105 protein-coding genes and 2 tRNA genes (2 of these 107 running past the window's edge) are annotated in these 115,343 nt (G+C 68.2%); 51 read left to right on the top strand and 56 right to left on the bottom strand.

From position 1 onward, the window contains the following. The 15 genes from ftsW to ITJ57_RS11510 all read left to right on the top strand — a co-directional run. A protein-coding gene (ftsW, locus tag ITJ57_RS11580) for a putative lipid II flippase FtsW (RefSeq protein ID WP_228506597.1) crosses the window boundary here: on the top strand, positions 1 to 815 show its 3' portion. 379 nt of this gene lie to the left of the window's left edge; only the last 815 of its 1,194 coding nucleotides appear in the window; its start codon lies off the left edge, out of view; its stop codon occupies positions 813 to 815. Next, positions 812 to 1,909, top strand: a complete 1,098-nt coding sequence (locus tag ITJ57_RS11575) for a glycosyltransferase (protein WP_194670118.1) — start codon at positions 812 to 814, stop codon at positions 1,907 to 1,909. Before ftsW ends, ITJ57_RS11575 begins: the two co-directional genes overlap by 4 nt. 27 nt (positions 1,910 to 1,936) lie before the next feature. Further along, on the top strand, positions 1,937 to 3,349 hold the full coding sequence (gene murC / locus ITJ57_RS11570) for a UDP-N-acetylmuramate--L-alanine ligase (RefSeq protein WP_194670117.1): 1,413 nt from the start codon (positions 1,937 to 1,939) through the stop codon (positions 3,347 to 3,349). Between the two features lie 118 nt (positions 3,350 to 3,467). After that, entirely contained in the window at positions 3,468 to 4,427 is a 960-nt protein-coding gene (locus ITJ57_RS19810) for an FtsQ-type POTRA domain-containing protein (protein WP_194670116.1), read from the top strand. A gap of 157 nt (positions 4,428 to 4,584) precedes the next feature. After that, positions 4,585 to 5,838 carry a cell division protein FtsZ gene (gene ftsZ, locus ITJ57_RS11560; protein ID WP_194670115.1) on the top strand — a complete coding sequence of 418 codons (1,254 nt, stop codon included), beginning with the start codon at positions 4,585 to 4,587 and terminating at the stop codon, positions 5,836 to 5,838. Positions 5,839 to 5,894: 56 nt separating this feature from the next. Continuing rightward, a complete protein-coding gene (locus ITJ57_RS11555) occupies positions 5,895 to 6,551 on the top strand; it encodes a YggS family pyridoxal phosphate-dependent enzyme (protein WP_228507179.1) in 657 nt (218 codons plus the stop codon). Positions 6,552 to 6,595: 44 nt separating this feature from the next. Further along, complete coding sequence (locus tag ITJ57_RS11550; RefSeq protein ID WP_194670114.1) at positions 6,596 to 7,120, top strand: cell division protein SepF; 525 nt, start codon at positions 6,596 to 6,598, stop codon at positions 7,118 to 7,120. A gap of 7 nt (positions 7,121 to 7,127) precedes the next feature. Next, a complete protein-coding gene (locus tag ITJ57_RS11545) occupies positions 7,128 to 7,424 on the top strand; it encodes a YggT family protein (RefSeq protein WP_056005447.1) in 297 nt (98 codons plus the stop codon). A 175-nt stretch (positions 7,425 to 7,599) separates the two neighbouring features. Next, complete coding sequence (locus tag ITJ57_RS11540; protein WP_194670113.1) at positions 7,600 to 8,241, top strand: DivIVA domain-containing protein; 642 nt, start codon at positions 7,600 to 7,602, stop codon at positions 8,239 to 8,241. Continuing rightward, a complete protein-coding gene (lspA, locus tag ITJ57_RS11535; RefSeq protein ID WP_194670112.1) occupies positions 8,201 to 8,881 on the top strand; it encodes a signal peptidase II in 681 nt (226 codons plus the stop codon). Before ITJ57_RS11540 ends, lspA begins: the two co-directional genes overlap by 41 nt. Then, positions 8,878 to 9,801, top strand: a complete 924-nt coding sequence (locus ITJ57_RS11530; protein WP_194670111.1) for an RluA family pseudouridine synthase — start codon at positions 8,878 to 8,880, stop codon at positions 9,799 to 9,801. The genes lspA and ITJ57_RS11530 overlap by 4 nt, the downstream gene beginning before the upstream one ends. A 132-nt stretch (positions 9,802 to 9,933) precedes the next feature. Then, positions 9,934 to 13,452, top strand: coding sequence for a DNA polymerase III subunit alpha (gene dnaE / locus ITJ57_RS11525; RefSeq protein WP_194670110.1), 3,519 nt, complete (start codon positions 9,934 to 9,936; stop codon positions 13,450 to 13,452). 60 nt (positions 13,453 to 13,512) lie between these two features. Beyond that, complete coding sequence (gene hisD, locus ITJ57_RS11520) at positions 13,513 to 14,883, top strand: histidinol dehydrogenase (protein ID WP_194670109.1); 1,371 nt, start codon at positions 13,513 to 13,515, stop codon at positions 14,881 to 14,883. Next, the gene (gene nrdR, locus ITJ57_RS11515) at positions 14,883 to 15,371 is read left to right on the top strand and encodes a transcriptional regulator NrdR (protein WP_194670108.1); all 489 of its coding nucleotides are present in this window, start codon (positions 14,883 to 14,885) and stop codon (positions 15,369 to 15,371) included. The genes hisD and nrdR overlap by 1 nt, the downstream gene beginning before the upstream one ends. A gap of 3 nt (positions 15,372 to 15,374) precedes the next feature. Further along, positions 15,375 to 16,412: a quinone-dependent dihydroorotate dehydrogenase gene (locus tag ITJ57_RS11510; protein WP_194670107.1), complete on the top strand. Its 1,038-nt coding sequence runs from the start codon at positions 15,375 to 15,377 to the stop codon at positions 16,410 to 16,412. Positions 16,413 to 16,480: 68 nt separating this feature from the next. Here ITJ57_RS11510 and ITJ57_RS11505 read toward each other — a convergent pair whose 3' ends face one another. Then, positions 16,481 to 17,080, bottom strand: coding sequence for a DUF3043 domain-containing protein (locus ITJ57_RS11505; RefSeq protein ID WP_056005465.1), 600 nt, complete (start codon positions 17,078 to 17,080; stop codon positions 16,481 to 16,483). A gap of 43 nt (positions 17,081 to 17,123) precedes the next feature. On the opposite strand from ITJ57_RS11505, the gene ITJ57_RS11500 reads away from it, so the two are divergent. The 6 genes from ITJ57_RS11500 (at position 17,124) to ITJ57_RS11475 (ending at position 22,710) form a co-directional block, all read left to right on the top strand. Further along, the gene (locus tag ITJ57_RS11500; protein WP_194670105.1) at positions 17,124 to 18,566 is read left to right on the top strand and encodes a dipeptidase; all 1,443 of its coding nucleotides are present in this window, start codon (positions 17,124 to 17,126) and stop codon (positions 18,564 to 18,566) included. A 109-nt stretch (positions 18,567 to 18,675) separates the two neighbouring features. Then, the gene (erpA, locus tag ITJ57_RS11495) at positions 18,676 to 19,041 is read left to right on the top strand and encodes an iron-sulfur cluster insertion protein ErpA (RefSeq protein ID WP_056005471.1); all 366 of its coding nucleotides are present in this window, start codon (positions 18,676 to 18,678) and stop codon (positions 19,039 to 19,041) included. Positions 19,042 to 19,203: 162 nt separating this feature from the next. Next, entirely contained in the window at positions 19,204 to 20,106 is a 903-nt protein-coding gene (coxB, locus tag ITJ57_RS11490) for a cytochrome c oxidase subunit II (protein WP_194670104.1), read from the top strand. Next, positions 20,103 to 21,830, top strand: a complete 1,728-nt coding sequence (ctaD, locus tag ITJ57_RS11485) for a cytochrome c oxidase subunit I (RefSeq protein ID WP_194670103.1) — start codon at positions 20,103 to 20,105, stop codon at positions 21,828 to 21,830. The genes coxB and ctaD overlap by 4 nt, the downstream gene beginning before the upstream one ends. A gap of 5 nt (positions 21,831 to 21,835) precedes the next feature. Continuing rightward, on the top strand, positions 21,836 to 22,258 hold the full coding sequence (locus ITJ57_RS11480; protein ID WP_194670102.1) for a cytochrome c oxidase subunit 4: 423 nt from the start codon (positions 21,836 to 21,838) through the stop codon (positions 22,256 to 22,258). Next, positions 22,258 to 22,710, top strand: a complete 453-nt coding sequence (locus ITJ57_RS11475) for a GNAT family N-acetyltransferase (RefSeq protein ID WP_194670101.1) — start codon at positions 22,258 to 22,260, stop codon at positions 22,708 to 22,710. Before ITJ57_RS11480 ends, ITJ57_RS11475 begins: the two co-directional genes overlap by 1 nt. Positions 22,711 to 23,395: 685 nt before the next feature. Here ITJ57_RS11475 and ITJ57_RS11470 read toward each other — a convergent pair. From ITJ57_RS11470 to ITJ57_RS11455, 4 genes are read right to left on the bottom strand one after another with little or no spacing between them, the layout of a single operon-like run. Then, entirely contained in the window at positions 23,396 to 25,030 is a 1,635-nt protein-coding gene (locus ITJ57_RS11470) for a ubiquinol-cytochrome c reductase cytochrome b subunit (RefSeq protein ID WP_194670100.1), read from the bottom strand. Next, positions 25,027 to 26,112 (bottom strand): ubiquinol-cytochrome c reductase iron-sulfur subunit, encoded by a 1,086-nt coding sequence (locus ITJ57_RS11465; RefSeq protein WP_056005489.1) that lies wholly within the window; start codon positions 26,110 to 26,112, stop codon positions 25,027 to 25,029. Before ITJ57_RS11465 ends, ITJ57_RS11470 begins: the two co-directional genes overlap by 4 nt. Before the next feature lie 35 nt (positions 26,113 to 26,147). After that, on the bottom strand, positions 26,148 to 26,993 hold the full coding sequence (locus tag ITJ57_RS11460; protein ID WP_194670099.1) for a cytochrome c: 846 nt from the start codon (positions 26,991 to 26,993) through the stop codon (positions 26,148 to 26,150). 18 nt (positions 26,994 to 27,011) lie between these two features. Then, entirely contained in the window at positions 27,012 to 27,680 is a 669-nt protein-coding gene (locus ITJ57_RS11455; RefSeq protein WP_194670098.1) for a heme-copper oxidase subunit III, read from the bottom strand. 143 nt (positions 27,681 to 27,823) lie between these two features. Here ITJ57_RS11455 and trpD point away from each other — a divergent pair, with 143 nt between their 5' ends. From trpD to ITJ57_RS11430, 5 genes are all read left to right on the top strand, one after another. Then, on the top strand, positions 27,824 to 28,885 hold the full coding sequence (gene trpD, locus ITJ57_RS11450) for an anthranilate phosphoribosyltransferase (protein ID WP_194670097.1): 1,062 nt from the start codon (positions 27,824 to 27,826) through the stop codon (positions 28,883 to 28,885). A gap of 118 nt (positions 28,886 to 29,003) precedes the next feature. Further along, positions 29,004 to 30,005 carry a dihydroxyacetone kinase subunit DhaK gene (dhaK, locus tag ITJ57_RS11445; RefSeq protein WP_194670096.1) on the top strand — a complete coding sequence of 334 codons (1,002 nt, stop codon included), beginning with the start codon at positions 29,004 to 29,006 and terminating at the stop codon, positions 30,003 to 30,005. A gap of 4 nt (positions 30,006 to 30,009) precedes the next feature. After that, entirely contained in the window at positions 30,010 to 30,654 is a 645-nt protein-coding gene (gene dhaL / locus ITJ57_RS11440) for a dihydroxyacetone kinase subunit DhaL (RefSeq protein ID WP_194670095.1), read from the top strand. After that, on the top strand, positions 30,651 to 31,358 hold the full coding sequence (dhaM, locus tag ITJ57_RS11435; protein ID WP_194670094.1) for a dihydroxyacetone kinase phosphoryl donor subunit DhaM: 708 nt from the start codon (positions 30,651 to 30,653) through the stop codon (positions 31,356 to 31,358). Before dhaL ends, dhaM begins: the two co-directional genes overlap by 4 nt. A gap of 90 nt (positions 31,359 to 31,448) precedes the next feature. After that, the gene (locus ITJ57_RS11430) at positions 31,449 to 31,673 is read left to right on the top strand and encodes a hypothetical protein (protein WP_194670093.1); all 225 of its coding nucleotides are present in this window, start codon (positions 31,449 to 31,451) and stop codon (positions 31,671 to 31,673) included. A gap of 22 nt (positions 31,674 to 31,695) precedes the next feature. On the opposite strand, the gene ITJ57_RS11425 is transcribed toward ITJ57_RS11430, so the two are convergent. Together ITJ57_RS11425 and ITJ57_RS11420 are read right to left on the bottom strand one after the other, a co-directional pair. Beyond that, positions 31,696 to 32,274 (bottom strand): TetR/AcrR family transcriptional regulator, encoded by a 579-nt coding sequence (locus ITJ57_RS11425; RefSeq protein ID WP_194670092.1) that lies wholly within the window; start codon positions 32,272 to 32,274, stop codon positions 31,696 to 31,698. A 276-nt stretch (positions 32,275 to 32,550) separates the two neighbouring features. Next, positions 32,551 to 34,923 (bottom strand): excinuclease ABC subunit UvrA, encoded by a 2,373-nt coding sequence (locus ITJ57_RS11420; protein ID WP_194670091.1) that lies wholly within the window; start codon positions 34,921 to 34,923, stop codon positions 32,551 to 32,553. 171 nt (positions 34,924 to 35,094) lie between these two features. Between ITJ57_RS11420 and ITJ57_RS11415 the strand changes: the two genes are divergently transcribed. Next, a complete protein-coding gene (locus ITJ57_RS11415; RefSeq protein WP_194670090.1) occupies positions 35,095 to 35,688 on the top strand; it encodes an HdeD family acid-resistance protein in 594 nt (197 codons plus the stop codon). Between the two features lie 69 nt (positions 35,689 to 35,757). Here the strand turns inward: ITJ57_RS11415 and ITJ57_RS11410 are convergent, their stop codons facing one another. Next, positions 35,758 to 36,522, bottom strand: coding sequence for an SDR family oxidoreductase (locus tag ITJ57_RS11410; RefSeq protein ID WP_194670089.1), 765 nt, complete (start codon positions 36,520 to 36,522; stop codon positions 35,758 to 35,760). Between the two features lie 195 nt (positions 36,523 to 36,717). Between ITJ57_RS11410 and ITJ57_RS11405 the strand changes: the two genes are divergently transcribed. The 4 genes from ITJ57_RS11405 to ITJ57_RS11390 all read left to right on the top strand — a co-directional run bounded on the left by ITJ57_RS11405 (position 36,718) and on the right by ITJ57_RS11390 (position 39,528). Continuing rightward, a complete protein-coding gene (locus ITJ57_RS11405) occupies positions 36,718 to 37,215 on the top strand; it encodes an NfeD family protein (protein ID WP_194670088.1) in 498 nt (165 codons plus the stop codon). After that, a complete protein-coding gene (locus ITJ57_RS11400) occupies positions 37,212 to 38,240 on the top strand; it encodes an SPFH domain-containing protein (RefSeq protein WP_370582337.1) in 1,029 nt (342 codons plus the stop codon). The genes ITJ57_RS11405 and ITJ57_RS11400 overlap by 4 nt, the downstream gene beginning before the upstream one ends. Positions 38,241 to 38,247: 7 nt before the next feature. Beyond that, positions 38,248 to 39,030, top strand: coding sequence for a glycerophosphodiester phosphodiesterase family protein (locus ITJ57_RS11395; RefSeq protein WP_194670087.1), 783 nt, complete (start codon positions 38,248 to 38,250; stop codon positions 39,028 to 39,030). Between the two features lie 135 nt (positions 39,031 to 39,165). Then, a complete protein-coding gene (locus ITJ57_RS11390) occupies positions 39,166 to 39,528 on the top strand; it encodes an RNA polymerase-binding protein RbpA (RefSeq protein ID WP_056005533.1) in 363 nt (120 codons plus the stop codon). A gap of 87 nt (positions 39,529 to 39,615) precedes the next feature. Here ITJ57_RS11390 and lnt read toward each other — a convergent pair whose 3' ends face one another. The 9 genes from lnt to ITJ57_RS11345 all read right to left on the bottom strand — a co-directional run bounded on the left by lnt (position 39,616) and on the right by ITJ57_RS11345 (position 49,772). Continuing rightward, entirely contained in the window at positions 39,616 to 41,175 is a 1,560-nt protein-coding gene (lnt, locus tag ITJ57_RS11385; protein WP_194670086.1) for an apolipoprotein N-acyltransferase, read from the bottom strand. Positions 41,176 to 41,183: 8 nt separating this feature from the next. Next, positions 41,184 to 43,604 (bottom strand): RNA helicase, encoded by a 2,421-nt coding sequence (locus tag ITJ57_RS11380; RefSeq protein WP_194670085.1) that lies wholly within the window; start codon positions 43,602 to 43,604, stop codon positions 41,184 to 41,186. Beyond that, entirely contained in the window at positions 43,601 to 44,362 is a 762-nt protein-coding gene (tatC, locus tag ITJ57_RS11375) for a twin-arginine translocase subunit TatC (protein ID WP_194670395.1), read from the bottom strand. The genes ITJ57_RS11380 and tatC overlap by 4 nt, the downstream gene beginning before the upstream one ends. Positions 44,363 to 44,500: 138 nt before the next feature. Beyond that, positions 44,501 to 44,770 (bottom strand): Sec-independent protein translocase subunit TatA, encoded by a 270-nt coding sequence (gene tatA, locus ITJ57_RS11370; RefSeq protein ID WP_194670084.1) that lies wholly within the window; start codon positions 44,768 to 44,770, stop codon positions 44,501 to 44,503. Between the two features lie 81 nt (positions 44,771 to 44,851). Continuing rightward, positions 44,852 to 45,862 (bottom strand): helix-turn-helix transcriptional regulator, encoded by a 1,011-nt coding sequence (locus tag ITJ57_RS11365; protein ID WP_370582336.1) that lies wholly within the window; start codon positions 45,860 to 45,862, stop codon positions 44,852 to 44,854. Beyond that, positions 45,855 to 46,895 carry a WYL domain-containing protein gene (locus ITJ57_RS11360; protein ID WP_194670082.1) on the bottom strand — a complete coding sequence of 347 codons (1,041 nt, stop codon included), beginning with the start codon at positions 46,893 to 46,895 and terminating at the stop codon, positions 45,855 to 45,857. The genes ITJ57_RS11365 and ITJ57_RS11360 overlap by 8 nt, the downstream gene beginning before the upstream one ends. A gap of 80 nt (positions 46,896 to 46,975) precedes the next feature. After that, positions 46,976 to 47,932 carry an FKBP-type peptidyl-prolyl cis-trans isomerase gene (locus ITJ57_RS11355; RefSeq protein ID WP_194670081.1) on the bottom strand — a complete coding sequence of 319 codons (957 nt, stop codon included), beginning with the start codon at positions 47,930 to 47,932 and terminating at the stop codon, positions 46,976 to 46,978. Between the two features lie 71 nt (positions 47,933 to 48,003). Next, positions 48,004 to 49,068, bottom strand: a complete 1,065-nt coding sequence (locus ITJ57_RS11350; RefSeq protein WP_194670080.1) for a tRNA (adenine-N1)-methyltransferase — start codon at positions 49,066 to 49,068, stop codon at positions 48,004 to 48,006. Continuing rightward, positions 49,065 to 49,772 (bottom strand): HAD family hydrolase, encoded by a 708-nt coding sequence (locus tag ITJ57_RS11345; protein WP_370582335.1) that lies wholly within the window; start codon positions 49,770 to 49,772, stop codon positions 49,065 to 49,067. The genes ITJ57_RS11350 and ITJ57_RS11345 overlap by 4 nt, the downstream gene beginning before the upstream one ends. 81 nt (positions 49,773 to 49,853) lie before the next feature. Between ITJ57_RS11345 and ITJ57_RS11340 the strand changes: the two genes are divergently transcribed. Further along, positions 49,854 to 50,780 (top strand): PAC2 family protein, encoded by a 927-nt coding sequence (locus ITJ57_RS11340; protein WP_194670079.1) that lies wholly within the window; start codon positions 49,854 to 49,856, stop codon positions 50,778 to 50,780. Between the two features lie 43 nt (positions 50,781 to 50,823). On the opposite strand, the gene mshC is transcribed toward ITJ57_RS11340, so the two are convergent. The 3 genes from mshC to ITJ57_RS11325 all read right to left on the bottom strand — a co-directional run bounded on the left by mshC (position 50,824) and on the right by ITJ57_RS11325 (position 54,338). Further along, positions 50,824 to 52,062 (bottom strand): cysteine--1-D-myo-inosityl 2-amino-2-deoxy-alpha-D-glucopyranoside ligase, encoded by a 1,239-nt coding sequence (mshC, locus tag ITJ57_RS11335; RefSeq protein WP_194670078.1) that lies wholly within the window; start codon positions 52,060 to 52,062, stop codon positions 50,824 to 50,826. Continuing rightward, the gene (locus ITJ57_RS11330; protein WP_194670077.1) at positions 52,059 to 52,883 is read right to left on the bottom strand and encodes an undecaprenyl-diphosphate phosphatase; all 825 of its coding nucleotides are present in this window, start codon (positions 52,881 to 52,883) and stop codon (positions 52,059 to 52,061) included. Before ITJ57_RS11330 ends, mshC begins: the two co-directional genes overlap by 4 nt. A gap of 135 nt (positions 52,884 to 53,018) precedes the next feature. Continuing rightward, positions 53,019 to 54,338: a M20/M25/M40 family metallo-hydrolase gene (locus ITJ57_RS11325; RefSeq protein WP_194670076.1), complete on the bottom strand. Its 1,320-nt coding sequence runs from the start codon at positions 54,336 to 54,338 to the stop codon at positions 53,019 to 53,021. Positions 54,339 to 54,509: 171 nt separating this feature from the next. Here ITJ57_RS11325 and ITJ57_RS11320 point away from each other — a divergent pair. Next, positions 54,510 to 54,593: transfer RNA gene (locus ITJ57_RS11320), tRNA-Leu, on the top strand. A 127-nt stretch (positions 54,594 to 54,720) separates the two neighbouring features. Here the strand turns inward: ITJ57_RS11320 and ITJ57_RS11315 are convergent. Continuing rightward, the gene (locus ITJ57_RS11315) at positions 54,721 to 56,538 is read right to left on the bottom strand and encodes a DEAD/DEAH box helicase (RefSeq protein WP_194670075.1); all 1,818 of its coding nucleotides are present in this window, start codon (positions 56,536 to 56,538) and stop codon (positions 54,721 to 54,723) included. Between the two features lie 147 nt (positions 56,539 to 56,685). Between ITJ57_RS11315 and ITJ57_RS11310 the strand changes: the two genes are divergently transcribed. Continuing rightward, complete coding sequence (locus ITJ57_RS11310) at positions 56,686 to 57,495, top strand: SGNH/GDSL hydrolase family protein (RefSeq protein WP_194670074.1); 810 nt, start codon at positions 56,686 to 56,688, stop codon at positions 57,493 to 57,495. A gap of 34 nt (positions 57,496 to 57,529) precedes the next feature. On the opposite strand, the gene ITJ57_RS11305 is transcribed toward ITJ57_RS11310, so the two are convergent. Both ITJ57_RS11305 and ITJ57_RS11300 read right to left on the bottom strand, forming a co-directional pair. Next, positions 57,530 to 58,774 carry a D-alanyl-D-alanine carboxypeptidase gene (locus ITJ57_RS11305; protein ID WP_194670073.1) on the bottom strand — a complete coding sequence of 415 codons (1,245 nt, stop codon included), beginning with the start codon at positions 58,772 to 58,774 and terminating at the stop codon, positions 57,530 to 57,532. Positions 58,775 to 58,856: 82 nt separating this feature from the next. Next, entirely contained in the window at positions 58,857 to 59,660 is an 804-nt protein-coding gene (locus tag ITJ57_RS11300; protein WP_194670072.1) for an RNA methyltransferase, read from the bottom strand. A 138-nt stretch (positions 59,661 to 59,798) separates the two neighbouring features. Between ITJ57_RS11300 and ITJ57_RS11295 the strand changes: the two genes are divergently transcribed. Further along, positions 59,799 to 60,701, top strand: coding sequence for a Sir2 family NAD-dependent protein deacetylase (locus tag ITJ57_RS11295; RefSeq protein ID WP_194670071.1), 903 nt, complete (start codon positions 59,799 to 59,801; stop codon positions 60,699 to 60,701). Positions 60,702 to 60,704: 3 nt separating this feature from the next. Here ITJ57_RS11295 and ITJ57_RS11290 read toward each other — a convergent pair whose 3' ends face one another. Beyond that, the gene (locus tag ITJ57_RS11290; RefSeq protein ID WP_194670070.1) at positions 60,705 to 61,607 is read right to left on the bottom strand and encodes an alpha/beta fold hydrolase; all 903 of its coding nucleotides are present in this window, start codon (positions 61,605 to 61,607) and stop codon (positions 60,705 to 60,707) included. Between the two features lie 103 nt (positions 61,608 to 61,710). On the opposite strand from ITJ57_RS11290, the gene ITJ57_RS11285 reads away from it, so the two are divergent. Then, positions 61,711 to 62,484: a 3'-5' exonuclease gene (locus tag ITJ57_RS11285; protein WP_194670069.1), complete on the top strand. Its 774-nt coding sequence runs from the start codon at positions 61,711 to 61,713 to the stop codon at positions 62,482 to 62,484. 75 nt (positions 62,485 to 62,559) lie between these two features. On the opposite strand, the gene ITJ57_RS11280 is transcribed toward ITJ57_RS11285, so the two are convergent. The 3 genes from ITJ57_RS11280 to glgA all read right to left on the bottom strand — a co-directional run bounded on the left by ITJ57_RS11280 (position 62,560) and on the right by glgA (position 65,023). Further along, entirely contained in the window at positions 62,560 to 62,808 is a 249-nt protein-coding gene (locus ITJ57_RS11280; RefSeq protein ID WP_056005588.1) for a type B 50S ribosomal protein L31, read from the bottom strand. 157 nt (positions 62,809 to 62,965) lie between these two features. Further along, positions 62,966 to 63,778: an ABC transporter ATP-binding protein gene (locus ITJ57_RS11275; protein WP_194670068.1), complete on the bottom strand. Its 813-nt coding sequence runs from the start codon at positions 63,776 to 63,778 to the stop codon at positions 62,966 to 62,968. A 63-nt stretch (positions 63,779 to 63,841) separates the two neighbouring features. Beyond that, a complete protein-coding gene (gene glgA / locus ITJ57_RS11270; protein WP_194670067.1) occupies positions 63,842 to 65,023 on the bottom strand; it encodes a glycogen synthase in 1,182 nt (393 codons plus the stop codon). Between the two features lie 45 nt (positions 65,024 to 65,068). Here glgA and ITJ57_RS11265 point away from each other — a divergent pair, with 45 nt between their 5' ends. Together ITJ57_RS11265 and serB are read left to right on the top strand one after the other, a co-directional pair. Beyond that, entirely contained in the window at positions 65,069 to 66,313 is a 1,245-nt protein-coding gene (locus tag ITJ57_RS11265) for a glucose-1-phosphate adenylyltransferase (protein WP_056005597.1), read from the top strand. Then, positions 66,310 to 67,026, top strand: a complete 717-nt coding sequence (serB, locus tag ITJ57_RS11260) for a phosphoserine phosphatase SerB (RefSeq protein ID WP_194670066.1) — start codon at positions 66,310 to 66,312, stop codon at positions 67,024 to 67,026. Before ITJ57_RS11265 ends, serB begins: the two co-directional genes overlap by 4 nt. Positions 67,027 to 67,058: 32 nt before the next feature. On the opposite strand, the gene fabG is transcribed toward serB, so the two are convergent. After that, complete coding sequence (fabG, locus tag ITJ57_RS11255) at positions 67,059 to 67,769, bottom strand: 3-oxoacyl-ACP reductase FabG (RefSeq protein ID WP_194670065.1); 711 nt, start codon at positions 67,767 to 67,769, stop codon at positions 67,059 to 67,061. A 161-nt stretch (positions 67,770 to 67,930) separates the two neighbouring features. Here fabG and ITJ57_RS11250 point away from each other — a divergent pair, with 161 nt between their 5' ends. Genes ITJ57_RS11250 through ITJ57_RS11240 form a run of 3 tightly spaced genes read left to right on the top strand, consistent with a single transcriptional unit; the run spans position 67,931 to position 69,305 of the window. Next, the gene (locus ITJ57_RS11250; RefSeq protein ID WP_194670064.1) at positions 67,931 to 68,239 is read left to right on the top strand and encodes a DUF3099 domain-containing protein; all 309 of its coding nucleotides are present in this window, start codon (positions 67,931 to 67,933) and stop codon (positions 68,237 to 68,239) included. Next, positions 68,236 to 68,460 carry a hypothetical protein gene (locus ITJ57_RS11245; RefSeq protein ID WP_194670063.1) on the top strand — a complete coding sequence of 75 codons (225 nt, stop codon included), beginning with the start codon at positions 68,236 to 68,238 and terminating at the stop codon, positions 68,458 to 68,460. The genes ITJ57_RS11250 and ITJ57_RS11245 overlap by 4 nt, the downstream gene beginning before the upstream one ends. After that, the gene (locus ITJ57_RS11240) at positions 68,457 to 69,305 is read left to right on the top strand and encodes an SURF1 family protein (protein ID WP_194670062.1); all 849 of its coding nucleotides are present in this window, start codon (positions 68,457 to 68,459) and stop codon (positions 69,303 to 69,305) included. Before ITJ57_RS11245 ends, ITJ57_RS11240 begins: the two co-directional genes overlap by 4 nt. 66 nt (positions 69,306 to 69,371) lie before the next feature. Here ITJ57_RS11240 and abc-f read toward each other — a convergent pair whose 3' ends face one another. The 7 genes from abc-f to sufB all read right to left on the bottom strand — a co-directional run bounded on the left by abc-f (position 69,372) and on the right by sufB (position 76,454). Then, a complete protein-coding gene (gene abc-f, locus ITJ57_RS11235) occupies positions 69,372 to 70,970 on the bottom strand; it encodes a ribosomal protection-like ABC-F family protein (protein WP_056005615.1) in 1,599 nt (532 codons plus the stop codon). A 130-nt stretch (positions 70,971 to 71,100) separates the two neighbouring features. Next, positions 71,101 to 72,267, bottom strand: coding sequence for a MalY/PatB family protein (locus ITJ57_RS11230; RefSeq protein ID WP_194670061.1), 1,167 nt, complete (start codon positions 72,265 to 72,267; stop codon positions 71,101 to 71,103). Between the two features lie 98 nt (positions 72,268 to 72,365). Continuing rightward, positions 72,366 to 72,695 carry a metal-sulfur cluster assembly factor gene (locus ITJ57_RS11225; protein WP_056005622.1) on the bottom strand — a complete coding sequence of 110 codons (330 nt, stop codon included), beginning with the start codon at positions 72,693 to 72,695 and terminating at the stop codon, positions 72,366 to 72,368. Positions 72,696 to 72,723: 28 nt separating this feature from the next. Then, complete coding sequence (gene sufC, locus ITJ57_RS11220; protein WP_194670060.1) at positions 72,724 to 73,500, bottom strand: Fe-S cluster assembly ATPase SufC; 777 nt, start codon at positions 73,498 to 73,500, stop codon at positions 72,724 to 72,726. Between the two features lie 4 nt (positions 73,501 to 73,504). Further along, the gene (locus ITJ57_RS11215) at positions 73,505 to 73,828 is read right to left on the bottom strand and encodes a non-heme iron oxygenase ferredoxin subunit (protein WP_056005628.1); all 324 of its coding nucleotides are present in this window, start codon (positions 73,826 to 73,828) and stop codon (positions 73,505 to 73,507) included. Continuing rightward, positions 73,828 to 75,036 (bottom strand): Fe-S cluster assembly protein SufD, encoded by a 1,209-nt coding sequence (gene sufD, locus ITJ57_RS11210; RefSeq protein ID WP_194670059.1) that lies wholly within the window; start codon positions 75,034 to 75,036, stop codon positions 73,828 to 73,830. The genes ITJ57_RS11215 and sufD overlap by 1 nt, the downstream gene beginning before the upstream one ends. Continuing rightward, positions 75,036 to 76,454 (bottom strand): Fe-S cluster assembly protein SufB, encoded by a 1,419-nt coding sequence (sufB, locus tag ITJ57_RS11205; RefSeq protein WP_056005633.1) that lies wholly within the window; start codon positions 76,452 to 76,454, stop codon positions 75,036 to 75,038. Before sufB ends, sufD begins: the two co-directional genes overlap by 1 nt. A 307-nt stretch (positions 76,455 to 76,761) precedes the next feature. On the opposite strand from sufB, the gene ITJ57_RS11200 reads away from it, so the two are divergent. Then, on the top strand, positions 76,762 to 77,733 hold the full coding sequence (locus ITJ57_RS11200; RefSeq protein WP_194670393.1) for a COX15/CtaA family protein: 972 nt from the start codon (positions 76,762 to 76,764) through the stop codon (positions 77,731 to 77,733). Positions 77,734 to 77,798: 65 nt separating this feature from the next. Here the strand turns inward: ITJ57_RS11200 and ITJ57_RS11195 are convergent, their stop codons facing one another. After that, positions 77,799 to 80,348 carry a DEAD/DEAH box helicase gene (locus tag ITJ57_RS11195; protein WP_194670058.1) on the bottom strand — a complete coding sequence of 850 codons (2,550 nt, stop codon included), beginning with the start codon at positions 80,346 to 80,348 and terminating at the stop codon, positions 77,799 to 77,801. 4 nt (positions 80,349 to 80,352) lie between these two features. Then, positions 80,353 to 81,273: a heme o synthase gene (locus tag ITJ57_RS11190; protein ID WP_056005639.1), complete on the bottom strand. Its 921-nt coding sequence runs from the start codon at positions 81,271 to 81,273 to the stop codon at positions 80,353 to 80,355. 374 nt (positions 81,274 to 81,647) lie between these two features. On the opposite strand from ITJ57_RS11190, the gene tkt reads away from it, so the two are divergent. From tkt to pgl, 6 genes are read left to right on the top strand one after another with little or no spacing between them, the layout of a single operon-like run. Next, entirely contained in the window at positions 81,648 to 83,738 is a 2,091-nt protein-coding gene (tkt, locus tag ITJ57_RS11185; RefSeq protein ID WP_194670057.1) for a transketolase, read from the top strand. 24 nt (positions 83,739 to 83,762) lie between these two features. After that, the gene (tal, locus tag ITJ57_RS11180) at positions 83,763 to 84,872 is read left to right on the top strand and encodes a transaldolase (RefSeq protein ID WP_056005645.1); all 1,110 of its coding nucleotides are present in this window, start codon (positions 83,763 to 83,765) and stop codon (positions 84,870 to 84,872) included. Then, positions 84,869 to 86,482, top strand: coding sequence for a glucose-6-phosphate isomerase (locus tag ITJ57_RS11175; RefSeq protein ID WP_194670056.1), 1,614 nt, complete (start codon positions 84,869 to 84,871; stop codon positions 86,480 to 86,482). Before tal ends, ITJ57_RS11175 begins: the two co-directional genes overlap by 4 nt. A 23-nt stretch (positions 86,483 to 86,505) precedes the next feature. Further along, complete coding sequence (gene zwf, locus ITJ57_RS11170; protein WP_194670055.1) at positions 86,506 to 88,050, top strand: glucose-6-phosphate dehydrogenase; 1,545 nt, start codon at positions 86,506 to 86,508, stop codon at positions 88,048 to 88,050. Then, entirely contained in the window at positions 88,047 to 89,009 is a 963-nt protein-coding gene (locus ITJ57_RS11165; RefSeq protein WP_194670054.1) for a glucose-6-phosphate dehydrogenase assembly protein OpcA, read from the top strand. The genes zwf and ITJ57_RS11165 overlap by 4 nt, the downstream gene beginning before the upstream one ends. Next, positions 89,009 to 89,797 carry a 6-phosphogluconolactonase gene (gene pgl, locus ITJ57_RS11160; protein ID WP_194670053.1) on the top strand — a complete coding sequence of 263 codons (789 nt, stop codon included), beginning with the start codon at positions 89,009 to 89,011 and terminating at the stop codon, positions 89,795 to 89,797. The genes ITJ57_RS11165 and pgl overlap by 1 nt, the downstream gene beginning before the upstream one ends. A gap of 92 nt (positions 89,798 to 89,889) precedes the next feature. On the opposite strand, the gene ITJ57_RS11155 is transcribed toward pgl, so the two are convergent. From ITJ57_RS11155 to polA, 16 genes are all read right to left on the bottom strand, one after another. Beyond that, entirely contained in the window at positions 89,890 to 90,252 is a 363-nt protein-coding gene (locus ITJ57_RS11155) for an RNA polymerase-binding protein RbpA (RefSeq protein ID WP_194670052.1), read from the bottom strand. 78 nt (positions 90,253 to 90,330) lie between these two features. After that, the gene (gene secG / locus ITJ57_RS11150; RefSeq protein ID WP_056005661.1) at positions 90,331 to 90,579 is read right to left on the bottom strand and encodes a preprotein translocase subunit SecG; all 249 of its coding nucleotides are present in this window, start codon (positions 90,577 to 90,579) and stop codon (positions 90,331 to 90,333) included. Between the two features lie 134 nt (positions 90,580 to 90,713). Then, a complete protein-coding gene (gene tpiA / locus ITJ57_RS11145; RefSeq protein ID WP_194670051.1) occupies positions 90,714 to 91,517 on the bottom strand; it encodes a triose-phosphate isomerase in 804 nt (267 codons plus the stop codon). Next, positions 91,505 to 92,722 carry a phosphoglycerate kinase gene (pgk, locus tag ITJ57_RS11140; protein ID WP_194670050.1) on the bottom strand — a complete coding sequence of 406 codons (1,218 nt, stop codon included), beginning with the start codon at positions 92,720 to 92,722 and terminating at the stop codon, positions 91,505 to 91,507. The genes tpiA and pgk overlap by 13 nt, the downstream gene beginning before the upstream one ends. A gap of 136 nt (positions 92,723 to 92,858) precedes the next feature. After that, on the bottom strand, positions 92,859 to 93,866 hold the full coding sequence (gene gap / locus ITJ57_RS11135; protein WP_056005669.1) for a type I glyceraldehyde-3-phosphate dehydrogenase: 1,008 nt from the start codon (positions 93,864 to 93,866) through the stop codon (positions 92,859 to 92,861). Positions 93,867 to 93,988: 122 nt separating this feature from the next. Beyond that, the gene (locus tag ITJ57_RS11130) at positions 93,989 to 94,615 is read right to left on the bottom strand and encodes a superoxide dismutase (protein ID WP_056005672.1); all 627 of its coding nucleotides are present in this window, start codon (positions 94,613 to 94,615) and stop codon (positions 93,989 to 93,991) included. Between the two features lie 157 nt (positions 94,616 to 94,772). Further along, positions 94,773 to 95,750 (bottom strand): DNA-binding protein WhiA, encoded by a 978-nt coding sequence (whiA, locus tag ITJ57_RS11125; RefSeq protein WP_056005675.1) that lies wholly within the window; start codon positions 95,748 to 95,750, stop codon positions 94,773 to 94,775. A gap of 126 nt (positions 95,751 to 95,876) precedes the next feature. Next, positions 95,877 to 96,758, bottom strand: a complete 882-nt coding sequence (gene rapZ / locus ITJ57_RS11120) for an RNase adapter RapZ (RefSeq protein ID WP_194670049.1) — start codon at positions 96,756 to 96,758, stop codon at positions 95,877 to 95,879. A 34-nt stretch (positions 96,759 to 96,792) separates the two neighbouring features. Next, a complete protein-coding gene (gene uvrC, locus ITJ57_RS11115) occupies positions 96,793 to 98,718 on the bottom strand; it encodes an excinuclease ABC subunit UvrC (protein ID WP_194670048.1) in 1,926 nt (641 codons plus the stop codon). Position 98,719: 1 nt separating this feature from the next. After that, positions 98,720 to 101,611, bottom strand: a complete 2,892-nt coding sequence (gene uvrA, locus ITJ57_RS11110; protein WP_194670047.1) for an excinuclease ABC subunit UvrA — start codon at positions 101,609 to 101,611, stop codon at positions 98,720 to 98,722. A 78-nt stretch (positions 101,612 to 101,689) separates the two neighbouring features. After that, the gene (uvrB, locus tag ITJ57_RS11105) at positions 101,690 to 103,756 is read right to left on the bottom strand and encodes an excinuclease ABC subunit UvrB (RefSeq protein ID WP_194670046.1); all 2,067 of its coding nucleotides are present in this window, start codon (positions 103,754 to 103,756) and stop codon (positions 101,690 to 101,692) included. 69 nt (positions 103,757 to 103,825) lie between these two features. Continuing rightward, entirely contained in the window at positions 103,826 to 104,455 is a 630-nt protein-coding gene (gene coaE, locus ITJ57_RS11100) for a dephospho-CoA kinase (protein WP_194670045.1), read from the bottom strand. 118 nt (positions 104,456 to 104,573) lie between these two features. After that, positions 104,574 to 106,031, bottom strand: a complete 1,458-nt coding sequence (rpsA, locus tag ITJ57_RS11095; RefSeq protein WP_056005690.1) for a 30S ribosomal protein S1 — start codon at positions 106,029 to 106,031, stop codon at positions 104,574 to 104,576. Between the two features lie 175 nt (positions 106,032 to 106,206). Next, positions 106,207 to 107,193 carry an epimerase gene (locus ITJ57_RS11090; protein WP_194670044.1) on the bottom strand — a complete coding sequence of 329 codons (987 nt, stop codon included), beginning with the start codon at positions 107,191 to 107,193 and terminating at the stop codon, positions 106,207 to 106,209. After that, positions 107,190 to 108,866 (bottom strand): DUF885 domain-containing protein, encoded by a 1,677-nt coding sequence (locus ITJ57_RS11085; protein WP_194670043.1) that lies wholly within the window; start codon positions 108,864 to 108,866, stop codon positions 107,190 to 107,192. Before ITJ57_RS11085 ends, ITJ57_RS11090 begins: the two co-directional genes overlap by 4 nt. 81 nt (positions 108,867 to 108,947) lie before the next feature. Then, positions 108,948 to 111,608, bottom strand: coding sequence for a DNA polymerase I (gene polA, locus ITJ57_RS11080; protein ID WP_194670042.1), 2,661 nt, complete (start codon positions 111,606 to 111,608; stop codon positions 108,948 to 108,950). A 55-nt stretch (positions 111,609 to 111,663) separates the two neighbouring features. On the opposite strand from polA, the gene ITJ57_RS11075 reads away from it, so the two are divergent. Beyond that, positions 111,664 to 112,086, top strand: coding sequence for a hotdog fold thioesterase (locus ITJ57_RS11075; protein WP_194670041.1), 423 nt, complete (start codon positions 111,664 to 111,666; stop codon positions 112,084 to 112,086). A 77-nt stretch (positions 112,087 to 112,163) separates the two neighbouring features. Here ITJ57_RS11075 and ITJ57_RS11070 read toward each other — a convergent pair whose 3' ends face one another. Beyond that, a complete protein-coding gene (locus ITJ57_RS11070; protein ID WP_056005705.1) occupies positions 112,164 to 112,769 on the bottom strand; it encodes an ANTAR domain-containing response regulator in 606 nt (201 codons plus the stop codon). A gap of 54 nt (positions 112,770 to 112,823) precedes the next feature. Here ITJ57_RS11070 and ITJ57_RS11065 point away from each other — a divergent pair. Then, positions 112,824 to 112,907 (top strand) — tRNA-Leu (locus tag ITJ57_RS11065). A gap of 287 nt (positions 112,908 to 113,194) precedes the next feature. After that, the gene (locus ITJ57_RS11060; protein ID WP_194670040.1) at positions 113,195 to 113,467 is read left to right on the top strand and encodes a hypothetical protein; all 273 of its coding nucleotides are present in this window, start codon (positions 113,195 to 113,197) and stop codon (positions 113,465 to 113,467) included. Here the strand turns inward: ITJ57_RS11060 and ITJ57_RS11055 are convergent, their stop codons facing one another. Continuing rightward, positions 113,468 to 114,130, bottom strand: a complete 663-nt coding sequence (locus tag ITJ57_RS11055) for a histidine phosphatase family protein (protein ID WP_194670039.1) — start codon at positions 114,128 to 114,130, stop codon at positions 113,468 to 113,470. A gap of 59 nt (positions 114,131 to 114,189) precedes the next feature. Further along, positions 114,190 to 115,343: the 3' portion of a CoA transferase gene (locus ITJ57_RS11050; protein ID WP_194670038.1), read on the bottom strand. 187 nt of this gene lie beyond the right edge of the window; 1,154 of the gene's 1,341 nt are visible here — the last part of the coding sequence; its start codon lies beyond the right edge, outside the window; it ends in the stop codon at positions 114,190 to 114,192.

Below are 115,343 nucleotides of genomic sequence, written 5' to 3'. Positions count from 1 at the left end.
TCAAGCTCGCCCTCGTCGTGTGGCTCGGCCTGGTCCTGACGGTCAAACAGCCGCGGTTGCTCGAGTGGAAGCACGCGTTGATCCCCGTCATCCCGTTCGCGGGTCTCTCGATCGGTCTCGTCCTGCTCGGTGGCGACCTCGGCACCGTCGTCATCATGGCGCTGATCGTGTTCTCCGCCCTCTACTTCGCCGGTGTCCGACTCCGATACATCGCGATCCCGGTGGTCGCCGGCGCCGTGCTGTTCCTCATCATGGCCATCACGAGCGCGAACCGAATGCAGCGCATCATGGCGTTCTTCGGAGACGGCAAGGGTGACTACGAGAACGCCGACTGGCAGTCGACCCACGGCACCTGGGCCCTCGCGAACGGCGGGCTCTGGGGCGTCGGCCTCGGGAACTCCCGGGCCAAGTACGGCTGGTTGCCGGCGATCTCGAACGACTTCATCTTCGCGGCGATCGGCGAGGAGCTGGGGCTCATCGGTGCGGTGCTCGTCCTCGGCCTCTTCGTCTTCCTCGCAGTCATGTTCATCCGGGTCATCCGCTCGAGCGACGACTCGTTCGTGCGGATCACCACCGGTGCGGTCATGGCGTGGATCATCGGTCAGGCGCTCGTCAACATCGGCGTCGTCCTCGGTGTCCTCCCGGTCCTCGGCGTCCCGTTACCGTTGCTCTCCTCGGGTGGCACCGCTCTGCTGACGACCCTCGTCGCGATCGGGATCGTCCTGTCCTTCGCCCGAGAACGCGGCCGGACGGGTCCACCCCAGCCCCGTCGTCCTGCCGCCAGACGCCCCCAATCCTCCGGAGTCGCCCGATGACCACCTACCTCCTCGCCGGTGGCGGCACGGCAGGGCACGTCAATCCGTTGCTCGCCGTCGCCGACGGTCTCCGAGCCAGGGATCCCGAGGCGACCATCCTCGTCGTCGGTACCGCGGAGGGGCTCGAGGCGAGGCTCGTCCCGGAGCGCGGCTACGAGCTGCTCACGATCCCCAAGCTGCCTTTCCCCAGACGCCCGAACCTCGACGCCGTGCGGTTCCCCGCTCGACTACGGCGCGCGGTCGCCGACGTGGTCGCGATGATCCGAGAGCACGATGTCGACGTCGTCATCGGGTTCGGCGGCTACGCGGCTGCGCCGGCCTACACCGCGGCGAAGCGGGCGGGCGTCCCGCTGGTCATCCACGAGGCCAACGCACGGCCGGGTCTCGCGAACCGACTCGGCGCGCGATACACGCCGTACGTGGGTGTGGCGTTCCATCGGACGCCGATCAAGCACGCCCGGTTCGTCGGCATGCCGCTGCGTCGCGAGATCGAGGACCTCGACCGCGATGCGCTGCGGCCGTCGGCGATCGCGGAATTCGGCCTCGATGCCGACCGTCCGCTGCTTCTCGTCACCGGTGGATCGCTCGGGGCGAGGCGCCTCAACGCGACGATGAGCGAGAGCGCGCAGGACGTCGTCGGTGCCGGCTGGCAGGTCCTCCACATCACCGGTGCGAAGAGCGAGATCCAGGACCCCGGCGTCGAGCATTATCACCTGCTCGAGTACTGCTCGCGGATGGACCTCGCCATCGCCGCGGCCGACTTCGCCGTCTCGCGAGCGGGAAGCGCGACCGTGAGTGAACTGTGCGCCGTCGGACTCCCGGCCGTGTACGTCCCGTACCCGGTGGGGAACGGCGAGCAACGCTTCAACGCGGCCGACGTCGTGCGTGCCGGCGGAGCGGTTATGGTTGATGACGCGCAGTTCGTGCCGGCCTGGGTGCGTGAGCACCTCGTCCCGCTGCTGAACGATCGGCACCGGGTCGACGACCTGGCGGCCCAGTCCAAGAGCGTGGGCGTCGCCGACGGGACGGCTCGCGTCATCGCCCTCATCGATGAGGCGCTCCAATCATCGGTGCAGCCCTCGCGCGGCCGGTGACCCAGTCCTCTCAGAAAGCGTGACACCGTGATCAAGCCAGACCCCACCGTCGAGATCCCAGCCGACCTCGGCGTCGTCCACTTCGTCGGCATCGGCGGCAGCGGCATGAGCGGGATCGCGCGTCTGTTCGTGAGCGCCGGTGCCCGCGTGACCGGCTCCGACGTCCGCGAGTCGAAGAACATCGAGGCGTTGCGCGCCCTCGGCGTCCCCGTCGCCATCGGTCACGACGCCGCCAACGTCGGTGACGCCGACACCCTGGTCGTGACCGGTGCCCTGTGGGCGGACAACCCGGAGTACCTGCTCGCCAAGGAGCACGGACTCACGATCCTGCACCGCTCGCAGGCGCTCGCCTGGTTGACGTCGGAGACCCGCCTCATCGCGGTCGCCGGCGCTCACGGCAAGACGACGTCGACCGGCATGATCATCACCGCACTCCTCGAGCTCGGTGCCGACCCCAGCTTCGTCAACGGCGGGGTCATCGAATCCCTGGGCGTGAGCTCGGCACGTGGCGACGGCGAACTGTTCGTCGTGGAGGCGGACGAGTCCGACGGGTCCTTCCTGCTGTACGACACGGCCATCGCGCTGATCACCAACATCGACCCCGACCACCTCGACCACTACGGATCGTTGGAGGCCTTCGAGCAGGCGTTCGTGACCTTCGCCGGTCAGGCGCGCGAGCTCGTCGTCATCTCCTCGGACGACGCCGGCGCCGTGCGCATCACCCCGGCGCTCCGCGCGGCCACGGATGGGAAGCGGGTCCTGACGTTCGGTGAAGCCGCGGACGCCGACGTCCGTCTCCACGACGTCGGTTCGACCGGTCCGGTCTCGTTCCAGCTCAGCTACCAGGGCGGCACCTACGCCGCGACGCTCCGCGTGCCCGGCCGACACAACGCGATCAATGCGGCCGGTGCGTTCGCCGTCCTCGTGGGTGTCGGGTTCGACCCCGCGGAGGCCCTCCGCGCCATCACCGCGTTCGGCGGGACCCAGCGGCGCTTCGAGCTCCACGGCGTCGTGAACGGCGTCAGCGTCTACGACGACTACGCGCACCACCCGACCGAGGTCGCCGCCGCGCTGGCAGCGGCGCGGACGGTGGTGGGGGAGGGACGGATCATCGCCGTCCACCAGCCGCACCTGTACAGCCGGACCCGGCTGTTCGCCCAGGAGTTCGCGGACGCCCTCGAACGGTATGCCGACCACACCGTGGTCCTCGAGGTGTACGGCGCGCGGGAGGATCCGGAGCCGGGCGTGACCGGTGCCACGGTGTCGACCCGGTTCGCGGACGCCGACCACGTCGCGTACATCGACGACTGGGCGCGGGCGGCGGACTACACGGCCTCCGTCGTGCAGCCGGGCGACTTCGTGATCACCCTCGGGTGTGGAGACGTGTACCGCATCGTGCCGCAACTCCTCGAGGCCATCGCCGGTCGCGAGTCCGTCTGATGGGCGTCCGGTGAAGCGCCCGGACGGCTTCGACCCCGGGGCGCGACCGGGTCCCGACCGCACCCAACGGACGACGCCGGCGGCCTCAAAGCCGGCACGGGACCGCCCGGAAGCACCCGTGACGGAGCAGGAGACGGACGTCCTCGAGCTCGACGCCGCTCGGCTGACGTCGAAGCGGGGCGCCCCGAAGGTCACGACCGGCCCCCGGTCGTCCTCGGCGGATCGAGCGTCGGCCGCGTCGACCTACCGCGCGTCGAAGACCGAGGACCGAGCGTCGACGACCGAGGAGCGCGATCGTCCCGGGCAACCGTCCGACGAGCATCTGCTCTCCCCACGGGAGGCCGCGCGGCTGCGACGGCGGCACGAGCGACAGGAGATCCGTCGGTTCACCGCCCGGAAGCGTGGGCGTCACCGGCCCTGGGTGTTCGCGGCCGCCATCCTGGCCGCACTGGTCGTCGTGTCGCTCGCCGGTGCCTACTCGCCGCTGCTCGCCGTCCGGAGCATCGAGGTCGTCGGTGCGACGCGCGTCGACCAGGCGGAGATCACCAAGGCGCTCAGCGGCCAGATGGGTCGCCCGCTCGCACTCGTGGATCCCGGAGCCGTCAAGGCGGTGCTCGTCGGATACCCGCTCATCGCCAGTTACTCCCTCGAGTCGCAACCGCCGAGCACCCTGGTGGTCCGGATCGTCGAGCGTGAGCCGGTCGGTGTGCTCCAGTCCGGCACGGTGTACACCCTCGTCGACGCCGCGGGGGTCACGATCGAGCGGAGCGACCAGCCCATCGCCGGGTATCCGACACTCATGGTCGCCGGCGGGGCGACCTCCAAGGGCTTCGTCGCCGCGGCTGCGGTCATCCGAGCCCTCCCGGCGGACCTGCGCGCGCGCGTCGCGTCCGTGTCGGCGTCGACGGCTGACGACGTCACCCTGACGCTCGTCGACTCGCCGGCAGAGGTCGTGTGGGGGAGTGCCGAGCAATCCGCCGAGAAAGCGCTGATCCTGGCCAAGACGATGGCGGCCACCGACCCGTCGCAGGTGAACCAGTACGACGTGTCGTCGCCCTCCGCCGCAATCGTCCGCTGACGGTGTGCGGGGATATTCCCGTCGATGTGCCGACACGCCCGGACGCGTCCCATCAGGGATGGGGCTGGGCCCTAACGTCGTGCTCAGGACAGAAAATGCATACGCAGCATAACTTTAAACCTTAACTTGAGGTTGAGAGTTCACACGGAGGCCTGAAGTGACTACAAACCAGAACTACCTCGCCGTCATCAAGGTCGTCGGTATCGGCGGCGGTGGCGTGAACGCGGTCAACCGGATGATCGAGCTCGGCCTCCGAGGCGTCGAGTTCATCGCCATCAACACGGACGCTCAGGCGCTGTTGATGAGCGACGCCGATGTGAAGCTCGACGTCGGCCGGGAGATCACCCGCGGCCTCGGCGCCGGTGCCGACCCCGAGGTGGGTCGACGCGCAGCCGAGGATCACGCCGAGGAGATCGAAGAAGCCATCGCCGGCGCCGACATGGTCTTCGTGACCGCGGGCGAGGGTGGCGGTACCGGAACCGGGGGCGCACCCGTCGTGGCACGCATCGCGAAGTCGATCGGTGCGCTCACCATCGGTGTCGTGACGAAGCCCTTCGGCTTCGAGGGACGTCGTCGCCAGGCGCAGGCGGAGCTCGGCGTCGCACGCCTGAAGGAAGAGGTCGACACCCTCATCGTCGTGCCGAACGACCGCCTCCTCGAGATCAGCGATCGCGGCATCAGCATGCTCGAGGCGTTCGCCACGGCCGACCAGGTGCTCCTCGCCGGTGTGCAGGGCATCACCGACCTCATCACCACCCCAGGCCTCATCAACCTCGACTTCGCGGACGTCAAGTCGGTCATGCAGGGTGCCGGATCGGCACTCATGGGCATCGGCTCATCCCGCGGCGCGGATCGCGCGATCAAGGCTGCGGAACTCGCGGTCGCCTCGCCGCTGCTGGAGGCCAGCATCGAGGGTGCCCACGGCGTCCTCCTCTCCATCCAGGGTGGTTCCAACCTCGGCATCTTCGAGATCAACGACGCGGCGAAGCTCGTCCAGGAAGCCGTGCACCCCGAGGCCAACATCATCTTCGGTGCGGTCGTCGACGACACGCTCGGCGACGAGGTGCGCGTGACGGTCATCGCAGCCGGTTTCGACGGTGGCGAGCCGCTTACCCGCACGGCGGCCTCTCCGGCCGACGCCGTCATCTCCGGCGGGGTGATGAGTTCCTCCGACGAGACCACCGGGGCGCCGATCAGCACCGCTGCGAACACCACGTCCGAGCCCGCCGAACACCGGTCGGCCGCGGCAGCGCCCGTGTCCTCGGGCGGCGACTGGGGATCGAAGCCGAGCGCGTCATCGCCGTTCTCCGGAGCGACGCACCGCCAGCCCGAGACGGTCGTCGAGACCGCCGTCCAGGACCCCTCGTTCGACGATGAGGGCGAGCTGGACATCCCCGACTTCCTCAAGTAGTGATCGACGAGTCGACCACCTCGGCCGGATCGGGCTCCTCGGAGCCCGATCCGGCATTGCTCGATCGCCTTGCGGACATCCGCGGGCGTGTCGCTGACGCGACGCGAGCGGCGGGCCGGGACACGGAACCGACGCTGATCGTCGTGACGAAGTTCCACCCGGTGACGCTCGTGCAGGCGCTGGCGGCCGCCGGCGTCACGGACATGGGGGAGAGCCGGCACCCTGAGGCGCGCGACAAGGTCGCCGCAGCCGAGGGTCTGGGACTGCGCTGGCACTTCATCGGGCAACTGCAGACGAACAAGGCCAAGCAGGTCCGACGATACGTCGACGCCGTCCACTCGGTCGACAGACCTGAGCTGCTCAACGCGCTGTCGTCCACCGAGCGGCAGCTCGACGTCTTCCTCCAGGTCAACCTGACCGACGATCCCGGTCGAGGTGGCGTCGTCGGTGATGCGGCGCTCGAAGCGCTCACGACCGCGGCGCTCGAAGCGGAGGGCATCGCATTGCGCGGCGTCATGGCCGTCGCGCCGCTCGACGAAGATCCAACGGCGGCCTTCGCCAGGGTCATCGCTGCGTCCGAGCGCATGCGCGCACTCGCCCCGCACGCCGGTGGGCTGTCGATCGGCATGAGCCACGACTACGTCGAGGCCATCGAAGCGGGCGCGACACACCTACGCATCGGCACGGCAATCACCGGGAATCGCCCGGTGTGACGTTAATCTCGGAAGAGCAAGGACCGCAGATCACGGAGGAAACGATGTCGAACCCACTGAAGAAGACCATGGTGTACCTCGGGCTCGCCGACGATGATCTCGAGTACGAGCAGCAGCACGCTGCCCAGGCCGAGCCGACGCAGCAGGCCGAGCCCCGACGCACCGAGCGTCCCGAGCGCGCTGAGCGGGTCGAGCGCGTGGAACGCGTCGAGAAGGCCGCTCCGGTGACGCCGTTGCGCAAGCCGGTTCCCGTGCGGCAGCCCGTCGCCCCGGGCTCGGACCTCAACGAGATCCTCACCGTGCACCCCAAGCAGTACCGCGACGCGCAGATCATCGCCGAGAGCTTCCGCGACGGCGTGCCGGTCATCATCAACCTCTCGCAGATGAGCGACGGCGACGCTCGCCGACTCATCGACTTCGCGAGCGGACTCTCGCAGGGTCTGTACGGCAAGATCGAGCGCGTGACCAGCAAGGTGTTCCTGCTCTCGCCCGAGCACGTCGCCGTTTCCGGAGACAACGGGCAGGGTGCTCCGGAAGCGACCGAGGCTACCTTCTTCGCTCAGTCATAATCGAGGGGTGGCTTCTCTCATCTCCGTGATCGGCACGATCCTCTATCTCGCGCTGCTCCTGTACTTCTTCGTCCTCTGGGCGAGGTTCATCCTCGACCTCGCCCGGGTGCTCCGTCCGCAATGGCGGCCCACGGGCGTCGGGCTGGTGCTCGCAGAACTGAGCTTCACGATCACGGACCCTCCGATCCGGTTCTTCCGCCGTGTCCTCCCACGCGTCGCGGTCGGTCCTGTGGCGCTCGACTTCGGGTGGACCCTCACGATGTTGTGCTGCATCATCGCGATGACGCTCGTCCAACTCCTCTAGCGCTCGAACGGGCCCGCCCGCGAACAGCTCGCCACGATTGTGTGGCTACGATAGAACGTCCGTCACCTGACGGTCGCCTCCGACGTCGTCAACATGTCTCACCCATTGGGTCAGACTTTGCTAGCGTGGGGGCGTTGTACACAGATTTTCGATTCGACAGTGAAGGTGGTTCGCTATGGCGCTCACTCCCGAAGACGTGGTCCAGAAGCGGTTTCAGCAGACCAAGTTCCGCGAAGGCTACGACCAGGACGAAGTGGACGACTTCCTCGATGAGGTCGTCGTCGAACTCCGTCGCCTGATCCAGGAGAAGGACGAGGTCCAGCAGAAGCTGACCGCGGCCGAGTCCAAGGTCGCCGAACTCCAGAAGGGCGGCTCGTCGGCCCCGGCAGCGCTGGCCAAGGCCGAGCCTGCTCCGGCACCCGCGCCGGTCGCCGCTCCCACCCCGGCTCCGGCTGCGGAGTCGACCGACAACACCGCCGAGAGCTCGAACAACCTCCTGCAGCTGGCGCGCCGTCTGCACGACGAGCACGTCGCCGAGGGTGCTCAGCGCCGCGACGCGCTCATCGCCGAAGGCCACGCCACGGCCGCGCGCGTCGTCGCCGAGGCCGAAGCCAAACAGCGTGCCCAGATGCAGATCCTCGAGCAGGAGCGTTCTGTCCTCGAGCACAAGATCGACGAGCTCCGCAACTTCGAGCGCGAGTACCGTTCGCAGCTGCGCGGCTACATCGAGGGTCAGCTGAAGGACCTCGACGCCTCGTCGTCGAGCTCTGCTCCCGATGCGAAGGCCGGCGTCACCGCCGACAGCGCAGCGGTCTAGCGCAGACACCCGGTTGTCTCCCGCATCACCGTCGAAGGCCAGCGCCAGGACTCTTGCAGTCCTGGCGCTGGTTGCCGTCGTGGCCTATTCGGCCGATCAGTTCACCAAGTTCCTCGTCACGACCAACCTGACCGTCGGTGAGTCCGTTCCCGTGCTCGGCCAGGCACTCGTGCTGTACTTCGTCAAGAACTCCGGCGCCGCCTTCTCACTCGGCGCGGGGTACACCTGGATCTTCTCGATCCTCGCGGCGGTCGTCGTGGTGGTCATCGTCTGGTTCGCCCGCCGTATCCGCTCGCGAGCCTGGGCGATCGTGTTCGGCCTGCTGCTCGGTGGCGTGCTCGGGAACCTGACGGACCGGCTCCTCCGCGAGCCGTCCTTCGGTCTGGGGCACGTGGTCGACTTCATCTCCACCCCGTGGATGCTGCCCGCGATCTACAACGTCGCAGACATCTGCATCGTGGTCAGCATGGCCCTCTTCATCCTCCTCACGCTCTTCGGTGTGAACCTCGACGGCTCCCGGACGACGCGTGCGAGCGAACAGGCCGCCCAGGAGGCGGAGGACCGCGAGGCCGAAGCAGACGCGGCCACCCTCGATCCGGCGGAGCCGGGCGACCCGAGCCCGGACGCAGGTCGCCCGTGAACGAGTCGCGGAGCCTGTACGTCCCAGACGGACTCGACGGCGAACGGGTCGACGCCGGCCTGGCCAAGCTGCTCGGCTTCTCCCGGAGTTATGCGGCGGAGGTCGCCCTCGGAGGCGGCGTCACCATGAACGGGAAGTCGGTCGACAAGTCCGACCGACTGCTCGCCGGTGCCTGGCTCGAGATCGAGTGGACGCCTCGCCGCGAGGCCGTGATCGTGCCGATCGCCGTCCCCGACCTCGGCATCGTCCACGACGACGACGAGATCGTGGTCGTCGACAAGCCGGCCGGCGTCGCCGCCCACCCTTCCGTGGGTTGGGATGGCCCGACCGTGCTCGGGGCCCTCGCGGCAGCCGGGTTCCGGATCTCGACCTCCGGAGCCGCTGAGCGGGCCGGGATCGTGCACCGGCTCGATGCCGGGACGAGCGGCCTGATGGTCGTCGCGAAGACCGAGCGGGCGTACACCTCCCTGAAGCGTGCCTTCCACGACCGCGAGGTCGAGAAGATCTATCGTGCCGTGGTCCAAGGACATCCCGACCCGCTCGCCGGCACCATCGACGGGCCGATCGGGCGCCACCCGCGCCACGACTGGCGATTCGCCGTCACCGCCGACGGGAAGCCGTCGATCACCCACTACGAGACCCTTGAGGCGTTCCCGTACGCCTCCTTGCTCGACGTGCACCTGGAGACCGGTCGCACGCATCAGATCCGCGTCCACATGGCAGCTCAGCGGCATCCCTGCGTCGGTGACACGATGTACGGCGCCGACGCGGCGCTCTCGGCCCGTCTGGGGCTCACCCGGCAGTGGCTGCACGCGACGAAGCTCGGCTTCGCGCACCCGGCGGACGGTGAGTTCGTGCGATTCGAGACCGCCTACCCGGCGGATCTGCAGCACGCCCTCTCGATCCTCGAACTCGACTGACGCCGCGTCGCCGATCCACCACCGGCCTCCCCCGCGGGCCGGGGTTGACGGTCGGTGGCGACGATTAGGCTTGTCCAAGACCACCTCGGCGTCAGCGCCGTTCCCCCAGCACGATCCCCGGAGGCGCCGTCCGTGCCCACGTCCACCGATTCGTTCGTCCACCTGCACGTCCACAGCGAGTACTCGATGCTCGACGGCGCGGCGCGGGTGAAGCCGCTCATCCAAGCCGCGGTCGAGCAGGGCATGCCCGCCGTCGCGGTCACCGACCACGGCAACATGTTCGGCGCCTTCGACTTCTGGCGGACGGCCACCGATGCGGGCATCAAACCGATCATCGGGACCGAGGCGTACATCACCCCGGGGACGGCGCGTGGTGACCGCACACGGATCAAGTGGGGCGACGGCGGGGGAGACGACGTCTCCGGAGCCGGGGCCTACACGCACATGACCCTGCTCTCGGAGACGACCGAGGGCATGCACAACCTCTTCCGGTTGTCCTCGAAGGCGTCGATCGAGGGGTACTACTTCAAGCCGCGCATGGACCGCGAGATCCTCAGCGAGTACGGCGCCGGCCTCATCGCCACGACGGGATGCCCGAGTGGTGAAGTGCAGACGAGGCTGCGCCTCGGTCAGTACGACGAGGCGGTCAAGGCCGCCGCCGACTTCCGCGACATCTTCGGCGCGGAGAACTACTTCTGCGAGATCATGGACCACGGTCTCGGGATCGAACGCCGCATCATGGGCGACCTCATCAGGCTGTCGAAAGACCTCGGCCTGCCGCTGCTCGCGACGAACGACCTGCATTACACGCACGCAGCCGACGCCAAGGCGCATGCGGCGTTGCTCTGCGTGCAGTCCGGTTCCACGCTCAACGACCCGAACCGCTTCAAGTTCGACGCCGACGAGTTCTACCTGAAGTCGGCCGACGAGATGCGTCGGTTGTTCCGCGAGTACCCCGAGGCGTGCGACAACACGCTGGCGATCGCCGAACGCTGCGAGGTCGCCTTCGACACCTCCGCGAACTACATGCCGCGGTTCCCGGTCCCCGAGGGGGAGAACGAGGAGAGCTGGTTCATCAAGGAGGTCGAGGCAGGCCTCCACCAGCGATACCCGAACGGCATCCCCGCCGACGTCCGCGACCGCGCGAACTACGAGACGGGCGTGATCGTCCAGATGGGGTTCCCCGGCTACTTCCTCGTCGTCGCCGACTTCATCCAGTGGTCGAAGCGCAACGGCATCCGGGTCGGTCCCGGCCGTGGTTCCGGTGCCGGTTCGATGGCTGCGTATGCCATGCAGATCACCGACCTCGACCCGCTCCGCCACGGACTCATCTTCGAGCGGTTCCTCAACCCCGACCGCGTCTCCATGCCCGACTTCGACGTCGACTTCGACGACCGTCGTCGTGGCGAGGTCATCAAGTACGTCACCGAGAAGTACGGCGACGAGCGCGTCGCGCAGATCGTCACCTACGGCACGATCAAGGCCAAGCAGGCGTTGAAGGACTCCTCCCGGGTCCTCGGCTTCCCGTTCGGCATGGGCGACAAGCTGACGAAGGCCATGCCGCCGGCGGTCATGGGGAAGGACATCCCGCTCGAGGGCATCCTCGACACGAAGCACCCGCGCTACAAGGAGGCCGTCGACCTCCGCGGCATCCTCGACACGGATCCCGAGGCGCGCACCGTCTTCGAGACCGCGCTCGGCATCGAGAACCTCAAGCGCCAGTGGGGTGTGCACGCGGCCGGTGTGATCATGTCGAGCGACCCGCTCATCGACATCATCCCGATCATGAAGCGCGAGCAGGACGGCCAGATCGTCACCCAGTTCGACTACCCCGCGTGCGAGTCGCTCGGACTGATCAAGATGGACTTCCTCGGGTTGCGCAACCTGACGATCATCAACGACGCCCTTGACAACATCAAGAGCAACCGGAACATCGACCTCGTCCTCGAAGACCTCGAGCTCGACGACCGGGGCGCGTACGAGCTGCTGTCGCGGGGCGACACGCTCGGCGTGTTCCAGCTGGACGGCGGTCCGATGCGCGCTCTGCTGCGCCTCATGAAGCCCGACAACTTCGAGGACATCTCGGCACTCATCGCGCTGTACCGTCCGGGCCCCATGGGCGCGAACTCGCACACGAACTACGCGCTCCGCAAGAACGGCCTGCAGGAGATCACCCCGATCCACCCGCAGCTCGAGGAGCCGCTGTCCGAGATCCTGTCGACGAGCTACGGGCTGATCATCTACCAGGAGCAGGTGATGGCGATCGCGCAGAAGGTCGCCGGCTTCTCCCTCGGACAAGCCGACATCCTCCGACGCGCGATGGGCAAGAAGAAGAAGTCCGAACTGGACAAGCAGTTCGAGGGCTTCTCCGGTGGCATGGTGGCCAACGGGTTCTCGATGGAGGCCGTCAACAAGCTGTGGGAGATCCTGCTCCCGTTCTCCGATTACGCGTTCAACAAGGCGCACTCGGCCGCGTACGGGGTCATCTCCTATTGGACGGCCTACCTCAAGGCCCATTACCCGGCGGAGTACATGGCCGGGCTGCTGACGAGTGTCGGCGACTCCAAGGACAAGATGGCGCTCTACCTGAACGAGTGCCGCCGGATGGGCATCCAGGTCCTGCCGCCGGACGTCAACGAATCGATCGGGTTCTTCGCGGCCGTCGGCGAGGACATCCGCTTCGGCCTCGGCGCGGTCCGCAACGTCGGGTCGAACGTGGTCGAACTCATCCGTCAGGCACGCGAACGTGAAGGGCGGTTCACGTCGTTCCACGACTTCCTGCGCAAGGTGCCGCTGCCCGTGGCCAACAAGCGGACGATCGAGTCGCTGATCAAGGCCGGTGCGTTCGACTCCATGGGTGACAGCCGACGTGCGCTCTACGAGATCCACGAGGACGCGGTCGACTCAGTCGTGAAGGACAAGCGCGCCGAGGCGTCGGGGAGCATCGGCTTCGACTTCGACAGCCTGTTCGCAGAGGTCGGTGAGGTACCGCTCGCGAGCGTTCCCGAACGACCCGACTGGAGCAAGCGCGACAAGCTCAACTTCGAGCGCGAGATGCTCGGGCTGTACGTCTCCGACCACCCGTTGGCCGGTCTCGAGATCGAACTCGCGAAGCATGCGACGACGACCATCACCGACCTCATGACCGCCGAGAACATGGACGGCGAGACCGTCGTCATCTCGGGGCTCGTCACGAGCGTCCAACATCGCATCGCGAAGGCGTCCGGCAATCAGTACGGCATGATCCAGGTCGAGGACTTCGGCGGCGAGATGACCGCCATGTTCATGGGCAAGGCCTACCAGGAGTTCGCGTCAGAACTCGTCGGCGACTCCATCGTGGTCGTGCGTGGCCGCGTCAGCGTCCGCGACGACGGGATGAACCTGCACGCCTACAGCATCTTCTCGCCCGAGCTCCCGGAGGCGGGTGCCGATCGCATGCTCCAGCTGACGATGGCGGACGCCCGCGCGACGACCGAGACAGTGATGACCCTTCGCGACATGCTCTCGAGACACGCAGGCTCGACCGAGGTCCGACTGAAGCTCTTCCGGGGCGATGTCGCGCGGGTGTTCGAGTTGCCGCATCGGGTCAGCGTGTCTTCCGGGCTCTTCGGGGAGCTGAAGTCGTTGCTCGGCCCGAACTGTCTCGGTTGACGCGTTGCGCTCCACGTCGCCGGCGGGACACGACGCCGTGAACGGTAGGCTGTGACGGCCATGATCACCACCATTGACCTCAGGGGCGTGCGGCCGAGCCGTACCGAACTCCTGGAGATGCTGCCCCGTCCCGTCGTCGACGTCACCGCCGCAGCCCATGCGGCGCAGTCGCTGATCGACGCCGTACGGACCGAGGGTTCCGCTGCGTTGTCGGCGCAGTCCGACCGTTTCGACGGCGGCCGGCCGGAGCACCTCCGCGTGCCTCAGTCCGAGATCGACGCTGCGGTGGCCGCACTGGACCCGGCGGTGCGCGCTGCACTCGTCGAGGCCATCGACCGGGTTCGCGAGGCGACGCGAGCGCAGGTCCCGCCGGAGCGCACCACCACGCTCGGCGAGGGAGCGACCGTCGTGCAGCGGTGGGCGCCCGTCGGGCGGGTCGGGCTGTACGTGCCCGGGGGCAAGGCCGTCTACCCGTCGAGCGTCGTCATGAACGTCGTCCCGGCGCAGGAGGCCGGGGTCGGCTCCGTCGCGCTCGCGTCACCACCGCAGCGCGAGTTCGACAACCGTGTGCACCCCACCATCCTCGGAGCCGCCGGTCTCCTCGGGGTCACCGAGGTGTACGCCATGGGCGGGGCCGGAGCCATCGGCGCGTTCGCCTACGGGGTCCCTGACATCGCACTGGATCCGGTCGACGTCGTGACGGGTCCCGGGAACATCTTCGTCGCGGCCGCGAAGCGCCTCGTGAAGGGGCAGGTCGGCATCGACGCCGAGGCCGGTACGACCGAGATCCTGGTCATCGCGGACGCCTCCGCCGACGCCAGACTCGTCGCCGCCGACCTCGTCAGCCAGGCCGAGCACGACGAGGCCGCGGCGTCGTTGCTCGTCACCGACGACGAGCCCCTGGTTCTGGCCGTCCAGGACTGGTTGCGTCGCTACGCCGCCGGCACCCGCCACGGCGCTCGCGTCGTCCAAGCCCTTGCCGGTCCGCAGTCCGCCATCGTGCTCGTCGACGACCTGGAGGCCGCCGTCGCGTTCAGCAACGCCTACGGACCGGAGCACCTCGAGGTCCAGACCGCCGTCCCGGAGGCGCTGCTCGGCTCCATCACGAACGCCGGCGCCATCTTCCTGGGGGAGCACACCCCGGTGAGCCTGGGGGACTACCTCGCCGGATCCAACCACGTCCTTCCGACGGGAGGACAGGCCCGCTTCTCGTCCGGCCTGGGTGCCTTCACCTTCCTCCGCCCACAGCAGGTCGTCCGGTACGACGAATCCGCGCTCCGCCAGGTCTCGGGCCACATCGTCGCCCTGTCGTCATCCGAGGACCTCCCCGCGCACGGGGAAGCGGTGACGGCGCGCTTCGGCCTCGTCGACGCCGAGACCCGCGCCGCCGAGGAGCACACCGAGCACGCCACACCCGAGGGAGCCGTCTGATGTACTGCCCGTTCTGCCGCCACCCCGACTCCCGCGTCATCGACTCGCGGACGAGCGACGACGGGCTCGCGATCCGTCGGCGCCGGCAGTGCCCGGAGTGCGGGCGGCGGTTCAGCACGATGGAGACCTCGAGCCTCGGCGTGATCAAGCGCTCCGGTGTGGTGGAGCCGTTCAGCCGGGAGAAGGTCGTGAGTGGCGTCAGGAAGGCGTGCCAGGGTCGTCCGGTGACGGACTCCGATCTCGCGGTGCTCGCGCAGCGCGTCGAGGAGTCCATCCGCGCGACGGGTGCCTCGCAGATTGACGCGAACGACATCGGTCTGGCGATCCTCGCGCCGCTGCGGGAGCTCGACGAGGTCGCCTACCTCCGGTTCGCCAGCGTCTACCAGGCGTTCGAGTCCTTGGACGACTTCGAGTCGGCCATCGCGCTCCTCCGGGTCGAACACGCCGCGGGCACGTCGAATGCCGACGAGCCGATCGTGGAGCGCTGAGCCTTGTACCGGTTCCTTTTCACCCACGTCCTGGCGAAGCTCGATCCGGAGCGCGCCCATCACCTCGCGTTCGACGTGATCCGTGCGCTTCCGTCCACCGGCCTCGGGTCCGTCATGAGGCGGTGGACCGCACCCCGGACCGACCAGTCCGTTGAGGCGCTCGGCCTCCGGTTCGAGACCCCGTTCGGTGTCGCCGCCGGGTTCGACAAGGACGGCAAGGGGGTGCTCGGGCTCGGGCTCCTGGGCTTCGGTCACGTCGAGGTCGGCACCATCACGGCGATCCCGCAGGCGGGCAATCCGAAACCACGCCTGTTCCGCCTCGTACCGGACCGCGCCGTGATCAATCGCATGGGCTTCAACAACGAGGGTGCCGCATCCGCCGCGCCACGACTGGCGCGGACGGCCCGCGTCGCCAGGCGTCCCGTCCTCGGCGTGAACATCGGCAAGAGTCGGGTCGTGGACGTCGCCGACGCCACGGCCGACTACGTCTCGAGCGCCTCCCTGCTGGCACCCACGGCCGACTACCTCGTGGTCAACGTCAGTTCTCCGAACACCCCTGGTCTCCGAGGTCTCCAGGAGCTCGATCAGTTGTCGCCCCTCCTGGACGCGGTGCGTGCGGCTGCCGGGACGACACCGCTCCTCGTGAAGATCGCGCCGGACCTCACGGACGCCGAAGTGGACCGCATCGCTGAGCTCGTCGTCGAACTGGGGCTCGACGGGATCATCGCGACGAACACGACGATCTCCCGCGACGGACTCGAGACCGACCCGGAGACCGTCGAGGCGGCCGGTGCCGGCGGGCTCTCCGGCGCGCCACTCGCCGACCGGTCGATCGCGGTCCTGAGACGCATCCGCGCCGTCGTCCCGTCGGAGCTGTGCGTGATCTCCGTCGGCGGTGTCGAGACCGCCGCGGACGTGCAGGAACGCCTCGACGCCGGCGCCACACTCGTCCAGGGTTACACCGCGTTCCTGTACCGCGGTCCGCTCTGGGCCCGTCAGATCAACCGCGGGCTCGACCGCCTCGCTCGCGCCCGTCGCTGACCCGGTCGAACGCCGCTGACGACGAACGCCCGCCGGTCTGGGACCGGCGGGCGTTCGTGGCGAGAGACCTACTTGTTGGGGAACTGGCCGCGCTTGACCTGCGGCTTCGGCAGGCGGAGCGGGCGCAGCTGCAGCGCACGCATGGCGGCGTACCAGCGCACACGCGGCTCGTCCTGACCGAACTTCGCTCGGAGGGCCTTCCGGACGCGGAATCCGAGGAAGAAGCAGTCGGCGATGGCGATGATGAAGAAGACCCAGAGGGTCAGCATGCCGTAGACCTGGATCTCGGGGACCGGCATGAACGTGAGGATGATGACGAGGAACATGACCGGGATCATGAACTCGCCGATGTTGAACCGGGCGTCCACGTAGTCGCGGACGAACTTCTTCTGCGGGCCGCGTTCGCGAGCCGGGAGGAACTTGTCGTCACCTGCCGCCATGCCGGCCTGAGCTCGGCGTCGAGCCTCGGCCTGCTGGGCCTTCGCTGCGCGTGAGGCCTCCTTGCGGTCTGAGGGGACGAGCGGACGCTTGTTCTGCGCCTCGCGTTCGGCGCGCGACGGCGTCGGGCGGCCCTTCGCCTCCTTGGCGCCGCGGGCGAGCCGTTCGGCGGTCTGCGCCGCGGTCTCGACGAGGGGCTCTGATGCTGGGGTGCTCTGCTGTTTGGCCACGGTGGAACGTCCTTGATCGGGGGATTCGCTTAAGATTACTCGCATGACGACAGGTACCACGACGGAATCGGCCCAAGATCCACACAACGACCAGGAACTCCTCGACCGACTCCGCGAAGCGGTCGCGGGCGCACTGCCCTCCTCGATCGCCGACCTGTCGGCACTCGTGCGGATCCCCTCCGTGTCCTGGTCGGCGTTCGACGCCGCCGAGGTGGCCAGGAGCGCCGAGGCCGTCGCCGAACTCGCCCGCGGTCTCGGTGTCTTCGACGAGGTCTCGGTGCGCCGCGCCGCCGTCGACGGAGGGACGGAGCTCGGGCAGCCGGCCGTCCTTGCCCGGCGCGACGCCCGCAACGGACGCCCCACCGTGCTGCTCTACGCACACCACGACGTCCAGCCGCCCGGAAGTGACGACAAGTGGGAGTCGCCGCCCTTCGAGCCGACCGTCCGCGACGGCCGCCTCTACGGGCGGGGCGCCGCCGACGACAAAGCCGGAGTGATGTCCCACATCGCGGCGATCCGGGCCGTCACCGAGGTGCTCGGTTCCGATCTCGACCTCGGCATCGTCCTGTTCATCGAGGGGGAGGAGGAGTTCGGGTCACGATCGTTCGGCTCGTTCCTGGAGGAGCACCGCGAGACGCTCGCGGCAGACGTCATCGTCGTCGCCGACAGCGACAACTGGGACGAACGGACCCCGGCCCTCACGATCGGCCTGCGTGGCAACGTGACGTTCCGGTTGCGCGTGAAGACGCTCGACCACGCCTCGCACTCGGGGATGCTCGGGGGAGCGGTGCCGGACGCCATGCTCGCGGCCGTCACCCTCCTCGCGACCCTGTGGGACGCCGATGGTTCCGTGGCGGTCGAGGGGCTCACCTCCCACGACGCGGTCACCCCCGAGTTCGACGAGGCGCAGCTCCGCGCGGAGTCAGGCCTCTCCGATGGCGTCTCGCCCATCGGCCGGGGTTCCATCCTCAGCCGGATCTGGTCCCAGCCCGCGATCACCGTCACCGGGATCGACGCACCGACCGTGGCCAACGCCTCGAACACCCTCATCCCGGAGGTGGCCGTCCGCATCAGTGCGCGGATCGCCCCCGGTCAGGACCCGGCGGACGCCTACAGAGCCCTCGAGGCGCACCTCCTGGCCCACGCGCCCTTCGGCGCGCAACTGGCCATCGACGAGGTCGACCAGGGGAGTCCGTTCCTCGTCGACACGAGCGGCTGGGCCGTCGCCGAGGCGAAGCGCGCCATGCACGACGCCTGGGAGGTCGAGCCGGTGGAGATGGGTGTCGGTGGATCCATCCCGTTCATCGCCGACCTCGTCCGGGTCTTCCCGGAGGCCCAGATCCTCGTGACGGGCGTCGAGGACCCGCACTCGCGGGCCCACAGCCCGAACGAGTCGCTGCACCTCGGGGTGTTTCAGAAGGCGATCCTCACGGAGGCGGTCCTCCTCGGACGGCTGGCCTCGGCACCGAAGCCCTCGGCAGAGTGACCCGCGGCGGTGGGAACACCCCCGGCATCATGGGGGTGCGCCCGCCGCCCCGAGCGGTAGAATGACTCACAGGCGTCGTCCGGCGCCGCCAGACCTCGCGAGGAGCATCATGAGCGACACCATCCTGACCGAGACCAAGATCGACGCGGCCCACGGCGTCGGCCTCTCCGACACGGCGGCGCAGAAGGTCAAGAGCCTCCTCGAGCAGGAGGGTCGCGACGACCTCCGCCTGCGTGTCGCCGTCCAGCCCGGGGGCTGCTCCGGACTCATCTACCAGCTCTACTTCGACGAGCGCATGCTCGACGGAGACGCCACGGTCGACTTCGACGGCGTCGAGGTCATCGTCGACAAGATGAGCGTCCCGTACCTCGACGGTGCCTCGATCGACTTCGAGGACACCATCCAGAAGCAGGGGTTCACCATCGACAACCCCAACGCCGAGGGCAGCTGCGCCTGCGGCGACAGCTTCCACTGAGGCAGATTCTTCCTGAAGGGGAAATCACCCGGTCCCGGGTGGTTTCCCCTTCGACATTCCGGTCACGATCCGGCACCGCGGACGCGAATGGTCCGGCGTTCACCACCCATCCCCACTAGACTGGGAGGCGATCCACAGGTGTGTATTCGAAAGGTTTCAGAGGTGCGCTCGACTCGTCGTCTCAGATGGGCTGCCATTCCGGTCGCAGCCACACTCGCCATAGTCCTGGCGGGTTGTACGCAGGCGGAACTACATGGTTACCTGCCGGGATTCGTCGAGGGCGAATCTCCCGTCACGAACCACACGGACCGCATCGCGGGCCTGTGGGTGACCGCTTGGCTGGTGCTGCTGGCCGTCGGCGTGGTGACGTGGGGGCTCATCATCTGGGCCGTCATCGTCTACCGCCGCCGCAAGGGCCAGACGGGCCTCCCCGTGCAGCTCCGGTACAACATGCCGATCGAGATCTTCTACACGGTCGTCCCGCTCATCCTGGTCCTCGGCTTCTTCGCCTTCACGGCACGCGACCAGAACGCGATCGAGACCCAGTACGAGGATCCCGACGTCGCGATCGAGGTCTTCGCCAAGCAGTGGGCCTGGGACTTCGTGTACGACGAGGCCGTCAACGGCCAGGACGTCTGGACCGCAGGCGTGCAGGCCGATGAGAAGCCGGGCGGCGTCATCGATCAGGACGAGCTCCCCACCCTGTACCTGCCCGTCGGCAAGACGGTGAAGATCGCTCTGCAGTCGCGCGACGTCATCCACTCCTTCTGGGTCATCGACTTCCTCTACAAGAAGGACATGTTCCCGGGGAAGACCAACTACATGTCCTTCACGCCTGAGCGTGAGGGAACCTACGCCGGCAAGTGCGCCGAGCTCTGTGGCGAGTACCACTCGCTCATGCTCTTCAACGTGAAGGTCGTCTCGCAGGCCGAGTACGACAAGCACCTCGAGGACCTGGCCGACTCCGGCAACATCGGCGACTACGGCACCGAATACGACCGCAACAGCAACCTCCCCGGCACCAAGGCGCCGGCAGGTCTCGAAGAGCACGGAGACGGGGAATGACCTCCACCACGCTTCCTGCAGGCCAAGCGAGCGTCGTCGGACGCACCTCGGTCGAGCGCAAGGGCAACATCCTGGTCAAGTGGATCACCTCCACCGACCACAAGACCATCGGGTACATGTACCTGATCGCCTCGTTCATCTTCTTCTGCCTCGGTGGCGTCATGGCGCTCATCATCCGTGCGCAGCTCTTCGAGCCCGGCGGAACGATCGTCGAGACGAAGGAGCAGTACAACCAGCTGTTCACGATGCACGGCACGATCATGCTGCTCATGTTCGCGACGCCGCTCTTCGCCGGCTTCGCGAACGCGCTCATGCCGCTGCAGATCGGTGCACCGGACGTCGCCTTCCCACGACTGAACGCCTTCGCGTTCTGGCTCTACGCCTTCGGTAGCCTCATCGCCGTCGGTGGTTTCCTCACCCCGCAGGGTGCTGCGGCCTTCGGCTGGTTCGCGTATGCGCCGTTGTCGAGTACGACCTTCTCACCGGGCCTCGGAGGGAATCTCTGGGTGCTCGGTCTGGCTCTGAGCGGATTCGGAACCATCCTCGGTGGTGTCAACTTCATCACCACGATCATCACCATGCGCGCTCCCGGCATGACGATGTTCCGCATGCCGATCTTCACGTGGAACGTGCTCGTGACGTCGATTCTCGTCCTCATGGCGTTCCCGGTCCTCGCCGCCGCGCTCTTCGGCCTCGCGGCCGACCGCGTGTTCGACGCCCACATCTACGATGCTGCGAACGGTGGCGTCATCCTGTGGCAGCACTTGTTCTGGTTCTTCGGTCACCCTGAGGTCTACATCATCGCGCTGCCGTTCTTCGGCATCGTGTCGGAGATCTTCCCGGTGTTCAGCCGCAAGCCGATCTTCGGCTACAAGACCCTCATCTACGCGACGATCGCGATCGCAGCCCTCTCCGTGACGGTGTGGGCCCACCACATGTACGTCACCGGCTCCGTGCTGCTGCCGTTCTTCGCGCTCATGACGATGCTCATCGCGGTTCCGACCGGTGTGAAGATCTTCAACTGGCTCGGCACCATGTGGCGCGGCTCCGTCACCTTCGAAACCCCGATGCTCTGGTCGATCGGCTTCCTGATCACCTTCGTCTTCGGTGGACTCACCGGTGTCATCCTCGCGTCGCCGCCACTCGACTTCCACGTCTCCGACTCCTACTTCGTCGTCGCGCACTTCCACTACGTCGTCTTCGGCACGGTCGTGTTCGCCATGTTCGCCGGCTTCTACTTCTGGTGGCCGAAGTGGACCGGCAAGATGCTCAACGAGAAGCTCGGCTACTGGCACTTCTGGTTGCTGTTCATCGGCTTCCACACGACGTTCCTCATCCAGCACTGGTTGGGCGTCATCGGGTTCCCGCGTCGGTACGCGACGTACTCGCCGGAAGACGGCTTCACGTGGATGAACCAGCTGTCGACCGTCGGATCGTTCATCCTGGCGATCTCCCTGCTGCCCTTCTTCCTGAACGTGTACGTCACGATCCGGAAGGCTCCCCGGGTGACCGAGGACGACCCGTGGGGTTACGGAGGATCGCTCGAGTGGGCGACCAGCTCGCCGCCCCCGCGCCACAACTTCGTGTCGATCCCGCGCATCCGTTCGGAGCGCCCGGCGTTCGACCTCCACCACCCCGAGGTCGGTATCCCGGTTGGCGTCGGTCCTGCGAAGGACGCGCCTGATACACCCACGCTCGACGTCGACTCCGGGAAGGTGAAGTAGCCGCCATGCGCGCCAATATCATCCTCTTCACGATCCTCACGGTCTTCTGTGCGCTCCTCTGTGCGGTCTACACGGTGTGGTCGATCATCGACCCGCTGCACGGCCGCGTCGAGTGGGTCGGGACGGTCACGCTGGCTCTCGCAGCCATCCTGAGCGCCTTCCTCGGCTTCTACCTCAGCCGCGTCCACAAGAGCCAGGGAGCAGAGCTTCCCGAGGACACCCTGACGGCGAACATCGATGACGGCGATCCGGAGATCGGGCACTTCAGCCCGTGGAGCTGGTGGCCGATCATCCTCGCCGGCGCCTGTGGTCTGCTCGTGCTGGGTCTTGCCGTCGGCTTCTGGATCGCGATCATCGGTATCCCGCTGGTCGTCATCGCTGTCGTCGGTTGGAACTACGAGTACTACCGCGGATACTTCGCCCGCTGATGGTCGACTCGTTCAGCATCCGACGTGGCCAGCCCGACGACCGGTCCGCAGTCTTCGCGTTGGCCGGCCAGCTCATCACGGGTTCGATCCCACCGGGCGCGGATGACTTCATGGCTGCGTACAACAACGTGATGCGTCCCCGCGAGGACGAGACGAACGTGCTGTATGTCGCCATCGATCAGGATGACCGCGTCGTCGGCTACACGTTGATGACCGTGTCGCGCCTGTTGCACGCTGCGGGCCTCACCGCGCACCTGCAGGAGCTGGTCGTCGACGAGAGTGCTCGTGGTGCAGGTATCGGTTCGGCGCTGGTCGAGGCGAACGAGCACTACGCCGTCGAACGCGGCGCTCGTCAACTGACGATGTCGACGTCGCGGGCCGGAGACTTCTACCGTCGCCTCGGTTACAACGTCACCGCGGAGTTCTACAAGAAGATCCTCCCGCTCGGCTGAGCGTCAAAACGGTACCGAAGAGCCCTCGAGCACACCGCTCGGGGGCTCTTTCGCGTCTCCTCGAGGGGATTGTCGCGTGCGCCGCACCAACGGACGTTCGGCCCGTCTTCTCCGTGCTCCGTTGATCTCCCAGCCGGTCCGGGCGCGGTGCCGACGAGCGATACCCGTCATGGGCGCACTCAGGCCGAGATATGGGCGTGGCTGGCCAGTGAGGCGATGCGGCGTTGCGGCCGCCGGGTGCGCAGCAGCCTGCGACTGGCGAACCCCGGGCCACGGACGAGGCGTCGGCGAGCTAGCAAGGCCAGGGAGCGAGAGCGGACGAGCGCCTGACGGCAGGCCACACGAGCGATCGTGTCGGGCGCGGCGCAAGGCAGAGCGCAGCTCGCATCGCCGTCCTGCTTGGGGGAGTGGGCCACCGCCGACCAGCGCGAGGCCCACCTGAACCCGAAGCGCTATCCGCCCGTGAAGCTCTCACGGGGAGACAGCTCCGCACCCGCGCCGGTTGTCACGAGCGCCGTGGATGAGAGCGGTCTACAGGCTTGTTCTGGGCTTCGTGAGGGCCGTGAGCGTCTCGGATCGGCGCGAGACACGGAGGCGGCCGAGCGCATCACGCTGTCTGTCGTGCGAGGGAACGAGAAGAGCCCCGCAGTCCGTGGACTGCGGGGCTCTCGTCGTGAGGCGTCGACTAGTGGTGGTCGCCGTGGGAGCGTTCGATCTCCGTGTTCGTGACCGGAGCGATCCGGTCCTCGAAGAACCACCGCGACATCGCCGCGCGGGCCTTCTGCACGCCGGTGATCTTGCCCTTCGCGTTCGGACGGATCATCAACGGCTTGTGGTCGTCGTAGCTCGCCAGACGCCAGCGCTCGTACTCGTCCACCGGTTCGTGGACCTCGATGAACTCGCCACCGGGGAGGCGGACGATGCGTCCGGTCTCGTAGCCGTGGAGAAGGATCTCGCGGTCCTTCTTCTGCAATGCCAGGCAGGTCCGCTTGGCGAGGAAGTAGGCGATGAACGGTCCGAGGATCAGGATCGCCTGCAGCGTGTGGATCACGCCTTCCATCGTCACCTTGAAGTGGGTCGCGATGATGTCCGAGCTCGCGGCTGCCCACAGGGCGGCGTAGAACGTGACACCGGCAGCACCGATGGCGGTGCGGGTTGGCGCGTTGCGCGGGCGGTCGAGGATGTGGTGTTCGCGCTTGTCACCGGTGATCCACGCCTCGACGAACGGGTAGATGAACACCGTGACGATGAACAGGCCCAGAACGAGGACGGGAAGGATGATGTTGAACGAGAACGTGTGGTCCAAGAGGACGAACTCGAGGTGCGGGGGCACCAGACGGAGCGCCCCGTCGGCGAAGCCGATGTACCAGTCGGGCTGCGTACCAGCGGAGACCGGTGAGGGGTCGTACGGGCCGTAGTTCCAGATCGGGTTGATCGTGAACAGCGACGCGATGAGCATCACGACACCGAAGACGATGAAGAAGAAGCCACCAGCCTTCGCGGCGTACACGGGGAGGACGGGGAAGCCGACCACGTTCTGCTCGGTGCGACCGGCGCCCGGGAACTGCGTGTGCTTGTGCACGACGACGAACACGAGGTGCAGCGCGATGAAGAGCAGCACCAGCGCAGGCAGCAGCAGGATGTGGAGCGTGTACAGCCGGCCGACGATGTCGGTGCCCGGGAACTCGCCGCCGAAGAGCAGGAAGGTCGTCCAGGTGCCGATGATCGGCAGACCCTTCACCATGCCGTCGATGATCCGCAGGCCGTTACCGGAGAGCAGATCGTCGGGGAGCGAGTAGCCCGTGAAGCCCTCGGCCATCGCCAGGATGAAGAGGACGAATCCGATCACCCAGTTGAGCTCGCGCGGCTTCCGGAACGCACCGGTGAAGAAGATCCGGAGCATGTGGAGGCCGATGGACGCGACGAACAACAGTGCGGCCCAGTGGTGCACCTGACGCATCAGGAGGCCACCGCGGATGTCGAACGAGATGTCGAGGGTCGACGCCATGGCGACCGACATCTCGATGTTCTTCAGCGGGACGAAGGACCCGTCGTAGTGCACCTCGGCCATGGAGGCCTGGAAGAAGAAGGTGAGGAACGATCCCGACAGCAGGATGATGACGAAGCTGTAGAGCGCCACCTCACCGAGGAGGAACGACCAGTGGTCGGGGAAGATCTTGCGACCGAACTCCTTGACGGCGACCGAGATGGACGTCCGTTCTTCGAGGTAGTTCGCTGCAGCGCCGGTGAAACCACCGGAGCTCTTCGCCGGAGCGGCCTTGGCCTGCTCAGGGGCGCGTGTTGCGGTCGAGGTGCTCAATGACGCTCCCAGAAGCTCGGGCCGACAGGTTCGTGGAAGTCGCTCCGCGCGACGAGGTAGCCCTCGTCGTCGACGGTGATCGGCAGCTGCGGGAGCGGCCGGGCGGCCGGTCCGAAGATGACCGCGCAGTGGTTCGTGACGTCGAACTGCGACTGGTGGCAAGGGCAGAGAAGGTGGTGCGTCTGCTGCTCGTACAGCGCCACCGGGCACCCGACGTGGGTGCAGACCTTGGAGTAGGCGACGATGCCGTCGTAGGACCAGTCCTTCTTGGACTCCTCCTCGACGAGGTCTTCCGGCTTCAACCGCATGAGGAGGACGATCGCCTTGGCCTTCTCGTTGAGGACGTGCTCGGCCTCGTGGAGGTTCTCCGGGATGACGTGGAAGGCGCTTCCGAGGGTGACATCGGACGCCTTGATCGGCGTGCCGGAGGGGTCGCGAGCGAGACGCGTCCCTTCCTTCCACATCGTGTGCTGCATGAGCTCGACCGGGTCCTCGTCGTACGGCGCGAGGCCGCGGAAGAGGGCGATGCCGGGGAGCGGGAAGACGATGAGCGATCCGATGAGGCTGTTGCGGATGAGCGCACGGCGTCCGATGCCGGACTCGACGTTCGCCTCGTGCATGATCTCGACGGCACGATCGCGGCTGACCTGGTTGCCGCCGACCTTGTGGCGGTAGTCGATACCCTCCTCGTCGTGCATGAGGGCCTTGCCCCAGTGCACGGCGCCGATACCGATCGCGAGCAGGGCGAGCGCCATGCCGAGACCGATGAAGAGGTTGTTCAACCGGACGGACCCGATGTCCTCGGGCTCGATCGGGAACGCCATGTAGGCGGCGACCGCCCAGACGCTGCCGGCGATCGACAGATAGAAGAGGGTGTAGACGGCGCGCTCGGCCCGCTTGTCCTTCTTGGGGTCGAGGTCCGTGACGCGCTTCCGGTGCGGAGGCAGACCAGGGTCGGCGATGGCATCGCGGGCGATGACCCCGGTACCGGTCGCGACCTGCAGCTCCTGCCCGTGGGCGGACGGATCGGCAGACGAGTCGGCGGTCGGGTGACCCGAACCGCTCGAGTTGTCGTGAGCCATTGTGCTCCTTCTTACGTGTTGTCGATCCGCGTCGGTCAGTTCGACTTCGCGGTGATCCAGACGGTGAGGGCGACGATCGAGCCGAGGCCGAAGATCCAGAGGAACAGGCCCTCGGAGACGGGGCCGAGCGAGCCGAGGTCGTTACCGCCCGGTGACGGGTTGGCCTCCATGAACTTGAGCGCGGTGATGATGTCGCGCTTGTCCTCGGGGGAGAGGTTCATGTCGTTGAAGACCGGCATGTTCTGTGGGCCGGTGACCATGGCCTCGTAGATGTGCGCTTCGCTGACGCCCACGAGGGAGGGAGCGTACTTGCCCTCGGTCAGGGCGCCACCGGCTGCAGCGACGTTGTGGCACATGGCGCAGTTGATCCGGAAGAGCTGCGCTCCGTTCGAAGAGTCACCGGCGGCGTCGAGGTACTGCTCGTCGGGGATCTCCGGACCGGGGGCGACCGAGGCGACGTACGCGGCCAGCGAGGAGATCTGCTCCTCGGTGAACTGCACGGGCTTCTCGGGAGCCTGCGGGCCCTGGTTCTGCAGCGGCATGCGTCCCGTGCCGACCTGGAAGTCGACGGCGGCCGCGCCGACGCCGAGCAGGCTCGGTCCGGCGGTCGTGCCCTGCATGTCGAGTCCGTGGCAGGTGGCGCAGTTGGCCGAGAACAGCTTCTCGCCCTCGTCGACCGAGGCCTGCGACTTCGCGGCGGCGACGGGCTCGGCGCTGGCCGTGCTGACGCTGACGGCCGCGTACGCTCCGCCGGTGACGAGCAGGCCGATCGCGAGGAGTGCCGCCGAGGCGAACGGGCTGCGTCGACCGCTCTTGCGGTTCGCGCGAGCGCTCTTCTTGGACGACGTGGTGGCCGTCTGCTGGGTGGGGTCAGTCTTCATGGAGTCAGTCATTCCGGGTTAGCGCAGGATGTAGATGACGAAGTAGAGGCCGATCCACACGACGTCGACGAAGTGCCAGTAGTACGAGACGACGATGGCGCTCGTCGCCTCCTTGTGGCCGAATCGCTTGACCGCGTAGGCGCGACCGATCACGAGGAGGAAGGCGATCAGACCGCCGGTCACGTGCAGGCCGTGGAAGCCGGTGGTGAGGTAGAACGCCGAGCCGTACGCGTTCGAGCTGAGGGAGATGCCCTCGCTGACGAGCGTGGCGTACTCGAGCACCTGGCCGGCGACGAAGACGGCGCCCAGGGCGTAGGTGAGGAAGAACCACTCGACCATGCCCCACTTGCGTGGGCTCCAGCCAGTCATGCGGGGCTGCATGCGCTCCGCTGCGAAGACGCCGAACTGGCACGTGAACGACGACGACACGAGGATGATCGTGTTGATCGTCGAGTACGGGACGTTCAAGCGGCCGGCTTCGGCCGCCCACAGCTCGGGAGCCATCGATCGCAGCGTGAAGTAGATCGCGAAGAGGCCAGCGAAGAACATGACCTCGCTGCCCAGCCAGACGATCGTTCCAACGGCGACCGTGTTCGGTCGGTTGATCCGGGGCGCGCTCGGCGCAAGGTTGATTGAGGTGCTCGTCACCCCTCCATTATGGCCGATAGCGCGAGCGGTTTTTCGCATTTCGGGGGCGACGATGGCCTGCGGAGCAGTAAGGCTATCCTTATTTCCTGACCGGGATCTTCGGTTCTGCTGCGGAATTCATGTGATCCTCGCCGGGTGGATCGCCCCGGGCCACGGCGGGTCGCGCTTGTAAGATCGTCGTCATGCCTCTCACGACCTGGCCGACGCTCATCGGCGACCTGCTCGCCGGAACCGATCTCAGCGTCTCGGAGTCCACGTGGGCCATGGAACGCATCATGACGGGGCAGGTCACCGACGCCCAGCTCGCCGGGTTCCTCATCGCGCTCCGGCGGAAGGGGGAGACGGTCGACGAGATCGTCGGATTCCGTGACGCGATCCTCGACCACGCGATGCCGCTCGTCGCGCCGTCCCGTGCGCTCGACATCGTCGGCACCGGAGGCGACCGTTTCGGGACGGTGAACATCTCCACCACGGCCTCGATCGTCGCTGCGGCGACCGGCATCCCCGTCATCAAGCACGGCAACCGCGCCGCGAGTTCGGCCTCCGGCTCGAGCGACGTGTTGTCGGCCCTTGGCGTCGACCTCGCGTTGCCGACGGACCTGGTGGGGGAGGTGCTCGCGTCCACGGGGATCACCTTCGCCTACGCCGCCGCGTTCCACCCGGGCTTCCGGCACGCCGGCGCGGTGCGTGCCGAGCTCGGCGTTCCCACCGTCTTCAACTTCCTCGGCCCGCTCGTGAACCCTGCTCGGCCGGAGGCCTCCGCCGTCGGCGTGGCGCATGCTGACCGGATCCCACTGTTCGTCGGGGTGTTCCAGACACGGGGGGCCACCGCGCTCGTCTTCCGTGGCGACGACGGCCTCGACGAACTCACCACCACGGGACACAGTCACCTGTGGGAGGTCACCCGGGGTGCCGTCACCGAACACGACCTCGATCCGCGCGAGCTGGGTATCCGCCGCGCCGCGATCGACGACCTGATCGGCGGCGACGCGCAGCACAACGCCGACGTCGTCCGCGCGACCCTCGCCGGCGAGGATGGCCCGGTCCGCGACATCGTGCTGTTGAACGCGGCCGCGGGGATCGTGGCGTTCGAACTCTCGGAGGATCCGACGCAGGCCCAACGGCCGATCCTCGACCGGTTCGCCGCCGCGTTGCTGTCCGCGGCGGGCGTGATCGACTCCGGCGCGGCGACGGCCAGACTCGACGCCTGGGTCGAGGCGACCCGCGCGCTCGGTTCGCGCTGATCGACGTCGTCTCCATGCTCGACCGGACCCTACCGGCGGCGCGGCCCAGCGCGTAGGTTGAGACCCGATGCCGGCGCACCCGGCCGGCGGTCCCGAACCGATCTTGCAGGAGGATTCAATGAAGAAGCTCATCAATGATCCGAAGGACGTCGTCGCTGAGGCGGTGGCCGGATTCGGAGCCGCGCACGCCGATCTCGTCTCCGTGTCCCTCGACCCCGTCTTCATCACGCGTGCGGACGCACCCGTCGCCGGGAAGGTCGGGATCGTGAGCGGCGGTGGCAGCGGACATGAGCCCCTCCACGGTGGATTCGTCGGGTTCGGCATGCTCGATGCGGCGGTGCCCGGACCGGTCTTCACCTCGCCGACGCCCGACCCGATCGTCGCCGCGACCAAAGCCGTGGACGGCGGCGCCGGGGTGCTCCACATCGTCAAGAACTACACCGGCGACGTCCTCAACTTCGAGACCGCGGCCGACCTCGCGCTGGCCGAGGGGATCGAGGTCCGATCGGTGGTCATCGACGACGACGTCGCCGTCAAGGACTCCCTCTACACCGCCGGACGGCGGGGCGTCGCCGGGACCGTCCTCGTGGAGAAGATCGCGGGTGCCCGGGCGGAGGCCGGGGGAGGGCTCGACGAGGTCGCCGACGTCGCCCTCAAGGTCAACGCACGGACCCGCACGATGGGTGTCGCCCTCACCCCCTGTGTCGTTCCACATGCCGGGGAGCCCAGCTTCACCCTCGCCGACGACGAGATCGAGATCGGTATCGGCATCCACGGCGAGCCGGGCCGCGAACGCATCCCGTTGGAGCCGGCTGACCGCATCGTCGACCGGTTGCTCGGTGCCATCCTCGAGGACCTGCCGTACGCGCCAGGGGAGCGGGCTCTCGTCCTCGTGAACGGGATGGGCGGAACGCCGCAGCTCGAACTCTTCATCGTGTACCGCCGCGTCGCCGAAGCCCTCGGTGAGCGGGGGATCGAGGTCGCACGATCCCTGGTCGGCAACTACACGACGAGCCTCGAGATGCAAGGGGTGTCGATCACCCTCCTGAAACTCGACGACGAATTGACCGAATTGTGGGACGCGCCGGTGCAGACCGCCGCGCTCCGGTGGGGACGGTAGACGGATGGGACTGGACGGAGCCTGGGCGGTCGCCTGGATGCGGGGGAGTGCTGCGGTGATCGCGGAGCGCCGCGTCGAGCTGATCATGCTCGACCGCGACATCGGGGACGGTGACCACGGTGAGAACCTCGACCGGGGGTTCTCGGCGATCCTCGGGAAACTTGACGGGCAGTCGACCGACGCGACGCCGTCGGACATCTTGAAGCTCGCGGCGACGACGCTCATCTCCACCGTCGGGGGCGCCAGCGGACCCCTGTACGGCACTGCACTGCTGAAGGCGTCGATCGCCGTGGCGGGGAAGGCCGAGTTGGATACGGACGCCGTCGTCGCGCTGCTGACGGCGGCACGCGACGGGATCGTGCTCCGAGGCAAGGCGACGGTCGGCGACAAGACCATGGTCGACGCCTGGACACCGGCCGTCGACGCTGCCGCGGTTGCCGCTGCCGCGGGGGAGACCCCGGGCGGGGTCCTCGCCGCGGCCGCTGCGGCTGCCGAGGCCGGAGCCGTCTCGACCGAACCGCTCGTGGCGCGGAAGGGGCGCGCAAGTTACCTCGGTGAGCGTGCGATCGGCCATCGTGATCCGGGCGCGCAATCGACCGCGTACCTGCTCGGTGCGGCGTCGGCGGCGGCATCGGGGGAGGCTGCATGAGCGGCGGACCCGTCGGACTCGTCTTCGTCTCCCACAGCGCGCTGATCGCTGAGGGACTCGTCGACGTTGCCCGCCAGATGGCCCCCGACGCCGCTCTGGCCGCGGCGGGTGGCACCGATGACGGTGGGATCGGTACCAGCTTCGCGCTGGTCTCCGCCGGGATCGCCGCCGTGGATGCCGGAGCCGGCGTCGTGGTCCTGTGCGATCTCGGCTCGGCGATCCTGACGGCCGAGACCGCGCTCGACTTCCTCGACGACGCTGTGCGCGCGCGAGTCCGCATCGTGGACGCCCCGCTCGTGGAGGGCGGCGTCGCCGCGGCCGTCGCCGCCCAGACCGGTCGGCCGCTCGACGAGGTCGTCGCAGCCGCCCAGTCCGCTGCCGGCCGACCGGACGTCGACGCCCCGACGACGGAGACCGGATCGGCGACGGCCGGGCAGACGGACACGACCCACGCCGCAGCGACGGTCACCCTGCGCAACAAGGACGGTCTGCACGCCAGACCCGCCGCGGAGTTCGTGCGGTCCGCCAGCAGGTTCGCGGCGAACGTCGTCGTCAACGGCAAGGACGCGAAGAGTCTGCTCGGGATCATGTCACTCGGCCTCGTGAAGGGGGCCGAGGTGCACCTCCAGGCCGATGGGGTCGATGCCGACGAAGCCGTCCAGGCGCTCACCTCGCTCATCGAGTCCGGCTTCGGCGAGGCCTGAGGTCGGGTCCACGGGCGGCGGGCGGAGCACCTTGCGTGCGCCGACGCAAGTGGGTGGGCGGTCGGGGAGTGGCGGCGTAGCATCGCCCGCATGGATGAACAGACGAAGACGTCGGACACCGATGACCGCCACTGCACGGTCTGCGGCCACCCGCTTTCCGAGCACACCTTCGATCGGTCCTCAGAGCACGATCACTTCATGACCTGCCCGGCGCAGGATCGACTGCCGGATCCAGCGGAGTCCTCCATCCCGGTCAATGAGTTCGGGATGCCCCTGTGGGAAGAGGACCCGGACCGCAAGGCTCCGCCCGCCTGACGACGCAAGGGGCCGGATCGGTTCACCCCAGGTCGAGGAGTGACCGGACGGCGGCGCTCAGGCGGCCGACGGTTCGCTGCTCGTCGTCGTCGACCGCCTCGCCGTCGATGATCCACCGAGTCCATCGGGCGAGGTGCTCCGGTGGGACATCCGTGCGCGCAGCTCGCGTGCGCACCGCTTCGGTGATGTGCTCGAGCAGGAACCGGTCGACGAGCTCCGCCTCCTCGACGAGGACGGCTCTCACCTCGGGGAGGTGCGTGGCACCGTGGGCCGCTCGGGCGAAGCCGGCCTGCCGGTCGGCGTCGTGCTCGCGATCGAGAGCTGCGAGGTAGTTTGCGAGGGCCGCCTTCCCGCGGCCGGTGCGCGCGGCGCGGTGGAGGTGTTCCTCGGTCCATGCGGCACTCGCTCGGAGCAGGGTGAGCAGGATGTCGATCTTCGTTGGGAAATAGTGGAACAGGGTTCCGGAGGAGACGCGAGCTGCTCGGCAGATGTCGGCCGTCGACGTGCCGTCGAACCCCTGTGCGGCAAAGCACCGGTACGCCGCAGCGAGGATCACGGTCTGCCGTTCAGTGAAGCGCTGCTGGTCCACGACTCGGGGCATGAGCGCCTCCTTGATTGATGGAGCGTGCGCTCTAGAGTGAGTGCTCTAGGAATTCTAGCCTGGTGAAGCGGTGATTCCCGTGTGGGAGCGGGCGTGCCGGGACGGCTCGCTCACCTCCGCCGGCGCCGAGGAAGCTGTGGACAGGGAGGGGTCCTCGATCAGCGAGTTGACATAATGTGCATTATCAGCCCTTTCCGGCCCGCCGCGAGCGGGGTCGGATCGGCTCACCGGGTCACGACTCACCGGTCCGGACGTCGCTGGGACGGCCGGGGTGCGTCAGGTGCCCACGTACCGCGCGAGGTGCTCTCCGGTGAGCGTCGATCGCGCCTCGATGAGCGCTGCGGGCGTCCCGGCGAACACCAGGCGTCCGCCGTCGTGACCTGCGCCTGGTCCGAGGTCGACGATCCAGTCCGCGTGGGCCATCACTGCCTGGTGATGCTCGATGACGATGACCGACTTGCCTGCGTCCACGAGTCGGTCCAGCAGTCCGAGCAGTTGCGCGACGTCGGCGAGGTGCAGGCCCGTCGTGGGTTCGTCCAGGATGTAGACCTCACCGTCGTCGGCCATCTGCGTCGCCAGCTTGAGTCGCTGGCGTTCACCGCCCGACAGGGTGGTCAACGGCTGGCCCAGGCTCAGGTATCCGAGGCCGACATCCGCGAGACGTGCCAGGATCGCGTGCGCAGCCGGCGTCCGGGCCGGACCGTCCGCGAAGAACGCCTCGGCTTCGATGACGGACATCGCGAGCACCTCGCTGATGTCCCGCTCCCCCAAGTGATATTCCAGAACGGAAGCGTCGAACCGGCGGCCTTCGCACACCTCGCAGACGGTCGAGACGCTCGCCATGACGCCGAGATCCGTGAAGACCACACCCGCGCCGTTGCAGTTCGGACAGGCCCCGGCCGAGTTCGAACTGAACAGCGCCGGCTTCACCCCGTTCGCCTTGGCGAACGCCTTGCGGATGGGCTCGAGCAGGCCCGTGTAGGTCGCCGGGTTGCTGCGACGCGAACCACGGATCGGGCTCTGGTCGACCGTCACGACGCCCGGGCGCCCGGCGACCGATCCATGGATGAGCGAGCTCTTCCCCGAGCCGGCGACGCCCGTGACGACGACCAGGACGCCCAGCGGCACGTCGACGTCGACGCCCTGAAGGTTGTGCCGGTCGGCTCCGCGCACCTCGATGACGCCCGTCGGACGGCGCACCTCCGGCTTGAGCGCCGCCCGGTCGTCGAGATGGCGTCCGGTGAGCGTGTCGCTGGCGCGCAGGCCGTCGACCGTCCCCTCGAACATCACCTGTCCCCCGCTGGTTCCGGCTCCGGGGCCGAGGTCGACGACGTGGTCGGCGATCGTGATCGTCTCCGGCTTGTGTTCCACGACGAGGACCGTGTTCCCCTTGTCGCGGAGTCGCAGGAGCAGTTCGTTCATCCGCTGGATGTCGTGAGGATGCAGTCCGACGGTCGGCTCGTCGAACACGTACGTCACGTCGGTGAGCGACGACCCGAGATGGCGGATCATCTTCGTCCGCTGTGCCTCGCCACCCGAGAGGGTACCGGTGGCGCGGTCGAGGGACAGGTACCCCAGCCCGATGGCGACGAAGGAGTCCAGGGTCTCCTGGAGGACCGTCAGCAGCGGACGCACCGACGGCTCGTCGAGCGCCCGGATCCACGCCGCGAGGTCGCTGATCTGCATCGCGCACAGTTCCGCGATGTTCCGTCCGGCGATGCGTGAACTCCGAGCACCGTCGCTCAGCCGGGTCCCCTGGCACGCGGGACACGTGGTGAAGGTGACGGCGCGGTCCACGAAGGCGCGGATGTGCGGCTGCATCGCCTCACGGTCCTTCGAGAGGAACGACTTCTGCACCTTCGGGATCAGGCCCTCGTAGGTCATGTTGATGTCGCCGACCTTGACCTTCACCGGCTCCTTGAGGAGGAAGTCGTAGAGCTCGCGCTCCGTGTAGTCCTGGATGGGCTTGTCCGCGTCGAGGAAGCCGGATCCGGTGAAGATCCGGACACCCCACCCGTCCGGGGTGTATCCCGGGATGGTGAGCGCGCCCTCGTTGAGCGACTTCGTGGCGTCGTAGAGCTGGGAGCGGTCGATGTCGTTCACCGTTCCCATCCCCTCGCAGCGCGGGCACATGCCGCCGGTGATCGAGAAGCTGCGTCGCTCCTTCGTGCTCTGTCCCCCGCGCTCGATCGTCACCGCTCCGGCTCCGCTGATCGAGGCGACGTTGAAGGAGAACGCCTGCGGGGACCCCACGGCCGGGTCCCCGAGACGACTGAAGAGGATGCGCAACATGGTGTTCGCGTCGGTCGCCGTGCCCACCGTCGACCGCGAGTTCGACCCCATCCGCTCCTGATCCACGATGATCGCGGTGGTGAGGCCTTCGAGCACGTCGACGTCCGGGCGTGCCTGCGAGGGCATGAAGCCCTGCACGAAGGCGCTGTAGGTCTCGTTGATCATGCGCTGGGACTCCGCCGCGATCGTCCCGAAGACGAGCGAGCTCTTCCCCGAGCCGGACACACCGGTGAAGACCGTCAAGCGGCGCTTCGGGAGCTCGACATCGACGTTCCGCAGGTTGTGCTCCCGGGCGCCTCTGACCCGGATCACGTCGTGGGTGTCAGCGACCCGGGTGTCCTGCGATGCGGCGTCCATGGCGATCAGCGTAGCCGCCGTCGCCGGTCGACGTCCGGCGGGCTCCGGCTACCGTCGCAGGTGACTTCCGAGGTCATGCTGGGAAACACCTGTGCGGATGCGTCACACTGGTGGTAGGCGGTCCGATCGCTCGGAGGCGCCGCCGCACCGTCCACCTGTCAGGAGCCGACCATGACCGAACCGTCCGTCACCACGTACACCTTGAACTCGGCGAGACTGACCGCCGGGCAGATCTCCGGCGTCCGTTGGGCGTTCGCGGTGGGTGGTGTCCTCACCATCCTCCTCGGGGTCTTCCTGCTGGTCGCCCCGAAGGCGTCGCTCGTCGCCGTCGCGTGGATCTTCGCGAGCTACTTCCTCATCGCGGGGATCGCCCGCATCACCCGCGGCGTCCTCGCCCGTGACCACCGTGGCGGCTGGCGGATCCTCACCATCGTGTTCGGTGTGCTGCTGCTCGCCGCAGGCGTCTACATCATCCTCGACCCACTGCTCGGCATCGGTGCGCTCGTCTTCGTGATCGGCCTCTCCTGGATCGTCGAAGGCGTCGCCTCCCTGTTCGACTCGGCACCGGACGTGTCGCGGTGGGTCACCGTCCTCTATGGCGTGATCAGTGTCGTCGCCGGGGTGTTCGTGCTCGCGAACCCGCTCCTCGCAGCCGTCACGCTCCTCCTCGTCACCGCGTTCTTCCTCATCGCGGCCGGCGTCGTCGAGATCGTCCAGGCGGTCACCTTCGGCAAGCAGGTGAAGCGGGCCGGTCTCGCCGGGTGAATCCGGCCGGAGGACGACGGATGCCCGGGCCCATGTGGGCCCGGGCATCCGTCGTCCGATCGTCGTCGACTACTCGGCGATGAAGTCGCTCGTGTCGCCGACGTACCGGGTGTGGTTCTCGGGGATCGGCTCCACCGCGGCTGCGGCGACCTCCGCGGCGAACTCGCCGACGTTGTAGAGGCGTCCGGCCGACTCCTTGCGCGAGCTGATCGCGCCGGGGTTCGCGCGTTCCAGCAGGGTCGCGGTGATGGTGCCCTCGATCATGTCGCCCGACACGACGACGAAGTCGACCCCGGCGGCGTCGAAGTCGTCCTGCTTGGCGCGGAGGGCGTCCTCGCCGGCCCGCTTGGAGGTCGCGACGGGCACGTACTCGGGCATCGTCGGGGTGGTCCGGATGAAGTGCGCCTGGTGGCTCGTGACGAAGACGACCCGCGAGCCCCGCCGCAGCATCGGCATGGCGTGCTCGACGACACTCACCTGCGCGTCGCGGTTGAGCTGCATGGCGTAGTCCTCGGCCATGCCGCTCTCCATGCCGCCTGAGGCGTTCAAGACCAGGACGTCGAGGTCACCCAGCTCGGCCTTCGTCGTCGCGAACATCGCGGCGACCGAGGCGGGGTCCGTGAGGTCGGCTCCGACGACGACGGCCTGCACACCGAGTGCCCGCACCTCGTCGGCGAGCTTGACGGCGCGCGCCTCCTTGTTGCGGTAGTTGATGACCACGTTCGCGCCGGCGCCGGCGAAGTACCGGATAGTGTCTGCGCCGATGCCGCGCGAAGAGCCCGTCACGAGGACGTTCTTCCCGGCGAGGGATCCGGCGGCCAGAGGGTTCGTCACGGGAGGGCTCCTTCAGATCTGGGGCCGCTCGTCGGCGGCTGGTTCCAGCCAACGACCCTACCAACAACCGGACGGACGGATCCGGTCGCGCCCGCGGTCCACCTGATAGCGTTGACGATGACCGGCGCACCGTCTCGCGCTCCCCCGGGTCACGAGGCGGCAGTCGCACGAGCCGATCCGGGAGGAATCCGCATCATGGACGTCATCACCGAGTACGCCTGGATCGCCTGGCTGGTGGTGATCCTCGTGTTCGTCATCATCGAGATCCTCTCGCTGGAGTTCACCTTCCTGATGCTCGCGCTCGGCGGGGTCGTCGGGTTGCTCTCCGGCCTGGTCGGAGCCCCCTGGTGGTTGCAGCTGCTCATCGCAGCGGCCGCCGCCGTCCTCCTGCTCCTCGCCGTCAGGCCGCCGCTGCTCCGCGCGTTGCAACGCGGTGCGGACCCGGCCAGGAGCAACATCGACGCGCTGCTCGGCATGCCAGGGCTCGTCATGTCCACGGTCACCCCGCACGGCGGCCAGGTCAAGCTCGGCAACGGCGAGGTCTGGACCGCCCGCACCCCCCTTGACTCCCCCGCGTCCTCGCTGGAGCCCGGCACCCGCATCATCCTGTCCGTCGTCGACGGTGCCACCGCCGTCGTCGTCCCCGTCCCAACCCACCCGGCCCCGCTGGGCGAGCAGAAGGAGCAGTCGTGAACGACATCTCATCAGGAGCGATCATCGGCTGGGTGATCGCCGCCATCGTCGTCATCTTCGTGCTGGTGGTGCTGTTCCGCTCCATCCGCATCATCCCGCAGGCGAGTGCGGGCGTGGTCGAACGGCTCGGGAAGTACCACAAGACCCTGCTGCCGGGGCTCAACCTCCTCATCCCCTTCATCGATCGCCTGCGGCCGCTCATCGACCTCCGCGAGACCGTCGTGTCGTTCCCGCCCCAGCCGGTGATCACCGAGGACAACCTCGTCGTCTCGATCGACACGGTCGTCTACTTCCAGGTCACCGACGCGCGTGCGGCCACCTATGAGATCGCGAACTACCTGGGTGCCGTCGAGCAGCTCACGACGACGACCCTCAGGAACGTCGTCGGCGGGTTGAACCTCGAGGAGGCGCTCACCAGCAGAGACGAGATCAACAGCAAACTCCGGATCGTCCTCGACGAGGCGACCGGCAAGTGGGGCATCCGCGTCGGCCGCGTCGAGCTCAAGGCGATCGACCCGCCGCTCTCGATCCAGGACTCGATGGAGAAGCAGATGCGCGCCGAGCGGGATCGCCGCGCGCTCATCCTCACCGCGGAGGGTACCAAGCAGTCCGCGATCTTGACCGCGGAGGGTGCCCGACAGGCGGAGATCCTCCGCGCCGAGGGTGACGCTCAGGCCGCCGTCCTGCGGGCGCAGGGTGAGGCCTCGGCCATCCAGACGGTCTTCAAGGCCATCCACGACGGCGACCCGGACGAGAAGCTCCTCGGGTACCAGTACCTGCAGATGCTCCCGAAGCTCGCCGAAGGTCAGGCCAACAAGCTCTGGGTGATCCCGAGTGAGCTGACGGAAGCACTGAAGGGCATCGGCTCCGCGTTCGGACCCGGCAACACGCGCGACCCCGCGGCCGCCGCTCGGTCTGCTGCAGCCGCCGCCGCGGCGCCGCCCTTCACCCCGTCGACGTCGTCGGCCCAAGCTCCGACCACGCCGTCGGCGTCCACGCAGGTACCCGGTCACCCGGAGTCCTGAGCACACGGTGGCGGCATCGAGCCTCACCTTCTTCCAGCCGGCCGGTCCTCGCGTGTTCGCGCATCGAGGGCTGGCCGGTCCCGGTGTTCCGGAGAACACCCTCTCGTCCTTCCGTCGGGCCCTCGCCGCGGGCGCCGACTATCTCGAGACCGACACGCACCGTACGCGCGACGGGCATGCGGTCCTCTTCCACGACGGGTCCTTGCGCCGGATCACCGGCGATCCGAGACCGATCGCCGAGTTGGACCTGGCGGAGCTCCAGCAGATCGACCTCGGCGGTGACCACGTCCCGACGCTCCACGAGGCGCTCATGGCCTTCCCCGAGGCGCGCTTCAACCTGGACGTCAAAGACGCTGCCGCTGCGCTGCCGTCCGCCGAAGCCATCCTCCGGGCCGACGCGCGCGACCGGGTCCTCGTCACCTCGTTCGACGAGGGTCGGCGCTCGGCGGTGCTGGACGCGCTCGGCGGCGACGCCGGATCGGCGGACATCCCCACCTCGGCGTCGGCGGCGATCCTGCTCCGGGTGCTGCCGACCGTCGCCCTCCACCTCGGCGACACGGCGCTCCGGTGGGCGCTGGGCGGTGTGCACGCCCTGCAGATCCCCGAGCGGTATCGCGGCGTCCCCGTCGTGATCGGACGGCTCCTGCGGCGGGTACACGCCCTCGGCGTCGAGGTGCACGTCTGGACCGTCAACGACCCGGCCGACATGCGGCGTCTCCTCGATCTCGGTGTCGACGGTCTCGTCACCGACCGGTGTGACCTCGCCCTCGAGGTGCTGGGCTCGCGCTGAACGACGCCTGACCGGAGTGGTCGCACTCCATCGGCTGCGAGCTGGGCGTGACCTGGGAGCCGGGTGGGTGAACGGAACACTTTACCCAGCTTGTGGGTTTATAACTGTGCATGCCGAGCGAGAGGAGACCACACAATGGCAGATCGCAGTTTGCGCGGAATGCGCTTGGGCGCCCAGAGTCTACAAACGGAAGAGGGCGTCATATTCTCGGCGCGGAGCAACCACACCTACCGGTGTCAGAGTTGTGAGCGCGAGACCACGATGACGTTCGCCGCCGACGCGGAAGTCCCCGAGTTGTGGGAGTGCCGGCACTGCGGTGCCGAGGCGGTCCTGCTCGTCGACTCACAGCCGGTGGTCGTCGACCGCGGCGATGTGAAGATCCCGAGGAGCCATTGGGACATGCTGCTCGAACGTCGCTCGCGCGATGAGCTCGAGGAACTGCTCGAAGAGCGACTCTCCTACCTGCGTGCGCGTCGCGGCCAGCAGAAGAGCGCGTAGCCCCGAGCCCCCAGGCCTCCCCTCGATCGGCTGATCCGACTTCGGATCAGCCGATCGTCATGTCTGGGCATGGACCGGCTGGATCCCTCACTGCGCTCGTCGTCGGACCCGTGCCGCGAAACCGGCGAGCAGGAGGGACGCGAGACCCATGCCCCCGATGAACCCCTCGAGCTGGTGCCCGAACGCCATCGACGGCGTCACCGTGTCGGCGAGCGGCACATCCGACACCATCGAACCGGGCCGGAACGCCGGGATACTGTCGATCGTCGCCCCGTCCGGACCGATGATCTGACTCGTGCCGACGGTGGAGATGTTCACGACCGAGCGCGCGGACTCGATCGCACGCAGCCGGGCGATGGCCAGCTGCTGCTGATTCTCGTCCGTCTGGCCGAAGTCCGCGTTGTTCGTCTGCGCGAAGACGACGCGCGCCCCGCCCGCCACGGCGTCGCGGGTCAGCTGGTCGTCGGCGATGTCGAAGCAGATGCTGATGCCGGCGAGCACACCGTCGATGTCGAAGACGTTGTCCTTCGTGCCCGGCGTGTACTCGCGCTGGATGAGACCGATGAGGTCGGGCGCGAACGGCTCCCAGAAGTCGCGGTCGGGGACGTACTCCCCGAAGGGCACCGGGTGCTTCTTGTCGTAGACGTCGCGGACACCGTCGCCAGCATCCCAGAGCAGCGACGAGTTGAAGTAGCGGTCGCCCCGTTCGGAGATCGCGCCGACGACGAACGGTGCATCCATCCGTCGGCTCAGAGCGTCGAGTGCGGCTGCGGACTGCGGGACCCGCTGCGGATCGAGGTCGGCGCTGCCCTCCGGCCAGACCACCACATCGACGTCCGCATCGATGACGCGCAGGGTCTCGTCGATCTGGGTCTGCATGACCGTCCCAGGGGCCGCCGCATCGAAGTACCCCGCGGGGCCGTTCCCCTGGATCGCGGCCACCCGGATGCTCCCGGTCGTCGTGGTGGGCCAGGCCGGCACGAGCAGGACCGCGAGGACGGCGAGGACGGCGGTCCCGACCCGGGTGACGGCGGGGAGATCGGCCGTGGCGGCCAACTGGAGCGCCAACGCGACGAGGAGCACCATGAGGAACGACAGGCCAGAGAACCCCACCCATGCGACCAGCGGTGCGAACGGGCTCTCCGACTGGCTGAGCGACATCCTCGCCCACGGGAACCCGCCGTACGGCCAGGTGCTCACGAGCGTCTCCCTGGCCGTCCAGAGCGCGGCGACGACGGCCGCCGTCAGCCAGACCCGCCCGGCGACACCGGGGAACGCCCGAGGGAGCCAGCGGTAGGCAAGCGTCACGAGGACTGCTCCCAACCCGAAGAACATCGCCTCCAGGGTCGACAACGCCGCCCACGGGACGGGGCCGAGGTACGCCGTCGCCCACTCGATGTGCACCAGGTAGAACGACTCCCCTGCCAGGAACCCGACGAGCAGGGCACCCCAGACGCTCCGACCCATGAGGGTCAGGAGGACGAGCGCGATGCCCACGAAGGTCAGCGGCCAGACACCCCGATCGGGGAACCCGCCGTCCAGGATCGGGCCCGCGGCGATGGCGACCACGACGGCGAGCCACAAGGGAAGCGCCGGGCGTCCGTCTCCTGGTGCTTCGATCGGGATGGGCCGCGCGCTCCGATGCATTCCAGCGATCACAGCGAGCTGTACGCGACGATGCCGCGGCGGATCGAATCGAGCGCCTGACGCGAGGTCCGACCGACCGGCCCGTCGACGATGCGCAGCTGGTCGAGCAGGTCTATGGTCTGCTTGCACCACCGCACGAAGTCACCCGCGGCGAGTTCCGCCTCGATCAACACCGTGTCGAGGTTGGCACCCTTCGCCCACTGGTGCATCGCGAGGGAGAGTCCCGTGGAGATCGGGTTGCTGCCGGGCAGCCGGTGCTCGCGTTCGCTGTCGTCGAGCCGACTCCAGATGTCCTGCGTCCGCTCGAGCGCCGAGCGGAACGGTCCACGAGGCAGGAAGCGCTCGGGTGTGTTCTGCTCCTCGCGTCGCGGCTCATAGACGATCGCCGCAGCCATCGCCGCGAGCGATGCCGCGTCGAGCTCGTTCCAGGCGCCCGTGCGCAAGCACTCCGCGACGAGGAGGTCCCGCTCGCCGTAGATCCGCTTCAGGGTCCGTCCGGGGGCGGCGACGACGACGACCCCGTGCTCGTCCCGGGTGAGGTACTCGTACTCGAGGAGCACGTCGACGACGCGGTCGAACACCCGGGTGACGGCGCCTGTGCGCGTCTGTATCTGCTGCCGCAGTTGATCGGTCTGCTTCTTGAGTTTGAACCACCGCTCCGCCCAGCGCGCGTGATCCTCGCGATGCGGGCACACGTGGCAGGCGTGCGCGCGCATCCGCTTGCGGAGTTCGGCGAGCTTGCGCTGCCGTCGATCCTTGGACGCCCGAGAACCGTTCGGCTCACCCTTGCGCTCGAGGTCGGTGAGTTCGCGTCTGATGCCGGCGTACTCGATGAAGTCACCGAGGTGACAGGACATCGACCGCTCGTATCCCGCGAGGGAGGATTCCTGCTCGCGCACCTTCCGGGCGATCCCCACGACGGCGCGGTCGGCTTGGAACTGCGCGAACGAGGACTCCAGGATCTGACGTGTCCGCTGACGTCCGAACTGGTCGATGAGGTTCACGGCCATGTTGTAGGTGGGGCGGAAGCTGGAGTTGAGGGGGTAGGTGCGTCGAGAGGCCAGGGACGCGACCGACTGCGGGTGCAGCCCCTCGGTCCACTGGATCACCGCGTGGCCTTCGACGTCGATGCCCCGACGACCGGCCCGTCCGGTGATCTGGGTGTACTCCCCCGGCGTGATCGGCACTCTGGCCTCGCCGTTGAACTTCTCGAGTTTCTCCAGGACGACGGTCCTCGCGGGCATGTTGATGCCGAGTGCGAGGGTCTCGGTCGCGAAGACGACCTTCACGAGTTTCCGGCGGAACAGTTCCTCGACGACCTCCTTGAACGCCGGCAGGAGGCCGGCGTGGTGGGCGGCGACGCCGCGCTCGAGGCCGTCGAGCCACTCCCAGTACCCCAGCACCGCGAGGTCCTCGTCGAGCAGGGTCCGGCAGCGTTCGTCGACGATCTGACGGATCTCGTCGCGTTCGTGCGCCTCCGTCAGGCGGATGCCCGAACGGAGGACCTGCTTGACCGCCTGGTCGCAGCCGACGCGGCTGAAGACGAAGAAGATGGCGGGAAGCAGATGGTGGTCGTCGAGCATCTGGACGAAGTGCCCACGGTCGAGCTTCTCGGTGCGGTGCGGAGCGCGCCGCTGGTTGTAGCGGCTGACGTCCTTGTACTGGCGGCTGTTGGGTGCGCGTCCGCCGAACTGTGCCATGCGCACGAGCTCCGGGTTCACCTGGTGGGTGTCGGCGAGGCTCGGCGCGGCGAACAGGTCGACGAGCTTGTTCCGCATCAGCACGTGCTGGGTCAGCGGCACCGGGCGCTCTTCGGACACGATCACGGCGGTGTCGCCGCGGACGGCCTGGAGCCAGTCGCCGAACTCCTCGGCGTTCGACACCGTCGCGCTCAGCGACACCATGCGGACCGACTGCGGGAGGTGGATGATGACCTCTTCCCAGACCGCACCTCGGAAGCGGTCCGCGAGGTAGTGGACCTCGTCCATGACGACGAAGGCGAGGTCGGTCAGGGCGTCCGAGTCCGCGTACAGCATGTTGCGCAGGACCTCGGTGGTCATCACGACGATCCGGGCGTTCCCGTTGACGTTCGTGTCGCCCGTGAGCAGTCCGACGTGTTCCGAGCCGTACTCGGCGGTGAGCTCCTGGAACTTCTGATTGCTGAGCGCCTTCATCGGCGTCGTGTAGAAGACCTTGCCTCGTGCTCCGTGCATGGCGAGGGCGATGGCGAACTCGGCGACGATGGTCTTGCCAGCCCCCGTCGGCGCGGCGACGAGCACGCTGCTCCCCTGCTCGATCCGTTCGCAGGCCTCGAGTTGGAACGGGTCGAGGTCGAACCGCTGCCGTGCCCGGAACTCCTGGAGCCGCGGGGTCGCGTTCCGGACCGCCGCCGCCCGATACCGCTCGGCGGGGGAAGCGGCGTCAGTCATACGAGGCCCTTGCTGTCGAGTTCGGTGTCGATGCGCAGCTGCCGTTTCGCAGCGCGGCGGTCGTGCAGCCACGCGACACCGTAGGCGGCGAAGTACAACACGACCATGGGGATCGCCAGCACGAACATCGACACGATGTCGGCCGCGGGCGTGGCGATCGCGGTGAAGAGCACGATGACGAGGATCGCCACGCGCCATGCCTTGATGATGGCGGCCGCTGAGAGGACGCCGACGAAGTTCAGGAGCACGAGGAACACGGGGAGGACGAACGCGACCCCGACGGCGAGCACGAGCTTCAGGACGAAGTCGTAGTACGTCGTGGCGTCGAGGAAGTTGGCGGCCGCCGCGGGCGTGAAGCCGAGCATGAGTTCGACGATGTGCGGCAGCACGAACCAGCCGGCGTAGCAGCCGGCGAGGAAGAGGGGCACGGCCGTGGCGAAGAAGCCGACGGCGTACTTGAGCTCTTTCCGCGTGAGGCCGGGGACCAGGAACGCCCAGATCTGGTACAGCCACACGGGGCTCGAGAGGACGACGCCCGTGGTGAGGGCGATCTTCATCCGCAGGTCGAAGGCACTCGTGACGTTCGTGAAGTTCAGGAAAGCCTGACCGCGGTCGTCGGCGATGACGAGGATCGGTGCGCTCATCGCGTCGATGATCCACTCCGAGGCGATGAAGCCTGCCACCATGCCGACGATGATGCCGATGGCGGAGTAGAAGAGACGCTTCCGCAGCTCGACGAGATGCTCGCCCAGGGACATGCGCCCCTCGCGATTCTGCTTCTTCGGGCGCCGCTCCGTCATCGCCATGGCTGTGTCGTCCGTCGTTCGACAGCGGTTTCGAGGCGCACTCGTCGGGTGCCAGGTGCTGGCGTCATCGGGCTCGCGTGATCCTCGGCGTTACGGCTTGACGGGCGGGTCGGTCGGCTTCTGCGGGGCCGTGGCGGCCGGAGTCGGCTCGACGGGCGCAGTGCCCGCCGGCGGGACCGGCGTCGTGGCGTCGCCCGCAGCGGGCTCGTCGTCGCGCATGCTCTTGACCTCGCTCTTGAAGATGCGCATGGACTGACCGACACTTCGGGCGAGCCCGGGGAGCTTCGGTGCGCCGAACAGGAGCAGGACGATGAGGAGGATGATGACGAGGTGCCATCCGGTGAATGCGTTGCCGAACATAGTCTTCGTTCCTGATCTTCGAGGTCGAGGTTCCCCCACTCTACCCTGCATTGGCCTGCATACCGCCGGAAGTGCGCGCCGTCAATCCGCGGCGACGGCGGGGTACTGAGCGAGCCCGGCAGCGGCCCAGTCCGCGACGGCGTCCCGGGCGTCCGCCGGCCCCAACACGGTGATGAGTCCGGGATGGGCGGCGACGAGCCGTTTGAGGCCGTGGTGGTGCGCGAGACGAAGCGTGGCGGTCACCTCGCCGTCGGCTTCGTCGGACCCCGCCGGGGTGTTTACCGCACCGTCGACGGAGACCACGTAGTCGTCGATGAGTGGGAGGACGGAACGACGCACGAGCACCGTGACGTTGCGGTCGGAGTCACTCGGCTCGAACAACGCCGTCGGGACGACGACCTCCGCCTCGTGGAACACGACCTCGGCTTCGCTCTGTCGGAGCTCCGTCATCCGATCCAGTCGGAAGCGTCGCGTCGCCTCTCGGAGGTGGCACCACCCGTAGAGGTACCAGTCCTGATCCTGGGACTCGAGACGGAGCGGGTCGACGAGCCTCGCCTCGGTCGAACCACTCGCGTCGACGTAGTCGAACGCCACGCTGCGTCCGACGGCGAGTGCGGCGCGGATGATGCCTACGGCCCGGGCCGAGTACGACTCCGTGACGGCGAGCTGGCCCGGTGCCGACGAGGCACCGCGCGCCAGTTTCGCCATGACCCCGCCGATGACGTCGCTGTCCACGAACTCCGGGAGCCGCTGCAGGGACTGGAGACCGGCGATGAGTGCCGACGCCTCTCTCGCTGAGAACCGAGGACTGTCGTCGAGGGCGACCCGGTGGGTGAGGACGATCTCGTCGTCCTCCTCGAAGCTGCCCCAGTCGATGTCGAAGAGGTCGCCCGCGAGATACTGCCGCGTGTCGCCAGGGACGCCCGACACGGTGAGGAGTTCGACCGCCTCGCGGATCTGGCGCGGTGAGAGGCCGAAGTGTCGGGCGGCCTCCTCGACCGTCACCCGCTCGCGGTCGATGAGGTACGGGACGAGCGACAGGAGGAAGATCAGTTTGTCTTGAGCGCGGGGTGCTGCCGGTCGCTTAGCCACGGGTGGCCTCCTTCGGCTCCGGAGCGTCATCGGTGTCGGTGTGTCGGGCGACGACGAGCCTGAGTCTCGCCGCTACGGCGTCCGCGAGCGCGGGCGGGTCGACGACGAGGACCTCGGGACCGAATCCGGCGAGTTCGTCGGCGAGGATGTGGTGGTCGAGGTAGGGGATGGTGAGTTCAGCGTGGTCGGCGTCGGCCAGGCCGTATCGGTTGCCCAGACGCGCGGCGGCATCGGTCCCCGGTCGGACGCGCACCACGGCGCGCTGCGAGGATGAAACCCGCCGAAGACCTTCGATGGCGGCGGCGGCGTGATCGACGTCGTCCGCCGGGAACGACTCACCCGTCGGCTTCACCGGACCGACGATCCGCGACAGGAGGAATGTCCGCGGTTGGTCGACCGCGCGGTCGGTCGCGTACAGGTGCCATCGCCCCTCGTGCTGGACGAGCGCGAGGGGTGCCACGGTGCGCACGCGCGGGCGCTCCTCCCCTGGTTTCAGGTAGGGGAAGGCGACGACGGCGCGCCGTTCCAGTGCGGCGTCGAGCGGTTCGAACGAGGCCTCACGCGTGCGCAACCGCGGGGCGTACCCGATGATCGGTTCGTCAGGCTCGATGCCGAGCGACCGCAGCTTCGTCATGGCGCGCTGCGACTGGCCGGAGAGCGAACCCTCGCGCCATACCGTCGCCGCCAGCGACAGCAAGGACAGCTCCGCCGGGGTGAACCGGACGTCGGCCGGCAGCTCGTACGCACCCTTCGGGATCCGATAGCGCATCGACTGGTTGTTCCCGGGTTCGCCCGGCTGTTCGATCGTCTCGAGGGGGACGCCGAGCTCGCGGATGTTGTCCTTGTCGCGCTCGAACTGGCGTTCCAGGCTGGCGTTGCCACCGCCGGCCGAGTACTGCTGCCGGTACCCCTGCACGGTCGACAGGATCTCGTTCTTCGTCAGGCCGGTCTGGGTGGCGAGGAGGGCGAGCACGAGGCTGAAGAGCCGCTCCTCGACCGGCACCGGCTTCGGGGACTCGCGGGCTGAGGACACCGGTCCAGTCTACCGACGGACGGCCCGCCTCCCCCCTGCGACGCGGGTGGGAGACGGGCCGTCTCAGCTGTGAGCAACGGTTACTGCGTCGGGGGCTGTGTCCCCAGCACATCGATGACGAACACGAGGGTCGCGCCGCCCGGAATGGTCCCGGACCCCTGGTCGCCGTAGCCGTCCTTCGGTGCGACGACGAGGATGATCTGGGAACCGACCTTCGCTCCCACCACCGCATCGTTGAACGCCTTGATCATCTGGCCGCCGTCAGCCTGGAAGACGAGGGGCTGTCCCTTCTCCCAGCTGCTGTCGAAGACGCTCTTCTGGTCCCACAGGACGCCGGTGTAGTTGACCATGACCTGGTCGCCGGCCTTCACCGTGGCCCCGTCGCCCACGCGCGACAGCGTCTGCTTCGTCTCGGCCGGCGCCGAGGCCGCTGGGATCGTGATCCCGGGCTGACCACTCGGCGCGGTCACGACAGACGGGAACCCCGACGGGATCGGTCGCTCCGCGCCGTCCGCTTTCGGGAGCGCGGCACTGTGGACGTCAGCGACGAGGATGATCGTGTCGTCCTTCTTGAGACCGATCGCCTCGTTGGCTCCGGCCTCGCCGAAAGCGTCCTTCGACGAGATGGCCGCGACGACGCGTGATCCCACCGTCGAGCAGGCGAGTGCCTTCGTGAACCCAGCAGGGTTCCCGGCCAGGGCGATCAGCGAGGCCGCAGGGCCGGCGAAGTCGGTCTGCTGCAGGACCTCGCCGGTTCGACCGTTGAGGAGCATCAGGTTCACGCCCACCGTGCCGTCGGCCTCGACCAGCGCGCCGTCGCCCTTGATCACGATGTCGCGCTCGGTGGTCTTCGTGTACAGCGGCTTCGGCAGCTCGACCATCGGCTTCGCGCCGAAGTCTCCGGAGACCGTGATGAGCTTGGTGGCGTCGCCGGCGGACGCCGCCGCGTCGCACGAGGCCGAGCCAGGAGCGGTACACCCGGTGAGGGAGACGAGCAGGAGACCTGCTGCGGCGATGAGAGCTGGTGCAGTGCGCACGGATCCTCGTTTCGGTGGTACGGGTGGGACGGCAGGTCGCCGTCGCACAGTTTAGTCGACGTGGACGGCGGTCAGCGCGCGTCGCCGTCGACCGGCTCGGAGACCTGCGATCCGGTCATGTCGTCCGGATCACCGGCACCGGCGTCGAGGCCACGGGCGCGGGACAGTTCGGCGCTCGCACCGGCGCTCCTGGCGCGCTTCCGCAGGATCTTGGCGCTCGCGGACCGCTCGCCGAGGGCTCCCGGCGTCCACAGCTCGACGTCCTCCGCACTGAAGTCGCTCTTGGACGCCCGACGCTTGAGTTCCGGGAGGACCGTCCCCGGCGCGAGCTTGCGCGCGGTGATGAGGAATCCGGTGTGGCCGATCATGCGGTGGTCCGGCCGCACCGCCAGCCCTTCGACGTGCCAACCGCGCATCATCGTCTCGTTCGACTGCGGGTTCGTGAATCCGCCAGTTCCGCGGATGGCCTCGGCGACGCGGGACAACTGGGTGACGGTCGCGACGTAGCAGAGGATGACCCCTCCGGGCTTGAGAGCCTCCCAGGCGACGTCGAGGCACTCCCACGGCGCGAGCATGTCGAGCACCACACGGTCGACGGACTCGGCCGGCATCGTCTCCGGCAGGGTCTCCTGGAGGTCACCGACCGTGACCGACCAGTTCTGCGGGTCGTAGCCGAAGAAGGTCGCGACGTTGCCTCGGGCGACGTCGGCGAACTCGTCGCGCCGTTCGAACGACGCCAGACGGCCGGACGGTCCGATGGCGCGGAGGAGCCAGAGGGACAGGGCGCCCGAACCGACGCCGGCCTCGACGACCGTGGCGCCCGGGAAGATGTCGGCCTGGCCGATGATCTCGGCGGCGTCCTTCGGATAGATGATGGCCGCTCCGCGCGGCATCGACATGACGAAGTCCACGAGCAGCGGGCGCAGGGCGAGGTGTTCGATGCCCTCGGTGTTGGCGACGACGCTGCCGTCGGGCAGACCGATGATGTCCGTGTGCGCGATCATCCCGCGGTGGGTGTGGAAGACCTTGCCGGCCTCCAGGGTGATCGTGTTCCGCCGCCCCTTCGGTCCGGTGAGCTGGACGCGGTCGCCCTCGCGGAACGAGCCGCTGTTCGCCGGCTGGTGGTTGGAGCTCATCGCTGTACTGCCTCTGTCTCGGGGTGGTGGGTGGCGGGCGCCGCGTGCGCGCGGAGCGCTGCGAGGTCGGTGACCGTCCGCCCGGCGAGTGTGTCCCAGGTGGTGTGGTGTGGGCCGGCCGGGATCGGCACGATGTGCGGGACGGACACGGCGATCGTGCCCGCAGCGAGGGCGGAGGCGAGCCCGGTCGCCGAGTCCTCGATCGCGATGCACTCGGCTGGATCGACGCCGAGTGCGCGGGCGGCCCGCAGGTACGCGTCGGGATGCGGTTTCGGCTGGTCGACCTCGTCGCCGGCCACGATCAGGTCGAACGCGTCGAACGGGATCCCGGCGGCGATGTCCTCAGCCATGGACCGGATCGACATCGTCACGAGCGCGGTCGGAACGCCGGCCTCTCGGAGCTCACGCAACAGCTCCTGTGCACCCGGACGGAACGGCACGCCGCGCTCCTGGATGAGCCGCCTGACGTGGTCCGTGAGGTGCGCGACGATGGTGTCGGCGTCCAGCGCCACGCCACGGCCCTGGAGGATGGCCGCGGAGTCCCACAGGCCGTTGCCCACGAGGAGCAGGCCGTCTTCGTGCGTCCAGGTCCCGCCATGGGCCGCGACCAGCTCGGTCTCGGCCTCCATCCAGTAGGGCTCGGTGTCGACGACGGTGCCGTCCATGTCCCAGAGGACTGCAGCGGGGAGGAGAGTGGTGGTCACGGGGTGCCATGCTACCGGGTGGCGGAGCGCCTATCCTGGATGGATGGTCGCGGGAGGTCCCCGAGCATCGAGGAGTGAGACGTGACGGAACACACCAAGGAGCCACTGGGCGGTCGCCTGCTCGTCGTGGCGTTCGAGGGCTGGAACGACGCCGGTGAGGCGGCCAGTGGGGCGGTGCGCGTCCTGCGGGATTCGCTAGCGCTCCGTCCCCTGCTCGAGATCGACCCCGAGCCCTACTACGACTACCAGTTCAACCGCCCCACGGTCGGCGTCGACGAGGACGGCAAGCGGTCGCTGACCTGGCCGGGGACCACGATCTCCGGGCCGGACCCTGTCGCGTCCCGACCGGCGACCCCGCTCGCCGAGGACGCCGCACTCCGCGTCAGCGAGGGCGGTGGTGAGCACGTCTACGTCCTGCTCGGCGCGGAACCGTCCCGCGGCTGGAAGGCGTTCGTGGACGAGATCCTCACGGTGATCGCCGAGGAGCGGATCACGACCATGGTCATGCTGGGCGCGATGCTCGCCGACGTCCCGCACACTCGGCCGATCTCTGTCTTCGCCTCGAGCGAGAACGCCGAGCTGCGACAGGCCCTCCAGCTCGAACGCAGCACCTACGAGGGTCCGGTCGGGATCCTCAGCGTCCTCGCCGACGCGGCGGAGCGACAGGGCGTTCAGAGCCTGTCGGTCTGGGCGTCGGTCCCCCACTACGTCCACAGTGCGCCGTCGCCGAAGGCCGTCCTCGCGCTCATCGACAAGCTCGAGGAACTCATCGACGTCGTCATCCCGCGCGGAGCGCTCATCGAGGAGTCGGGCGAATGGCAGAACGGGATCGACACGCTGGCCGCCGAGGACGAGGACATGGCCGCGTACATCCAGCAGCTGGAGCAGGCACGGGACACGGTCGAGTCGCCTGAGGCGAGCGGCGAGGCGATCGCGAAGGAGTTCGAACGGTACCTCCGACGCGACGAGGGCAAGGGCGACGAGCCCTGGCGCAAGGACCGCGACTAGGCCGCGGTCCCAGGAGACCGCGGCGTCACGAGGGCGCCCGGGGTCAACGCACGCCGAGCAGTGCGTCGATGGTCGATCGCACCAGGCCTGCGTCGTCGACACCGGTGGTCGCTGCGTCATCGACCAGTGCGATCGCACCGGGCGTGTCGAGGTCGTCCGCGAGCCGGACGCGGATCGCTTGCAGGAGTCGGTCCGCTGAGGCTCCCCCGACAGCGTCCGCCGAGAAGGACGAGCGCCAGGTCGCGAGTCGCCGGTCGGCCTCGGTGAGGTCCTCGTCGTGCCACTCCCAGTCGCTGCGGTAGTGGTGCGCGAGGATCGCCAGCCGGATCGCGGAGGGGTCGGCGCCGTCGGCGGCCAGACGGGAGACGAGGACGAGGTTGCCGAGCGACTTGGACATCTTGGTGCCTTCGTAGGCGACCATCCCGGCGTGGTTGAACACCTTGGCGAGCGGACGACCGGACAGGGCGGCGGCGTGGCCGGCACTGAGGTCGTGATGCGGGAAGACGAGGTCTGAGCCACCGCCTTGGACGGTGAAGTCGGAACCGAGGTGCTCGAGCGCGATGACGGAGCACTCGATGTGCCACCCGGGCCGTCCTCGGCCGACGACGGAGTCCCAGCTCGGCTCTCCGGTGCGTTCCGCCCGCCAGAGCAGCGGGTCGAACGCGTCACGCTTGCCCGGTCGGTCGGGGTCTCCCCCGCGCTCGGCGAAGAAGGCCGCCATCGTCGCCTCGTCGAGACCGCTCTCGGCGCCGAGGTGCCAGACGTCGTCGGCCGCGGCACGGACGTCGAAGTAGACGTCGTCCCCAGTCGCGCTGTCCGGGGTGTCGACCGGGTAGGCGACACCGCGCTCGAGGAGGAGCGCGACGGCGTCGGCGATGGGTCCGATCACCTCGGTGACCGCGACGTAGTCCTCGGGCGGCAGGATGCTGAGCCGTTCCATGTCGCTCCGGAAGAGTTCGACCTGGCTCGCCGCGAGCTCACGCCAGTCGACACCGGTCGCGTTCGCACGTTCGAGGAGCGGGTCATCGACGTCGGTGATGTTCTGGGCGTAGTGCACCTCGTATCCGGCGTCGAGCCAGACCCGCTGCAGGGTGTCGTACGCCAGGTAGCTCGACGCGTGACCGAGGTGCGTGGCGTCGTACGGCGTGATGCCGCAGACGTACAGCCGCGCCGTGCGTTCCGCCGAAGCCTCGATGAGCCTGGCACTCGGGGTGTCCCAGAGGCAGGGAGCCGTGCCGGATCCGGGCAGCTCGGGGACGACCGGGGCGGACCAGGCCCTCATGCGGCGATCACGCCGGTGCCGAGCAGGACCAGCAGGACGACGCCGAGGACGATGCGGTAGACGACGAAGGGCAGGAAGCTGCGCTTCGAGATGTAGCTCATGAAGAAGGCGATGACGGCGAGCCCCACGACGAAGGCGATGACCGTCGCGATCAGGGTCTCGACCGGGCCGTAGGGGCTCGGTTCGCCGATGCTCTTGAACACTTGGTAGAAACCGCTGCCGAAGACGGCGGGGATGGCCAGCAGGAACGCGTAGCGTGCTGCGGCGCGTCGTTCGTACCCCATGAAGAGGCCGGCGGTGATGGTCCCGCCGGAGCGGGAGACGCCGGGGATGAGGGCGAGCGCCTGGGCCCCGCCGAAGATCGCCCCGTCGCGGTACGTCAGGCTCTTCAGCCGACGCTTCTTCGCACCGACCGCGTCGGCGACGCCGAGCAGGACACCGAAGACGATCAGCATGACCGCGACGATCCACAGCGACCGGAAGGTCGTCTCGATCTGATCCTGGAACAGGAGACCGAGGACGACGATCGGGAGGCTGCCGATGATGATGAGCCACCCCATGCGGGCATCGGCGTCATCGCGCGGGATCTTGCCCACGAGCGCCTTGCACCACGAGGAGATGATCCGCACGATGTCACGCCAGAAGAAGACCACCACGGCGGCCTCGGTACCGATCTGGGTGATCGCGGTGAACGCGGCCCCTGGGTCCTTCGCGCCGGGGAGGAACTCCCCCAGGATGCGCAGGTGCGCACTCGAGGAGATCGGGAGGAATTCGGTCAGCCCTTGGACGAGTCCGAGGATGATGGCGTTGATGAGGTCCACAGCGCACCTTTCTGGAGCCGTGAGGCTCAGTCTGCAGCCGGATGGCTGGTGTTCGGCCGGATCCGGCGTTCGTCGGCGGGACGGCTCGCGGAGCGCCCCGCAGCGCAGTCGGCGCGGAAGCGATCCGTGGTTTTCTCAGTAGTCGAGGAGGAGGTCCGTGAGGACCTGCCTGCCGAACCCTAGCGCGTCGAGCGGCACCCGCTCGTCGACGCCGTGGAACATCGCAGGGAAGTCCAGGTGTTCGGGCAGTCGCAGCGGCGCGAAGCCGTACCCCGTGATGCCGAGCAACGACAGCGCCTTGTTGTCGGTCCCTCCGGAGAGCATGTACGGCAGGACGGGGGCCCCGGGGTCGTGGCGTCCGAGCGTCTCCACCACCGCGTCCACGAGCGGCCCGGAGAACGGCGTCTCGAGCCCGATGTCGCGGTGCATCACGACGATCTCGATGTCCTCCCCCACGATCTCCGCGACCCGCGCGAGGACGGCGTCCTCCTCGCCGGGAAGGGTGCGGATGTCGACGAGCGCCTCCGCGCGATCGGGGATCACATTGTGCTTGTACCCCGCCTGCAGCAGGGTCGGGTTGCTGGTGGTGCGGAGGGAGGCCTGGATGAACCCGGATGCCGTCCCCGTCGCGAGGGCGAGCTCGTCCGGCCCCAACCGCTCCGGCGTGGCGCCGAGGATGGTCGCGATCTCCCGGAGCAGCTGCTCCGTGGTGTCCGTGAGGCGGATGGGCCACTCGGTCCGGCCGATCGCGGCGACGGCCTCGGCGAGACGGGTCACGGCGTTGTCCTGGACGTAGCGGGATCCGTGGGCCGCCCGGCCCGTCGCGACCAGCTTGATCCAGACGAGGGCCTTCTCAGAGGTCTGCAGCAGGTAGGAGCGCCGACCGCCGAAGGTGATCGAGTAGCCGCCGACCTCGCTGATGGCCTCGGTCGCGCCGGCGAACAGCTCGGGTCGTTCCGTCACGAGATGGTGCGAGCCGAACACGCCGCCGTTCTCCTCGTCGGAGAACATCGCGACGACGAGATCGCGTTCCGGGCGACGGCCGCTGCCGAGGATCTCCCGGAGGGAGGCGAGGATCATCGCGTCCATGTTCTTCATGTCGACGGCCCCGCGCCCCCACAACAGGCCGTCCTTGATCTCGCCGCCGAACGGGTCGACGGACCAGTTCGCCGGATCGGCGGGCACCACGTCGAGGTGACCGTGCACGACGAGCGCAGGCTTCGACGGGTCCGTGCCTGCCACGCGGGCGACGACACTCGTGCGGCCGGGCGCCGCGTCGATGAGCTCAGGCTCCAAGCCGAGGTCCTTGAGGTACGCCTCGACGTACTCGGCAGCCTCCGTCTCGCCGTTGGAGCGGCCCTCGCCGTAGTTCGTGGTGTCCATTCGGATGAGGTCCCGCGCGATCCGCGTGGTCTCGTCGAGCTGGGGAGCGGATGCGTCTGAGCCGGAGGTCATGCCTCAACGCTACCCGCCGTTCCGGTCGGCTGCACTCGCGGGCTCCGGTGCCCGGTCCGCCCCGAACGGTGATGCGCCAGGTGCCTTGAGCGACGGGGTGGTGAACGGGTGCCGAAATCCGTGCTAGAGTTTCTTCTCGTGCCCAGCGAAAGCCGGACACGATCACAACACGCGCGGGTGGCGGAAATGGCAGACGCGCTAGCTTGAGGTGCTAGTGCCCTTACGGGCGTGGGGGTTCAAGTCCCCCTTCGCGCACACCGTGTTGAGACGGCGAACGGCCGGAGCGAAAGCTCCGGCCGTTCTTGTTTTCCCGCCGGACTCCACGAGATGCCGATACCCGAGATCATCGCTCCGTGACCGGCAGATGCCTGAGGTCTCGTCCTCAGTGACCGTGCCCGAGCCGACGGCGGAGCAGATCGATCCGCGCCTGCAACTGCGTGACACTGGCCTGAGCCACCGCGGGCCCGCCGCAGACGCGTCGGAGCTCGGCGTGCACCAGCCCGTGCGGTTCCTTGGTGTGCTTCGCGTAGAGCCCGACGAGCGTGTTGAGGACCTGACGCTGCTCCTTGAGCGTGCGGTACAGGGGCGCCGGGATGTCCGCCTCCGGCTTCGGCGATCCGGCGTTCTTGTCGACGAACGCACCACGCTTGGCCTGACGGCTCTGCCGCTGGACGAGGAGCTCGTGCACCTGCTCCGGTTCGAGCAGCCCGGGGAACCCGATGAAGTCGAACTCCTCCTCCGTGCCGGGCTGTGCGAGTTCGCCGAACTCGTCCCCGTCGAACACCACGCGGTCGAAATGCGCGTTCGACGACACCGCCTGCCAGGTGAACTCGTCGAGGAGGGAGTCGGACGCCTTGTCCTCGCGTTCCGCGGCCGCCATCATGGCGTCCTCCGGATTGAAGAGGTCGCCTTCCGCATCCGGGTCGCTCGGCCGGTCGAGGGCATGGTCGCGCTCGAGTTCGAGCTTCTCCGCGAGGGCCATGAGGTTCGGGACGTTGGGCAGGAAGATGCTGGCGATCTCACCGCGGCGTCGGGCCCGCACGAACCGCCCGATCGCCTGGGCGAAGAACAGCGGGGTGGCCGAGGAGGTCGCATACACGCCGACCGCGAGTCTCGGGACATCGACGCCTTCGGACACCATGCGCACGGCGACCATCCAACGCTTCGTGTTCGAGGAGAAGTCGGCGATCCGGTCGCTGGCCTCCTTCTCGTCCGACAGCACGACCGTCGGCGCCTCGCCGGTGAGGTCGTGGAGGATCGCTGCGTACGCGCGCGCGGTCGTCTGGTCGGTGGCGATCACCAGGCCGCCCGCGTCAGGCACCGACTGCCGCACCTCGGAGAGCCTGAGGTCGGCCGACTTCAGCACCGCGGGGATCCAGTCGCCCTGCGGGTCGAGGGCGGTCCGCCAGGCGGCCGAGGTGATGTCCTTCGTGTTCCCCTCGCCGAGCCTGGCCTCCATCTCGTCGCCGGCTTTGGTGCGCCAGCGCATGTGCCCGGCGTAGACCATGAACAGCACCGGGCGGACGACGCCGTCCTGGAGGGCTCGCCCGTACCCGTAGTTGTAGTCGGTGACGGAGGTCCTGATGCCCTGATGGTCTGGCTGGTAGACGACGAACGGGATGGGGGCGGTGTCCGAGCGGAACGGCGTCCCCGTGAGGGAGAGCCGACGCGTCGCCCGCGAGAACGCCTCGTGGATGCCGTCGCCCCAACTGAGTGCATCTCCCCCGTGATGGACCTCGTCGAGGATGACGAGGGTCCGGGCGGAATCGGTGGCGCGCTGGTGCACGGGCGGGTTGGCGGCGACCTGGGCGTAGGTGACGGCCACGCCGTGGTAATGACGGCCGAACACCTGGTCGCGATTCGCGAAGTTGGGGTCGAGCCGTATCCCGACGCGACTGGCGGCCTCGGCCCACTGACGCTTCAGATGGTCGGTCGGCGCGACGACGGTGATGCGGTCGACGGTACCGCGATGGAGGAGCTCGGACGCGAGTCGCAGCGCGAAGGTGGTCTTACCCGCCCCGGGCGTCGCGGCCGCGAGGAAGTCGCGGGGTTCCGTCGTGAAGTACTGCTCGAGGGCCTCGGCCTGCCAGGCTCGAAGCTTGCTCGCCGTGCCCCACGCTGCCCGCTCCGGGAAGGCCGGGGAGAGGTGTTCGGCTGCGGACCCGCCCAGGTGCTGGGGAGAAGAGATTTCCGCGTTCACTGGAGACCAATGTACCCGACAGGACCGACCCCGCCGACCAGGGAGGGTGGTGCTCGGGAGCACCGCATCTCCGACTCACGACTGATCCGCGGGCTCCGGGCCAGGCGTACCCTGGAGAGTCCAGAGGGACAGCAGGAGGAAGCACGCATGACCGAACAGCACCATCCTTGGTCGAGGTACGTCGCCATCGGCGACTCGTTCACGGAGGGGATCGGCGATCCGGAGCCGGGGGTGCCGGGCGGACACCGCGGCTGGGCGGACCGGGTGGCCGAGGTGCTCGCCTCACAGCACCCGGAGTTCGCCTACGCGAACCTCGCGGTCCGGGGCAAGCTCGCGCGTCAGATCCTCGACGACCAGGTCGAGCCGGCCCTCGAGCTGCATCCCGACCTCATCACGATCTCCGCGGGCGGTAACGATGTGATCCGACCGGGCACCGACCCGGACGACATCGCGAGGCGCCTCGAGCAGGCGATCATCCGGCTGCGGAGCGATGGCGCGACGGTCGTGCTGTTCACGGGTGTCGACGTCGGCTTCTCCCCCGTCTTCCGGAGCATCCGAGGCAAGGTCGCGATCTACAACGAGAACCTGCGGGCCATCGCCGCCCGGCACGGGTGCGTCATCGCCGACCAATGGGCGCTCCAGACGATCCAAGATCCGCGCATGTGGTCACCCGATCGCCTCCACCTGAACGCCCTCGGGCATCACGAGGTCGCTCGGCTCGTCCTCCATGCGCTCGACGTGGACAACGACCTCAAGCCCCTGCAGCCGGAGCCGCTCCCCGCGCGCAGGTGGCGCCAGGCGCGGACCGAGGACCTCGCCTGGGCGCGGGAGTACCTGGTGCCCTGGGTCATGCGACGGGTGCGGCACCAGTCGTCGGGTGACCACATCAGCGCGAAGCGACCCCTCGCGGGCCCGTTCGCTTCGGCGGTCGCTCAGGACCAGGAGCTCGACGTCTGACGAGGCGGCGGGCACGTCATCGCCTGCCGGGCGGTCACGGGTTGGTCAGGCGCCACCATGGGGTGACGGGCGCGACGTCCGCGTCGAGGGCGATCGGGACCTCGATGGTCGCTGCACCGCCCTCGGCACCGGCTCCGACGGTGTAGCTGAGCGTCCCGACGGTCGATCCTGTGGCACCGGCTTCGATCGCCCGCGCACGCGGCTCCACCGTGATCGGGGTGTCCTGCCAGACGAGGACCGAGGCGTCGGAGGCGACGACGACCTTGGCGGTTTCGCCCCACGCCGTGTCGTACGAACCGACCGGGGCGCCCGCGGTGGCGAGCTGCACCTGGTGGAAGCCGGCGGGCACGCTCTGGAGGAGCGACACGACGGCGTCGTTCAGCACGGTGTGGTTGTCGGCGCCCAGGATGACGCCGACGACCGTGACCGTGCGACCAGCGACCTGCAGGTCCGCGGAGAAGAGCAGGCAGGCTCCGGACGCGTCGTCCGTGCCGGTCTTCAGGCCGGTCACCCCGTACCGTCCGAGGAGCGCGTTGGTGTTCTCGACCTCGCCGATCGCCGGCAGGGTCGCCGTGGGCTCGCTGACGATGGACGCGAGCGCGGGGTCGGCGAGGACGAGCTTGCCGATGGTCACCAGGTCGCTCGGGGTGCTGACGTTCGTCTCGCCGAGGCCGCTCGTGTTGGTGACCGTCGTGCCCGTGAGGCCTCGGGCGTCGAGCCAGGCTCGGGCCGCCTGGAGATAGGCGTCCACCGAACCGAACGCCCAGACGGCCAGTGAGATGCTGTAGTTGTTCGCGGACGGCAGGAGGAGGGCCTCGAGCATCTGACGCTGCGTGAACACGGAACCGGCGACGACGGGCGCCGCAGAGCCGTTCTCCGCGATCGTGTCGTAGTAGAACCCGACGTCCGCGTCCGTCAGAGTGATCGACGGGCCCTGATCCCCCGCGGCGAGGGGCTTGGCGTCCAGCACCACGAGGGACGTGATGGTCTTCGTGATACTCGCGATCGGGAACGGCGTCTGCTCACCACTCGAGGTCAGGACACCATCGAATCCGACAGCGCCGAGTGCCCCGCGCCCGAACCCCGGCCAGGACACCGGCGTGGCCGGCTGCACCAGCGTCGACGTGAGGGCTTCGGGAGCCTCCAGGGTCGCCGCGGCTGCGGGGATGGGCCGGAGGAGCGCCCCGCCGCTGTAACCGAGGATGCCGATGACGATGGCGAGGATGCCGAAGACGGCGAGACGGCGGCGGCGATAGATCTGTCGTCTCGTGAGTGGCACCCGGTCATGGTACCGGGCATGCCTGCGCATCCCCTGCGGCGCCGTGCCGGGCGCGTCGGAGCTCAAGCATCCCACGGGACCCTCAGCGCGTGCGCAGCTCCCACAGGGCGACGGCGCTGGCGGATGCGACGTTCAGTGAGTCGACGCCGTGCAGCATCGGGATGGTGACGATCGTGTCGGCGGATGCGAGAGCGGAGGCGCTCAGCCCGTCGCCCTCGGCACCGAGCACGATGGCGAGCCGGTCGGGAGCCGTGCGCGCGTAGGTGTCGAGGTCGACGGCGTCGTCGGACAGGGCGAGCGCCGCAGTCTGGAACCCGGCGTCGTGCAGGATGCCGGAGGCGACGTCCCATTCCGGGAGACGGGTCCACGGCACCTGCAACACCGTCCCCATGCTGACGCGGACGCTCCGACGGTACAGCGGGTCGGCGCAGCGCGGGGTGATGAGGACGGCGTCGGCCCCGAGGCCTGCGACGGACCGGAAGATCGCGCCGACGTTGGTGTGGTCGACGATGTCCTCGAGGATGACCACGCGCCGGGCATCGGCGAGGAGCTCTGCGGGGTCTGTGAGCGGAGGGCGGTGCATCGCCGCGAGGGCGCCACGGTGCAGGTGGAAGCCCGTCAGCTGCTCGAGCAGCTCGGGCTCGCCGACGAAGACCGGGACGTCGTGGTCGGCGAGGAGTGGCGCGACGTCCTCGAGCCACTTCTCCTGCAGCAGCACGGAACGTGGCCGGTGGCCGGCACGGAGCGCGCGTTCCATGACCTTCGTCGACTCGGCGATGTACAGGCCGCCTGCTGGTTCGGACACGCGCCGCAGGGCCACGTCCGTCAGGCGTGCGTAGTCGTCGAGTCGTCCGTCGTCGAGATCGGTGATGCGGGTGACCTGCATGGGAGACGTCCTCTCGACGCGGTGTACGACCTCCACCTTGCCAGAGTGGGAACACGATCGAAAACGAGGCCGTTTAGACTCAGGAGCAGTGATGGCCCGGAGCGCTCCGGGCGTCGCGGACCGACGGGACGGAACAGGATGAGCACGCTGACCGCAGCAGGGGATCCCGCTGACGAGACGGCCGAAGCCGGGCTCGACCGGGTGATCGAGTTGCTCGCGGACCGACGTGTCGCGTTCCTCACCGGGGCCGGCGTGAGCACGGACTCGGGGATCCCCGACTACCGCGGCCAGGGCGCGCCGGTGCGGACGCCGATGACGGTCGACCAGTTCCTCTCGAACGACGATGCTGCGCGCAAACGCTACTGGGCCGGCAGTCACCTCGGGTGGAAGCGGTTCGACGGCGCGCGCCCCAACGCGGGCCACCGGGCGATCGCGCTCCTCGAGGAGGCCGGGATCGCCGACGGCGTCATCACGCAGAACGTCGACGGCCTCCACGTCCGCGCGGGCTCCCGCCGCGTCGTCGACCTGCACGGGTCGATGGACCGGGTCAGTTGTCTCTCCTGCGGGCAGAGCTACGCGAGGTCGAGCATCGCCGAGCGCATGACCTCCCTCAATCCGTGGCTCGACACCGAGACGGACGTCACGATCAATCCCGACGGTGACGCCGAGGTCGGGCGGGTGGACGAGATCGTCGTCCCGGTGTGCACGGTCTGCGGCGGCATGCTGAAGCCGGACGTGGTCTTCTTCGGTGAGTTCATCCCGACGGAGAAGTACGCCGAGGCCGCGGCACTCGTCAGGGGTGCCGACGCCCTCGTGATCGCCGGATCGTCGCTCGTCGTGAACTCGGGCATCCGACTGCTCGAGCTCGCGCGTCGGAAGCGACTCCCGATCGTGGTCGTCAACCGGGGTGTGACGAAGGCCGACGGCCGTGCCGACGTCAAGCTCGACGCCGGCGCGAGCGAGACCCTGACGGCGATCGCGGCACGACTCCTGCCGGACGGGTTCACCAGTGTCGTCTCGCAGGAGGCGACGGACGCCTGAGCGTCAGCGTCCGTCCGGCTCCCCCTCCAGGAAGGCAGTGAGCCGCTCGGCCGCGTTGTGCGGCTCCTCGTAGTGGATCAGGTGGCCGACGGCCGGGATCACGTGGAGCTGAGCGTCGGCGAAGCGCTTCGCGAGCGCGAACTGCGCCGCCACCGGGGTGATGTCGTCACGCTCGGCGGCGATGAGCAGGGTGCGGCTCGGGATCCGGTCGGCGTATTCGCTGACGTCATGACTCACCGAGGCCGTGAAGGACTCGAGGACGACCTCGCGGTCGGCGAAGGCGCTGAAGTACTGGTCGTGCTGGGCGTGGATCCACCGCCGGAGCGCCGGGTCCTTGGTCTTCGACATCGCGACGCTCATGATCCTGACGACACCCTTGTTGCGGAGGAAGGCGAATCCCAGGCGCTTCGGGAGCTTCGCGGACGCCCAGTAGTAGAACACCGCGAGCCTCGTCAGGACGCCTCTGGGGCCTTGGAGTGCCGGTGCGGCGATGGGATTGATGAGGACGAGGTCGTCCGGTCGGAGCCCGCCGGCGACGGCGGCACTCGAGACGATCGAGCCGAACGAGTGCCCGAGGAGGACGACGCGTCCGGAGAGGTCCAGTTCTTCGAGGAACCGGCCCAGCCAGGCGGCGTAGCCCTCGACGGAGTGCGTGCCGTCCGTGAAGGGCGCAGAGCTACCGAAGCCCGGGAGGTCGGGGGCGACGATGCGGAACCCGGAGAGTTGCGCGACCACCGGTTCGAGACCGTGGTGGTCGCCGCGGAACCCGTGCACCATCACGATCGTCGTCGAGGCCGCTTCGTCGCCGTAGTCCCAGAACCGGGTCTCCGCGCCGTCCACGATGAGCGAGCGCTCGCGGACGGGGATGCGGTCGAGCTGGTCGGCGTACGGTGATTCGACGGGCATCCCCTCAGTGTACGGAGTCAGGCTCCGCGTTCCCGGATCAAGCGGACCGAGCCGGCTCGGCGTGGCACGGTCCCCTGTCGGAGGTGCGTCATAGGGTGAAGGCGTGAACACGGTCGATGCGAATCCCCACTGGACGGACCGCCTCGCGGTCTTCGATCTCGAGACGACGGGGATCGAGGTGGAGACGAGTCGCATCGTGACCGCCTTCGTCGGCGTCATCGCGGCCGATGGTTCGATCGAACGGTCCTGGGCGTGGATGGCGGATCCGGGCGTCGAGATCCCCGCTCGTGCCGCCGAGATCCACGGTGTCAGCACGGAACGTGCTCGGGCGGAGGGGCGGCCGTCACCGGTCGTCGTCGGCGAGATCGTCGCCACCCTGAACGAGTTGTTCGCCGCTCGCCTGCCGGTGGTCGCGTACAACGCCCCATACGACTTCTCGCTCCTGCATTTCGAAGCGGAACGCCACGGCGTACCCTCGATCGCCGTGCCGAGCCCCGTCGTCGACCCGTTGGTCCTCGATCGTCGCCTCGACACGTTCCGGCGCGGCAAGCGGACGCTCGAGGTCGTCGCTGCGCTCCACGGTGTCCCGCTCGAGGGGGCGCACGACGCCGGCGTCGACGCGGTCGCGGCCGGACGGGTCGCGCAGGCCATCGGTCGTCGGTACGCGGACGCGCTCCCGACGAACGTGGACGAACTGCACGAGGCGCAGCGCGCCTGGTCCCTCGAACAGGCGGAGAGCTTCCAGTCGTACATGCGCCGCGTGCGCGATCCCGAGTTCGTCGCGGACGGCGCGTGGCCGATCCGCACCGGTCGCGACGTCGCGCCGTCCGAGGCGCCCATCATCGTCCCGGCGGATCAGCTTCCCCTCGGTATCTGAGTCGCACCGTCCGGTCGGACGACGACAAAACGCCCCGATCCGAGGATCGGGGCGTTTCGTGTACAGCGGAGCGGACTACTTGCCGAAGCCCTTGAAGCGCTGGTTGAACTTCTCGACGCGGCCGGCCGAGTCCATGATGCGCTGCTTGCCCGTGTAGAACGGGTGCGACTCGGACGAGATCTCCACGTCGATCACCGGGTAGGTGACGCCGTCGAGGTCGATCGTCTTGCCGGACGAGACCGTCGAGCGCGTGAGGAACGTCGCGCCGGAGGCGAGGTCGCGGAAGACGACGGCTTCGTACGTGGGGTGGATGTCAGATTTCATCAGCAGTCCTTGTTGAGTGGATGGTGTGGGTAGTACCCGCGCTCGGAACTCCAGGCACGAGGCAGAAAGCTCTTGGCTCCGCGAGCCAAAGGTCGACTTTACCAGACTCGGCGCGCGTCTGCTCGCCGAGGGCGATCGACGCGCCGAGGTGTGGTCGTCAGACCGGGGCGACGGCCGAACGGCCGGCGCGGGCGGAACGGGCGTGGAAGCGTCCGTCCTCCTCGGTCAGTTCGATCGGGAGGTCGAACGTCTCGCTGAGGTGTTCCGCCGTCAGGGTCTCGGCGATGGGTCCCGCCGCGACGATGCCGCCGTCCCGGACGAGTAGCACATGGGTGAAGCCGACGGGGATCTCCTCGACGTGGTGCGTCACCATGATGATCGCCGGTGAGTCGTCCGCGCTCGCATAGCCGCCGAGCAGTTCGACGAGTTCCTCGCGGGTGCCGAGGTCGAGGCTCGCCGCCGGCTCGTCCAGGAGGAGCAACTCCGGGTCCGTCATGATCGCGCGGGCGATCTGGACGCGCTTCTGTTCGCCGTCGCTGAGCGTGCCGAAGCGACGGTCGGCGAGGTGGTCGAGCTTCCACTCGGCGAGCACCCGCGACGCACGCTTCACGTCGATGTCCTCGTACTGCTCGACCCAGCGTCCCGTGACCGAGTAGGCGGCCGTCAGGACCACGTCGAGGACGGTCTCCTCCGGCGGCACCCGCTTCGCGAGCGCTGAGGAGGCGAACCCGATACGGGGACGCAACTCGAAGACGTCGACGCGACCGAGGGTCTCGTCGAGGACCGACACCGTGCCCTTGGACGGGTGGATGAGCGTCGCGGCCAGCTGCAGGAGCGTCGTCTTCCCGGCGCCGTTCGGGCCGAGGACGATCCATCGCTGGTCGCCCGTCACCGTCCAGTCGACACCGTCGAGGATGGGGTTGAGATTGCGGACCACGGACACATCGGAGAACTGCAACACGCTCGGCATGGTCCTAGCCTATCCGGACCCGGTCCTCGTACGTCGCCCTCCAGGACCGACCCGTGAAGGGCGTCAGACGAGGCTGCGGTACAGCTCCGCCGTCTGCGAAGCGATACGGGACCAGCTGAAGTCGGACTCCGCGCGGCGACGACCTGCGGCCCCGTACGCCCGCGCCTGCGCCGGATCCTGGACCACCTCAGTCAGGGTGGCGGCGAGGTCGGCGACGAAGCGCTCGGGGTCGAGCGGGGTCCCGGTGCCGTCGGACGCCTGCGCGAGCGGGACGATCCGGCCCGTGACGCCGTCCTGGACGACCTCCGGGATGCCGCCGGTCCCCGTACCGACCACCGCGGCCCCGCAGGCCATGGCCTCGAGGTTCACGATGCCGAGCGGCTCGTAGATGGACGGGCACACGAAGGTGGTGGCGGCGGTGAGCACGGTGCAGAGTTCGTGGCGCGGGAGCAGCCGTTCGATCCAGACGACCCCGGTGCGCTCCTGCTGCAGCTCTTCGACGAGCGCCTTGACCTCGGCGAGGATCTCCGGGGTGTCTGGAGCGCCGGCGCACAGGATGAGCTGGACGTCCGGCGGCAGCAGTCGGGCCGCGCGGAGCAGGTACGGCAGGCCCTTCTGACGGGTGATCCGGCCGACGAAGACGACGGACGGACGGGACGGGTCGATCCCCACGGAGCGCAGGAGGTCGTCGTCGACCCGAGGCTGCCAATCGGTGAGGTCGATGCCGTTGTAGATCACCTGGACCTTGGCCGGATCGAGGCTCGGGTAGGAACGCAGGATGTCGCGGCGCATGCCGTCACTGACCGCGACGACGGCCGCGGCACCTTCGTAGGCGGACTGCTCGATCCAGCTCGACACGCGGTACCCGCCACCGAGCTGCTCTGCCTTCCACGGCCGCAGCGGCTCCAGGCTGTGCGCCGTGACGACGTGCGGGATGCCGTGCAGGAGAGAAGCGAGATGCCCGGCACCGTTCGCGTACCAGGTGTGCGAGTGCACGAGGTCGGCCCCCGCGACGTCCTGGGCGATGAGGAGGTCCGTCCCGAGGGTGGTGAGCGCTCCGTTGGCGCCCTGGAGTTCGGCGGGTACGCCGTAGGCGACCGTGTCGGCCTCATCGCGAGGAGCACCGAAGCACCGGACGGTCACGTCGATGTCGCTCCGGAGGGATTTCACCAACTCCGCGACGTGGACACCTGCTCCGCCGTAGATCTCCGGCGGGTACTCCTTTGTCACAAGATCAACTCGCATGTCTAGACGCTAGTACAGGTCACCTCCGGCATCTATTCTGAAGCCATGGCCGCCTCAAAGAAGATTTTCGGAATCGTCCTCGCTGGTGGGGAAGGGAAGCGGTTGATGCCGCTGACCGCGGACCGCGCGAAACCGGCCGTACCGTTCGGCGGGCAGTACCGTTTGATCGACTTCGCGCTGTCCAACCTCATCAACTCAGGACTCACCCAGATCGTCGTCCTCACCCAGTACAAGTCCCACAGCCTCGACCGCCACGTCTCGCAGACGTGGCGTCTCTCCGGGCTGCTCGACTCCTATGTCGCATCCGTGCCGGCGCAGCAGCGCCTCGGCAAGCGTTGGTTCAGCGGCTCCGCCGACGCGATCCTCCAGAGTCTCAACCTGATCCGCGACGAGAAGCCCGACATCGTCGTGGTCGTCGGCGCGGACCACGTGTACCGCATGGACTTCGCGCAGATGATCGAAGCGCACATCCAGTCCGGTAAGAAGGCCACCGTCGCGGCGATCCGTCAGCCGATCTCCCTCTCGGACCAGTTCGGCGTCATCGACGTGGATGCGGACGACCCCACGACGATCGCGCGCTTCCTCGAGAAGCCTCTCGATGCTCCCGGTCTGCCCGACTCCCCCGGTGAAGTGCTCGCCTCCATGGGCAACTACGTGTTCGACGCGGACGCACTCATGCAGGCGGTCATCGACGACGGCGAGGTGACGAGTTCGAACCACGACATGGGTGGGGACATCGTCCCGTACTTCGTCGACCGCGGAGAAGCAGGCGTGTACGACCTCCAGCGGAACGATGTGCCTGGGTCCACCGACCGCGACCGCTACTACTGGCGCGACGTCGGGACAATCGAGTCGTTCTACGAGGCGCACCAGGACCTGATTTCGACGCTCCCGATCTTCAACCTCTACAACCGCGACTGGCCGATCTTCAGCTCGCAGCTGAACTCGCCGCCGGCCAAGTTCGTGCGGGACGCGAAGGGCAACCTCGGCCAGACCATCGACTCGATCGTCTCGCTCGGATCCCTGCTGTCCGGCGCACACATCGAGCGCAGTGTCCTCGGGCCCTGGGCGCTCGTGGAGTCGGGTGCTCACGTCTCGGACTCCGTCGTGTTCGACAAGGTCCACATCGAACCGGACGCCGTCGTCAAGCGGGCTATCCTGGACAAGGATGTGGTGGTCACCTCCGGCGCGAGTGTCGGAGTCGACCACGACCGGGACCGCGCTCGCGGATTCACCGTCACCGAGTCCGGTCTCACCGTGGTTGGCAAGGGAGTACGCGTCGTTCCATGAGTACCGAGCGTTCGGCAGTGGCGGATCCCGAGGCAGCACTCCCCCCACAGGCCGGACGAGGCGTCCGGTTCCTCGCGGTGCTGGACGCCGACTCGACGCTCATCGAGAACGAGGTGATCGAACTCCTCGCTGAGGAGGTCGGCAGTCTTCCCGAGGTCGCCGCGATCACGGAGCGGGCGATGCGCGGCGAGCTCGACTTCGCCGACAGCCTTCGGGCGCGGGTGGCGACGCTCGCCGGCCTGCCGGTGGACCGCATCCCGGTGATCGCCCGGCGGATCCGGACCACCCGGGGGCTCGAGCGGCTCATCGACGGGCTGCACGCCCACGGATCGACCATCGGCGTCGTCTCCGGCGGCTTCCACGAACTCCTCGATCCGCTTGCAGCGACTCTCGGCCTCGACCATGTGCGGGCGAATCGGCTCGAGACGGCAGACGGTCGGCTGACCGGCGGGCTGAGTGGGCCGATCATCGACGCCGCGGCCAAGGCGGACGCGTTGCAGGAGTGGGCCGCCCTCGACGACGTCCCGCTGGCACGGACCGTCGCGGTCGGCGACGGCGCCAACGACCTCGCCATGATGGAGCTCGCCGGCCTCTCCGTCGCTTTCAACGCGAAGCCGATCGTGCGTCGGCACGCGGACGTCGTGGCCGGGCGGGTCGACCTCGGCGACGTCCTACCGCTCCTCGGCCTCGAGCGCGCGCACCAGGGCCGCTGAGCCGGCCCCGGCGCACACGCGACCAGCGGCGGTCAGTGCCCCATGCCGAGGCCGCCGTCGACCGGGATGACCGCCCCGGAGATGTACCCGGCGTCATCGCCGGCGATCCAGGTGACGACCTTCGCGACCTCGTTCGCACTGGCGAACCGGGCGGCGGGGATGCTCTTCTTGTACTCGGCCTGCGTCTCGGCCGGCAGCTCAGCGGTCATGTCCGTCTCGATGAACCCCGGCGCGACGACGTTCGCCGTGATCCCGCGTGCGCCGAGCTCGCGGGTGATGGAACGCGCCATGCCGACGAGGCCGCTCTTCGAAGCGGCGTAGTTGACCTGGCCGGCGGAACCGTAGAGGCCGACGACACTCGAGATGAGGACGATGCGTCCGAACCGCGCCTTCAGCATGCCTTTCGACGCTCGCTTGACGACCCGGAAGGAACCACCCAGGTTCGTGTCGACCACCCGGTCGAAGTCGTCCTCGGTCATCCGCATGAGCAGGGTGTCCTTCGTGATGCCCGCGTTGGCCACGAGCACCTCGACCGGACCGAGCTCGGCTTCGATCTGCGTGAACGCCGCGTCCACCGAGGCGGCGTCCGTGACATCCGCACGGACCGTCAGCGTCCCGGCGGGTCCCTCGCCCGATCGCGCGGTCACGGCCACCCGGTGCCCCTGCGCGACGAACTCCTCGGCGATGGCGAAGCCGATCCCCCGGTTGCCTCCGGTGACGAGGACGGTGCGTGGTGCGGTCATGGTCGATTCCTCTCCTGCGGCGGGACGGACCGATTCGAGCGGCGGCCGTCGAGGTCCGTGGCGCTCCGGCCGCGGACCCGTACCAGCATATGGTGGTCTCCGGTTCCTCCCGGGCACTTCAGGGCATCGAGCGCCCGTCGAGAGCGTAGGCTGAGAGTGGCATGAAGCAGCAGAGCATCACCTCACTCCCACCGGCGCCCGAACAGGAGCGCCGGCAGCGGCTCATCAAGTACTCGATCACCATGGGTGTCCGGTTGCTTTGCCTCGCCGCGCTCCCGTTCGTGCAGGGCGGTTGGATGTTCGTGGTCGCAGCCGGCGCCATCTTCCTCCCCTACATCGCCGTGATCATCGCGAACGCCGGGTCGCTGCCCTCGCAGGGCGCCATCGAGCGCCCCAGCGGTGTCGTGGTGTCCCAGCGGCCGACCATCGTCGACGACTCCGTCCCTCCCCGCCCGGCCGACCAGGCATGATCGGGTTCGGAGCCGAGCCCGACGGGGTGATCTGTTCTCGTGCCGGGTGCCGTGCCGCGGCGGACTGGCGGATCGAGTGGCGGAATCCGAAGATCCACACCGGAGACCGCGTGAAGACCTGGACCGCCTGCGAGGATCACGTCGACTTCCTGGAAGCCTTCCTCGAGGCCCGTTCCTTCCCGCTCGAGCGGATGCGTCTCGCCCCGGCGGTGGGGTCGTGAGCGCCGGATGGCGATTCGCCTTCAGCCGTCGCTGGCTCGGGTACCTCGGTGTCGCGATCGTCTTCGCGATCGTCTGCGTCCTCCTCTCCAATTGGCAGCTCGCGCGGGCGAGCGAGAAGGAGGAGGAGGTGCAGCGGATCGCCACCAACTGGGATGCGACCCCCATCCCCCTCGACGAGGCGCTCCCGTCGCTCGACTCCTTCAGCGTGGCCGACGAGTGGCATCCGGTGTCGATGAGCGGCACCTACCTGACGGACGAACAACTGCTGGTCCGCAACCGTCCCCGGAACAACCAGGCGGGCTTCGACGTCCTCACCCCGCTGCGCTTGGCGAACGGCGACGTCTTCATCGTCGATCGCGGCTGGGTCCCGGCGGGCGACACGCTCGACGCTCCGGAGTCAGTGCCTGCTCCCCCGTCAGGCGAGGTCTCGGTCGTCGTCCGGATCCGTCCGGGTGAGCCGACGCTGCCGGGCCGCGGGGCCGCCGACGGCCAGGTGGCGACGATCAACCTGCCACAGATCGCTGAACTCCGTGGGGAGACGGTCTACTCGGGCGCCTACGGCATGCTGCTCTCGGAGCGCCCGGCGCCTGCGGAGGCTGCGCCTCTCGGCCCGATCAAACCCGAGCCGAACGAGGGCATGCACCTGTCGTACGCGCTCCAGTGGGTGGTCTTCGCGCTGATGGGTTTCCTGTTCCTCGCCTACGCGATCCGCCAGGAGTACCGCATCCTGAACTCCGACGATCCGAAGGAACAACGGCGGGCGGCTGCACGCGCGGAGCGCCTCGCCAACAAGGCGAGGTCCGACGCCGACATCGAGGACGAGATCCTCGAGTCGCATCACTGATCCACACGTCCCGACGGATGCGCCAGAGGGCCGTGCCGGGCCCGTGACGCACACGGGCCCAGCGCGTCAGGCCAGGCTGACGAGGTCCTGGTAGTCCTTGTTCCAGTGGTCCTCGACGCCGTCGGGCAGGATCAGGACCCGCTCCGGGTTCAGCGCCTCGACGGCGCCCTCGTCGTGACTGACGAGCACGACCGCTCCCTCGTAGTGCGCGAGTGCGTCGAGGATCTCCAGCCGGCTGGCCGGGTCGAGGTTGTTGGTCGGTTCGTCCAGCAGGAGCATGTTCGCTCCTGAGACGACGATCATCGCGAGCGCGAGTCGCGTCTTCTCGCCACCGGAGAGCACCCCGGCGAGCTTGTTGGAGTCATCACCCGTGAAGAGGAACGATCCGAGCACCTTGCGCGCTTCCATCTCGGTGATGTTGGGCGATGAGGACACCATGTTCTCCAGGACGCTGCGCTTGACGTCGATCGTCTCGTGCTCCTGGGCGTAGTAACCGATCCGGAGCCCGTGACCGGGCTCGAGCTGACCGGTGTCGGGCTGGTCGACGCCGGCCAGGATCCGTAGCAGCGTCGTCTTGCCTGCACCATTGAACCCGAGGATGACGACCTTCGAGCCGCGGTCGATCGCGAGGTCGACGGCGGTGAAGATCTCGAGCGATCCATAGCTCTTCGACAGGTTGCTCGCCATGAGCGGCGTGCGACCGCAGGGGGCAGGGGTCGGGAACCGCAGCTTCGCGACGCGATCCTGGGCCCGGACCTCCTCGAGGCCGGAGAGCATCCGCTCCGCGCGCGCGACCATCTGGTGCGCCGCGGCCGCCTTGCTGGCCTTCGCGCCGAACTTGGCCGCCTGGAGCTGGAGCGCGGTCGCCTTCTTCTCGACGTTGGTGCGCTCCTTCTTCCGGCGCTCCTCGTCGGCCTCGCGCTGCCGCTGGTAGTTCTTCCAGTTCATGTTGTAGATGTCGATGACCGTGCGGTTCGCATCGAGGTAGAAGACCCGGTTGACCGTCTCCCCCACGAGCTCGATGTCGTGCGAGATCACGATGAACCCGCCCTTGTACTGCTTGAGGAACTCCCGCAGCCAGACGACCGAGTCGGCGTCGAGGTGGTTGGTCGGCTCGTCGAGGATGAGCGTCTCGGCGTCGGAGAAGAGGATGCGCGCGAGCTCGATGCGGCGGCGCTGGCCACCGGAGAGCGTCTTGAGCTGCTGGTCGAGGATGCGGTCGGGCAGGTTCAGGTTCGACGCGATCGACGCCGCTTCGGCCTCGGCAGCGTATCCACCCAGGGCGTTGAACCGGTCCGTGAGGTTGCCGTACTTCTTCATGGCGGCTTCGGCGACCTTCGGGTCGTCGCTCGCCATGGCCATGCTCGACTCGTGCATGCCGAGCGCGAGCTGGCCGAGGCCACGGGCGTCGAGGATGCGGGTGCGGGCGAGGTCCTCGGGGTTGCCGGAACGCGGATCCTGCGGGAGGTAGCCGATCTCCCCACCGCGATCGATCTTGCCGTTGGTCGGCAGGGTCTCCCCGGCCAGGGTCTTGGTCAGGGTGGTCTTCCCGGCGCCGTTGCGGCCGACGAGGCCGATCTTGTCGCCGGCGGACACACGGAAGTTCACGTGCTCCATGAGCACGCGTGCCCCCACGCGGATCTCGAGGTCGTGCACACTCAGCACAGGCATGGTCCATTTCTTCAGGTGCGTTTCGACAACGCGGGGGGTGGGGGTCAACTTCCCAGTATAAATCCTGAAATCGATGCTCGGCACCGCGGCTGTCGCGCGAGCGCGTGCGGGCGCCCGTTCGGACTCAGCGCAGTGCCGCGATCCGTCGGACGGCCTCGCTCAACAACTCCGGTGAGCAGGCGAGGTTCAACCGAGCGTGACCGGTGCCGGACGGACCGAACGGCGCGCCCTCCTGCAAGGCGACCTTCGCCGCCCGCAGGATGTGACGGGCGGGCGGTTCCGACCAACCGAGGGTGGAGCAGTCGAGCCAGGCCAGATAGCCGGCGGCGGGCATGCGGTAACCGATCTCCGGCAGCTCGGCGCTCAGGAGGTCGCCCAGCAGACGTCGGTTCCCATCGATGAGACCCAAGAGGCCGTCGAGCCACGGTTCCCCGGATTCGAACGCGGCGACCGAGGCCAGCACGCCGAACTGTCCGGTCCGCCAGAAGACTTCCACCGGCATACCGGCGATCACGCTCCGCGGACCGGCGCCAGCCGTGACCATGACCGCGCACTTCAGTCCCGCCAGATTCCAGGCCTTGCTCGCCGACAGGATGGCGTATCCGTGCGCTGCGGCCTCCTCGGAGACGCTCAGGTAGGGGACGAACCGCTCGCCGGGCTGCGTGAGTGGCGCGTGGATCTCATCGCTCACCACCACGACCCCGTAGCGGGCGGCGAGCGAGGCGACGGAGCGGAGCTCCTCGGCCGTGTGCGGGCGCCCAATGGGGTTGTGCGGGTTGCAGAGCAGGAACGCCTTCGCGCCGTTGCGGAACGCAGTCTCCAGCGCGTCGAGATCGAGGCGGAGCCCACCGGCCGGGTCCTCCGGACGACTCGAACCGCGCAACGGTACGTCGGCGACGACCCCACCGGCCTCGGCGACGAGGTCGAAGAAGGGCGGGTAGACCGGGGATGTGACGACGACCCGTTCCCCAGGGGTGATGACGCGACGGAGGATCTCCACGATGCCCATGCTGACGTCTGCGGTCGTGAAGACGGATCCGGGGTCCACCTCCCACCCCCAGCGTCGAGACGCGAAGTCCGCGAACGCCTCGGGAAGTCTCGTGCGGCTCGCCACGTATCCGGCGTCCCCACGATCGATCGCAGCGTGGAGTGCTGCGCGGATCACCGGCGCGAGCGGGACGTCCATCTCTGCGACGAACATCGGCAGGACGTCGTCGGGGTACTCGGACCACTTCTCGCTCGTCCGGGTGCGTAGGAGGTCGAGGGGGTCGGCGGATACGGTCTCGGTCATCCCTCGACCCTAACCGCGGTCGGCGGATCGGACACAACCGCCGTGAACGACGGCGACGGACGGCTGGAACACAGCCGTCCGTCGTCGTGGAGGAGCGATCAGATCGAGAAGCCGAGGGCTCGCATCATGTCGCGGCCGTCGTCCGTGATCCGTTCGGGACCCCACGGCGGCATCCAGACCCAGTTGATGCGGAACGCGTCGACGATCCCGTCGAGCGCTTGACCGGTCTGTTCCTCCAACACGTCCGTGAGCGGACAGCCGGCGGAGGTCAGAGTCATGTGGATGATGAGCGCGTCGTTCTCGTCATCCCAACCGAGGTCGTAGATGAGACCGAGGTCGACCACGTTCACCCCGAGCTCGGGGTCCATGACGTCCTTCAGTGCTTCTTCGACCTCGTCGAATCGTTGCGGACTGAGCGTTGTTACCATGTCGTTATCTTAGACCGCCTTCGCGGGCTCAGGCGCCTTCCGAGGCCACGACGGCGTCGACGAGGAAGCGGTCGTACCCTTCGTTCTCGAGCCGGTCGGCGAGCTCGGGACCGCCCTGTTCGGCGATCTTGCCGGCGACGAAGACGTGCACGAAGTCCGGCTTGATGTAGCGGAGGATGCGCGTGTAGTGGGTGATGAGCAACACGCCGAGGCCGGTGTTCTCCTTGGCGCGGTTGACGCCCTCGGAGACGATCTTGAGCGCGTCGACGTCGAGGCCGGAGTCGGTCTCGTCGAGGACGGCGAACTGCGGCTTGAGCAGCTCGAGCTGCAGGATCTCGTGGCGCTTCTTCTCGCCGCCCGAGAAGCCCTCGTTCACGTTCCGCTCGGCGAAGGCCGGCTCCATACGCAGGTTGCTCATCGACTCGCGGACGTCCTTGATCCAGCCACGGATGGCCGGTGCCTCGCCGTCGACCGCGGTCTTCGCGGTGCGGAGGAAGTTGGTGACCGTGACGCCGGGGATCTCGACCGGGTACTGCATGGCCAGGAAGAGTCCGGCGCGGGCGCGCTCGTCGACGCTCATCGCGAGGACGTCCTCGCCGTCGAGCGTGATCGAGCCGCTGTCGACGGTGTACTTGGGGTGACCGGCGATCGTGTACGCGAGCGTCGACTTGCCCGAGCCGTTCGGACCCATGATGGCGTGCGTCTCGCCCTTGCGGATGGTGAGGTCGACACCACGCAGGATCGGCTTCGTGCCCTGTTCGGTTTCGACGCTGACGTGCAGGTCGCGGATTTCGAGGACTGACATGGTGCTAGATCTCTTTCGTTGCGGTCGGGTCGATGTAGATGTCGCCGTCGATGAGCTCGACGGTGTAGACGGGGACCGGCTCGTAGGCCGGCAGGGTCAACGGCTTGCCCGTGGTGAGCGAGAACTGCGAACCGTGTGCCCAGCATTCGAGGTTGCCGTCTTCGACGAAGCCTTCGGACAGCGAGATGTCGCCGTGGGTGCAGACGTCGCCGATGGCGAACACGTCGTCAGACGCGTCCCGGACGAGGGCGATCGGCACACCGTCCACCACGACCCGCTTGGCCTGGTTCACGGCGAGCTCGTCGAACGAGCACACCTTCGTCGCCATCAGCGCTGCGCTCCGCCGTCGTCCTGTCCGTCGGCGCCCAACAGCTCTGCTTCGATGGCCGCCGAGAGGCGCTCCTGCAGTTCGGCGTCGCCGATCTGCTGGATGATCTCGAGGAGGAATCCGCGGACGACGAGTCGCCGTGCTTCGTCCTCCGGGATGCCTCGCGCCTGCAGGTAGAAGAGCTGCTCGTCGTCGAAGCGTCCGGTCGCGCTCGCGTGGCCGGCTCCGGCGATGTCACCGGTCTCGATCTCGAGGTTCGGAACGGAGTCGGCACGAGTGCCGTCCGAGAGGACCAGGTTGCGGTTCTGCTCGTAGCTGTCCGTTGCGACGGCACGGTTGCTGATGAGGACGTCGCCGATCCAGACGGACCGGGCACCCTCACCCTGCAGGGCGCCCTTGTACGTCACGCGGCCCCGGGTGTTCGGAGCGTCGTGGTGCATGTACACCTGCTGCTCGAGGTGCTGGCCGGCGTCCGAGAAGTAGACGCCCAGTGAGTCGAGATCGGAGCCCTGACCGGAGAGGTGCAGCGTGGGGTTCACCCGGACGACCTTGCCGCCGAGCGACACCACGACGTGCTTGAGGTGCGCGTCGCGGCCGATGGAGGCGAAGTGGCTCGCGAGGTGCACGGCTTCGTCGTCCCACCACTGCACCGAGACGACGGTCACGTCCGCCTGCTCGCCGACGACGATCTCCACGTTCTCGGTGAGGCGTGCGTCGCCGGAGTTCTCGATGATGATCAGGCCGCGGCTGAACGGTGCTGCCGTGATGACCGTGTGCGCGGCGCGAGGGCCACCGCCGAGCGCGCTGCGCTCGATGCGGAGGGTCTTGGGCTCCTCACCGGTGACCGAGATCGCGAGCGCCTGCTCGAAACTCGACCAAGCGTTCGCCGATGCGCGCTCCTCCGGGATGCCCGCCGATCCGACGCGTGCGTCGTCACGGCCGATCCACTCGATGCCGAAGCCGTCGACGTCGTCGTGCTGGACCGGGGTGGGCGAGCCGTCGAGCTCCCCCGCGGTGAGGTCGGTGAACTTCGCGACCGGGCTGAGCTTCCAGACCGCCTCGCGTCCCGTCACCGCTGGGAAGTCGGCCACATCGTAGGAGCTGAAGCGCTCCGATCGGGTCTGCACCGGGATGACGCGTCCTGCGCCGTCGCTGTGTGCCGTGATGCCGTGCTGTCCTTCGGTCTGAGTCGGTGCTGCAGTCGTCATTAACCGACGGATCCTTCCATGCCCATCTCGATGAGCTTGTTGAGTTCGAGTGCGTACTCCATGGGCAGCTCGCGGGCGATCGGCTCGATGAAGCCGCGGACGATCATGGCCATGGCCTCGTCCTCCGGCATGCCGCGGCTCATCAGATAGAAGAGCTGCTCTTCACTGACCTTCGACACCGTCGCCTCGTGTCCGAGCTGGACGTCGTCCACGCGGATGTCGATCGCCGGGTAGGTGTCGCTCCGGGAGATGGTGTCGACGAGGAGCGCGTCGCAGCGCACGGTGTTGGCCGAGTGGTGGGCGTTGGCGTCGACCCTGACCTCGCCGCGGTAGCCGGCGCGGCCGCCACCACGGGCGATCGACTTCGAGACGATCGACGACTGCGTGTACGGAGCCATGTGGATCATCTTGGCGCCCGCGTCCTGGTGCTGGCCGGGGCCGGCGAACGCGACGGACAGGGTCTCGCCCTTGGCGTGCTCACCCATGAGGTAGATGGACGGGTACTTCATCGTGACCTTGGATCCGATGTTGCCGTCGATCCACTCCATGGTCGCGCCCTCGGCGGCCGTGGCGCGCTTCGTGACCAGGTTGTAGACGTTGTTCGACCAGTTCTGGATGGTCGTGTACCGGACACGCGCGTTCTTCTTGACGATGATCTCGACGACCGCGGAGTGCAGCGAGTCCGACTTGTAGATCGGCGCGGTGCAGCCTTCGATGTAGTGCACGTAGCTGCCCTCGTCGGCGATGATCAGCGTCCGCTCGAACTGGCCCATGTTCTCCGTGTTGATGCGGAAGTAGGCCTGCAGCGGGATCTCGACGTGCACGCCGGGCGGCACGTAGACGAAGGAGCCACCGGACCACACGGCCGTGTTCAGCGCCGCGAACTTGTTGTCGCCCGACGGGATGACCGTGCCGAAGTACTCCTCGAAGAACTCGGGGTGCTCGCGCAACGCGGTGTCGGTGTCCATGAAGATGACACCCTGCGCTTCGAGTTCCTCGTTGATCTGGTGGTAGACCACCTCGGACTCGTACTGTGCTGCGACGCCGGAGACGAGGCGCTGGCGCTCGGCCTCGGGGATCCCGAGCTTCTCGTAGGTGTTCTTGATGTCGTCCGGCAGGTCTTCCCAGGTCTGGGCCTGCTTCTCGGTCGAGCGGACGAAGTACTTGATGTTCTCGAAGTCGATCTCGGAGAGGTCGGCGCCCCACGTCGGCATGGGCTTGCGCTCGAACAGCTGCAGGGCCTTGAGGCGCCGCTGCAGCATCCAATCCGGTTCGCTCTTCAACGCGGAGATGTCGGCCACGACCTCGGTGGAGATGCCGCGGCGCGCTGAGGCTCCGGCGACGTCGCCGTCGTGCCATCCGAACTCGTATTGGCCGAGTCCGGCGAGCTCCGGGCGATCGATCAGGATGTCTGACATGTGTCCCTCTTTCCTCCCTGGAGACAACCACCGGATGGAGGTCGTCATTCCCTCCCGTGGGACGCGCCTGATCGGAGCGGGTTGGGGAGGGGATGTGCGGGCGGCTTCTTCGCGAACCTACAATGTTCTTGAACCATGGCGCTTCTCGCGCGCACCGTGAACCTCATAATCCTACAGCTTCCTGTGGGTTGTGGGTGAGGACGATGCATACCGTCGCCGTGGCCACCGCGAACCGAAGGACCGATCCGTGTCAGACCACTCCAAGACCGCCAGTCGCGCGACGCCGCCGCGCAGCCTCCCTGAGCGGGTGCGCGCCACGCGGTTCTGGCAGTGGTTGCCGACGACGATCGACAAACGGGTCCGGGTCGTCGCCTGGCTCTCGTTCGCCTTCCAGCTCGTCCTCATCGCCACCGGCGGTGCCGTCCGATTGACCGCCTCCGGCCTCGGTTGCCCTACCTGGCCGCGCTGCACGGACGACTCGTTCGTGAACACGCCGGAGATGGGGATCCACGGCATCATCGAGTTCGGCAACCGTCTGCTGACCTTCGTCCTGGCGATCATCGTGATCGCCGCGTTCCTCGCGGTCATCCGCATGCGTCGGCAGCGGCCGGACCTCTTCCGCCTGACCCTGCTCCAGGGGCTGTCCATCCCCGCACAGGCCGTCCTCGGCGGCATCACCGTCCTCACCGGGCTGAACCCCTACGTGGTGGGGCTGCACTTCGTCATCTCGATCGTGTTGGTCGCCCTCGCGACGATGCTCGTCCACCGGGTCTACCGCGGCCCGCGTGGTGCCGTGAAGGTCATGCCCGGTTGGTACCTCGGCGTCGTCCACCTCACGAGCCTGTTCGTGGCCGTCACCGTCGTCTTCGGCATCCTCACCACGGGCTCCGGCCCCCACGCTGGCGACAACTCCAAGGAGGTGCCCGCTCCCCGCAACGGCTTCGACCCCGAGTTCCTGCAGCACCTCCACAGCTGGCCCGCCTACGCGACGCTCGCGGGCACCATCGTGCTCCTCGTCGGGGCGATCGTGCTCGGAGCTCGCCGAGGTTCGCGCGGCGTGCGAACCGCCGTCTCCGCACTCCTCGCGGTCGAGGTCGTGCAGATCGTCGTCGGGCTCACTCAGGCGCGCCTCGGACTTCCCGAGGTGTTGGTCGGTCTCCACATGGTGCTCGCGGGACTCCTCGTGGCGGCGATGACCTGGGTCGTCCTGCAGCAGCGGATCCCGGTGCGGACGGCGTCGAGCGACGAGCGTCCGGTCTCCCTCAGCGCGACGCGCTGACGGCGCCGCGCCCCTGCGTCCGCTCAGCGCGATCCGCCGACGCCTCAGCGCGAACCTGTGACGGTTCAGAGCATCCCGACGGCGGTCACCCGGACCACGGCCGTGCCGGTCTCGTCGGAGGCGTCGAGGTCGATGACGGCGCTGATCCCCCAGTCGTGGTCACCCGCCGGGTCGGCGAACACCTGGCGCACGCGCCAGACTCCCCCGGCATCGCCGACGGGACGTTCGTCCTCGTCGTCGATGACGAGGAGGGCAGGGCTCCGCGCCGCGGCCCCGGTCGGCAACTCGCCATGCTCCTCGAAGTAGGGATCCATCGCGTCTGCCCAGGCATCCGCGTCGAACCCCGCTGAGGCATCGAGCTCGCCGAGCGCGTCGTAGTGTTCGAGTGAGGCGAGCTGGACCCGGCGGAAGAGTTCGTTCCGGACCAGGACGGTGAACGCACGCCGGTTCGCGAGGACGCTGCGCGGCGTCGGCGGGAGTGCGTGGACGGCCTCGGCATGCCGTGCCGGATCCGGGTGGGACAGTTCCTCCCACTCGTCGAGCAGGCTCGAGTCGACCTGCCGGACGAGTTCGCCGAGCCACTCGATGAGGTCTTGGAGCTCTTCGTCCTTGAACTCGTCGGGGACGCTCTGGCGGATCGCCCGGAAGGCGTCCGACAGGTAGCGCAGGACGAGTCCCTCGGACCTCGACAGGCTGTAGAACGACACGAACTCGCTGAAGTTGAGCGCCCGCTCGATGAAGTCGCGGACGACCGCCTTCGGCCGGAGCTCGAGGTCGAGTGCCCAGGGCTGAGCGGCGGTGTAGCTCGTGAACGCCGCCTCGAGGAGCTCCGCGAGTGGTCTCGGGTGCGTGACCCGTTCGAGGAGCTCCATGCGCTGGTCGTACTCGATCCCCTCGGCCTTCATCGCCTGCACCGCCTCGCCTCTCGCGAGGTGCTGCTGGGCCATCACGATCTGACGGGGATCGTCGAGTGTCGACTCGACGACCGAGATGACGTCGAGTGCGAAGCCGGGTTCCGCCGGGTCGAGGAGCTCGAACGCGGCGAGGGCGAAGGGCGACAGAGGGGCGTTGAGGGCGAAGTTCGGTTGCAGCTCGACCGTGAGACCGATGACGACCTCTCCCGTGTCTGGATCGGTGGTCTGGGTGATCACCCCGGCCGTGCGCAGCGTGCGATAGATCTCGAGCGCTCGTCTGGCAAGGGCGAATCGTCTGGCGCGCGGTTCGTGGTTGTCGAACACGAGCGAGCGGATGGTGCCGAAGCTGTCGCCGCCACGCGCGATGACACTCAACATCATCGCGTGGGTGAGCTGCATGTGGCTCGTCAGCGTCTCCGGTTCGGCCGAGACCAGCCGCTGGAAACTGGGCTCCCCCCACGACACGAAGCCTTCGGGTGCCTTCTTGCGGATGATCTTGCGGCGCTTCTTCGGGTCGTCGCCGGCCTTCTCGATCAGTTTGAGATTCTCGGTCTCGTGCTCGGGTGCCTGCACCACTACGGTGCCCGCGGTGTCGTACCCCGCTCGACCCGCTCTCCCGGCGATCTGGTGGAACTCCCTCGCGTTCACCTGCCGCATCTTCGTGCCGTCGTACTTCGTGAGTGCCGTGAACAGCACGGTTCGGATCGGGACGTTGATCCCGACCCCGAGCGTGTCGGTCCCGCAGATGACGCGGAGGAGCCCACGTTGCGCCAGCTGCTCCACGAGACGCCGGTACTTCGGCAGCATGCCGGCATGGTGCACGCCGATCCCGCTGCGGACGAGCCGGGACAGGGTCGTGCCGAACGCCGTGCTGAACCGGAAGTCACCGATGGCCGCGGCGATCTCGTCGCGCTGCTCTCGCGTGACGACCTTGAGGCTCGTCAGCGCCTGCGCCCGCTCGAGCGCGGCCGCCTGGGCGAAGTGCACGATGTAGACGGGCGCCTGGCCCGTGTGGAGGAGCTCCTCCACCGTCTCGTGGATCGGCGTCGTCGCGTAGGAGAAGTGCAACGGCACGGGGCGTTCGACGCCCGTCACGACGGCGGTCTCGCGGCCGGTGCGGCGCTCGAGGTCGGCCGCGAGTTCGCCGACGTCTCCGAGGGTCGCGGACATCAGGATGAACTGGGTGTCCGGCAAGGTGAGCAGCGGGACCTGCCATGCCCAGCCTCGATCCGGGTCGGCGTAGAAGTGGAACTCGTCCATCACGACCTGGTCGATGCCCGCATCGGTGCCGTGTCGCAACGCGAGGTTGGCCACGATCTCCGCGGTGCAGCAGACGATCGGCGCATCGGCGTTCACCGAGGAATCCCCGGTGACCATCCCGACGTTCTCCGCACCGAACATCTCGACGAGGGCGAAGAACTTCTCGCTGACGAGTGCCTTGATGGGGGCCGTGTAGTAACTGCGTCGGCCTGAGCTCAACGCCGCGAAGTGCGCGCCGGCGGCGACGAGGCTCTTCCCGGTGCCCGTGGGCGTGGACAGGATGACGTTGGCGCCGTCGACGATGCCGATGAGCGCCTCCTCCTGGGCCGGGTAGAGGCTGAGACCGCCGGCCTCGGCCCAGGAGACGAACCGGTCGAAGACGAAGTCGGGGCTCTCCCCCGTCGCAGCGATCAGCCGGCCACGTTCCGCTGCGTCAGCCACCGGGTCAGAACGGGAGCAGCGGGTCGATGCCGACGGCGAGGAACAGCAGGGTCAGGTAGGTGATCGAACCGTGGAACACGCGCATGGGCGAGACGTGCTCGTGGCGGATCGCCAGATTGTAGAGGCGGTGGGTCTCGTAGACGAACCAGCCGCCGGACAGGAGGGCGACCGCGCTGTAGAGCAGGCCCATGTCCGCTACGGGGATGAGCAGGAGCGAGCAGGCGACCGTGGCCCAGGCGTAGAGGATGACCTGCAGGCCGACCTGTGCCCGCCCGCGGACGACGGCGAGCATCGGTACGCCGACCGCCTGGTAGTCGCTCCGGTACTTCATCGACAGCGGCCAGTAGTGCGGCGGCGTCCACAGGAACACGACGGCGAACAGGATGATCGGTGCCCAGGTGAGCGAACCGGTGACGGCGGCCCAACCGATGACGACGGGGAAGCAGCCGGCGATCCCACCCCAGATGATGTTCTGCTGGGTGCGTCGCTTCAGCCACAGGGTGTAGACGAACACGTAGAAGAGGATCGCGCCGACCGACAGCGAAGCGGCCAGCCAGTTGGTGGTGGCGAGGAGCCACACCGTCGACACGACGCCGAGCGTCCAGGCGAACACGAGGGCCTCGCGCGGCGTGACCTCCCCGGTCACGAGGGGGCGCTTCTTCGTGCGGTCCATCACCGCGTCGATATCGCGGTCGATGTAGCAGTTGAACGCTGCGGCGGAGCCGGCGCTGAGCGCGCCGCCGATCACCGTCGCGATGACGAGCCACCAGTCCGGCAGACCGCCCTTCGCGAGGATCATGACCGGGATCGTCGTCACCAGCAGCAGTTCCATGACCCGGGGCTTGGTGAGGGCGATGTACGCCTTCGCCTTGCGTCGGAAACCGAGCCTGGGGCTCGACACACGTTCTGCTACAGCGACGTCCATTGCTCCTCTAACGTTCGGTTCACCACGCACTGCTCGCCCGGTACGCGGTCCGCAGACGATTCTACGACACGGGCGAGGCGCACCGTACTCAGGGAGGGCGCGGCACGCGGCTCACCGCCGACGGGCTCGTTCGCAAGCTCTATGACGTCGGAAGTCCACCCGTGTTCGCGCTGGTCGAACATCGACCGACAGCTGCGGTCTGTCGCTATGCTGGGAAGTGCTCGCCAGCCACTGTGCACGCGTGCGCCCCCTTCACCCAGTTCGAAGAGCGGTGTCGTGTGCTCGGACGCCGAAGACGACGTGGGCCGCGAACGTACAGAAGAAGGCTCGACCGCTCGTCGGCCTCCTGTTCCGATGAGAAGGGTCAGTATTCAGTGGCAGATCTGCAGTGGGAAAGCATTGACAGCAAAGCGGTCGACACGGCGCGCATCCTCGCCGCCGACGCGGTCGAGAAGGTCGGCAACGGCCACCCGGGGACGGCGATGAGTCTCGCCCCCGCCGCATACCTCCTGTTCCAGAAGGTCATGCGCCGCGACCCGAAGGACCAGGACTGGCTCGGTCGCGACCGCTTCGTGCTGTCGGTCGGGCACAGCTCGCTGACGCAGTACGTCCAGCTCTACCTCGGTGGCTACGGCCTCGAGCTCTCCGACCTCGAGGCGCTCCGCACCTGGGGTTCGCTGACGCCCGGCCACCCGGAGTACGGGCACACCAAGGGTGTCGAGATCACCACCGGTCCGCTCGGTCAGGGCCTCGCGTCCGCCGTCGGCTTCGCGTACGCGTCCCGCTTCGAGCGCGGCCTGTTCGACCCCGAAGCAGACGCCGGCACGAGCCCCTTCGACCACTTCGTCTACGTCATCGCGGGCGACGGCGACCTGCAGGAGGGTGTGACGAGCGAGGCCTCCTCGCTCGCCGGCCACCAGCAGCTCGGCAACCTCATCGCGATCTACGACTCCAACCAGATCTCTATCGAGGACGACACCAACATCGCCTTCACCGAGGACGTCAAGGCGCGCTATGAGGCGTACCACTGGCACGTCCAGGTCGTCGACTGGAAGCAGACCGGCGAGTACGTCGAGGACGTCCACGCGCTGAACGACGCCATCGAGGCCGCCAAGGCCGAGACCGACAAGCCGTCGCTGATCATCCTCAAGACGATCATCGGCTGGCCCGCCCCCAAGAAGCAGAACACGGGCAAGATCCACGGTTCCGCACTGGGCGCCGAGGAACTCGCCGCCGTCAAGGAGGTCCTCGGGTTCGACCCCGAGCAGAGCTTCGTCGTCGCCGACGAGGTCATCGAGCACACCCGCAAGGCGATCGACCGCGGTGCCGAGGCCCGTGCCGAGTGGCAGCAGGCGTTCGACGCCTGGGCCGCGGCCAACCCCGAGCGTGCCGCTCTGCTCTCGCGTCTCGAGACCGGCGAACTCCCCGAGGGTGTCGAGTCCGCACTGCCCGTCTTCGAGGCAGGCAAGGACGTCTCCACTCGCGCCGCTTCCGGCAAGGTGCTCAACGCCCTCGGCCCGGTCATCCCCGAACTCTGGGGCGGCTCGGCCGACCTCGCCGAGTCGAACAACACCACGATCGAGGGCGGTGCGTCGTTCATCCCGAGCGAGCACTCCACCCACGAGTGGAGCGGGAACCCGTACGGACGCGTCCTGCACTTCGGTATCCGTGAGCACGCGATGGCCGCCATCCTCAACGGCATCGTCCTCCACGGACCGACCCGCGCGTTCGGTGGCACCTTCCTCATCTTCAGCGACTACATGCGTCCGGCCGTCCGTCTGGCCGCGCTCATGAACGTGCCGTCCATCTTCGTGTGGACCCACGACTCCGTCGCCCTGGGTGAGGACGGCCCGACGCACCAGCCGATCGAGCAGCTCGCCTCGCTCCGTGCCATCCCGAACCTCGCCGTCGTGCGACCGGGTGACGCGAACGAGGTCGCCTACGCCTGGCTGGAGATCCTCAAGCGCCGCGGCGGCCCCACCGGCATCGCACTGACCCGTCAGAACATCCCGGTGTTCGAGCGAGGCACGGGCGACGCGTCCGGCGAGACCTTCGCCGCCGCGTCCAACGTCGCCAAGGGTGCGTACGTTCTGGCCGAGGCGCCGAACGGCACGCCCGACGTCATCCTCATCGCGACGGGTTCCGAGCTCCAGCTCGCCGTCGAGGCCCGCGAGGTCCTCCGCGGCGAGGGCGTCAACGCCCGCGTCGTCTCGGTCCCCGCGCTCGAGTGGTTCGAGGAGCAGTCCGCCGAGTACCGCGAGTCCGTCCTGCCGAAGGCCGTCACCGCACGTGTCTCCGTCGAGGCCGGTCTGGGCCTGACCTGGAAGAGCATCGTCGGCGACGCCGGCCGCACCGTGTCGATCGAGCACTTCGGTGCGTCCGCCGACTACAAGACGCTGTTCCGTGAGTTCGGCATCACCACGGAGGCAGTCGTCTCCGCAGCACACGAGACGCTCGGCAAGTAGCCCGGGCGAAGGAGACAGAAGAACATGACTGAAACCCCAACCGCCCAGCTGTCCGCCGCCGGCGTCAGCATCTGGCTCGACGACCTCTCCCGCGGACGCATCCAGTCCGGTGGCCTCGAGCAGCTCATCGCCGACCGCAACGTCGTCGGCGTCACCACGAACCCGACCATCTTCGCCTCGGCGCTCAGCAACGGCGACGTGTACGCCGAGCAGGTCGCCCAGCTGGCCGCGGCAGGCAAGGACGTCACCGAGGCGGTCTTCGAGATCACCACCGACGACGTCGCGTCCGCCTCGAAGATCTTCCGTGGCGTCTACGACGCCTCCGGCGGGTACGACGGCCGGGTCTCGATCGAGGTCGAGCCGGGCTTCGCCCACGACGCCGCTGCCACGATCGAGCAGGCCAAAGCCCTCTGGACCAAGGTCAACCAGCCCAACGCGATGATCAAGATCCCCGCGACCGTCGAGGGCCTCGAGGCCATCACCGCGGTCATCGGCGCCGGCATCAGCGTGAACGTCACCCTGATCTTCAGCCTTACCCGCTACCGCGAGGTGATCAACGCCTTCCTGACCGGTCTCGAGCAGGCCAAGGCGGCTGGGCACGACCTCTCGACGATCCACTCGGTCGCCTCCTTCTTCGTGTCGCGCGTCGACACGGAGATCGACAAGCGTCTCGAGGCCGTCGGCACCCCCGAAGCGATCGCGCTGAAGAGCAAGGCCGGCGTCGCCAACGCCCAGCTCGCCTACCAGGTCTTCGAGCAGGAGTTCGCGAGCGAGCGGGCCACCGCCCTCCTTGAGGCCGGCGCCAACAAGCAGCGTCCGCTCTGGGCATCGACGGGCGTCAAGTCCGCCGACCTCCCCGACACGCTCTACGTGACCGAGCTCGTCGCCGACGGTGTCGTCAACACCATGCCGGAGAAGACGCTCGAGGCGACCTTCGACCACGGCGTCATCACCGGTGACACCGTCACCGGCTCCTACGCGGCGGCCAACGAGGTCCTCGACGCGATCGCCGCGCAGGGTGTGTCCTACGACGAGGTGACCGAGCTCCTCGAACGCGAAGGCGTCGAGAAGTTCATCGTTTCCTGGAACGAGTTGCTCGAGACGGTGAAGACGGCGCTGGAGGCCTCGAAGTGAGCTTCAAGATCCACGTGAGCGGTGCGGCCGAGGCCGCCGTCGCGTCGGTCGTCCCGACGCTCGTCAGCGACCTCGTCGCATCGCGGATCACCGACCAGGACCCCACCCTGTGGGGTCCTGCGGCCGAGGCCGAGGCGTCCAAGCGCCTCGGCTGGGTGCAGGCGGTCTCCGTTTCCCGCCCGCTGGTCGAGCCGATCCTCGCTCTGCGCGAGCAGTTCAACGACCAGGGTGTCGACCACATCGTCCTCGCGGGCATGGGTGGGTCCTCGCTCGCACCGGAGGTCATCACGGGCACGCTCGGTGGGCACCTGACGGTGCTCGACTCGACCGCACCCGGTCAGGTCCTCTCGGCCCTCGCGGACCGCCTCGAGACCTCCGTGCTCGTCGTCTCCTCGAAGTCCGGCTCCACGGTGGAGACCGACAGCCAGCGACGTGCCTACGAGGCTGCGTTCACGGCTGCGGGCATCGACCCTGCCGGCCGGATCGTCATCGTCACCGACCCGGGCTCCCCGCTCGAGGCGGCGGCGAACGAAGCCGGGTACCGCGTCTTCAATGCCGACCCGAACGTGGGCGGCCGCTACAGCGCGCTCACCGCCTTCGGTCTCGTCCCCTCCGGTCTCGCCGGGGTCGACATCGGTGCGCTGCTCGACGAAGCCGACGCCGTGCTCGGCGAGCTCGCGATCGACGACGCGTCGAACCCCGGGCTCATCCTCGGTGCGGCGCTCGGTGGTACCGTCCCGTTGCGCGACAAGGTCGGGCTCATCACCGACGGCACGCACATCGTCGGCTTCCCCGACTGGGCCGAGCAGCTCATCGCCGAATCCACCGGCAAGTCCGGTCGCGGACTCCTGCCGGTCGTGCTCAACCCGCTCGCACCCGAGCTGGAGTCGAAGCCGGCCGACCTGCAGATCGTGCGGATCGTCGACGACGCCCACGAGTTCCACCTGCTCCCCCGCGACCGTCACGAGGGCGAGATCCTCGTGAGCGGCAGCCTGGGCGCGATGATGCTCGTGTGGGAGTACGCCACCGTGATCGCCGGTCGTCTCATCGGCATCGATCCGTTCGACCAGCCCGACGTCGAGTCGGCGAAGGTGGCCACGCGCGGCCTGCTCGACAACCGCCCGGAGCCTGAGGCACCCGCCTTCGTCGCCGACGGTATCGAGGTCCGCGGGACCACCGACCTCCTGGACGGCGTGACCACGCTGTCCGGTGCCGTCGAGGCACTGCTCGCGAGGCTCCCGGAAGACGGCTACGTCGCCATCCAGGGCTACGTCGACCGCCTCGCCTCGCCCCAGCTCGAGAGCATCCGCGACCTCGTCGCGGCAAAGGCCGGCCGCCCCACCACCTTCGGTTGGGGTCCGCGCTTCCTGCACTCGACGGGTCAGTACCACAAGGGCGGCCCGGCGAACGGCGTGTTCCTGCAGATCACCGAGACGGCCCCCGTCGACCTGGAGATCCCGGAACGACCGTTCACCTTCGGCCAGCTCATCGAGGCCCAGGCGGGCGGCGACGCCCGCGTCCTCGCCGAGCACGGACGCCCGGTCCTCACGTTGACCCTCACGTCACCGGACCAGAACATCGTCACCCTCTTCGACGCCGTCAACGACTAACGCGTCACTGCACAAGGAGCTTCATGTCCCCGGTGGAAATCACCCCGGAGTCCAACCCGCTGCGGGTTGACTCCGATCGGCGCCTCAATCGGATCGCCGGTCCGAGCGGCCTCATCATCTTCGGCGTGACGGGCGACCTGTCCCGCAAGAAGTTGATGCCGGCCGTGTACGACCTCGCGAACCGGGGGCTGCTGCCTCCAGGGTTCTCGCTCGTCGGGTTCGCCCGACGGGACTGGGAGGACCAGGACTTCATGGAGGTCGTCCACGACTCGGTGAAGCAGTATGCCCGCACGGAGTTCCGTGAGGACGTCTGGAACCAGCTCGCGCAGGGCATCCGCTTCGTCCCCGGCGAGTTCGGGGACGACGCGGCCTTCGAGAAGCTGAAGGCCACCATCGAGGAGCTGGACGCGGATCGCGGAACGATGGGCAACCACGCGTTCTACTTGTCGATCCCCCCGAAGGCCTTCCCCCAGGTGACGGAGCAGCTGCGCCGCTCGGGCCTCGCAGAGCCCGCGGACGGGCAGTGGCGTCGTGTCGTCATCGAGAAGCCCTTCGGAAGCGACCTGAAGACGGCTCGCGAGCTGAACGACATCGTGCAGTCCGTGTTCCCGTCGGACTCGATCTTCCGGATCGACCACTACCTCGGCAAGGAGACCGTCCAGAACATCCTGGCGCTCCGGTTCGCGAACCAGTTGTACGAGCCCATCTGGAACGCCAACTACGTCGACCACGTCCAGATCACCATGGCCGAGGACATCGGCGTCGGTGGTCGTGCCGGGTACTACGACGGCATCGGCGCGGCGCGCGACGTCATCCAGAACCACCTGCTGCAGTTGCTCGCGCTCACAGCCATGGAGGAGCCCATCTCCTTCAACGCCTCGGATCTCCGTGCCGAGAAGGAAAAGGTCCTCGCGGCCGTCCGCCTGCCGGACGACCTCGGCGCGGCGACCGCCCGCGGGCAGTACGCCGGCGGCTGGCAGGGCGGCGAGCATGTCCTCGGCTTCCTCGACGAGGACGGGATGGATCCCGCCTCGACGACGGAGACCTACGCGGCCATGCGTCTCGACATCAACACGCGACGGTGGGCCGGCGTGCCGTTCTACCTCCGTGCAGGCAAGCGCCTCGGCCGTCGAGTCACGGAGATCGCCGTCGTGTTCAAGCGCGCTCCGCAGTACCTGTTCGCTGAGAGCCAGACCTCGGCGCTCGGGCAGAACGCGCTCGTCATCCGGGTCCAGCCCGACGAGGGCGTCACGATCCGGTTCGGCTCCAAGGTTCCCGGAGCCGGGACCCAGGTCCGCGACGTGACCATGGACTTCGGTTACGGACACGCCTTCACTGAGGCGAGCCCCGAGGCGTACGAACGCCTCATCCTCGACGTCCTCCTGGGCGACCCGCCGCTCTTCCCCCGTCACGAGGAGGTCGAGCTCTCCTGGAAGATCCTCGACCCCATCGAGGAGTACTGGGCGGCACAGGACGAGCCGCTCGAGCAGTACGCTCCCGGCACCTGGGGGCCGTCCTCCGCCGACGACCTCATGACCCGCGACGGACGCACCTGGAGACGACCATGATCGTAGACCTGCCAGACACCACCACGAGCAAGCTGTCGAAGGCACTCGTCACCATCCGCGAGGATGGCGGCGCGGTCGCCCTCGGTCGCGTGCTCACCCTGGTCATCTCCACGCGCCTCGGTGCGGAAGAGGAGGCCATCGAGGCCGCGAACGAAGCCTCCCGCGAGCACCCGATGCGCGTCATCGTCCTCTCCACGGAGCACGACGGCAACGACTCCACGATCGGAGACCGGCTCGACGCCCAGATCCGCGTCGGCGGCGACGCCGGTGCGAGCGAGGTCGTCATCCTCCGCGCCTATGGTGCGGTGGCCGAGAACGAGGAGAGCCTCGTCACCGGTCTGCTGCTTCCCGATGCCCCGGTCGTGGCCTGGTGGCCGGGTGAGGCACCGGAGCGCGTCTCGACTTCCCCGATCGGGCGGATCGCACAGCGTCGCATCACCGACGCCTCGGCTGCTGCTGACACCCACGCAGCCCTGCGCGGCCGTGCGGCCAACTATGCACCGGGCGACACCGACTTCGCCTGGACCCGGCTCACCCTGTGGCGCGCGCAGCTCGCCGCCGTGCTCGACCAGCCTCCGTACGAGCCGGTCACCGCCATCGAGGTGTCCGGTGCCTCCGACTCGCCCTCGACGGAACTCCTGGCAGCCTGGCTGCAGCTCCAGCTGCAGGTCGACGTCACCCACGAACTCAGCATGGCCCACGGCTCCAGCGGCATCCACGGGGTCCGACTGACGCGCGCCTCCGGCAACGTGGTCCTCGAGCGCCCTGTGCCCGACATCGCGACGCTCATCCAGCCCGGGCAGCCGACGCACGACCTGTCCCTCCCCCGTCGTAGCCTGCGCGACTGCCTCGCGGAGGAGCTGCGGACGCTCGACCCGGACGTGCTGTACGGGCAGGTCATCACCGTCGGCCTCCCCGGACTCGGCGAGCCGGTCACGCTACGCGCTCGGACGAGCTGATGCCGACCGAGCGACGCGTCCTCGTCTACCAGGACCGCGACCAGCTGACGACCTCGGTCGCCAAACGGTTCCTGTCCCGGACCCGCGAACTCCTCGAGTCCCAGGACACCGTGCACGTGGTCCTCACTGGCGGAACGGTCGGTGCCGGCACGCTCGCCGCGGTCGCCGTGTCGAAGGATCGCGACCGGGTCGACTGGTCCCGGGTACACCTCTGGTGGGGAGACGAACGGTGGGTCGCGCGCGACGACGCCGATCGGAACGAGCTGCAGGCGCGGGAGGCGCTGCTCGACAGCCTGCTGGCCCTCCCCGAACGCGCTCTCGTCGCGGAGCACGTGCACGGCTACCCGGCACCGGAGGACGGGATCGACCTCGATGCTGCCGCAGTCCGGTACGCGGAGGAGCTTCGACGGTTCGCGAAGTCCGGAGAATCACACCCGCGGTTCGACATCACCTTCCTCGGGGTCGGTCCCGACGGCCACATCGCATCGCTCTTCCCGGAACGTGCGGAGGTCTCTGTGACGGACACCTCGGTCGTCCCGGTGCGGAACTCCCCCAAGCCGCCGGCCGAGCGGCTGAGCCTCACGCGTCCGGCGATCAACGCGTCGGTCCGGGTCTGGCTCGTGCTCGCCGGGACGGACAAGGCCTCGGCATTGGGCCTCGCCCTCGCCGGTGCGAGCTACAACGAGGTCCCCGCCGCCGGGGCGAAGGGTCGGAAGCGGACGGTGTTCTTCGTCGACCAGGACGCCGCCGCAGAGGTCCCCGACTCGTTGATCCTGCCGGAGTACTAGGCAGCACAGCGGGCGCGTCGACAGGACGCCGGATGCGAGAAAGGCCGTTCCCCGAAGGGAACGGCCTTTCTGCGTGGTGCTGGTGGTCGACGCTACTTCGACACCGTGCCGCGTCGCGCGCGAAGCTGCTGCAGCGCTTCTTCGAGCAGCTCCTCGGCCTCGGCCTCGGTGCGACGCTCCTTCACGTACGCGAGGTGGGTCTTGTACGGCTCGAGCTTCGCGACCTCGGGCGGGTTCGCCTTGTCGCGTCCGGCGGGGAGGCCGGAGGTCGGGCAGTCGATCGTCTCCGGGATCTCCTCGTCGGGGACGTTCGCCGCGAAGTGACGGACCGTCTCGTTGCCGAGGGCGTCCCAGTAGGAGATGGCGATGCGGTCCGCGTGGTAACCGTGGTCCTGTTCGCCCATGGGACCAGCGCCGACGCGTGATCCCCTGATGGCGCTTCCGCCTGATGCCATGGTGTGTTCTCTTTCTCGTGCTGTCGAGAGCGTTCGGATGTGTGGTGGAGTAGGCCCGGTGTCGGGAATCGCGGCCGGCTAGGCGGCGGCAAACTTCGTGAGCAGCCCGATCACGACGATGCAGGCTCCCCAGGTCAGGCCGAGGATGACGGTGAAGCGGTTCAGGTTGCGTTCGGCGACGCCCGAGGATCCGAGGTTGCTCGACGAGCCACCGCCGAACATGTCGGAGAGTCCGCCGCCGCGGCCTTTGTGCAGCAGGATCAGGAAGGTGAGCAGGAGGCTGGTGATGCCGAGCAGCACCTGCAGGATGACCTGGAGAATCTCCACGTGAGACCTTTCGCATTCGCGTTCAGAGGGGCTGAACCGCCGTCCAGTATACCTCGACGATGAAACGGACACGGCTCGGCCCGCGGCTGGCGCCGCGGCCCGAGCCGTCCTGGTGTATCAGGTGTCGGAGTCCGTCAGAGACCGACGTGCTGCGAGAAGCGGGCGATGCCGGCGAACTCCTCCGCGAGCAGACTCGCACCGCCGACGAGCGCGCCGTCGACGTCGGGTTCGCGCATGAAACCGGCGATGTTCGACGCCTTCACGGAGCCGCCGTACAGGATTCGCGTACGCTGTGCGGCTTCGTCTCCGAGGACCTCGGCGAGCGTGCTGCGCAGTGCTGCCGCGACCTGCTGCGCCTGGTCGGGCGTCGCCGCCTGGCCGGACCCGATGGCCCAGACCGGCTCGTAGGCCACGACGATGTCGGCGTCGCGACCGAGTCCGTCGATCGCCGCGCGGAGCTGCGCGACGGGGACCGCGGAGGGACCGTGCTGTTCGAGGTCCTCGGCCGTCTCACCGATGCAGATGACGGGCACGAGACCATGTCGCACGGCGGCAGCCGTCTTGGCCTGGACGACCTCGTCGGTCTCGTTGTGGAGCGTCCGACGCTCGGAGTGACCGACGAGGACGTAGGCGCAGTCGAGCTTCGCGAGGAACGCGCCGGAGATCTCGCCGGTGTAGGCACCCGAGTCGTGCTGGGAGAGGTCCTGAGCACCGTAGGCGAGCTTGAGCTTGTCGGCGGCAACGATCGTCTGGACGGAGCGGAGGTCGGTGAACGGCGGGAAGATCGCCACCTCGGCGTCGGCGTAGTCGTGCTTGCCGTCCTTCAGCGTCCAGTCGAGCTTCTGGACGAGGGCGATGGCCTGGAGGTGATCCAGGTTGAGCTTCCAGTTGCCGGCGATGAGGGGCACACGCGTGCGCCCGGGGGTTACTGCTGCCATCCGAGGACCTCCAGTCCAGGCAGACGCTTGCCCTCGAGGAACTCGAGGCTTGCGCCGCCACCAGTTGAGATGTGACCGAACTGGTCATCATCGAAGCCGAGCGCGCGGACCGCTGCGGCCGAGTCACCGCCACCGACGACGCTGAGGCCGTCCGTGCGGGTGAGTGCTTCCGCGACCGCGCGAGTACCGGCGGCGAAGGGGGCCAGCTCGAACACGCCCATCGGACCGTTCCAGAACACCGTCTTCGATCCGGCGACGATCTCGGCGAACGCCTTGGCGGTGTCGGGGCCGATGTCGAGTCCCAGACCCTTCGCACCGAACGGGGTGTCTTCGATGCGGTCGGCCGGGCGGACGACGTGTTCGGCGTCGGCGCTGAACCCGGCCGCGACGACGACGTCCGTCGGCAGCACGATGGTGACGCCGAGTTCTTCCGCCTTCGCGAGGTAGCCGCGGACCGTGTCGATCTGGTCGGCCTCGAGCAGGCTCGATCCGACCGAATGGCCCTGTGCCGCCAGGAAGGTGAAGAGCATGCCGCCGCCGATGAGCAAGGAGTCGACGCGAGGGAGCAGATGACCGATGACCCCCAGCTTGTCGGACACCTTCGAGCCGCCGAGGACGACCGTGTACGGCCGCTCGGGGGTCTCGGTCAGGCGATCGAGGACTTCGAGTTCGGTGGAGATGAGCAGACCCGCAGCGCTCGGGAGGAGCTTCGCGAGTTCGTACACGCTCGCCTGCTTGCGGTGCACGACGCCGAAGCCGTCGGAGACGACGACGTCGCCGAACGCGGCGAGCTTGGCGGCGAACGCTTCGCGCTCACCAGCGTCCTTGCTGGTCTCGGCGGAGTTGAACCGCAGGTTCTCGAGGAGTACGACGTCGCCGTCGGTCTGGGCGGCGACGGCGTCGCTCGCGGCGCTTCCGACGGTGTCGGCTGCGAAGGTCACCGGCTTGCCGAGCAGCTCCGACAGGCGCTGTGCGACGGGGGCGAGGCTGTATTTCGTGTCCGGCGATCCGTCGGGGCGTCCGAGGTGCGAGACGATGACGACGCGGGCGCCCTGGTTGATGAGCGCGTTGAGGGTGGGGAGCGCCGCGCGGATGCGTCCGTCGTCGGTGATGACGCCGTCCTTCAGCGGGACGTTGAGGTCGAGGCGGACGACAGCACGACGGCCGCCGAGGGCTCCGAGCGAGTCGAGGGTGCGAAGGGTCATGGAGAAGGTCTTTCTTGCACTGAGCCGACGGCCGGCGAGGAAGCCGAACGGGCGCCCTGAAGCTGGTTCAGGACGCCCGTTCGGACCATGCGGAGTCTGGCTGCTCTGGTGAGGAGGTGGTCAGACCGCCGGGTGGCTAGAGGCGGTCCGCGACGTACTCGGTGAGGTCGACGAGGCGGTTGGAGTAACCCCACTCGTTGTCGTACCAGGAAGCGACCTTGACCTGCGTGCCGATGACCTTGGTGAGGCCGGCGTCGAAGATCGAGGAGTGCGGGTCCGTCACGATGTCGCTCGAGACGATCGGGTCCTCGGTGTACTTGAGGATGCCCTTGAGCGGACCCTCAGCGGCGGTCTTGTAGGCCGCGTTGATCTCCTCGACCGTGGCCGGGTTGGTCAGCTCGACCGTGAGGTCGGTGATGGAACCGGTCGGGACCGGGACGCGCAGAGCGTAGCCGTCGAGCTTGCCGACGAGCTCAGGGATGACGAGGCCGAGTGCCTTGGCTGCACCGGTCGACGTCGGGATGATGTTGACGGCCGCAGCGCGTGCACGACGGAGGTCGCTGTGCGGGCCGTCCTGCAGGTTCTGGTCGGCAGTGTAGGCGTGCACCGTGGTCATGAGGCCACGCTCGATGCCGAAGTTGTCGAGCAGCACCTTGGCGAGCGGCGCGAGGCAGTTCGTGGTGCAGGACGCGTTGGAGATGATGTCGTGCGTCGCGGCGTCGTAGGTGCCCTCGTTCACGCCGAGGACGATGGTCGCGACGTCGCTGCCGGTGGCGGGAGCGGAGACGAGGACCTTCTTGGCGCCGGCGGTGATGTGCTTGCGCGCGTCGTCGGACTTCGTGAAGCGACCGGTCGACTCGATGACGATGTCGACACCGAGCTCGCCCCAGGGGAGGTCGGCGGGGTCGCGCTCTGCGAGGACGATGATGGGCTTGCCGTTGACGATGATCTTGTCGCCGTCGAGCTCGACCGTGGCGTCCAGACGACCCGTGATGGAGTCGTACTTCAGGAGGTGGGCGAGCGCCTTGTTGTCGGTGAGGTCGTTGACTGCGACGATCTCGAGGTCGCTGCCCTTGGCGAGGGCGGCGCGGAAGAAGTTGCGGCCGATGCGGCCGAAGCCGTTGATGCCGATCTTGACGGACACAGATGACTCCTGATACTGAGGCGCCAGACGGCGCGATTGTACGGTCTGCTCGGAGTGAGCGCCTCCTCGATTGAGGAGGAAGTGGTCCGTCCCGGCCCCAGGGACCGGGACGGACCGGTCTACTACGACAGTACCAGCAGGCCGTTGGTCTGCTTGCGCGCGACCTCGAAGCGTGCCTGGACGTCTGCCCAGTTGACGATGTTCCAGAACGCCTTCACGTAGTCGGCGCGGACGTTCTTGTAGTCCAGGTAGTAAGCGTGCTCCCAGACGTCGAGCAGCAGCAGCGGGACGGTGCCGGCCGGGAAGTTACCCTGCTGGTCGAAGAACTGCTGGATGTTGATGCGCTGACCGAGGGTGTCCCAGGTGAGCGCAGCCCAACCGGAGCCCTGGACGCCGAGGGCGGCCGCGGTGAAGTGGGCCTGGAACTTGTCGAAGCTGCCGAAGTACTCGTCGACCGCAGACTCGAGCTCGCCCGTCGGCTTGTCGCCGCCGTCCGGGGAGAGGTTGTTCCACCAGATGGTGTGGTTGACGTGGCCGCCGAGGTTGAACGCGAGGTCCTTCTCCAGCTTGTTGACGTTCGTGAAGTCGTTGGCGTCGCGCGCCTCTTCGAGCTTCTCGAGGGCCGTGTTCGCACCGGCCACGTAGGTGGCGTGGTGCTTGTCGTGGTGGAGCTCCGTGATGGTCGCACTGATGTGCGGCTCGAGCGCGGTGTAGTCGTACGGCAATTCGGGCAGTGAGTAAACAGCCATGTTCTGTGTGATCTCCTCGTGTTGTCCCGTGCGCTGTCTGCACACGGCTCTGAGCGTCACGGCCCAGTCTAGCGAGCGGCAACCACGGTGAGACGGGGCTTGTTCCCAGGATGACGAACCGCGACGAGACGTGGTCGGTGTCAAACGACGGGCGGGATCAGTCCTCGTAATCCGCCGGCAGGTTGGCATCGGTCCCGGGGATGCCGAGATCGCTCGCGTGCTTGTCTGCCATGGCGAGCAGTCGACGGATGCGACCCGCGATGGCGTCCTTCGTCATCGGCGGATCGGCGAAGTGTCCCAGCTCGTCCAGGCTGGCCTCGCGGTGGTCGAGGCGGAGCGCACCGGCGTACTGCAGGTGTTCGGGAACCTCGTCGCCGAGGATCTCGAGCGCTCGTTCGACCCGCGCGCACGCGGCGACGGCGGCCTGCGCCGAGCGGCGGAGGTTGGCGTCGTCGAAGTTGACGAGGCGGTTCGCGGTCGCGCGGACCTCCTTGCGTTGACGCATCTCCTCCCAGGAGGTGACGGTGCCGGTGGCGCCCATGAGCGAGAGCATGCCGCTGATCGCGTCGCCCTCACGGATCACGACCCGGTGGATACCGCGGACCTCCCTGGCCTTCGCCGGGACGCCGATCCGACCCGCGGCGCCGACGAGGGCCATCGCCGACTCGTTCCCCGGGCACACGACGTCGAGCGAGGCGGACCGGCCCGGATCCGTGAGCGAACCCGTCGCCAGGAACGCACCGCGCCACACGGCGGAGAGCTCATCGCGCGAGCCCGTGGTCAGTCGGTTGGGGAGCCCGCGCACCGCGCGACGGCGGGCGTCCAGGAGGCCTGTCTGGCGCGCCAGGGTCTCGCCACCCTCGATGACCCGCACCACGAAGAGGGTCGGCTTACCGGAGCTGCCAGGGTTCTGCACGAGGATCTCGCTGCGGATCCCGTACAGCTCGCCGATGTCGCGTCGCACGCGTTGCGCGAGGGTCGGGCTGTCGAGTTCGGCCTCGATGGCCACGCGCCCGGAGATCGTGTGCAGTCCGCCGGAGAACCGGAGGAGCGAGGCGAGTTCGGCCGCACGGACCGAGTTGCGGGTCTCGCGGACGAGCGCCAGTTCGTTCTTGACGTCGGCGGTGAGGGCCACGGTGGTTCCTATCTGTCGTGATCGCGCCGTCGGAGTGCGGCGGCGATCCTGCATGTTCTCGACCCGGAGGCGTGGTGCACCCGGATCGCGTGGGCTCGGACGCGGATGCGCCCGGCCCGATGGGCGTCATTCGCGCCCGAGGTCCCGATGCCGGACGTGCACGGCGACGCCGGACTGGCTCCGCAGCCGGTCGGCGAGTTCGAGCGCGACGGCGACCGAACGGTGCTTACCGCCGGTGCATCCGACGGCGATGGTGACGTGCCGCTTGTTCTCGCGCTGATAGCCGGCCAGCACCGGCTCGAGGGCGTGCGCGTAGCTCTCGAGAAACTCCGACGCGCCCGGCTGGGAGAGGACGTACTCGCTGACCTCGGCGTCCTGGCCGCTCAGCGCACGCAGCTCCGGGACCCAGAACGGGTTCGGAAGGAACCGCATGTCGGCCACGAGGTCCGCGTCAGGCGGGAGCCCGTACTTGAAGCCGAAGCTCAACACGGTCACCTGGACGCCGGGCGTCTCCGCGCCGGCGAAGAGCTCACGGGTGGTGGTGGCGAGTTGGTGGATGTTGAGGTCGCTCGTGTCGATGATGACGTCGCTCGACTCCCGGATCTCGCTCAGGCGATGACGCTCGGCGACGATGCCGTCCAGGATCGTCCCCTCGCCCTGCAGGGGATGTGGTCGGCGGACGGCTTCGAACCGACGCACGAGTGCCGCATCCGTCGCTTCGAGGAAGATCATGCGGAGGTGGGTGCCGCCTCGGAGCGCCGGGACGATCTCCTGCAGGTCGCTGAAGAAGTCGCGGCCGCGAACGTCGACGACGGCCGCGATCCGCGGCAGACGCGAACCTGCGCGCTCGGCGAGGTCGACCAGGGGCCGGAGCATCTGCGGCGGCAGGTTGTCGACGACGTACCAACCGAGATCCTCGAGAGCGTTCGCGACCGTGGAGCGGCCGGCGCCGGACATCCCGGTGACGATGAGCACTTCCTGCTGATGCTGCGGCTGGCCCGGGGTCATCGACACGCTTTCCTCGAAGGTTTGAACTCCCAGCCTACCCATTCCTGGGGCCGACCGAGGGCCCCGTGGAACCCGAAGCCAAGGCCTCGTACACGGTCGCCGCCAGTTTGCCGCCGATGCCCTTCACCTCCTCGATCTCCGCCGGTGTCGCGGTCTTCAGCCGTGCGACGGAGCCGAAGTGGCGCAGGAGCTCACGCACCTTCGCCGGGCCGAGCCCCGGGATCTCGCCGAGGACGGTAGAGATGTCGCGCTTGCGCTTCTGACGCTGGAAGCTGATCGCGAACCGGTGCGCCTCGTCGCGCACCCGCTGAAGGAGGAACAGGGACTCGCTCCCCCGCGGCAGGATCACCGGGTACGGATCGTCCGGGAGCCAGATCTCCTCCAGCCGCTTCGCCAAGCCGCACAGGGTGATCCCGGTCAGACCCGACTCCTCGAGCGCCCGGGCGGCGGCCGCGACCTGCGGTTGCCCGCCGTCGACGATGAGCAACTGCGGCGGATAGGTGAACTTCCGCCGCTTGCGCTCGCCCGTCGTTTCGTCGACCGTCTCGACCGGTTCGCTCGACGTGAGGTGGGCGAGGCGACGGGACACGACCTGGTAGATCGAGTCGGTGTCGTCCGTGGACTCGGCGACACCGAAGCGACGGTATTCGTCCTTCCGGGAGAGCCCGTCCTCGAACACCACCATGGAGGCGACGATATTGGTACCGCCCAGGTGCGAGACGTCGAAGCACTCGATCCGGAGCGGCGCCTCGGTCATACCGAGGGCGTCCCTGATGTCCTCGAGTGCCTGGGTCCTGGCCACGAAGTCGGAGCTGCGACGGGTCTTGTAGAGCATGAGGGCCTGTTTGGCGTTGACGACGGCGGTCTCCATGAGCGTCGCCTTCTCGCCACGCTGGGCGACCCGCACGGCGACCTTGGAACCGCGGCGTTCGGCGAGCCAGTCCTCGAGGCTCGCAGCGTCGTCGGGCAGCTCGGGAACCAGGACCTCGCGCGGGACGTCCGGCCCGCTCGCAGCGGCATAGACCCGCTGGACGACGCTGTCGACGAGTTCCGCCGTCGACATGTCGAGTTCCTTGTCGACGGTCCAGGAACGGACACCGCGGATGCGTCCGCCGCGCACGATGAACTGCTGCACGGATGCCGCGAGCTCGTCGTGGTCGATGCCGAAGAGGTCGGCGTCGACGGCGTCGCGGAGTACCACGGCGCTCTTCGCGAGCACCTGGTCGAGCGCCTGGAGCTGATCCCGGTACACCGCGGCCGACTCGTAGTCCTGGCGAGCCGCTGCGGCCTTCATCTCGGCCGTGATCCGCGTCGTGAACCGGCGGTCGTTCCCCACCATGAACGAGACGAAGTCGTCGACGATGGCGCGATGCTCCTGGATGGACACCTTCCCAGAGCAGGGGCCGCCGCAGCGCCCGATCTGGCCCGGGAAGCACGGCTTCCCCGACGTCATGGCGCGTTTGTACGCCGAGTCCGAGCAGGTGCGGATCGGGAAGACCTTGATCATGAGGTCGACGGTGTCGTGGACGGCCCAGATCTTCGGATACGGACCGAAGTACTTGGCTCCGGGGATCCGGGTGTTCCGGGTCACCATCACGCGCGGTGCCTCGTCGCCGAGGGTCACGGCGAGATAGGGGTAGGACTTGTCGTCGCGGAACTTGACGTTGAAGGGCGGGTCGTACTCCTTGATCCAGGTGTACTCCAACTGCAGCGCCTCGACGTCGCTTCCGACCGTCGTCCAGGTCACGCCCGTCGCGGTCGTGACCATCCGCCGGGTGCGCTCGTGCAGGGTGTGCAGCGGTGCGAAGTAGTTGCTCAACCTCGCGCGGAGGTTCATCGCCTTGCCGACGTAGAGGACCCTCCCCGAATCGTCACTGAAACGGTAGACGCCGGGCAGGGTGGGGATCTCCCCTGCCTTCGGCCGGTACGCCAGGCCGCTCCCCCCGCGGGCAGCCGCCACGTCAGCCCGCCTTGCGGCTGCCGCCGGCCTCTGCCTCGAACAGTTCGTTCAGGAAGAAGCCCGTGTGGCTGCCGGGGACCGTCGCCAGGTGCTCAGGGGTGCCCGTGGCGAGGACCGTCCCGCCGCCGGCGCCGCCCTCGGGTCCCATGTCGATGAGCCAGTCCGAGGATTTGATGACGTCGAGGTTGTGCTCGATCACGATGACCGTGTTGCCCTTGTCGACGAGCCCGTTGAGGACGAGGAGCAGCTTGCGGACATCCTCGAAGTGCAGGCCGGTCGTCGGCTCGTCGAGCACGTAGACGCTCCGGCCGTTGCTCCGGCGCTGCAGTTCGGTCGCCAGCTTGACGCGCTGAGCCTCGCCACCCGACAGCGTCGTCGCGCTCTGTCCGAGCCGGACGTACCCGAGTCCGACCTCGACGAGCGTCTTGAGGAAGCGGTGGATGGAGGAGATCGGCTCGAAGAAGTCTGCCGCCTCGGCGATCGGCATGTCGAGCACCTCGGCGATGTTCTTACCTTTGTAGTGGATCGTCAGGGTGTCGCGGTTGTACCGCGCTCCCCCGCACACCTCACAGGCGACGTAGACGTCGGGGAGGAAGTTCATCTCGATCTTGATCGTGCCGTCACCCGAGCACGCTTCGCACCGGCCGCCCTTGACGTTGAAGCTGAACCGCCCGGCAAGATACCCACGGACCTTCGCCTCCTGGGTCTCGGCGAAGAGGTTCCTGATCTTGTCGAACACGCCCGTGTAGGTGGCCGGGTTCGACCGCGGCGTGCGACCGATGGGGGCCTGGTCGACGTGGATGACCTTGTCGAGGTGCTCGAGACCGGTGACGCGGGTGTGCTTGCCGGGCAACTTGCGCGCACCGTTCAGCTTGTTCGCGAGCACGCGGTACAGGACGTCGTTGACGAGGGAGGACTTGCCGGATCCGCTCACGCCGGTGACGGCCGTCAGGACACCGAGCGGGAAGTCCGCGCTGACCTTCTTCAGGTTGTTCGCCTGCGCTCCGATCACCTGGATCTGGCGCTTCGTGTCGATCGGGCGGCGCTTCGCCGGGATCTCGATGGCCTTCCGACCGGACAGGTAGTCGCCGGTGAGTGACTCGGTGTTCGCCTCGAGTGCTTCGTAGGAACCGGAGTGCACGACCTTGCCGCCGTTGACCCCGGCGCCGGGGCCGATGTCGACGATCCAGTCCGCGGTGCGGATGGTGTCTTCATCGTGCTCGACGACGATGAGCGTGTTGCCGAGGTCGCGGAGCGCCACGAGGGTCTCGATGAGCCGGCGGTTGTCGCGCTGGTGCAGGCCGATGCTCGGCTCGTCGAGGACGTAGAGGACACCGGTCAGGCCGGAACCGATCTGCGTCGCGAGGCGGATGCGCTGCGCCTCACCACCGGACAGCGAGCCCGCGGTGCGGGCGAGGTCGAGGTAGTTGAGACCGACCTGGATGAGGAAGTCGAGCCGCACCTTGATCTCGCGGAGGACCTGCGCGGCGATGTGGGCCTCGCGGTCGCTCAGTTCGAGACGGTCCATGAACGCACGGGCGTCCGACAGGCTCAGCTCGGCGACCTCGGCGATGCTGTGCTCGTGGATGAGGACCGACAGGACCTCGGGCTTCAGGCGGCGTCCGCCGCACACCTGGCACGGGACCTCTCGGAGATACTCGGACCAGCGCACACGCTGGCTGTCGGTGTCGGCCTGCAGGTACTGGCGCTCGATGTACGGGATGACACCCTCGAAGCCTGACGAGTAGCTCATCTCGCGTCCGAAGCGGTTCTTCCACTTCACCTTGACCTTGAAGTTGTCGCCGCGGAGCACCGCCTCCTGGACGGATGCCGGCAGGTCTCGCCACGGGGTGTCGAGCGAGAAGTCGAGGTCGCGGGCGAGACCGTCGAGCAGCTTCTCGTAGTACTGGTACAGCCCCTTGCCCTGCGTCGTCCACGGGACGATGACGCCTTCGTTGATGCTGAGCTCCTCGTCGCCGAGGAGGAGCTCGGCGTCGACGGACATGCGCGTGCCGAGGCCGGAGCACTCGGGGCACGCACCGAACGGCGCGTTGAAGGAGAACGTCCGTGGCTCGATCTCGGTCAGCTGCAGCGGGTGGTTGTTCGGGCAGGACAGCTTCTCGGAGAACGTCCGCCACGCGTCGTCGCCCTCTTCGTCGACGAAGTTGATCGTGACGAGGCCGTCGGTGAGCTGGAGGGCGGTCTCGAGCGAGTCGGTGAGACGACCGAGAATCTCGGGGCCGGCCACGAGGCGGTCGACGACGACGGCGATGTCGTGCTTGACCTGCTTCTTCAAGGTCGGGGGCTCGGCGAGCTGGATCGCCTCGCCGTCGACGATAGCGCGGGCGAAGCCCTTCGCGGAGAGCTCCTTGAAGAGGTCGACGAACTCGCCCTTCTTCTGGCTGACCACCGGGGCGACGATCTGGTACCGGCGGCGCTCCTCGAGCTCCATCAGCTGGTCGGCGATCTGCTGCACCGTCTGGCGCTGGATGACCTCGCCGCAGACAGGACAGTGCGGAACACCGATGCGCGCCCACAGCAGACGCATGTAGTCGTAGACCTCGGTGATCGTGCCGACGGTCGACCGCGGGTTGCGGTTGGTCGACTTCTGGTCGATGGAGACGGCCGGGCTCAGACCCTCGATGAAGTCGACGTCCGGGCGGTCGACCTGACCGAGGAACTGCCGCGCGTACGCCGAGAGCGACTCGACGTAGCGTCGTTGCCCTTCGGCGAAGATCGTGTCGAAGGCGAGGGAGGACTTCCCGGAGCCCGACAGGCCGGTGAAGACGACCAGCGAGTCGCGCGGGATCTCGAGGTCCACGTTCTGGAGGTTGTGCACGCGGGCACCGCGGACACTGAGCGTTGAGTGGTGATCTACCTTGGCAATTGACACCCTTCGAGTCTACGCAGCACCACCGACACCGGACTCCCGAGCGGTGTCTGTGGTACTGCGCTCTCAGCGAAGCCTTGGCTAGATGTGTCCGGCCTTCGCCATCTGCCGCAACTCCTGCTTGAGTTCGGAGACCTCGTCCCGGAGCCGGCCTGCCAGTTCGAACTTGAGTTCCGCTGCGGCGGCGAGCATCTGGGCGTTGAGGTCGGCGATGATCGACTCGAGATCGTTCGCACCTTCGGCGGCGATGCCCTCGCGTCGGAGGTTCGGCGTCGGGCTCTTCTTCTTCCCGTTGTCGCGTCCGGCGAGCAGCGCCGCGGTGTCGGCGCCTTCGCGCGCCAGTGCCTCGGTGATGTCGGCGATCCGCTTGCGCAGTGGCTGCGGATCGATCCCGCGTTCCTCGTTGTACGCCACCTGCTTCTCGCGGCGGCGATCGGTCTCCTCGATCGCGCGCTTCATCGAGTCGGTCAGGACGTCGGCGTACATGTGGACCTCGCCGGACACGTTGCGGGCTGCGCGACCGATGGTCTGGATGAGCGACGTCGACGACCGCAGGAAGCCCTCCTTGTCGGCATCGAGGATGGCCACGAGCGAGACCTCGGGGAGGTCCAGCCCCTCGCGGAGGAGGTTGATGCCGATGAGGACGTCGTAGACGCCCTGCCGGAGTTCGCTCAGCAGCTCGACCCGGCGCAGGGTGTCGACGTCGGAGTGCAGGTACCTGACGCGGACGCCCGCCTCGGTGAGGAAGTCGGTGAGCTCCTCGGCCATCTTCTTCGTGAGCGTGGTGACGAGGACGCGTTCGTCGCGCTCGGCCCGGACGCGGATCTCCTCGAGGAGGTCGTCGATCTGCCCGTTCGACGGCTTGACGATGATGGCCGGGTCGACCAGACCGGTCGGGCGGATGATCTGCTCGACGATGCCGTCGGCGATGCCCATCTCGTACTTGCCGGGCGTGGCCGAGAGGTAGACCGTCTGACCGACCCTGTTCTTGAACTCGTCCCAGCGGAGCGGACGGTTGTCCATCGCGCTCGGGAGTCGGAAGCCGTGCTCGACGAGCGTCCGCTTCCGCGACGCGTCGCCCTCGAACATCGCGCCGATCTGCGGGACGGTGACGTGTGACTCGTCGATGACGGTGAGGAAGTCGTCGGGGAAGTAGTCGAGGAGGCAGTTCGGGGCCTCGCCGGCGGAGCGGCCGTCGATGTGGCGGGAGTAGTTCTCGATTCCCGAGCAGAACCCGATCTGCTGCATCATCTCGAGGTCGAAGGTCGTCCGCATCCGGAGCCGCTGCGCCTCCAGGAGCTTGCCCTCACGTTCCAGGGACTGCAGCCGCTCGGCGAGCTCCTCCTGGATGGTGCCGATGGCGCGCTGGATCGTCTGCGGGCTGGCCGCGTAGTGCGAGGCCGGGAAGACCGAGACCGCGTCGAGCTTCTTGACGACATCTCCGGTGAGCGGGTGGAGGGCGTACAGCGCCTCGATCTCATCGCCGAAGAACTCGATGCGGATCGCCAGCTCCTCGTAGACCGGGATGATCTCGATGGTGTCGCCGCGCACGCGGAAGTTGCCGCGGGAGAAGTCGACGTCGTTGCGGTTGTACTGCATACCCACGAACTTGCGGATCAGCCGGTCGCGCCCGATGTTCTGGCCGACCTGCAGCGCCGCCATCGCCTCCAGGTACTCCTCTGCTGCCCCGAGACCATAGATGCACGAGACGGTCGACACCACGATGACGTCGCGACGGCTCAGCAGCGAGTTGGTGGTCGAATGGCGCAACCGCTCGACCTCGGCGTTGATCGACGAGTCCTTCTCGATGAAGGTGTCGGTCTGCGGGACGTAGGCCTCAGGCTGGTAGTAGTCGTAGTAGGAGACGAAGTACTCGACCGCGTTGTTCGGCATGAGTTCGCGGAACTCGTTCGCAAGCTGCGCCGCGAGTGTCTTGTTGTGCGCGAGGACGAGGGTCGGACGTTGGACCGCCTCGATCAGCCACGCGGTGGTCGCCGACTTGCCGGTACCGGTCGCGCCGAGGAGCACGACGTCGGTCTCGCCGGCGTTGATACGCCCGGACAGCTGCTCGATGGCGGCGGGCTGGTCGCCGCTCGGCTCGTAGTCGCTGATCACCTCGAAGGGGCGGACGGCGCGTGTTGGTTCCATACTCCGAGTCTACGGAGGACCACCGACAGCACTCCCCCGCTTCGCCCACAGCGGAGCGAGGGGTCCGGCTCAGGCGCCGGCGTCGCGAGCGGCGTCCGGTGCGGCGCCCGACAACGCGCGGCCCCACACCGCGTCGACCTGCTCGAGCGTCTGCGCGAGGGTGCCCGCCGTGTCGATCACGACGTCGGCGACGGCCGCGCGTTGCGCTTCCGTCGCCTGCGCGGCGATCCGACGTTCAGCCTCGCCCCGCTCGAGCCCGCGCAGTTCGACGAGACGATCGGCACGCACCGTTTCGGGTGCCGAAGCGACCACCACGAGGTCGAACTCGTCGGCACGGCCGGTCTCCACGAGCAACGGGACGTCGTAGACGATGATCGCCGCCGGGTCTGCCGACGCCTCGGCGATCCTGGCCTGTGAGCGGCGCTTGACCTCGGGGTGGACGATCGCGTTGAGATCGGCCCTGGCCTGGTCGTCGGAGAAGACGACGGCGCCGAGAGCCGGACGGTCGAGCGCGCCGTCGGGACCGATCACGTCCGGCCCGAACCGCGCGGCGATGGCCGCCAGCCCAGGAGTGCCCGGTTCGACGACCTCGCGGGAGAGCACGTCCGCGTCGATGACGACGGCTCCGTGCTCGGCGAGCCGGGTCGCGATGGTCGATTTGCCGGAGGCGATACCGCCGGTGAGGCCGATGAGGTACATGCCTGCCAGCGTACCCGTGGCGCCATCGAGCTTTTCGGGTGTGCCCCGGACAACGCAGCAGGGGGCCGCCCGAAGGCGACCCCCTGCTGGACACCGACCGAAGTCGGTGCGGTGGTGACTAGTTGCTCGAGAGCTTCTCGCGGAGTGCCGCGAGGGACTCGTCGTCGGCGAGCGTTCCGCCACCGGCGGAGTCGCTCGAGAACGAGGAACCGGCCGACGAGGAAGCGGTCGACGAGGAGGCCTGGTTGGCCTCTTCGACGGCTGCAGCCGCGACCTGCTTCTTGTGCGCTTCCCAGCGAGCCTGGGCGGCAGCGTAGTCCTGCTCCCACTTCTCGCGCTCGGCGTCGAAGCCTTCCTTCCACTCCTGCGTCTCGGCGTCGAAGCCCTCGGGGTACTTGTAGTTCCCGAGCTCGTCGTACTCCGTGAGCATGCCGTAGAGGGCCGGGTCGAACTCGGTCCCCTCGGGGTCGACACCCTCGTTGGCCTGCTTGAGGCTCAGCGAGATGCGGCGACGCTCGAGGTCGATGTCGATGACCTTGACGAAGACCTCTTCGCCGACCGACACGACCTGCTCGGCGAGCTCGACGTGCTTCCCGGAGAGCTCCGAGATGTGCACGAGGCCCTCGATGCCGTCTGCCACGCGGACGAACGCACCGAACGGAACCAGCTTGGTGACCTTACCCGGTGCAACCTGGCCGATGGCGTGGGTGCGGGCGAAGACCTGCCACGGGTCCTCCTGGGTCGCCTTGAGCGACAGCGAGACGCGCTCGCGGTCCAGGTCGACCTCGAGGATCTCGACGGTGACTTCCTGACCGACCTCGACGACCTCGCTGGCGTGCTCGATGTGCTTCCAGCTGAGCTCGGAGACGTGGACGAGACCGTCGACGCCGCCGAGGTCGACGAACGCGCCGAAGTTGACGATCGAGGAGACGACGCCCTTGCGGACCTGTCCCTTCTGGAGGTTGTTGAGGAAGGTGGTGCGGCTCTCGGACTGCGTCTGCTCGAGGAGCGCACGGCGCGACAGGACCACGTTGTTGCGGTTCTTGTCGAGCTCGAGGATCTTCGCCTCGATCTCCTGGCCGAGGTACGGCGTGAGGTCGCGGACGCGGCGCAGCTCGATGAGCGAAGCCGGGAGGAAGCCACGGAGGCCGATGTCGACGATGAGGCCGCCCTTGACGACCTCGATGACCGAACCGGTGACGACGCCGTCGGATTCCTTGATCTTCTCCACGTCGCCCCAAGCACGCTCGTACTGCGCGCGCTTCTTCGACAGGATCAGACGGCCTTCCTTGTCCTCCTTCTGGAGAACGAGAGCCTCGATCGTGTCGCCGACGTTGACGACCTCGGAGGGGTCGACGTCGTGCTTGATGGAGAGTTCACGCGAGGGGATGACACCCTCGGTCTTGTAGCCGACGTCGAGGAGGACCTCGTCGCGGTCGATCTTCACCACGGTGCCCTCGATGAGGTCGCCGTCGTTGAAGAACTTCAGAGTCTTTTCGACCGCTGCGAGGAAGTCCTCAGCAGATCCGATGTCGTTGATTGCGACCTGCTTGGGGGCGGTCGTTGCGCTTGTCATGTAGTAATTGCTCCAGGTGGACAATGATTCAGGCCGTGCCTCGCGCACTGCTCCGGACCCGTGGATGACCACGGACGTTGATCGGGGCGATGCTGTTGTGTGAACCGATCCGGGGATCGGGATCGCTCTGCGAGACGGGCAGGCGGATAGGACGCCACAATTGTGACAGTCCAGTCTAGCGAGATCGAGGGCCTGCAGGCAAGCCGCGTGCTTGGACGATGTCGCGCAACGCTGGCTCCAGGATGGGGTGCTCGAACCGGTAGCCTGCCTGCAGTAACCGCTCGGGCAGCGCCCAGCGACTCTTCAGGACGAGCTCGGTCTCGGTGCGCAGGAGGAACATCCCGACCTCGAGGAGCCAGCGGGGCGCCGGGATGCCGATCGGCATCCCGATCGCGTAGCGCAGGGTCCGCATGAAGCCGCGGTTGTCCGTCGGATCCGGCGACGTCACGTTGACGGCGCCGTCGAGTTCCGGGTGGTCGCGGAGGAACCGGACGATGCCGATGACGTCGTCCAGGTGGATCCAGCTGAACCGTTGCCGGCCGTGGGGTGTCGTGAACCGGTGACCGGTCCCCGCGGCCCGACGCGATCGTGAACGGGGCCAGCGACCGTCCAACTGCGGTCCCCCGAGGCCGAGACGCGCCAACCGCAGCAACGGGGTGAGCGCTCCCCCGTCACCGAGCACGATGGCGATCCGGAGAGCCACCCGTCGCGTGTCCGGCAGGTCGTCGGCGAACAACGCCTGCTCCCACGCCGTCGCGACGTCCACGGAGAACCCCGATCCGATCTCGCCGTCGGTTTCCGTCATGGCGCGGTCGTCCGCGTCACCGTAGATGGTCGCCGTCGACGCGTTGATCCAGAGCGGAGGAGGCGAGGCCGCTTCGCGGACCGCTTGCGACAGTTCCGTCGTCGTGTCGACGCGTGACCGCAGGATCGCGGCACGGTTCGCTGCGGTGTACCGGCAGTTCACGCTCTTCCCCGCCAGGTTGACCAGGAGGTCGGCGCAGTCGACCAGCCGCGCGATGCCCGCTGGATCGCCCCACCGGGCATCGGCCGCACCTCGACCGATGACGGAGACCGTTGCGCCGTCGGCCCGGAAGGACTCGACGAGCCGACGCCCGATGAACCCCGACGCTCCGGCGACGACGATCCGCTCGGACGTCATTCGAGCATCGCCGACCGCAGCGTGTCGAGCCCGACGCCCCCGAGGTCGAGCGCTCGACGGTGGAAGTCCTTGATGTCGAAGGCGTCCCCAGCACGGCGGGCCGCGTCGTCGCGGAGCTGCTCCCAGATGCGCTGCCCGATCTTGTAGGACGGTGCCTGTCCGGGCCAGCCGAGGTAGCGGTTCACCTCGAAGCGGACGAACTCCGGAGACATGTTCACATTCCGGCCCATGAAGTCGAAAGCGTACTCGGCGGTCCAGGTGCCGCTCCCATCGGGGAGCCGCTTGCCGAGGTGCACGCCGATGTCAAGGACGACCCGGGCAGCACGCATCCGCTGACCGTCGAGCATGCCCAGCCGGTCGGCCGGGTCGTCGAGATAGCCGAGCTGCTCCATCAAGCGCTCCGCATACAGCGCCCAACCCTCCGCGTGTCCGGAGGTCCCGGCGAGCTGCCGGCGCCAGAGGTTGAGGGTCTTGCGGTTGACGACCGCCTGACCGATCTGCAGGTGGTGCCCGGGAACGCCCTCGTGGTACACCGTCGTCAGCTCGCGCCAGGTGTCGAACTCGGTGACGCCGACGGGGACCGACCACCACATGCGGCCGGGACGCGAGAAGTCGTCGGTCGGGCCCGTGTAGTAGATCCCACCCTCCTGCGTGGGGGCGATCATGCACTCGAGCGCGCGGATCTCCTGCGGGATGTCGAACTGGGTGCGGCCGAGTTCTTCGACCGCGCGGTCGCTCGTCTCCTGCATCCAACGCTGCAAGGCTTCCGTGCCGTGCAGTTTGCGCGCGGGATCCTGTTCGAGGAAGGCGACCGCCTCCTCCACCGAGGCTCCGGGCAGGATCTCGTTCGCGATCGATTCCTGCTCGGAGACCATGCGCGCCAGCTCCTCGATCCCCCACTCGTAGCTCTCGTCGAGGTCGACCGTCGCGCCGAGGAACCGTCGAGACTGCAGGGCGTACAGCTCGCGGCCGATCGCGTCCTCCTCGGTCGCGGCCGGCATGAGTTCGTGGGCGAGGAAGTCGGCGAGGCGGTTGTAGGCGACGGCAGCGGCGCCGGCGCCGGTCGACAGCTCTCCGGCGAGCGAGGCCGGGAGCTGGCCGTCCTCCGGTCCGGCTTCCGCGGCGAAGCCGATGAAGAAGCCGTCGTCGGCGCCGGTGCGGAGCACCTGGTCGTAGACCTCCTTCACCTGGCGTCGTGCTGGGGTGATGCCCTTCGCGATCCCCTCGCGGAGCGTCTCGATGTAGCCGTCCACCGCTTCGGGCAACGCACCCAGACGGGTGCTGATCGTGCTCCAGTCGTCGACCGTGGCCGTCGGCATGAGGTCGAAGACGTCGCGGAGCTCCTGCGACGGCGACGCGATCACATTCAGATCCCGGTACTGCAGACCGGCTTCGGACGAGGCGAGGTCGAGCTCCAGCTCCGCGGTGAGGTCGGTCTGGGTGACGCGATCGACGGCGTCGACGGGTGTGGCCGATCGAAGCGTGTTCAGCGTGCGCGAGACGGCCTCGACGTAGGCTTCGTGCCCGGCCGGCGACGTGTCGCCGTAGCGTCCGCCGACGTCCGTCCGGCCGATGTAGGTGCCGACCTCGGGCCGCAGCTGGACGAGCGTCTCCACCCAGCTTTCGGCGATGGCGTCGATCGGTGTGCTCTGGCGAGGTTCTTCGTGAGACATGCCGACGAGCCTAGTCCGCGCCTCGGACGCGCACGCGGCGGATCCGTCCGCGGGTGCGTGTGACGGGGATCCACCGGACCGTCAGTGCGCGGCGGAGTCCCAGTCGTGGCCGTGCCCGATCTGGACGTCGAGGGGCACCGACAGCTCGGCGGCACCCGCCATCTGCGTCCGGACGATCGCCTCGAGGGCGTCCCACTCCCCCTCAGCGACCTCGAAGATCAATTCATCGTGCACCTGCAGCATCATCTGGGAACGGAGTGACTGCGACCGGAGGTCCGACTCGATGCCGATCATGGCCCGCTTCATGATGTCCGCTGCGGAACCCTGGATCGGAGCGTTCAGCGCCTGCCGTTCGGCGTTCTCGCGGACGAGTCGGTTCGGGCTCGCGAGCTCGGGGAACAGCCGACGACGACCGAAGATGGTCTCGGTGTACCCGTCGAGCTTCGCCTGCTCGACGACGTTCCGCAGATAGTCGCGCACGGCTCCGAACCGCTCGAAGTAGTCGACCATGAGCTGCTTCGCCTCGGCGCTGGAGATCCGGAGCTGCTTCGAGAGGCCGAAGGCGCTGAGCCCGTAGGCGAGACCGTAGGACATGGCCTTCACCTTGTTGCGCATCGCGGGGGTGACGTCTTCCGCGGCCACGCCGAAGATGCGTGCGCCCACGAAGCGGTGGAGGTCCTCGCCGGACTTGAACGCCTCGATGAGGCCCGCATCGCCCGAGAGGTGGGCCATGATCCGCATCTCGATCTGCGAGTAGTCGGCCGTCAGCAGGGTCTCGTACCCGCTCCCGGCCTGGAAGGCGGCGCGGATGCGTCGTCCCTCCTCGGTGCGAACGGGGATGTTCTGCAGGTTCGGGTCGGTCGACGAGATCCGGCCCGTGCTCGTCCCGATCTGGACGTACGTGGTGTGGATACGACCGTCGTCGGTGATCGCCTTGTCGAGCGTCTCCACGATCTGACGGAGCTTCGTCGCGTCGCGGTGCTCGAGGAGCAGGCCGAGGAACGGGTGCGGGCTCTTCTCCTGGAGGTCGGCGAGGGCACCGGCGTCGGTGGAGAACCCGGTCTTGTTGGCCCGTGTCTTGGGCATGGCCAACTGGTCGAAAAGCACCTCCTGGAGCTGCTTCGGCGAGCCGAGGTTGACCTCACGTCCGATCTCGGCGTAGGCGTTGCTCGCCAATTCCGCGGACCGGTTCCCGAGCTGCTCCGACAGTCCGCTCAGGATGCCGTGGTCGACCGTCACCCCCGTGAGTTCCATGTGCGCCAGCACCTGGAGGACCGGGAGTTCCATGTCGAGCAGGACGCTGAGGGAGCCCGGATCGAGGGCTGCACGGGTGGCCTCTGCGACGCGGAGCGCGTACCAGGCGGTCCCTCCGACACCGACCGGGTCGGTCTCCGGAACCAGCTGGTTCGGGTCGGCCACGGGCATCGTCTCGTCGAGGTACCGTGCGGTGAGGTCGCCGAGGTTCTTGTCGCCGCCACTCGGGCGGAGCAGCCAGCCGGCGACGGCCGTGTCGTACGCCAGGCCTTCGAGCGCGAGGCCGGCCCGGGTGACCGCCTTCACCTGCGGTTTCGCGTCGTGCATGATCTTCGGGGCGTCGCTCGCGAGCCAGGCTTCGAGCGGCGCGTAATCGGCCTCCCCGGGACGCCAGGCGAGGGACACGATCTCCGTGGATGTGGCCAGACCGGCCGCGACCGGCAGGTCGCCGTCCAGGTCGAGGTGGAGTCCGATGCCGCCCGGGTGGGCCGCGACCGCGCGCGCGAGCCAGGCCTCGAGCTCTTCGTCGAGCAGTTCCTTCCGAGGCGGCATCACCACACCGACCGCGTGCGACGCCGAGACGTCGGTGTTCGCCTCGAGACCGTCGAGCTTCAAGACCCGGTCGAGGAGTGTGCGGAACTCCAGTCGGCCGAACACGGCGGCCACGGCGTCGGCGTCGATCTGACGTCGTTCGAGGTCCTTCGGGCCGACCGGCAGTTCGACGTCGGTGAGGAGCCGGTTGAGCCGCCGGTTGCGGACGGCGTTCTCCTTGTGTTCGCGGAGACTCTCCCCCACCTTGCCGGTGATCTCGTCCGCGCGTTCCAGGATCTGCTCGAGTGAGCCGAACTGGTTGAGCCACTTGACGGCGGTCTTCTCGCCCACCTTCGGGATGCCCGGGAGGTTGTCGCTCGTCTCGCCGACGAGCGCGGCGATCTCCGGGTACTGCTCGGGCCGGATACCGTAGCGCTCGAACACCTTGGCGCCGTCGTATCGCGTCAGTGCCGAGACGCCCTGACTGGACGGGTAGAGCAGCGTCACGTCGTCGGTCACCAACTGGATGGTGTCGCGGTCGCCCGAGACGACGAGGACGCGGAAGCCCTCCTCGGCGCCCTGCTTGGCGAGGGTGGCGAGGATGTCGTCGGCCTCGTAGTCCTCTTTGCTGATCGTGGTGATGTTCATCGCCTTGAGCGCCTCTTCCAACAGCGGCACCTGACCCTTGAACTCGGGCGGGGTCTCGCCGCGGGTCCCCTTGTACTCGGGGTACTCACGGGTCCGGAACGAGCGGCGCGAGATGTCGAAGGCCACGGCGAGGTGGCTCGGGTTCTCGTTCTTCAGCAGGCTGATCAGCATCGAGATGAAGCCGTGGATGGCGTTCGTGTGCTGGCCGTCGCGGGTTTGGAAGCTGTCGACCGGCAGGGCGTAGAACGCCCGGAAGGCGAGCGAGTGGCCGTCGACGACGAGGAGGGTAGGCTTTTCTGATTCCGACACGCGCCCAGCCTACAAGCCGGTGCCGACACGGTTCAGGACCGATCCGAAGGTGGACATGACGAACGAGACCGACGAAGCCCTCGAGTTCCTGCGGACGAGAGGCAGCGGCGCACTCGCCGCCAAGATGGGCATCGAGTTCACGGAGTTCACGGTCCAACGGTCCGTCGCCACCATGCCGGTCGAGGGCAATACGCAACCGGCGATGCTGCTGCACGGCGGCGCCTACGTCGTCCTCGGTGAATCCCTCGGGTCGATGGCCGCCAACCTCTTCGCGGGCCCCGGCAAGCTCGCCGTCGGCATCGACATCAACGCCACGCACACCCGTTCGGCAACCGAGGGGATCGTGACCGGGGTCTGCACGCCGATCCACCTCGGGCGGTCTCTCACCGTCCACGAGATCGCGGTCAGCGACGAGCAGGGCCGACGCTGCTCGACGATCCGCATCACGAACCTCATCAAGGACGCACCGGGTAGCTGACCCGCACTGCTCGCGGACAACGCAGAGCGGCCCGCCCCCGCAGGGACGGGCCGCTCTTGCGACGAGGTGGGAGAGCGCTACTTCTTGGCGCTCAACTGCTCGATGATCGCCTGCGCGACATCGTGCATGGTGAGGCGGCGGTCCATGGACGCCTTCTGGATCCAACGGAAGGCTTCGGGCTCGGTGAGTCCCATCTTCTCGTTGAGGAGGCCCTTCGCGCGGTCGACGAGCTTCCGCGTCTCGAAGCGCTCGACCATGTCGGCGACCTCGGCCTCGAGCGTGATGATCTGCTGGTACCGCGAGAGGGCGATCTCGATCGCGGGCAGGAGGTCGTTCGGGGTGAACGGCTTCACGACATACGCCAGGGCACCGGCCTCGCTCGCCCGCTCGACCAGTTCCTTCTGGCTGAACGCGGTGAGGAGCACCACCGGTGCGATGTGCGCCTTGCCGATGCGCTCGGCGGCGGAGATGCCGTCGAGCTGGGGCATCTTCACATCCATGATCACGAGGTCCGGGCGGAGCTCGGTCGCGAGCGCGACGGCGGTCTCGCCATCGCCGGCCTCGCCGACGACCTCGAAACCGTTGTCGCGAAGGATCTCGACGATGTCGAGGCGGATGAGGGATTCGTCCTCAGCGACGACGACGCGCCGCGGGGCTACGGGAGGGGTCTCTTGCTCGGTCACCCTCAAATCCTACGGTACTCTGATGCAGGTTGCTGTTCGCCGTGCGGCGGACGCGCCGGTGTGGCGGAATGGCAGACGCGGAGCACTCAAAATGCTTTGTCGAAAGACGTGTGGGTTCGAGTCCCACCACCGGTACCACGAACGTGGGGAATCCCCGTCGGGCGCACTCAACGTGCTTTGTCGAAAGACGTGTGGGTTCGAGTCCCACCACCGGTACCACGAACGTGGGGAATCCCCGTCGGGCGCACTCAACGTGCTTTGTCGAAAGACGTGTGGGTTCGAGTCCCACCACCGGTACCACGAAGCTCCCCTGAACGACCCAGGACGAGGCGGTCAAGCCCTTCGGGCGGGGTCGGCGGACGCCGTAGCGTAACGTCGAAGACACGACGTGCAGGACGTCGTCCGACACGATGGGACCCGACTCCATGACTGCAGAGCAGAACGACCCCCGCCAGGACGTGCACGACGCCAGCACCGACGACCGCCTCCAGGGCATCCTCGTCCAGGTCGCAGCAGACCGGTCCCTCACCCCCGACCTCGACGTCCGGGCAGCGCTGGCGGACCGTCTCAGCGACCAGGGCATCGACGTCGACGCTGCCGAACTCGACCGACTCGTCGGTTCACTCCCGGGTCAGCCCGGCGACGAGCCCGGACCGTTCCTCACGGACGGCGCGACCTCGGCCGACGACGCGAACTGATCAGAAGCCGCGCTCGACGGCGGCGGCCGGACCGTCGGCCTCCGTCGTCAGCTCCGGTCCGCCGACGGCATCGCCCGTCCACGTGTCGACCCGCCAACCGGTCGTCGTGTCGCCGTCGACGATGATGACGCCCGTGTTCGTGATGGGGTGCGTGCCGATGAAATGTCCGTCGACGTTCGTCGAGCGCAGCCCGAGCCAGGACCGGAGCATCGCCCCGTGGCTCACGACCACGACGTTCTCCAGTCCGGAGCCCTCGAGTTCCTCGACCACCGCGTCGAAGCGCGCGAACACCTCGTGGCCGTTCTCGCCGCCCGGCATCCGGGTGTCGAGGTCCCCCATGGCCCAGGCCACGATGGTGTCGATGTAGACCTGGACGGCCTCGGGCGACGCGTGCATCTCGTTGTCGCCGGCGCTGATCTCACGGAGGCCGTCGCGGACGGTCACGGGGACTCCTCGAACCTCGGCGATCGGGGCGGCGGTCTGCTGCGCCCGGACCGCGGTCGACGCGTAGACGGCGTCGATCTGCTCCCCCACGAGCGCTTTGGGCAGCGCGGCTGCCTGCGTCTCGCCGAGATCGGTGAGGACGGCCCCGGGGATCGCCGTGTCGAGCAGGCCGGCGACGTTGGACGAGGTCTGACCATGTCTGATGAGGATGAGGCGCATACCTCCAGGGTAGGCGAACGACGACGGCGCCGCGTCTGGCGCGTCCGAGGTCGCGACGATCAGCGGCGTGTCCGCCATCGCGGTTCGGCACTCCCCAGACCCCGTGCCGGGAACGGGTAGTCATCGAACCCGCTGAGCGCGGGGCGCGCGGTCTGCACGGCACCGTGATCAGCCAGGCAGCGCTCGCCAGGAATCGCGACGGCCGCATCGTGGGTCGCCCGCGGCAGGCCCCGGAGTGCGGCACCGACCCTGGCCAATGACACGTGGACGTCGCCGGCGGTGCGGCCCTCGACCCCGCCCGCCACCTCGTCGATGAGCGACGCCGCCAACAGGTACCCGCTCGTGTGATCGAGTGCCTGCGCCGGAAGTGCGCCAGGAGCCCCGTCGGCGCCCTCGATGAGGGCGATGCCGGTCGCTGCCTGGACCAGGCTGTCGAAGCCACGACGATCGCCCCACGGCCCGGTCGTCCCCCACGCGTCGACGGAACCGGTGACGAGCCCCGCTTGCGGCACCAGGCCGAGGCGCTCGATGGCGTGCGGCCGATACCCCGTGACCAGGACGTGCGCCTCATCAGCCAACGACTGCAGGGTCGCGAGGCCGGACGCGGTCGAGGCGTCCAGGGTGGCCGTGCGCTTCCCCTGCCCGGTGTCGGCATGCTGCCACGGGATCTCCGGAACCTGCGGCGGGTCGATACGGAGGACCTCTGCTCCGAGCAGCGCAAGCGTCCTGGTCGCCACCGGACCGGCGATGACGCGGGTGAGATCGAGGACGCGGAGTCCACGCAAAGGGTGCAGTCTCGTCGGCCGCAACGCAGAGGCGATCCTCGATCCGGCGGAGCCGCCGTGACGCCCGACGAGCGGCCCATCACCGACGATGGCCTGTGGAGTGGACGTCCACGCGACGGCAGTCCGGACGGCGACGACGAGGGCGCCGACTCCGGCAGCCTCCGATTCCAGGTCGACAGCCGATCGGGAGGCGATCGCCGAGGCGAGCTCTGCGCGGGTGGCGTCGTCGCCGATCCCGAGCATGGCGCTCAGGCGGCGACGATGGTGGGGGTAGTTCGCATGCGTCCGCACCCAACCGCCCGCAGCCGGGAAGAAGCCGGACAACGGCGCGAACGCATCGACCGCAGCTCCGTCGATTCGGAGCAGGCGGTCGCTCTGGTAGGCCGCGGCGATGCGCTCGAGGTCGAGGACCGCGTGCACCGGCTCGT

The sequence above is a fragment of the Plantibacter sp. VKM Ac-2880 genome (assembly GCF_015351235.1).
Classification (GTDB): domain Bacteria; phylum Actinomycetota; class Actinomycetes; order Actinomycetales; family Microbacteriaceae; genus Plantibacter.
This window is presented reverse-complemented; position numbering and strand designations above follow the sequence as displayed.

Coding starts and splice junctions, on each gene's coding strand:
- coaE (WP_194670045.1), bottom strand. CDS start 104,455: ATGTACCTCATCGGCCTCACCGGCGGTATCGCCTCCGGCAAATCGACC.
- ITJ57_RS11085 (WP_194670043.1), bottom strand. CDS start 108,866: ATGTCTCACGAAGAACCTCGCCAGAGCACACCGATCGACGCCATCGCC.
- lnt (WP_194670086.1), bottom strand. CDS start 41,175: ATGCATCGGAGCGCGCGGCCCATCCCGATCGAAGCACCAGGAGACGGA.
- ITJ57_RS11430 (WP_194670093.1), top strand. CDS start 31,449: ATGGATGAACAGACGAAGACGTCGGACACCGATGACCGCCACTGCACG.
- zwf (WP_194670055.1), top strand. CDS start 86,506: ATGTCCCCGGTGGAAATCACCCCGGAGTCCAACCCGCTGCGGGTTGAC.
- ITJ57_RS11060 (WP_194670040.1), top strand. CDS start 113,195: ATGACTGCAGAGCAGAACGACCCCCGCCAGGACGTGCACGACGCCAGC.
- ITJ57_RS11090 (WP_194670044.1), bottom strand. CDS start 107,193: ATGACGTCCGAGCGGATCGTCGTCGCCGGAGCGTCGGGGTTCATCGGG.
- erpA (WP_056005471.1), top strand. CDS start 18,676: ATGAGCGACACCATCCTGACCGAGACCAAGATCGACGCGGCCCACGGC.
- trpD (WP_194670097.1), top strand. CDS start 27,824: ATGCCTCTCACGACCTGGCCGACGCTCATCGGCGACCTGCTCGCCGGA.
- ITJ57_RS11165 (WP_194670054.1), top strand. CDS start 88,047: ATGATCGTAGACCTGCCAGACACCACCACGAGCAAGCTGTCGAAGGCA.
- ITJ57_RS11550 (WP_194670114.1), top strand. CDS start 6,596: ATGTCGAACCCACTGAAGAAGACCATGGTGTACCTCGGGCTCGCCGAC.
- ITJ57_RS11465 (WP_056005489.1), bottom strand. CDS start 26,112: ATGGCTCACGACAACTCGAGCGGTTCGGGTCACCCGACCGCCGACTCG.
- sufC (WP_194670060.1), bottom strand. CDS start 73,500: ATGTCAGTCCTCGAAATCCGCGACCTGCACGTCAGCGTCGAAACCGAA.
- ITJ57_RS11290 (WP_194670070.1), bottom strand. CDS start 61,607: ATGCCCGTCGAATCACCGTACGCCGACCAGCTCGACCGCATCCCCGTC.
- lspA (WP_194670112.1), top strand. CDS start 8,201: ATGCGAAGGCCGGCGTCACCGCCGACAGCGCAGCGGTCTAGCGCAGAC.
- ITJ57_RS11380 (WP_194670085.1), bottom strand. CDS start 43,604: ATGACTGACGCCGCTTCCCCCGCCGAGCGGTATCGGGCGGCGGCGGTC.
- rapZ (WP_194670049.1), bottom strand. CDS start 96,758: ATGACCCCGGGCCAGCCGCAGCATCAGCAGGAAGTGCTCATCGTCACC.
- tatC (WP_194670395.1), bottom strand. CDS start 44,362: ATGTCCCTGGGCGAGCATCTCGTCGAGCTGCGGAAGCGTCTCTTCTAC.
- ITJ57_RS11130 (WP_056005672.1), bottom strand. CDS start 94,615: ATGGCTGTTTACTCACTGCCCGAATTGCCGTACGACTACACCGCGCTC.
- ITJ57_RS11275 (WP_194670068.1), bottom strand. CDS start 63,778: ATGCCGAGCGTGTTGCAGTTCTCCGATGTGTCCGTGGTCCGCAATCTC.
- ITJ57_RS11425 (WP_194670092.1), bottom strand. CDS start 32,274: ATGCCCCGAGTCGTGGACCAGCAGCGCTTCACTGAACGGCAGACCGTG.
- pgk (WP_194670050.1), bottom strand. CDS start 92,722: ATGACCCTTCGCACCCTCGACTCGCTCGGAGCCCTCGGCGGCCGTCGT.
- ITJ57_RS11190 (WP_056005639.1), bottom strand. CDS start 81,273: ATGGACGTCGCTGTAGCAGAACGTGTGTCGAGCCCCAGGCTCGGTTTC.
- ITJ57_RS11460 (WP_194670099.1), bottom strand. CDS start 26,993: ATGAAGACTGACCCCACCCAGCAGACGGCCACCACGTCGTCCAAGAAG.
- ITJ57_RS11310 (WP_194670074.1), top strand. CDS start 56,686: ATGACCGAACAGCACCATCCTTGGTCGAGGTACGTCGCCATCGGCGAC.
- ITJ57_RS11540 (WP_194670113.1), top strand. CDS start 7,600: ATGGCGCTCACTCCCGAAGACGTGGTCCAGAAGCGGTTTCAGCAGACC.
- mshC (WP_194670078.1), bottom strand. CDS start 52,062: ATGAGGGCCTGGTCCGCCCCGGTCGTCCCCGAGCTGCCCGGATCCGGC.
- ITJ57_RS11215 (WP_056005628.1), bottom strand. CDS start 73,828: ATGGCGACGAAGGTGTGCTCGTTCGACGAGCTCGCCGTGAACCAGGCC.
- fabG (WP_194670065.1), bottom strand. CDS start 67,769: ATGACCGCACCACGCACCGTCCTCGTCACCGGAGGCAACCGGGGGATC.
- ITJ57_RS11055 (WP_194670039.1), bottom strand. CDS start 114,130: ATGCGCCTCATCCTCATCAGACATGGTCAGACCTCGTCCAACGTCGCC.
- ITJ57_RS11325 (WP_194670076.1), bottom strand. CDS start 54,338: ATGACCTCCGGCTCAGACGCATCCGCTCCCCAGCTCGACGAGACCACG.
- ITJ57_RS11575 (WP_194670118.1), top strand. CDS start 812: ATGACCACCTACCTCCTCGCCGGTGGCGGCACGGCAGGGCACGTCAAT.
- rpsA (WP_056005690.1), bottom strand. CDS start 106,031: ATGACAAGCGCAACGACCGCCCCCAAGCAGGTCGCAATCAACGACATC.
- uvrB (WP_194670046.1), bottom strand. CDS start 103,756: ATGGAACCAACACGCGCCGTCCGCCCCTTCGAGGTGATCAGCGACTAC.
- ITJ57_RS11500 (WP_194670105.1), top strand. CDS start 17,124: ATGACGACAGGTACCACGACGGAATCGGCCCAAGATCCACACAACGAC.
- ITJ57_RS11295 (WP_194670071.1), top strand. CDS start 59,799: ATGAGCACGCTGACCGCAGCAGGGGATCCCGCTGACGAGACGGCCGAA.
- sufD (WP_194670059.1), bottom strand. CDS start 75,036: ATGACGACTGCAGCACCGACTCAGACCGAAGGACAGCACGGCATCACG.
- dhaM (WP_194670094.1), top strand. CDS start 30,651: ATGAGCGGCGGACCCGTCGGACTCGTCTTCGTCTCCCACAGCGCGCTG.
- hisD (WP_194670109.1), top strand. CDS start 13,513: ATGATCACCACCATTGACCTCAGGGGCGTGCGGCCGAGCCGTACCGAA.
- tatA (WP_194670084.1), bottom strand. CDS start 44,770: ATGTTCGGCAACGCATTCACCGGATGGCACCTCGTCATCATCCTCCTC.
- ITJ57_RS11350 (WP_194670080.1), bottom strand. CDS start 49,068: ATGAGCTCCAACCACCAGCCGGCGAACAGCGGCTCGTTCCGCGAGGGC.
- ITJ57_RS11415 (WP_194670090.1), top strand. CDS start 35,095: ATGACCGAACCGTCCGTCACCACGTACACCTTGAACTCGGCGAGACTG.
- nrdR (WP_194670108.1), top strand. CDS start 14,883: ATGTACTGCCCGTTCTGCCGCCACCCCGACTCCCGCGTCATCGACTCG.
- serB (WP_194670066.1), top strand. CDS start 66,310: ATGAGTACCGAGCGTTCGGCAGTGGCGGATCCCGAGGCAGCACTCCCC.
- ITJ57_RS11155 (WP_194670052.1), bottom strand. CDS start 90,252: ATGGCATCAGGCGGAAGCGCCATCAGGGGATCACGCGTCGGCGCTGGT.
- ITJ57_RS11280 (WP_056005588.1), bottom strand. CDS start 62,808: ATGAAATCTGACATCCACCCCACGTACGAAGCCGTCGTCTTCCGCGAC.
- ITJ57_RS11225 (WP_056005622.1), bottom strand. CDS start 72,695: ATGGTAACAACGCTCAGTCCGCAACGATTCGACGAGGTCGAAGAAGCA.
- ITJ57_RS11300 (WP_194670072.1), bottom strand. CDS start 59,660: ATGCAGGTCACCCGCATCACCGATCTCGACGACGGACGACTCGACGAC.
- ctaD (WP_194670103.1), top strand. CDS start 20,103: ATGACCTCCACCACGCTTCCTGCAGGCCAAGCGAGCGTCGTCGGACGC.
- glgA (WP_194670067.1), bottom strand. CDS start 65,023: ATGCGAGTTGATCTTGTGACAAAGGAGTACCCGCCGGAGATCTACGGC.
- ITJ57_RS11245 (WP_194670063.1), top strand. CDS start 68,236: ATGATCGGGTTCGGAGCCGAGCCCGACGGGGTGATCTGTTCTCGTGCC.
- ITJ57_RS11475 (WP_194670101.1), top strand. CDS start 22,258: ATGGTCGACTCGTTCAGCATCCGACGTGGCCAGCCCGACGACCGGTCC.
- dhaK (WP_194670096.1), top strand. CDS start 29,004: ATGAAGAAGCTCATCAATGATCCGAAGGACGTCGTCGCTGAGGCGGTG.
- ITJ57_RS11230 (WP_194670061.1), bottom strand. CDS start 72,267: ATGACCGAGACCGTATCCGCCGACCCCCTCGACCTCCTACGCACCCGG.
- tpiA (WP_194670051.1), bottom strand. CDS start 91,517: ATGGCAGCAGTAACCCCCGGGCGCACGCGTGTGCCCCTCATCGCCGGC.
- ITJ57_RS11420 (WP_194670091.1), bottom strand. CDS start 34,923: ATGGACGCCGCATCGCAGGACACCCGGGTCGCTGACACCCACGACGTG.
- sufB (WP_056005633.1), bottom strand. CDS start 76,454: ATGTCAGACATCCTGATCGATCGCCCGGAGCTCGCCGGACTCGGCCAA.
- ITJ57_RS11075 (WP_194670041.1), top strand. CDS start 111,664: ATGACGAACGAGACCGACGAAGCCCTCGAGTTCCTGCGGACGAGAGGC.
- ITJ57_RS11390 (WP_056005533.1), top strand. CDS start 39,166: ATGGCAGATCGCAGTTTGCGCGGAATGCGCTTGGGCGCCCAGAGTCTA.
- dhaL (WP_194670095.1), top strand. CDS start 30,010: ATGGGACTGGACGGAGCCTGGGCGGTCGCCTGGATGCGGGGGAGTGCT.
- tal (WP_056005645.1), top strand. CDS start 83,763: ATGACTGAAACCCCAACCGCCCAGCTGTCCGCCGCCGGCGTCAGCATC.
- ITJ57_RS11480 (WP_194670102.1), top strand. CDS start 21,836: ATGCGCGCCAATATCATCCTCTTCACGATCCTCACGGTCTTCTGTGCG.
- ITJ57_RS11265 (WP_056005597.1), top strand. CDS start 65,069: ATGGCCGCCTCAAAGAAGATTTTCGGAATCGTCCTCGCTGGTGGGGAA.
- pgl (WP_194670053.1), top strand. CDS start 89,009: ATGCCGACCGAGCGACGCGTCCTCGTCTACCAGGACCGCGACCAGCTG.
- ITJ57_RS11405 (WP_194670088.1), top strand. CDS start 36,718: ATGGACGTCATCACCGAGTACGCCTGGATCGCCTGGCTGGTGGTGATC.
- ITJ57_RS11455 (WP_194670098.1), bottom strand. CDS start 27,680: ATGCGAAAAACCGCTCGCGCTATCGGCCATAATGGAGGGGTGACGAGC.
- ITJ57_RS11250 (WP_194670064.1), top strand. CDS start 67,931: ATGAAGCAGCAGAGCATCACCTCACTCCCACCGGCGCCCGAACAGGAG.